This is a genomic window from Marinobacter alexandrii (assembly GCF_005871205.1).
In the GTDB taxonomy this organism is placed as follows: Bacteria; Pseudomonadota; Gammaproteobacteria; order Pseudomonadales; family Oleiphilaceae; genus Marinobacter; species Marinobacter alexandrii.
The window spans coordinates 688,507-803,849 of the sequence record NZ_SWKM01000012.1 but is presented as its reverse complement, the minus strand read 5'-3'; the positions used below and the strand labels follow the sequence as shown (position 1 = coordinate 803,849).

Below are 115,343 nucleotides of genomic sequence, written 5' to 3'. Positions count from 1 at the left end.
GCAAGCCACTGATCTGGGCCAGCGATACCTGAATAGCCTGTTGGAGCGTTTTCTGTAATGGACTGGATGAAAGAACTCGCAGCGCTACCCAAGACCCTGAGGGCGACGCTGATCGCCGCGCTGGTGCTGCTTGTGGCCCTGATCCTGGTCAACCAACCGTTGCAGACTGGCTCGGCACCTCAAGGCATTGTCAGCTTTCAGATGGCCGGAACCGCGGATCAGGCCCATGCCATTCTCCGTAGCTGGCGCTCGGGCGGCGAAGTCTGGGCTCAGGTCTCGTTGTGGCTCGATTTCCTGTTTATTCCCGCCTATCTGCTGGCGCTGATCCAGCTCACCCGACACTTTACACGGGATCGTCCCGGTGTCCGTGAGCGTATGGTTGCCCGCTGGATCCGCGCGCTGTTCGTCGCGGCCGGCCTCAGTGACGTCACCGAGAACATCCTGCTGCTGAACAACTTCAATCCGCCGACCGACGTGGTCAGCCTGTCCGCCACCATCTGTGCCCTGATCAAGTACACCGGACTGACCCTGGGCATTGCCGGCCTGGTCATTGTTCGGGCGTCACGCCGTCACCCGCTAGCTCACGGCTGACGACTGTCGACTGTCGACTTCCGGCATTAGACTTAACGAGTTAGTTAGTACGGTGAAACAGTAGATCCCAGACGCCATGACCGAGTCGCTCACCGCGCTTTTCAAACTTGGTGATGGGCCGGTCTTCGGGCCGCGGTGAGAAAACACCGTTGTCCTGAGTATTAGCAAACCCTTCCGATTCGCTCATAACTTCCATCATGTGCTCGGAGTAGTTCTCCCAATCCGTTGCCAGGTGAAGGATGCCACCAACCCGCAGCTTATGACGGATGCGCTGCACGAACTCGTGCTGGATCAGGCGACGCTTGTGGTGCTTTTTCTTGTGCCAGGGATCCGGGAAGAACACCATCACCCGATCCAGACAGGCGTCCGGCAGGCACAGATCGATGACGTCGTTGGCGTCAATGCTATAGACCCGGACATTCTCCAGACCACGATCTTCCACTTCCTTCAGCAGGGCGCCGACGCCCGGCAGGTGCACTTCCACACCGATGAAATCCTGCTCCGGCGCGGCCTCGGCCATTTCCGCCAGCGAATGGCCCATGCCAAAACCGATTTCCAGGTTCAGCATGGCTTCGCGACCGAACACCTCCCGTGGGTCAATCATGCCGTCTTCGCGAGTGAGACCGTACTTCGGCCAGCTGCGCTCATAGGCTTTCTTCTGGCCCTCGGTCATCCGGCCCTGGCGAAGCACGAAGCTGCGAATGCCTCGGCGAGTGGTTACCGGCGACTCTGGCGCTGCTTCCTTCGGCTCGTGCGGGTCTTTCTGGTCGGTCATCTGAAGTCCTCAACCGCAGGCTGCGGGTCTGTTTAAACATGATTTTGGCGACAGTTTACCAGAGTGTACGGGCTCAGGAGGACACCAGGGCATTCTGCCCATGCTGGCGATCAAGCTGACGATAGCCCAGCGCCTCGACCAGATGACTGTGCGCCAGGTGTTCGACCCCGTCCAGATCCGCCAGGGTGCGCGCCACCCTTAGAATACGGTGCAGGGCCCGGGCCGACAGCCCCAACTTCTCCATGGCACCGGTGAGCAAACTCTCGCCCTCGGTATCCAGGCGACAGACTTCTTGCAAGGCGCGGCCGCTCAGCTCCGAATTCAACTGTTTACGCCTGTTTTGCCGGGCGCGTGCCTGCACAACCCGACTTCGGACCAAGGCACTGGATTCGGCGCCGCCGGCCTGCCCCATCAGAATGTCACCACCTTGAACCGGCACTTCCACGTGCAGGTCGAACCGGTCCAGCAATGGCCCGGAGATCTTCGACCGGTAGCGCAACACCTGCTGCGGCGTGCACTGACATTCAATGGTCGGGTGGCCACTGAAGCCACAGGGACATGGGTTCATGGCGCCCACCACCTGAAACCGGGCCGGGAACCGAACCTGGCGAGCGGCCCGGCTGATGGCGATTTCCCCGGTTTCCATGGGTTCACGCAGCACTTCCAGAACCCGCCGTTCAAACTCAGGTAGCTCGTCGAGAAACAGTACGCCCCGATGCGCCAGGGAGATTTCACCGGGCCGCGGGCTACTGCCACCACCGACCATGGCAACGGCAGAGGCGGTGTGATGGGGCGCCCTAAATGGCGGGCTGTGCCAGTCATCCGTGGCCAGGGCCAGACCGGCAACGGAATGAACACTGGCCACTTCCATCGCGGCGTCATCCTCCAGATCCGGCAGAATGCCGGGCAATCGGCTGGCCAACATACTCTTACCGGTGCCCGGTGGACCAAAGAACAGCAAGTTGTGATTGCCGGCGGCGGCCACCTCCAGGGCTCTTCGGGGCACCGCCTGGCCACGGACATCGGCCAGATCCGGGAGCTCACCAGCTGATTCCGATGCCGGCGTACGCGGAGCCCTGGCCACCGGCACCAGCCGGGCACGGGCGGCCAGATGCTCAACCACCGCCAGCAAATGCCCGGCCGCCAGGACCTCGCCCTGACTGGCCAGGGCCGCCTCAGCGGCATTGGCCTGGGGCACCAACAGCGCCCGGCCTGCCGCCCGGGCCGCCAGCACCGACGGCAAGACACCATTCAGCGGGCGAAGCGCTCCGTCCAGGGATAACTCCCCGACGAATTCGTGGGCAGACAGGCTATCAGCGGGAATCTGGCCCGAGGCGGCAAGAATACCCAGGGCGATGGGCAGATCGAAACGACCACCCTCTTTTGGCAGATCGGCTGGCGCCAGGTTGATGGTGATGCGGCGGGCGGGGAATTCAAAACCGGCATTTAGCAAAGCGCTGCGAACGCGCTCACGACTCTCCCGGACACCGGTTTCCGGCAGCCCGACAATTGAGAGCGCGGGCAGACCGCCCGAGAGATGGACTTCAACGGTCACCGCAGGCGCGGAGACCCCCACGCTGGCGCGCGAGTGGACAATGGCAAGCATGACAACCTTCCCTGGTTAACATAGATACAATCGGCCCGATTTCCATTCAGGCCATCGCCGGGTTATCTCTCTTGTAGCTTTTGCTCGAGAGCGGCTACCCGGTGTTCCAGTGCGTCGACCTTTTCCCGGGTTTTCATCAGCACCGCCTGCTGGGCATCAAATTCCTCCCGGGTGACCAGTTCTAGCCGGGACAGAACCGACATCACCGTGGCCCGGGCCTGGGTCTCGAAATCCTCACGGGCAGCCCGCGCCATATCCGGAACGAATTGACCAAACTGGCCCTGCAATTGGGCGAAAATATCCTGCGGACCTTTCACGCATCACCTCTACTGGTTGGAATAATGGCCGGTTTTACGACCAGACACGGGGCCTGCACCGGTACGCGGGAGTGTATCACACCGCGCCCCCTGCCATACTGTAGCCGGTCGACTGTATAATGACCCACGCCGTCCCGCTGAGCCGCTCTAATTTGGCCCATTACGGGGCGCGATGCCCGATTTTGGTGCGCAGTTTTGCGCCAATCTGGGACAGCCATTCGCTAGCTGGCTGTTATTTAAGAATTTTTTTGCGTTGGCACACCCGATGCTAAAGCTCTCGTACGCAATCCGCACAGTTGGTGTGCGAGGTGGCAGCATTCCGAACCCAGCCGCTGGCCCAGAGGCCCTTGAAGTTGGGACGGCTTTACCAAGGAGAAAGCAATGAAACTTGTGACAGCGATCATCAAGCCTTTCAAGTTGGATGATGTCCGTGAGGCACTATCCGAGATTGGCGTGCAAGGCGTAACCGTCACTGAAGTCAAAGGCTTCGGTCGACAGAAGGGCCACACCGAACTGTACCGTGGCGCAGAGTACGTAGTTGATTTCCTGCCCAAAGTTAAGGTTGAAGTTGCCATTGGCGACAACCTGCTTGACCAGGTTATTGAGTCCATTACCAAGGCAGCCAACACTGGCAAGATCGGTGACGGCAAGATCTTCGTGACTGAACTGGAGCAAGCCATCCGGATCCGGACTGGCGAAACCGGCGAAGAAGCGGTCTGATCCAGATCTAAGAAAAAAGACTTAGCCAGCGCAAAAAAACTTATAACCTGAAAAGCCTCGTGCGGAGGGCTTCAAATGGAAAGCAATCTTTTTCACCTGCAATACGCAATAGATACCTTTTATTTCCTGGTGTGCGGCGCATTAGTAATGTGGATGGCCGCGGGCTTCGCCATGCTGGAAGCCGGCCTGGTGCGCTCCAAGAACACCACCGAAATTCTGACCAAAAACGTGGCACTGTTTGCCATCTCCTGCATCATGTACCTGGTGTGCGGTTACGCCATCATGTACGGCGGCAATATCTTCCTGTCCGGCATCGCCGACGTTGATACCGCTGCCGTTCTGGGTGATTTCGCCGGCCGTGAAGACGGCTTCGAGGGTGGTTCCATCTACTCCGGCGCTTCTGACTTCTTCTTCCAGGTGGTTTTTGTCGCTACCGCCATGTCCATCGTCTCCGGTGCCGTGGCCGAGCGTATGAAACTCTGGGCCTTCCTGATCTTCGCGGTTGTCATGACTGGCTTCATCTACCCGATGGAAGGTGCATGGACCTGGGGCGGCGCGTCTGTCTTCGGCATGTACTCTCTGGGCGACCTCGGCTTCAGTGACTTTGCCGGCTCCGGCATCGTTCACATGGCTGGTGCAGCAGCGGCTCTGGCGGGTGTCATCCTGCTGGGTGCCCGTAAAGGCAAGTACGGTGCGAACGGCGAAATCCGCGCTTTCCCGGGTGCCAACCTGCCGCTGGCTACTCTGGGCACTTTCATCCTGTGGATGGGCTGGTTCGGCTTCAACGGTGGCTCGGTGCTGAAGCTGGGCGACATCGCCAGCGCCAACTCGGTAGCCATGGTGTTCCTGAACACCAACACCGCCGCTGCCGGTGGTGCGATTGCAGCTCTGATCACAGCTCGCCTGATGTTTGGCAAGGCCGACCTGACCATGCTGCTGAACGGCGCCCTGGCTGGCCTGGTGGTTATCACCGCTGAACCGTCCACTCCGAGCGCCCTGACCGCGACCCTGTTCGGCGCCTTTGGCGGTGTCTTGGTGGTACTGAGCATCGTCACCATGGACAAGCTGCGTATCGACGATCCAGTTGGTGCTATCTCAGTTCACGGTGTCTGCGGACTGCTAGGTCTGCTGCTGGTTCCGGTCACCAACAGTGGCGCCAGCTTCGGCGGCCAGATTGTCGGCGCAATCACCATCTTCGCCTGGGTCTTCGTAGCCAGCCTGGTTGTCTGGGGCATCCTGAAAGCCGTAATTGGCCTGCGGGTCAGCGAAGAAGACGAGTACGAAGGTGTGGATCTGTCCGAGTGTGGCATGGAAGCCTACCCGGAATTCGTGAGCGCCAAGCCGTAAAGCGTCTCTCGATCCCAACCAAAAAGGCGCCCTTCGAGGCGCCTTTTTTCATGGTCAGACTTTAGTGTGCTGGCTGGGTCAAATACGACTGGTACTCAGCCTTTTGCAGATACAATCGCAATTCCAGTAAAGCTTCTAGCTCAGACTCAAAAGGCCCTTCTATTGAACCCTCCCGGGTTTCAAAGAAATACTCACCGTTTACCGAACTCAGCCGCTCTGACCGGAACCAGTTTTTCTCAGACTCCCCTTGTCGCACCATCATGGCTCCCTCTCCTGGCGTGGCCGCTATCTCCGATCAATTCCCACTGCCCCATCAGTCTAGTCAATCCATCCAGGCCCGTAGAGATCATCTTGATCAAAGCAACGGGCCGCTCATAGCGGGAAAGAATGACAGCCCTGAAACAAGCCTGATCAGGATACAGGTTCGAGTGCGGGCGCCGGCTCAGCCCTCACCAGGAATGACATGATCCTCCAGTTCATCAACCATGAACTGAGGCATCGCCAGGGCACCGTGATGGGTTCCAGGGTTGTAGTAGCGGGTAACAAACGGACGGTTCTCGGCATCCTCCTCCCGGAAATAGCGTACCGGCTTTTCCTTGCCGGCCATGGTGCAACTCCACCAGCCCGTGGGGTAAACCGGTTGCGGAAATGGCAGGGTCTGGACGTGATCAAAGCCGGCCTTGCGCATATCCTCATGGATCGACTTGATGATCGTGCGGGTGTGCAACAGCGGGGATTCACTCTGCTGCACGATCAGGCCGCCGTCACGCAGGGCCAGCATGGCATCACGATAGAAATCGAGGGCAAACAGGCCTTCGGCCGGACCGACCGGATCGGTGCTGTCGATGATGATCAGATCGAGGCTGTTGGGCTCAATGTCTCGAATCCACTGGATGCCATCACCAAAGAAGAAATTGGCCCGGGGATCGCCGTTGGATTCACACAGCTCCGGGAAGTACTTCTCCGAAACCCGGGTGACCCGCTCATCAATTTCCACCTGCCAGGCTTCTTCCACGCCCGGGTGCTTGAGCACTTCTTTCAGGGTGCCACAATCGCCGCCGCCGATGATGACTACTTTGCGCGGGTCTTTGTGGGTGAACAGGGCCGGGTGAGTCATCATCTCGTGGTACAGGAAGTTGTCCCGGCTGGTCAGCATCACACAACCATCCAGCACCATCAGGTTGCCGAAAGTTTCGGTTTCATAGATTTCCAGCTTCTGGAACGGCGTCTGCTCCTCGTGCACCTTGTTCTTCACCTGCAGGGAAAACGCCGTCCCTTGATCCTGAAATACTTCGGTAAACCAACCTTCGTTCAATGCCGTCATCGTACTTCTCCTGCTGTGGTCCATGAGCCGGGTTAAAGGGCGTATTGTAGGCATGCCACTCCGGCAGCTAAAGCTTTAATCGCCGGACTTGCCCTGTAGTTTCCACACCCGGTTCTTTTAGCCGGCGGGCGGAATCCATACAATGGCGACCATACAGCCGGCCGCACCTGCCTCCATCTCGCCGGCCCCGGTTTTCTGAAAGGATAGCAAGCATGAGCGAATCCAGCGGCACTGCTGCCCACAAGGTCTACAACATTGCCCATTGGAGCGATGGCTACATCGGTGTCAATGAGCAGGGCGAGGTGCTGATCCGCCCGGATCGGGGCCTCAGTCCGGCCCGCATCAATCTGCCGGACCTGACCGAGTCACTGCTGCAATCCGGCATCCAGCTACCCGTGCTTATCCGCTTTACCGACATCCTGCATGATCGAGTCAATAAACTGTGCGGCGCCTTCAACAAGGTCGCCGGCGATCAGGGCTATCAGGGCCAGTACACTGCGGTGTACCCGATCAAGGTCAACCAGCAGCGCCGGGTCGTGGAAGAGCTGTTGTCGGCCGAACCGGCCGCTAGCCAGGGCCAGATCGGCCTGGAGGCCGGCAGCAAACCCGAGCTGATGGCGGTTCTGGCCATGTCCCGACAGCCCGGCTCGGTTATTGTCTGCAACGGCTATAAGGATCGGGAATACATTCGTCTGGCACTGATCGGCCAGAAGCTGGGTCACCGGGTCTTCATCGTGGTGGAAAAACAGTCGGAACTGCCGCTGATCCTGGACGAAGCCCGGGATCTTGGCGTGTCGCCACTGATTGGTGTCCGCGCCCGCCTGGCCACCATTGGCAAGGGCAACTGGCAGAACACCGGCGGCGAGAAATCCAAGTTCGGGCTGTCCGCCAGCCAGGTACTGGATGTGGTCAACACTCTGCGCCAGGCCGGTGCCCTCGACACCTTGCAGTTACTGCACTTTCACCTGGGATCGCAAATTGCCAACATCCGCGACATCCAGACCGGCCTGCGGGAATGCGCACGCTTCTACAGCGAGTTGCGCCAGTTGGGCGCGCCCATCGATACTGTGGATATCGGTGGCGGCCTGGGCGTGGACTACGAGGGCACCCGCTCCCGTAGCAGTTGCTCAATGAACTACAGCGTGCACGAATACGCCTACAACGTGATTCATGTCCTGCAGACCGAATGCGACCGTTACGGCATTCCGCATCCGCACCTGATCAGTGAATCGGGCCGAGCCCTGACCGCGCATCATTCGGTGTTGGTCACCAACGTGATTGACCAGGAAGTACCCCAGGATCGCACCCCCGAGCAGCCATCGCCGGAAGCACCAGGGCCGCTGCATGACTTATGGCGGGATCTGCTCAGCCTGGAGGATTCAGACACCCCTCGCTCGCTGGCCGAGATCTACCACGACGTGCTCCATGCCATGGCCGACGTCCATGGCCAGTTCGCCCATGGTGTGCTGTCGCTACCGGAACGGGCCGACGCCGAAACCCTTTACACCCGCTGCTGCCGTCTGCTTCGAAACCAGTTGAATTCGGCCAATCGGGCGCACCGGGAGATCATTGACGAACTGAATGAGAAGCTGGCTGAGAAACTATTCGTGAACTTCTCACTGTTTCAGTCACTTCCGGACGTCTGGGGCATTGACCAGATCTTCCCGGTGATGCCCATCAGCGGCCTGAACCGGCCGATGAATCGCCGCGCCGTCATCCAGGACATCACCTGCGATTCCGATGGCCGCATTGACCGGTACGTCGACGGCCAGGGCACCGAAACCACCCTGCCACTGCCGGAGGAAACCCCGGGCGAGCCACTGCTAATGGGCTTCTTCATGACCGGGGCCTACCAGGAAATTCTCGGCGACATGCACAACCTGTTTGGGGACACCCATTCGGTGGACGTCCAGCTGAACCTGGAGGGCGGCTTCAGCATTGGTCAGCCGATCACCGGGGATACCGTTTCCAAGGTGCTGCGCTACGTCAACTTCGAGCCCGAGGCCCTGCTGCAGACCTACCGGCGGAAATTCGACGCCAGTGACCTGTCCGAGAGCCAGCGGACACAGTTGCTGGCAGAATTGACTGCAGGCCTGGAGGGCTACACCTACCTGGAAGAATGAACCCGGCGCCTCCCGGAAAGCGCCCGGTGCCGACCTCATTCATCATTCTTTTTCGTGCTTGCACTGATCCACAGTCAGATCCGGCCCGTAATTACCCAAACTGACAAACCCGGGACGAGTGCATAGAATGATGGCTAGAACAAGTTCAAATCATGTAACTGTCAAGGAGCGTCCAGTGAGCACACTGGAGCAAAAGCCGGCTAGCTCTGAAGGAAGAAAAGACCCTTGGAGCCAGTTGCTGCAGAAAGTGGGCAAAAATCAGGATCGCGCGGCCTACCACGCTCTCTTCGAGCACTTTGGTCCGCAGATCAAGTACTACGCCATGGCAAACGGAATGGCCAGCCACGCTGAAGAGCTGGTCCAGGAAGTTTTTGTCTCCATCTGGCGTCGATCCTGCCTCTATGATTGGCGCAAGGCTGCCGCCTCAACCTGGATTTTCACCATCGCCCGGAACCAGCGCATCGACATGCTCCGAAAGATGCAGCGCACCAGCGCAGAGATGCCGGTTGAAACCGAGGATCTCTGGCAGATCCCGGGGGACAATGAAAATGAACCGGTTACGTCCCTGCATCGTCTCATGTCAGAACGTCGTATTCGGGAATCGCTGAGCCATTTGCCCGAAGAACAGATTACCGTGATCGCCAAGGTCTACATGGAGAACAAGTCGCACCAGATGGTGGCGAATGAGTTGAACATTCCCCTTGGTACGGTGAAAAGCCGGGTGCGCCTGGCATTGAACAAGCTGAAAGTGATATTGCAGGATCAAAACGTATGACACGTCATCATCCCGACAGTCTGAGCTTGATGGAATACAGCGCAGGCAATTTGAGCGAGCCGCATGCTCTGTGCATTCGGCTGCATCTGGACGAATGTCCGCATTGCCGCAGCCGTGTCGATACGCTCGACAGTCTGGGTGCGGTGATGATGGAACAACAGCCTAAGGTGTCTGTTTCCGAGGGCATGTTTGATAGCATTCTCTCCATGATCGACAGTGAGCCGGCGGGAGCAGCCAAGGTTGCCACGGCGCCACGCATGAGTGCCTTGCAGAAGCTGCTCGGCGACGACATCAACAAGCTGCCGTGGAAGCGGCAGTTGGGCGACGTCAGCGTGCTGGACATTACCGATCGGTTCCCGGGTCAGTCCGAACAGGTTGTGTTGCAGAAACTGGCGGCAGGCGGCAAGGCGCCGGCACACACCCATCGCGGGGAAGAAACGACCATCGTTCTGCAAGGTGCGTTTGCAGATCAGAAAGGCGTGTTCAACCAGTGGGATTTTGTCGTGCTTAACGATCAGGATGAGCACAAGCCAGTTGCGGTCGGTTGTGAAGATTGCATTACATTATCGGTGCTCAGCGCTCCGGTTAAGCTCACTGGCACCTTTACCCGGATGCTGAACCCGTTCATTCGCTGATTGGCTTCAGGCTGTAAACGAGACAGGGTGATCATTGATCGCCCTTTTTTGTGCCCATCGAACCTACCAGGGCAATTCCGAACCCTCCCAGCTGAGAAAGCGGCCGTTGTCGTCATCAGTCACGTCTCCGATGACCTTGAGCAGATTCTCTGCGGTCTGGCACGGCGTGTGCACCTTCAGTTGCGCCAACGACTGCCGGAACGGCTCACTGAGCGCCGACTCGGTGGTGCCCGGGTGCAACGCCACACAGGCCACTGGCTTACACCGGCGCGGCAATTCCACCGACAAACCCCGCACCAGCATATTCAGCGCCGCCTTGGAGCTGCGATAGGCGTACCAGCCGCCCAGTCGGTTATCGGTAATGGAACCCACCTTCGCCGAAATCGCCGCTATCCGTTTCAGCTCCTTGTGCCTGAGCCAGGGAATAAGCGCCTGCACCAGCAGGCCGAACCCGGTGACATTGACCGCAAAGGCCTGGGTCATGGCATTGGCAGACAGGTCTTCGAGGCGCTTCTCCGGGAACACAGTGTCGGAATGCAGCAAGCCAGCCGCGTAAACAACGGTGTCGATACCCTCTCGCGCCGGGAACACGGACTCCAGCGCATCAGTAACCGAAGCCAAAGAACCGCTGTCACTGGCGTCCCAGGGCACTAAGGTGACCCGATCGGAGTGGTGCAACGTCTCGGGCGCCCGACCCGGGTCCCGGCACAAGCCAACTACCCGGCTGTCCGGGTACTCGGCCAGAATGGCCTCTGCCAACGCAGCGCCAATGGCTCCCGATACGCCGGCTATCAGCACTCGTTTCATGGTGACTCTCCCACTGGTGTAAACACTTCAACGCCCCGGCTGTTCCTCAAGCCGCGCGCTCAAATCCTGTAGGAAATACGAACAGTTTAACGGCTGGACTGCTGGCGCCTGTGAACCGGGATATTAAAACGGGCGTATGAATCACCTGTTCCGATCAAACACAACTCGACACCACAAGATCACGGGCCACTGGCTCGGGGTCTCAAGATAAAGAAGCACACTGAGGAGAGTACTCCATGCAATACCAGGCTCCCGCGAACGATCTTCGCTTTCTGTTGTTTGATGTATTGGGTGCAGACCGGCTCCACGAGCTGGAAAAATACGCCGACGCCACTCCCGACCTGATTTCTGCGGTCATTGACGAAGCCGGCAAGCTGGCAGCGGAAGTAATTCAGCCCACCAACCAGGTTGGCGATCGCGAAGGCTGCAGCTACGATCCCGAGACCCATGCGGTGATCACGCCCGCAGGTTTCAAGGAAGCCTATAAGAAGTTTGTCGAAGGTGGCTGGACTGCCCTGGACGCACCGCTGGAATTCGGCGGCCAGGGACTTCCCCACACCCTTAAATTTGTCGTCGATGAGATGGTCTGCTCCACCAACCTCTCGCTGGGCATGTACCCAGGCCTCACCCACGGCGCCATCAGCGCCCTGCACGCCCACGGCTCCGACGAACTGAAAAAGGTTTACCTGGAGAAACTCATCTCCGGCGAGTGGACCGGCACCATGTGCCTGACCGAACCCCAGTGTGGTACTGATCTGGGCCTGATCCGCTCCCGCGCCACCCCGAACGACGACGGCAGCTATGCCATCGAAGGCACCAAGATCTGGATCACCGGTGGTGAGCACGACCTGGTCGACAACATTGTCCATCTGGTATTGGCCAAGCTGCCCGGTGCGCCCGACACCACCAAGGGCATCTCCCTGTTCGTGGTACCCAAGGTCCTGCCGGACACCGGCGAGCGCAACCCGGCGTTCTGCGGCGGTCTGGAACACAAGATGGGCATCAAGGGTTCTGCCACCTGCGTGATGAATTTTGAAGGCGCCAAAGGCTGGCTGGTGGGCGAACCCAACGACGGCATGCGTGCCATGTTCACTATGATGAACGAAGCCCGCCTGATGGTGGGCATGCAGGGTCTGGGCCTGGCCGAAATGGCTTACCAGGAGAGTTTGGGCTTTGCCCGCGAGCGTCTGCAGAGCCGTTCCCTGAGTGGCCCCAAGAATCCGGACGGCCCAGCCGACCCGATCATCGTGCATCCCGACGTGCGTCGTATGCTGATGCGCCAGAAAGTGTTGAACGAAGGCATGCGTGCCCTGGCACTGTTTACCGGCCACCACCTGGACCTGTCAGTGGCCCACACCGATGAGGCAGTGCGTGAATCGTCGGATGATCTGGTGCAGCTGCTGACGCCGGTGGTCAAGGCTTTCCTGACCGATGAGGGCTTCAACAACGCCAACACCGGTCTGCAGGTACTGGGCGGTTCCGGTTTCACCACCGACTGGCCGCTGGAGCAGCTGGTTCGTGATGGCCGCATCGCCCGGATCTACGAGGGTACCAACGGCATTCAGGCCATGGACCTGGTCGGCCGCAAGCTCAGCCTGAAGGGCGGACAGCTGGTGCGCAGCCTGTTCGGTGTGCTCACCGGTTACCTCAAAGACAACCCGGAAGCACCTCATCGCGAAGAGCTGAAAGACGCCATCAAGTGTCTTGAGGAAGCCACCATGTGGCTGGCGAGCAACGCGCCGAGCGATCCCGAACAGGCCGGCTCCGCCGCCACCCCGTACCTGCGCCTGATGGCCCTGACTGTGATCGGCTACCTCTGGTCGCGCATGGCCGGTGTTGCCGGACAGCAGCTGGAAGCGGATGGCATAAACAAGCCGCTGCTGGAGAGCAAGCAGGTGTCCGCCCGTTTCTACTTTGAGAAACTGCTGCCGGAAATTCACTGGCTGCTGGGCGACATCAAGACTGGCAAAGACAGCCTGATGGCGTTCGACGACGACCACTGGGCCGCATAAGGTCAGAATCGGTCAGGGCCAATCGGCCCTGACCGCACCCATTGTTACGATGACATCCTGCACCACCTATGTGCCGCAACACCTGCGGTGTGACCCCGCTCTGGGTTACAATTGCGCTCTTTGATTCCGTCCGGTCCCACACCGGACCTGACCGGAGGCCGCATGAACGCCGACGATTACGCCTTTCGCTTTGGTGGCATTGAACGACTCTATGGGCATCGCGCCCTGGAGGCTTTTCGGTCCGCCCACATTGCCATTGTCGGACTGGGGGGCGTGGGCTCCTGGGCCGCCGAATCGCTCGCCCGTAGTGGAATCGGCACCATCACCCTGATCGACATGGACGACATTTGCGTGTCCAACACCAACCGCCAGCTTCATGCCCTGGAGCAGCAGTACGGTCGTACCAAGACCGATGCCATGGCGGACCGCCTGCGGGCAATCAATCCCCAGGCTGATATCCGGGTGCATTTCGGTTTCCTGACCACCAAGAACGTCGCTGAGCTGATCACTCCGGCGATGACCGGCGTGGTCGACGCCATCGACAGCGTCAAGGCCAAGGCCGCCCTGATCGCTCACTGCCAGCGCCGCAAGCTCCCACTGGTCTGCGCCGGTGGTGCCGGTGGCCAGATGGACCCAACTCAGATTCAGGTCGCGGATTTGAGCAAGACCACCCAGGACCCGCTGCTGGCCAAGGTGCGGAACCTGTTGCGCCGGGAGTATGGCTTTTCGCGCAACCCAAAGCGCCGTTTTGGTATTGAGGCCGTATACTCGCTGGAGCAACTGACATATCCTGCCGGGGACGGCGAAGTATGCTTGCAGAAACCGGCAACCGATGGCCCAGTGCGATTGGATTGCGCTTCCGGTTTTGGCGCGTCAAGCCCGGTCACCGCCAGTTTTGGCTTCTTTGCGGCTTCCCGGTTGCTGAACCGGATCGCCAGACGCGCCAACCAATAACCCAAAGGATTTGCCCCCATTATGCCCATTAGCACGGTCCTGCTGCTTGCCAGCATCGGCGTTCTCTCCCTGTTCTGCCAATGGCTGGCCTGGCGGGTCAGGATGCCGGCAATCCTGTTTCTGCTCGCCGGTGGTATTGCCGCCGGCCCGTTCTTCGGTTTCCTGGTGCCGGAGGCGGTGTTTGGTGAGCTGCTGTTCCCGGTGATCTCTCTCGCCGTCGCCATCATCCTGTTCGAAGGCAGCCTGACCCTGCGCCTGGCCGAAATCCGTGGCCACGGCAAAATGGTGCGCAACCTGATTCCGGTTGGCTCCATCGTTACCTGCATCATCGGCACTCTGTCAGTGCGCTGGCTGCTGGATGTATCCTGGCCGGTAGCACTGCTGTTTGGCGCCATTTCCATCGTTACCGGCCCCACGGTGATTGCACCGCTGCTGCGCTCGGTCCGACCAAAATCCAACCTGGCCAACATCCTGCGCTGGGAAGGCATCATCATCGATCCGGTCGGTGCGCTGCTCGCGGTACTAGTGTTCGAGGGCATTATCTCCTGGGGCCAGGGCAACGTGTTTGGCCACTCGCTCTACATCTTCGGCAAGACCCTGATGGTCGGCTTCCTGATTGGTGCGATTGCCGGCTACCTGAATGGCCTGGTATTGCGTAAGCACCTGGTCCCGCAGTACCTGCACAATGCCGGCACCCTCACCTTCATGCTTGGCGTTTACGCCCTGTCCAATGAAATCGCCCACGAGTCCGGCCTGCTGACGGTTACCGTAATGGGGATCTGGATGGCCAACATGAAGCAGGTGCCGATCGAGAGCATTCTCGAATTCAAGGAGTCGCTCAGCGTTCTGCTGATTTCCGCCCTGTTCATCATTCTGGCCGCCCGCGTGGAGTTCAGTGCCATTGCCGAGCTCGGTTGGGGGCTGGCCCTGGTGCTGGCGATCCTGATGCTGGTGGCCCGGCCGCTGAGCATCTTCCTGTCGGCGATTGGCACCAAGCTGAACTGGCGGGAAAAACTGTTCCTGAGCTGGATTGCCCCTAGGGGCATTGTCGCGGCTGCGGTCTCGGCCCTGTTTGCCTTCCAACTGCAGAAACTGGGCTACGAGAGTGCCGGCACCCTGGTGCCGCTGGTGTTCATGCTGATCATTGCCACCGTGACACTGCAGAGCCTGACCGCTCGCCCGGTGGCGAAAATGCTGAAAGTGGACGAGCCGGCGGAATACGGATTCCTGGTGCTCGGGGCTAACCCGGTCGCACGCATGATCGGCCTGGCCCTGAAGAAATCCGACGTGCCGGTCACCCTGGCAGACACCAACTGGGAGAACGTGCGTCAGGCGCGCATGGAAAACCTGCAAACCTATTTCGGCAACCCGGTGTCGGAACACGCCTCAACCCATCTGGACTTGACAGGTATCGGCAACCTGCTGGTGATTTCGCCCTACAAGCACATGAACTCATTGGCCACCTACCACTTCCTGGACTGGTTCGGGAACCACAGCGTATTCAGCCTCGCGGAAGGCGATCAGGACCAGAAGGCGCGTCACCAGACCGCCGAAAAAATCCAGATGACCCGGGGCCTGTTCGGTGGCGTGAGCTACGCCAAACTGGCCAGCCTGGCGAGCCAGGACTACACAGTGCGCACTACCCAGCTCAGCGACGAGTTCAGCTATGACGACTTCCTGAACCAGTTCCAGCGCCAGGCATTGGTACTGTTCGTGTTCGACAGCAAGGGCCACGTTATGCCGGTGATGGACATGGAGACGTTGAAACCGGAAAAAGACTGGATGCTGATCAGCCTGGTCCCTCCCCAGGCCCGAAAGGAGCGCAAGGAGCGGGACGGACAGGCAAGCAATGGCACTGCCACTAAAGAAAGCCCGAGCAACAGTGCAACCGAGAGCTCAGAGACGGAAAAAGAGGGTAACCAAGGGGCCTGAGCCCTCAGCGGCAGTCCAGGACCAGTTTGCCGCGCACGTGACCGCCTTCGAGCAGTTCATGGGCGTGGGCAACCTGATCAAGGGGAAAGACCTGATCCAGGTGCACCCGGACATCTCCATCCTCGATCAGCTCGGCAATTTCATCCAGGTGGAAGACATCGGGACGCACGGTCATGCCGTGGGCCCGCAAGCCCATGTTTTCGGCGGCACTAATGATCTCATCGGCGGTCACCGTCGGGATGGTCACCAGCACGCCATGCTCTCCCAGGGTATGCAGCGACCGCTTACCTTCCTCACCGCCCACCAGATCAAGCACTACATCAAGGCCGTAGCACTCTTCAGCAACGTCGGTGGTTCGGTAATCAATGACTTCGTGCACACCCAGCTCGGCCAGGAAATCCCGGTTCGCCGCGGACGCCGTGGCCACCACGTGGGCACCCCGCTCCAGCGCAAACTGAACAGCAAAATGCCCAACCCCACCGGCACCGGCGTGAATCAGGATTTTCTGTCCTGAATCCAGCTTGGCCACCTCGAACAGCGCCTGCCAGGCAGTCAGTGCCGCCAGGGGTAAGGCCCCCGCGGCCAGCAGGTCCAATTCCTCCGGCACTATGGCAAACTCATCGGCTCCGGCGACGGCATAACTGGCGTAACCACCGCCGCCCTCTGGAAACCCGATCATGCCCATTACCCGATCCCCAGGCGCCAGTGTCGTCACGTCTTCGGCGACTTCGACCACTTCGCCCGCCACGTCGTAACCCGGAGTCCAGGGCAGACTGTTTTCAATCTGTCGGGCGGCGAAGCCAAGCCCCTTACGGGTCTTCCAGTCGATGGGGTTGAGACCAGCACCATGAACGCGAACCAGCACCTGGCCTGGACCGGGCTGCGGAATGTCCGACGTCTTCACCTGCAGGACATCGCGCTCGCCAAACCGGTCATAGCTGACATGGCGCATGGTGGTTTCGGTGTTCGACTCTTCGGGATTTACCATGACGGTCTCCGGACAACGGCAGTAACGGGAAGCAGGTGTTTTTTTCAGACTAGCAGAAGATGCTACCGAAGGTGATTCATTTGACGGCCACGCCAGTTGCACCATTGACCACGGCTGCCGCCAGGATCTCGGCGAATTCCCGGGGGGCTCGGCTCGGGCGCTGGGATTTCATATCCACACAGGCGTGGGTGGAAACCGCCCGGACCAAGGTCTTGCGGTCAGTCGGGCGAACCAGCTGGAACTGGCGGGAAGAACGGAAACGACCATCATACCCGGTCAGCCAGGTGCCAAGGATCAGCCGGTCACCGGCGTTGGCGGATGCCAGGTAGTCGATTTCAGTGCGGGTGATGGCCATCGCCTTGCCCGTCGCCTCATGCAGTTCCCAGGTCATACCCAGGCTTTCGATGTGGGCCCAGCTTACGTCTTCCAGCCAGCGCACATAGACCACGTTGTTGGCATGCCCCAGGCGATCAGTGTCGTCGTCGCGCACGCTAATTTCGAAGGTAAACGGATCAGGCAGATCCCACTGAAGGGCACTGGCATCGGTCATACTTCATCGTCTCCAAGACCGGGAATGGCCTGCAACGGTAGCCGTCCGATGCGATCATTGTGAAGTGAACCAAAGTATAGGTAACCGCCGTGGGGATTGACCGAGGTGATCTCCTGCAAATGCGTGCCCCGGGTGTCATGGAGACTGGTGATCACCTCGCCGTCCCGATCGAAGGCCACCACCAGACCATACTCCCGTGGCGTCGGCTTCAGGCGGTCCGGCAGCTTGGCCACCAGATCCTTGAGCCAGGGGCTTCGGTGCAGGGCGTCCACCTGGGCGTTGCGCAGCGACGGAAACGCCACCCAGAAGCGCCCTTCCCGGTCGACCGCCAGGTTATCCGGGAAGCCCGGCAGGTTGTCGGCGAACACCTCAGCCTGGCCTGCCTTGGGGCCGTGAATCCAGTAGCGCAGCGTTCGGTATTTCCAAGTTTCGTTGACCAGTACAAAACTGCCGTCGGGCGAGACAGAAACGCCGTTGGCAAAATGCAGGTTACCGAGCAACACCTCAACCTTGCCGGTATAGGGCGAGTACCGCAGAAGGCGCCCGTGGGGGCGCATTTCCAGGAGGTCGAGCCGGTAATCCGGCTGCTGGAAGCGGGAACTGGCGTCAGTGAAGTAGATGCGGCCATCGGGGCCGATATCAACGTCGTCGGTGAACCGGAACGGCGTTCCCTCCGCTTCCCGTGCCAACACGGTGATGGTCTTGTCCGGGGCGATCGACAACAGGCCTTTCCAGGCGTCCGCAACAATCAGGTTGCCAGCGTCATCAAACACCAGCCCCAGGGGACGGCCTTCGGTCTTGAGCCAGGTTTCCACCCGACCATCGGGGAACAGCCGAACAATACGGCCATCCTGGGTACCGGCATAGACAGTGCCATCGTCGCTGACCGTGGTGTCTTCCGGGCCATACACTTGCCCGCGTGCCAGCAGCTCCGCCAGCCGAAGCCGTTCATTGGGGGCCAGCGGCCCGGTCAGCGGCGGCGGCGAGGGCGGCTGCCAGGCCTTGCTGTCAATGGGCGATGGTGTCAGCAGAAAAGTGCCCAGCAACACAAACAGGACCAGCGCTCCCACCATCAACCATTTCATAGACCATGCCCGCCTGTTCGTGTGTTCAAACCCTTTCTCGCGATGGCTTAACCTTAGCAGACCGCCACCATCCGAGAAAAATGCGAACCCTGGGGAAGGAGATAGCCTACGGGCCCTCGGCCAGGAACCGTCGACTCAGGGCGGCAAAGGTATCGGCCTTCTCGGCGTGCAGCCAGTGCCCGGCATCCTGAATGACACGCAGCTCTGCAGCCGGGAACAGGCGCTCGATCTGCTCCCGGTGCTTCTCCTGGATGTAGGCGGATTCGGCACCTTTCAGGAACAACACCGGCCCTTCGTAGGGTCCCTCGCCTTCCGGAGCCATGGCGAGATTGCCATAACAGGCTTCGATGATCGGCAGGTTCAGGCGCCAGCGGAAGACGGCGCCGCCCTCCTCCTGTTGCTCACGCGGTACCCGCTCCAGATTCTTCAGCAGGAACTGGCGGGTGGACGGCATCTCGACAAATTCGGTCAGGAACTTGTCGGCATCCTGGCGAGTACGCGCGTTCTGCAGGTCCAGACTTTTGAGGCCTTCCAGAATGGCATCGTGGCGGGGCTTGTAACTGACCGGCGCAATATCGGCGACCACAATTTTCTCGACCCGATCCGGCGCCTGCAAGGCAACCTGCATGGCCACCTTGCCGCCCATGGAATGGCCAAGGATGCGGGCCTTGTCGATGCCCTGCCGGTCCAGATAGGCAATCACATCCGCGGCCATGGCGGGATAATCCATGGTGTCGGTGTGGGGTGAGCTGCCGTGATTGCGCTGGTCCAGGGCGTGGATTTGCCACTCGTCCTGCAACCGGCGGGCAATGCCGCCGAGATTCTCCAGCGACCCAAACAGGCCATGCAACAGGATCAGCGGCGCACCTTCGCCGGTAATACGGTGGTTCAGCTCGACACTCATGGGTAGACGATCTCCGGTTTAGCGGGTGGTTTCTGACCGGTTACATTACCACCGCCAGTGCGGCGAGCAAATGCCGCCCGGCCGCGGGTGGCAAACAGGCACAAAAAAGCCGGGCCAAGGCCCGGCTTTTCAGTCGTCGGCGTTACGCCGGAGGACTCAGCAATAGAAGATGCTGTTCAAGTATTCGGCGAGCGCAATGACGTTCGTCCGTTCAATCTCGTTGTGCGGTACAAAAATTTCCTGTTCCATATAACTCCTCCTGAAAACACCGTTCCATTGCATCAACCTGATGACTTAATGCTATCGTTGTTGCCATGACAAACCGTTGACAGGCGGTTTCATTCGCTTGACATTTTGTATCAATCCCAGATGAAAGATTGTTAACCATCAGGAATACGCCTTGATCCCTGCTGCGTCAGATTACAATCACACGCCCCTGGTGGCCGCCTCCAGCACGCTGGCCCTGGTGCACTACCTCCAGAGCCAGGGCCTGCTGGATCCGGCCCGGGTGCAACAGATCATCGGCATGGACTTGCAGGCGCTGGCCAATCCGGATTTGCGTATACCGGCGCCGGCCCACTACCGCCTGTGGGACTACGCCGAGCAGGTAACCGGTGACCCGGCGATAGGACTGCACGCAGGCCTGGTGGTTGATCCTGAGCGCATGGGGCTGGTGGGCCACGTGTTCTTCAACTGCGACACCCTGGGTGAAGCGGTTACCCAGTACGTCCGCCTGCACCGGTTGATCAACGAATCGGTGACCCTGAGTTTTCAGCAGACCGGCGACGAAGCCATCCTGACCTGGCAACCGGATGCCCCAAATCATTACTCCCGACAGGACATGGACCGGACCCTGGCGGCAGCGCTAAGCCGAACCCGGCACTTCATCCACCCGGAGATTCACGCCGAGTGGGTCGAGGTCGCCCATCCGAGCCCCAGTTACGCCGACGAGTATGAAACCCTGTTGGGTGGCCCGGTGACGTTTGACTGCACCTCGACCCGACTGGCCTTCGACAGCCGCCATCTCAGTCATGGCATTCCCCGTCGCAATCCTTACGTATACTCCGCGGTATTGAAGCAGGTGAACTCTGTGCTGGCACGGCTGCAGCCCAGGCGCTCTTTCGGCCGCAAGATCCGACGCCTGATTTCCAAACAGATGGCGACGGAGAAAATCGATGCCGACAGCCTGGCGCGGCAATGTCATATGAGCCGCCAAACCCTGTATCGAAGACTGAAGCGGGAGGGGCTCAGCTTCCACGATCTGGTAGAGCAAGTACGCAAGGACAAAGCCTTACGCTACGTCGCCGCCGATCACTACGCCCTGGGCGAGATCGCCTTCCTGCTTGGTTTTTCGGAACTCAGCGCCTTTAGCCGCGCTTTCAAACGTTGGACCGGCACTGCGCCGGCCCAGTATCGCGCCAATCAGCTGGCTCGCACCCACCCGACATCCGGGGCCCCGGCCTCTTCGGACGTACGTAAGTGATTATGGAAAACTTTTCTTGGGTAGCAGTGGCGGTTGGCCTGCTTTATCTGGCCGCACTGGCCTGCATCTACCGGATTCTGCTGACCTATCGCACCGCCCAGGGCGCCATCGCCTGGATCATCGGCCTGCTCGGTTTGCCCTACGTGGCGGTGCCGCTATTTGCGCTGTTCGGGCGTTATCGCTTCGGTGGCTACGTCCGGGCCCGACGCATGGGCAACCAGGGCCTGACCAACCTGCTGAACCGGTTTGAACGCCAGACCACTTCCATCGCAGCACCGGCTGACCAGTACTTTACCGACGAACTCCAGGTGCTGTGCAAGCTGGGCCGCCAGCCCTTTACCGAAGGCAATCGCTGCACCCTGCTGAGAGACGGCGAGGCCACCTTCGAGGCTTTGTTCGAGGCCATGGAGAACGCCACCCGCTATATCCTGATGGAATTCTACATAGTCCGCTCGGACCGGGTTGGCCGCCGCATCAAGTCCATCCTGGAGCGCAAACTGGCGCAGGGCGTTGAGGTCTGTTTCCTGTATGACAATATCGGCAGCGTCGGATTATCGAAGACCTACTTGAAACAGCTTACGGCCGCTGGCGCCCGGGTAGCCTCCTTTGGCGATGGCAACGTCCGCCGGCGCCGGTTCCAGATCAATTTCCGCAACCACCGCAAGCTGCTGGTCTGCGATGGCACCATCGGCTTTGTTGGCGGCATCAATCTGGGCGACGAGTATCTGGGTACCGCCATGGACCATGAACCCTGGCGGGATACCCATTGCCGCATCGAGGGCCCGGCGGTGACCGGGCTGCAGCTGACCTGGCTGGAGGACTGGAACTGGGCCAGCGACGAGTGTCCGGACCTGGACTGGGCGCCGCAAAACAACACCGCCGGTGAGGATCGGGTACTGATGCTGCCAACCGGACCGGCGGACGACTGGGAAACCTGCACCCTGTTCTTCCTGAACTGTATCAACAATGCCCGCAGTCGCCTGTGGATCTGCTCGCCCTACTTTGTGCCGGACTTTCAGATCATGAACGCGCTGCAGCTGGCCGCCCTTCGGGGTGTGGATGTGCGCATCCTGATTCCGGAGAAATCCGACAGCAAGCTGATTGGTCTGGCGGCGTACTCGTACCTGGTACAGGCCAGTAAAAGCGGCGTTGGCATCTACCGCTACCAGCCGGGCTTCATGCATCAGAAGGTGGTTCTGGTGGATGACCGTTACGCCGCGGTGGGTACGGCCAACCTGGACAACCGGTCAATGCGGCTGAACTTCGAAATCACCGCCGTGACCACCGCACCGCATTTCATCAGCAGCGTTGAATCCATGCTTGAAGACGATCTGGACAACTGCCGGCTGATGACCGAGCGGGACTACCGGGACCGGTCCATCCTGTTCCGGTTAACCTGCCGTGCCATCCGGCTGCTCGCACCGCTGCTATGATCTTGGCTGTGAGCGCCATAGTGAGATGCGAGCCGCCCAGCACTGGTTTCTTTCAGCCCGATTATGCGACTATGCCCTGACCCATCAGCCCGCATGCAGTAGCGACATCACACCATGAACGCGTTCCAACCCAGAGAAACCCTGACCGAACAGGTCGCCCGCCACATTGAGAACCTGATTGCCTTCGGCCAGCTACGTTCTGGCGAACGCATTTACGAAGGGGCAATGGCCAAGGATATGGACGTCAGCCACGGCTCCATTCGCGAAGGCCTGCTGCTGTTGGAGAAACGCCACCTGGTACGTAACGTGCCGCGCAAGGGCGCCTTCGTGACCACCCTGGACGAGTATTTCGTCCGCAGCCTGTACGAGACTCTCGAACTCTATCTGACCCACACCGGCCGCAAACTGATCCGGCAATGGCAACCGGCCGATATGGAACGGCTGGAGTTGCTCTATGCCCGGATGAAAACCTGCTTTGAGACCAGTGACCTGATGGCCTTTCTCGAGCTAGGTATCGAGTACACCAAGGCTTCGCTGGTGTACGCGGACAACTACTTTATCGTGGCCGCCATCGACGATCTCTGGCCGTCGGCCAAGCGCTGCGCTTTTGTAGCCTTCCAGCGCGGTGGCAGCCATGTTTTCGAGGACAACCTGGCGCACATGCAGGAATCCATCCAGGCGATCAAGGATCGGGACGAGGACCGCCTGACGGCGATCCTGCACCGCTACGCCATGCAGCAATGTCAGCAGGTCCTGGACGCCATCGCCGTGATCGAGAAGCAGGACGCCTAGCGGGCGGATCAGTAGAACAGCTGGGTGAACGAGAAACCAATATTCAGGTAGGCGGCCCAGTCGTCCCGGTTGTTGTAGGCGGTGGCAAATTGCACGGGCCCCAGAAAGGTATCTACCCCGGCAAACACACTGTAGGAACGCACTGTATTGCTCCAACTGGCCTGATCAAACGATTCCCAAGCGTTACCCGCCTCAAAACCGGCACCCGCAAACCAGGGCACCCACGGCCCGCCAAATGCCTGGCTGGCGTATAACGCGCCCAGCAGCGCGTTATCGCCAGTAATCTCGCCCGGAGCGTACGCCGACAACCGACGGAAGCCGCCCAAGCGCACCGCGTTCTCGATGCCGGGTTCACCGGCGGTCACGGCCTCGCCAAACAACAGGCCCGTCAGGTTAAAGCCTTTCCAGCTGTCGGTGCCCAACAACATGCCGGTGACCGAATCAAAGTGGCGGTCTGAACCCAGGCCCTCGCGCTCCAACCGCCCCCGGATACCGGCAAAGGCACCGTGGCGGGGAAAGAAGGTGTCATCCAGGGAATCGTGCACCAGTTGCAGGCTGACCCCGCCCCGGTGCACGGTGTCGTCGCGCACGATCGGCAGGCCGATCTGTTCGTCCACCGTGGCGTAACCGCGGACGTAAGTCAGACGGATTTCTGCGTTACCACCCAACTCCATACCCAGGGCCAGATCCAGGTCACGATAGGTGACATCCACTTCGCTGACCGGACGGGTACCACCATCATAGATACCCAGAGTGTCACGACTGTATTCACCCCCAAGCACCAGGAAGCGCTGGTAGCCGTAATCGAGTGGCTGATACCACTGGGTTCGCACCCAGGGATCGGTGCCGAGCTGAACTCCGGTCTGCCACTCCGCGCCCAAGTCGTTGAGCTCAGTCATCCTCAAGCCGGTGGCGATGTTGAAACGGGTCTCACCATCAAAGTTGTCCTCGTAACCCAAGCCAAAAGACAGGTAATTCGGGCCCCAGCTTTTCTCCTTTACCCGCACCGTCAGCAAGGTGCCTTCCGGACTGGGTTCCAACGCGTAGGATACGGTTTCGTAATAGCCCAGACCGTAGATGCGCTTCAGATCCGCCTCCAGCGCCTCCACGTCCAGGGGTTCGCCGGCCTCTTGCTGAATCCGTTCCCGCAGGAATTCGGGCGCCAAGCCCCCGCCCTGTTCAATCCGGATGTGGGAAATTGGCCCGGCCTCGTAAGGTGTAAATGCCGTCTGTGACTTGTAGCCGGCCCACTCTTTTCGCGGCACGATCAATGGCCTCAACGCTACAGCCTTCTCCCGGGCAGCCGTGGCACCCAGCTCAAACAACACCAGCGCGTTGTAAAAATCCACCGAGCCGACGCCCTCGAGGTCAGGCCGGATGAGAATGTCATTTTCGCCCAACAGATCCAGCTGTTGCTCGGTATTGCGACGAGTCATGATGGTGGTCAGTTGCCCCACCACCGAGAAAGCTTCCTTCAACTGGTCGGCGTCCAGCAGCGGGTCGGTGATATCGACGGCAATGATCACGTCTGCGCCCATGTCACGGGCGACGCTGACCGGCAGGTTATTGGCGACGCCGCCGTCCACCAACAGGCGACCATTGCGATTAACGGGGGCGTAAACACCGGGAATGCTCATGCTGGCGCGAATGGCTTCGGCCAGGTTGCCAGCGCCCATCACCACCTGTTCGCCGGTTTCCAGATCCGTGGCCACTGCCCGGAACGGGATGGCAAGGCGGTCGAAGTCCTCCACCAGCGCCGCATTGCGGGTCAATTCGTTCAGAATGAAACCAAGATTCTGGCCCGCGATAATGCCGCCCCCAACATAAAGGCCATCCGCCCTGACCCCGATGCCTGGGGTCACCGGCAGTCGCACTTCATCCTGTTTGCGTCGTATTGGTTTGTAGACCCGGCCCGGGTCGTCCTGGAAGCTGGACAGCCAGTCCATTTCAATGAATCGACGTTCGATATCCTCCACCGGCATCCCCGACGCGTACAGGGCGCCCACGGCTGAGCCGGCGCTGGTGCCCACCACCAGGTCCACCGGAATGTTCATTTCCTCCAACACCCGCAGCACACCGACGTGGGCCATGCCTTTGGCGCCGCCGCCACTCAGTACCAATCCCACCGTTGGCCGTTCTGCCGCAGACAGCGGCACGGCAATCAGGGCCACGGCCAGGATCAAAACTGGCAGTCCAAGCTTCACCGCCACCAGCACCCTCGAATCAGGCACCGTGTATGGGCTTATCGGAAGCGTCTTCGTCGACCAATGACAGGTGTGACACATCCGGCACCACCGGCGGTGGCAGCTCACGTTCCACGCCCAGTTCCGTTCCTGCGGGCGCCAGAGTCCAGTCCTCAAGGTGCTGGAACATCGGCGGCTCAACCTCGGTATGCTCCATTAACGTGACCCCGACCGGGTCCAGGCTCAGCCCGGACCCCGAGAGGATATCGTCCACCTTGTCACCGGCCACCGGTAAGCGTTCACCGGGCTCGGTGTCCGGGACCTTGCGTGTTGCTGGCGATGACGACGGCATTTCAGTGCCGGCTGGTTCGGCGGAACGTTGGCGCGCCGACTCCGGAGCGGCAGCAGGGACCGGACGCGCTGGCTCTGGTGCCCCGGCCATGGGCTGAACATAGGCAATCATGCCGTGCTTCTTCAGCACCGCGCGGTATTTCTCGGCCTGAACCTCTTCCAGCTTGTTGCGGATAACCACCGGCTGGCCACTGAACATTCGCTCCACCTGCTCGACACTGGCCTTAAACAGGTTGCGCGCATTGGCTCGAGCGGTCTCCGGATCGGTGCCGGGAGCGCATTCCCCTTTAAAGACGAGCTGAAACATGCCAATTCCTCTTATTTGACTGTCTTATTCACAGAATAGTTGATAGCTTAGCCGCCGGCTGCCGCCAGCCCGTCGTTCGAACCGCAACAAACGCAAAAAGTTGAAAAATTCATGCCCTTCATTACGCAAAGTGCCAGCCACTCTGCAATAATCACCTGTAACGAAAGTTTACACTCGGTAACACGAATGCCCGATTGTCACGGGGAGTACCCGTCATGAAAATCACGCTTTGCGCCACTGCAATGGCCACCGCCCTACTCATAGTCACCGGCTCCGCCCATGGCGAGAACCTTGATGTTCTGATGAGCCAGGTTTTTCCCCAGGAGCAGGCGACGTATATTGGCTACGAAAGCGTTGAGCGTGAAGACATCCCCGCCTCTGCGGCCGTCGAACGCAAATACCTGATTGTCGATTTCCGGTTCGAGGCCGCTCAGCCGCCAGTAGAGCAGCTTCAGGTCAGCGTGCACAAGGTATGCATGACCCTGCTGAAAGACCGCGATCTGATTCGCCAGCTCTCCGATTCCGGTTACGACATGGTCGCGGTTGCCTTCGACCGCCGCTCCCAGTTCGACTGCCTGTAAGCTAAGCCCCCAGCGACTAGCGCCGGCGACCAAGCAGTTTCGGGAAGGCCTCAAGCGCACTGTTCACCGCGTCGAGATTAAACGCTTCCACATCCGTCAGCAGTTTTTCACCGTAATGGGTCACCGATTTCGAGCGGAACCGCTGGCCCCAGGCTATCAATCGCCGGGCAAAGTCCTTCATCTTCTCCGGATCCCCACTTTCGCGGATAGTTTGCCACTCGTCGCCAAAATCCGACGCTAGCTGTTCCCGCAACCAGCCCCGCTCCTGGATACTCAGGGTCTGGGCCAGCAAGCGCTCGGCTTCCTTGGGTTCACCTTCGTCCTCCGCCTCCTTTCCGGATGCTTCCACCCTGGGCAGGACCACGGTAAACACCGACCCCTTCCCGGACTCACTCTCGAGCTCCAATTCGCCGCCCATCATGCGTGCCAGTTTCCGGCTGATCGCCAGGCCCAGTCCGGTACCGCCATAACGACGGGTATTCTGCCCTTCCTGTTGTTCAAAGGCATCGAAGATACGGTCCCGCTGATCCGCGGGAATACCAATACCGGTATCCTGGACCGTGACCACCAGCCGGTAGAACTTCCGGACCTCGCCGTTGCCAGCGTCCGGCTCACTGGACGCCTCGGACTTCAGCCGCGTTGCCGTGGCCCGGACCGTGACTCCGCCCTCATGAGTAAACTTGATGGCGTTACCCACCAGGTTAAACAGCACCTGCCGCAATCGGGTTTCATCGAGCATCATCGACACCGGCATGTTCGAATCGACACTGACCTCCAGCGAAATCCCCTGTTCCATGGCACGCAGATCGAAGATGTGGCGCACGTCTCCAAGCAGACGTCGCATCGACACCGCGGAGTAATCCAGCCGCAACTTTCCAGCCTCGATACGGGACAGATCGAGAATGTCGTTAATCAGCATCAACAGGCTTCGGCTGCCAGCCCGAATTGCCTCCAGATAGGTACGCTGCTGAGGGTCGGTAACGGTATTGTTGAGCAGATCACTGTACCCGATCACGGCATTCATCGGGGTCCGAATCTCGTGCGACATATTGGCCAGGAACTCACTCTTGGCCAAACTCGCGGTTTCAGCCTCCCTGGCCAGGCGCTCGGCTTCCAGCTTAGCCGCCCGCAGTTCGTCTTCGCTGCGACGCAGGGCGTTCTCGGAGCGGATCCGCTCATCCACTTCCCGGGACAGCTTGCGGTTCCAGTACAGGAAGATCAGCACCACCAGAACGGCGATCAGCACCACCCGGCGCACCACCGTGTAGTCGGTTTCCTGCTCGATATCGAGGTGGATCCAGCGGTTATAGATCGCCTCCGTTTCCGCCGCGTCGAGGCTGTTCAGGGCCTGATTCAGAATCCGATGCAACTCGGGTTTATCCTTGCTGACCGCCAGCCGCAAGTCGTACTCGTAAGGCGTGATGCTGGTGATTCGGAGATTCGACAGCCCGAGCCGGGCCACGGTGTAGCTGACCGCCGGAATATGGGTGACCATCACCTCCAGATCGCCGTTAGACAACGCCAGCAACCCCTCTTCAACCGTCTCCATTGGATAGATGTCCAGATCCGGGTGATTAATCAACAGGTAATCATGGGCGGCGTGGCGATTGACCACACCGACCCGCTCATCCCGCAGCTCGCGTAATTCACCGATGAAACGGCCATCGTCCCGAATGGCCAGGGCAATGGGCACTGTCAGATAGGCGCGGGTAAACAGGTAATCACTTTCGGTACGCGGGGTTCGCGACAGCCCCGGCAGAATATCAACCTCATCGGCCTCCAGCTGCCGCTCGGCGGCGCCACGATCCGACACCACCGAGCGATTGAATCTGGTGTTCAGCTCAGTCTCCAGACGGGTTACCAGATCCGGCACCAGGCCAGTAGGTCGGTCATCCTGGGCATACTCGAACGGCGGCCAATCCGACCGGAAGGCCACCCGCAGATTGGGGTGACGCTTAAGCCATTCCTGGTCTGATGCCGACAATTCAAGGCCACTGCGTTCCAGTGCCGGCACATCCGCCTGCAGCCAGGCCTGGCGGATGACCCGATGTTCGCTGTGACTGATCGCCGCCACCGCCTGGTTTAGAACTCGGAACAAGCGGTCGTCGTCCACGTCCACCTGCAACACCACGTCAACCCGGGCCTCTTCCAGCAGCGCCGCAAGCCCAATGCCGCTGATCATCGCCGACTGCAGGTAATCCGACACCACTGGCACCGGCCCCAGAAAGGCATCAGCCTGTCCCGACAGCACCCGACTGACCGCATCACCTATGCTGTCTACTGGGACCGGGGTAAAGCTTTCGACCGGGTCCAGCATAGGATACTGGTTAACGTCACCATCGATGATCGCAATGCGGCCGCCTTCAAGGTCCGAGAGGCTGCGAATGGCGACGTCGCCGGCACTGACAAACAGCCCGTAGGTCAAGCTCATCAGGGGTTCGCTGTAGCGCTTGCCCGGGGTCACCTGGGCGTCAGGCAGACGTGTTGTCAGCACTGCATCGGTGGCCAGCTCTGCTGGTTCGTTACCCTGACCCAGGGTTACCGGCTCAATGGGCACGCCCAGTTTGCCCGAGAGTCGGGCGAGGTAATCGATAAAGGTACCGGCAAGCGTGCCGTCGCCGGTATCGAAGATCAGCGGAACCTGGCCGATGTTTACACCAACCCGAAAACTGCCCTGCTCGCCCAGCCAGGTCAGCTCCTCATGGCTCAGGATTGGCGCTGGCGACGGCTGGGGCGGGTCCGCACGCAATGGGGATTGAAACAGCACTAGAAGGCAGCATAGTAAGAAGGGTGGGATTGCCTTCACTGGATATCCTTAGGGGTTCCGCTACATTTCAGGGAACAATACCTGCAAACGACTGTGATTTCATTCTGGCAAGCACCGATCAGGAGAAACCGACCCATGGACACCAGCAAGCACACGCTCAGTACCCTTTTCGAACAACTCGGCCTGGCGGCCGATGAGGAGAGCATTGAGGACTTCCTGACCAAATACTCTCCGTTGCCGCGGGAGATTGCGCTTCAGGATGCGCCCTTCTGGTCGGAGAGTCAGTCACACTTCCTGGAAGAAGGGCTCGAAGAGGACAGCGACTGGGCCGAGGTCATCGACGAACTGGATGCCCGCATGCGTCACTGACCGGCGTCTTCGCCTTCGATATTGATGCAATTTCGACCGGCGTCCTTGGCCAGATAGAGGGCCCGGTCGGCGCGTTCAAACACTGTTTCTTCCGAGTCCCCCTGGCCAAACACGGCCAAACCAGCCGAGAAGGTTACAGTCACCGGCTCGCCGCTGAAATGAAACGGCAATTTGCTGACCCGCTGCCGCAACTTTTCCATCGCCACCAGGGCCGCATCCGGTCCAGTCTCCGGAAATAACAACACGAACTCCTCGCCGCCATAGCGGGCAACATAGTCTGTGGTCCGCAGGCCGGCTTTGAGTTCCCGGGAAATTAGCTGGAGAACCCGGTCTCCGGCCTTGTGGCCATAGCCATCGTTGATGCGTTTGAACAGATCGATGTCCAGCAGGCCAATGGTCAGCTCGTTCCGATAGCGCTGCCAACGATTGAACTCGAACGACAGCCGCTCCTGCCAGGCTTCCCGATTCGGCAACTGAGTGAGCAGATCGGTCATGGCCCGCTCGCGTTCGCGCCGGACCTCGTATTGCAGCTGCTCAGAGTGGGCCTCCATGACGGCGATCTTTTCCTGCATCGCGCTCAGTTGATCCGACAAGACTTTCTCACGGTCGCTTTCCTTATCCCGGAACCGGCCGACGGCATCGCCAATGGAGGACAGATGTTGGCTCACGGAGGCCTTCAACTGGTTCAGGTCTTCGCTCTCGCGAATATCCGCGCCGATACGGGCCATGCCCTCACGAATATCCTGGTCCAGGGTCTCGGATGCCGACAGGCGATCCATCTGCGCAGTCGACTGCTCGGCGAAATGCTCGTGCAACAGGGCCAGCCGGCCATCCAGCCGCTTGAGAAAGGCTTCAAATTCGCCACGGCTTCGGTTCACCGCCGTAATCACCAGCTCGGCAACGTGATTCAGCCCTTCCCGAACCTCATTCCAGTCACTACTGTACAGCAGGGCCCGCTGCAACTCCCGGCCACGGGCCTCGGCATCGGAATCCAGGGTCAACTGATCCAGCAACTGACCCAGCAATTGTCCAACCCGTTGGGCAATTCTCAGGCGCTCGGTATTATCGGCCAAGTCTCGTTCATCGCCTGGAACAGGCCCTGCCGGTGGCGGTGTCTCGGCATTGCTTTTAAAGGAATCCGGTGACGGCTCCGGTGATGGTTGCATCTGTTCCGCTTCCGAGCACTCATCCAGCAACGCAACCTGCCGATCGATCTGCTCCTGCAGCTCCCGCCAGGCCTCGACATCAACAGACTTTTTACGAAGATCCTTGCGAACCCTAGCCAGCAATTTGTCCAGCTCCGGGGCCTGACCTTCCGAGGCCAGACTGGTACGCACCAGCATCCGTTCAAGGGTATTACGCTCAGTTTGCCACTGCTCTTCGCGGCTGCCTGACGAGTCCAGCGCCTGCAGGTATTTCTCCTTCCAGGACTGCTCCGATACCATGAGACGCTTCCGTAATGCTTTCCCTAATCGCATGATCTTGCAATTTTTCCCAGTAGTCAGCTAGTCATCAGCCTGACCATCCCCGCGCGGTTCGCCCACCGATCCTCGACGATGCGCTCGGGGATGACTCCGGTCATAAACCCGGGCCAGATGTTGAAAATCAAGGTGAGTATAGACCTGTGTGGTGGCGATGTCGGCATGTCCGAGTAACTCCTGCACCGCACGCAGATCGCCGCTGGATTCCAGCATGTGGCTGGCGAAGGAGTGTCGAAGCAGGTGCGGGTGTAGTTTCTGGTCCGCGCCTTTCGCCAGGCCCCAGCGATTCAGCCGCGCCTGAACACTGCGATGACTGAGCCGATGGCCGCGCTGACTGACAAACAGAGCCGGCTCGGATTCGGCGGCCAGGCCCGCCCGCAGCGGCAACCAGGTCTCGATGGCAGCGCGGGCCTTGCGGCCAACCGGCACCACCCGTTCCTTGTCGCCCTTACCCAGCACCCGGACCTCACCGCCGGACAGGTTCACGGACGTCAGGTTCAGCCCCACCAGCTCCGCCAACCGCAAACCCGAGGAGTACATCAGCTCGAACATGCACAGGTCCCGTGTTTCCAGCGGGTCGTCGGCATTGGCATCCAGCAGGTGATTGAGCTGATCCACGTCCGCCACCTTGGGCAAACGCCGCGGGCTCTTGGGCGCACGAATATCGAGAGCGGGGTTGTCAGTCGCGAGGCGCTCCCGCAACAGGTACTGAAACAGGCGGCGAATAGCGGAAAGGTGACGGGCAATGCTGCGACCGCCCAGCCCGTCTCGGCTGAGCCTGGCGACATAACGGCGGACGTCGTGGGTGGAAACATCACGCCATTGCTGTTGCTGGCCGGCGTTTAGCCAGTGTGCCAGCCGCAGCAGGTCACGCTGGTAGTTGTCGCAGGTTCGGGGGGAATGACGTTTTTCCGAGGCGAGATGACCAATGAAATTGGTCAGGGGCGCTGACAGGCTGTCCGGCAGCTCGGTAGCACCCAGCGCCTCGGCCACTTCAGCGGGATTCCGTTGCGATCTCGGAGACCGGAGCCGCGGCGGTGTGGCGCTGCACCATTGGGGGCAGAAGACGGCTCAGGGTATCGCTGATATAGCTCAGAAACAGCGAGCCCATGCTCTGGTCAAAATAGCCGGGCTGGCAGCTACCCACGGCAAACACCCCAACCAGCTCGTCGCTGCGCAGAGGCACCAGCGCCACCGAAGCAATGGGTTCTTCCCGGTCCGGGAACAGGAAGGCCCGCTCACTCTCCCGGAACTGACCACAGACCGCGCGATCACCCTCAAGCAGGGAACCCAGGCGCTCCCGGGCTTCGACCGGACGCACTACATGCAGAGCACCCTGGGACGCGCCAGCAACGTCGGCGTCGGTGAACAGCAGGACCGACGCGGCGTCGAGGCCAAAATCTCCGCGGATGCTGTCATCAATGGCAGAGGCCATATCATTCAAGGTGCGGGCCTCAATCACCTGCATCAGCAGGCGTTTGCTCTTCTCAAACAGGCGGTCATTCTGGCGGGCAATGGACACCAGTTCGACCAGCTCCCGGCGCAGCGTATCCCGCTGCTCCCGGAACAGGTGCACCTGGCGCTCCACCAGTGAGATGGCTCGACCGCTGTCATGGGGAAGGGTCAGACTGCGCAGCAGCTCGTCCTGATCCACGAAAAACTCCGGATTCTCACGCAGGTAATCCGCTACCTGCTCCCGGGTGAGCTCTTCGGCCTTCTCGTGGGCCGTTTGTTCTGTCATCACGCTCTCCTGACTGTCCGGACCATTATCGGGAGGATCTGCCGTTTCTCCGGCGACGCCCCTGATGGTCGCCTGGCAGCCGAAGTTGGCCTTCGAATACGCTCGTTGCGGGGCCTTCCATCATAACAGGGGCCCCCTCACCCTGCCATTCGATCATCAAGCGGCCACCACGCAGCTCAACTTCGACCCGGTGATCCAGCAGCCCTCGCAGGCAGCCTGCCACGACGGCTGCACAGGCACCACTGCCACAGGCCAGGGTTTCTCCTGAGCCACGTTCAAACACCCGCAAGCGGGCGTGACTGCGATCGATAATCTGGAGAAAACCGATGTTGGCCCGGGCTGGGAAACGGGGATGGGTTTCCAGCCGCGGCCCCAGGGTTTCCACCGGTGCGGTATCGACATCATCGACCACCAGAACGCCATGGGGGTTACCCATGGAGATCGCGCTCAGTTCCACGCTGGCGCCATCCACATCCACGGTGTACACATCCTTGCGTCGATCAGCGGCAAACGGAATGGCCGGCGGGTTGAGCTCCGGCACTCCCATGTTCACCATCACCAGGCCGTCTTTGCCCACCCGCAACTCGATCACGCCCTTGGCGGTCTGCACCCGGATCACCCGCTTGTTGGTCAGGCGTTGGTCACGGACGAAGCGGGCAAAACAACGGGCACCATTGCCACACTGTTCCACTTCGGAGCCGTCGGCGTTGAATATCCGGTAGCGAAAGTCCACGTCCGGAAGTCCTGGCGGCTCCACCACCAGCAACTGATCGAAGCCGATACCGAAGTTGCGATCGGCCAGTTCCCGAATCACCTCCGGACGCAGCCTAAACGGCTGACTGATGGCATCAACCACCATGAAGTCGTTGCCGAGGCCATGCATCTTGGTGAATCGCAAAGCCGCGCCCTGGCCCCGTCGCTGTTGACTCATATCTGGCACTCCGCTCATTCCGGCAGACAGCTTTCAGGCGCAAGCTGGTCTTCCAGCGTTTCACGGCGGCGAACCACGTGCACCTGATCACCATCAACCATCAGCTCAGGTGGCCGGTTGCGGCTGTTGTAGTTCGAGCTCATCACGAAGCCGTACGCGCCGGCGGAACGAACCGCCAGCAGGTCACCGGCCTGAAGCCGAAGCGACCGGTCCTTACCCAGGAAGTCGCCGGTCTCGCACACCGGACCGACCAGGTCCCAGAGCTTCTCCTCGCCTTCGGGATGAGGCTTTACCGGCACGATCGCCTGCCAGGCATCGTACAGGGCCGGCCGGATCAGATCGTTCATGGCGGCGTCAATGATGCCGAAGTTGCGGTGCTCGGTGCACTTCAGGAATTCCACCCGGGTCAGCAGGATACCGGCATTGGCGGCGATCGAACGTCCCGGTTCCATCACCAGCTCCAGCTTGCGGTCGCCGAGCCGGGCCGCCAGCGCCGTCACATAGTCCGACGGCTGTGGTGGCTGTTCCTGGTTATAGGTCACACCCAGGCCTCCGCCGATGTCCAGGTGGCGCACAGTAATTCCCTGTTCGGCCAGGGTGTCGATCAGCGCCAGCACCCGGTCGAGGGCATCCAGAAACGGCGATACCGAGGTCAGCTGGGAGCCGATGTGGCAATCCACACCTTTGATATCGAGGTTGGGCAAGCCCGAGGCACGGGCATAGATTGCAGGCGCTTCGGCAATGTCGATGCCGAACTTGTTCTCTTTCAGCCCGGTGGAGATGTAGGGGTGAGTACCGGCGTCGACATCGGGATTCACCCGCAGCGATACCGGCGCCTTGACGCCCATCTCACCGGCAACGGCGTTCAGGCGATCAAGCTCGGTATCCGACTCAACATTGAAACAGCGCACGCCAACCTCGAGCGCACGCTTCATTTCCCACTCCTGCTTGCCCACGCCGGAGAACACCACCTTACTGGCATCACCGCCGGCCCGCAGCACCCGCTCCAGCTCACCGGCAGACACAATGTCGAAGCCCGCACCCAGGCGCACCAGCACATTCAGTACCGCCAGGTTGCTGTTGGCTTTCACCGCGTAGCACACCAGATGCGGGCGGCCTTCGAGGGCATCGTCATAGGCCCGGTAATGGCGTTCAAGGGTCGCCCGGGAATACACGTAGGCCGGGGTTCCAAAGCGCTCGGCAATGGTTGCGACCGGCACGTCCTCGGCGAAAAGCTCGCCGTTGCGGTAATTGAAGTGATCCATGATTGTCCTGATTCGTTAAACGGGGCACCCGAGCAGTGGGTTAGTCGCCGACATCCTCATCGTCGCGGACATCCCGGCTGCCGGTTTCAGCAGGAGCCGCGCTCGCTTCCGCTGTCGACTCACCCGGAGCCTCCCGGTAAAGCGGGCCCTTCTGACCGCAGCCGGCCATTGCCGTCAGCAGAATCAGACCGGTGACCAGAATGTGTACCGCGCGCATGCTTGCTACCCCTATGTTTATATTGGCGCAAGTATACCTGAGACCCGGCCCGCGCGGCGAGAACACTAACGCCCGCTGCTCAGCACCCGATTCAGGGATTGCTCCAGAATCAAGCGATAGTAGAGGTACTGACAGGTCTGTATATCCCGTTGGTAGACCTGGGGATCGAGATCGTTGGGCAGGTGCAGGTCGGTCAGATACACCGGGTAGCCGTCCTGATTCTGGCGCAGTGACCGGATATAGTGGGCCACTGCCGGAATCAGCTGGTCACCGTACTCCTGCACGGTGAATTCATGCTCACCACAGAACATATCAAAGCGAACCCGACTGCCACCCTCCTGCACCCCGACCGCCTGGACTTCCAGGCCCGGCAGGGTCGAGGCTACATCGTGCTCCGGCCGTAGTTCGGTCTGCCATTTCCCAGCCCGCTGCACCACTTCCAGACACTGGATACCGGCACCCGCCATGGGCATGTCGCCTTGGCGCAGGAGCCTGCGCTCCAGCAGATTTTCCAGAAAACGCAGCAATGGCGTAAGCAGATAGCGACGATTGCTGACAGGCTGTTCCCAGCTGGTTACTGACCCCATCTCGTCCACCACCCACAGACGCGCCTGATCGCCCCGCAAATGGTAGAACACCTGAATGCTGTCCGGCTCGCTGGCCTGGCAGACCGCCCTGAGCGCGGGTTCGTCGATGGCCGCGTAGCGATCAAACACCACCGGCAAGTACTGTTCCTGAGGCAACGCCAGGTGCGCCATCAGACCGGCGAAACTGTCGAGGGCGACAAAACCCGGTTCCTGGCCGCTGAACTGGAGCAGAAAATAGCGTCGGTCCATCTCGATGACGTAGCGCAACGGATGCGGCCCAACACCGCCGGCAAAGAACTGTCGCAAAACATCGCCGAACAGCTCCTGAACCCGCCGGGCAACAGCGGCACCGTGGCCGCGATTGTGGCTGTGAACCTGAATACCGGGCAGCTCGGCCGGATTTCCGGCCACCGACGCCAGCACGTTTTTCAGGCACTGGATCAGGGTGTCGCCCGCCGCATAGTGCTGCAGGCTCACTTCATGCCAGCTATTGAAGGTAGTCTGGTCGATGGTCACCACCAGGTTTTCCCGGCCCCCACTGAAGCCCAGGGAGTCATGCCGGGCACTGAGTTTGTGCAGGCCTTTCTCGGTCAGATGGGCCTGGGGGTCAACGGCGACATTCACCAGCAGCAGGTGTCGCAACGGGTGCACCCTACGGGACAATGCGTCCCGGTCAGCCGGTTCAATCGGAAACGGTAGAAAACTGGCCAGGGCATCCAGCATTTCCCGAAGTTCGCTGACCGACGCCACACTGTGACCGGCTCGCACGTTCAATCGAGTCGCCCGGGACAGCAGTCCATTGCAGTAACACCACAGCATCAGCTCGGTGAGATTGCCGGACCGGCGAATAACCGGCTGCCAGAAGGCATCTGACGGGTCTTCCAGATCCCGGTACAGGAGCCAGCCATTGCCATCACCACCCTGTTCCGATTGGTGATGAAACGCCAGATTCTCCTCCACCAGTGTCGGCGCCAGGCCCGGATTGATCTGCTCAACCTTGCCCGCCTTGCGCTGGAACGCCGCGTACAGTTTACGCCCCAGCAGATTGATGTCGTTGGCGCTAATGGCGGCGCGGGTCCCGTGGTCCCGGGCCATTTTCGATAACAGTCGATAGCTGTGAGTGAGCTCGGCGACAATCACCCGGCGCAACCGGGTGACGTCTTCCGCCCGCCAGCGCTGGCGGTTATCCAACTCAGTCAACACCGGCTCGGGCCATTGCCAGCGTTCAACCATTTGCGCCATCAGGTGCGCCCGCCATTGTCCCGGTGCCTGGTCAGCGCGGGTCAGCGGTAACCCGGCCTTCAGGTACAGGCTCCGCCGCACCAGATCAAGCCGGGCGCGTGCCTCCGGCGCGGACAGCCAGGCCTCCAGCCGGTTGTACAGCAAGACGTAGGGATCCAGCCCATCGGCATCGGTGTTGCCCAGGTACACCGCGCGCTTGAACACGCTGGACAACAGCGGCTGATCCGCGGTCTGGGCATAGCATTCAATCAGCAACAACTTGAGAATCGATTTCCAGGGCGCATCAATGCCCTTGTACAGCTGCCAGACCCCGGCCCCCAGAAACTCCTCCTCGGGAATCGCCGACACCGGGCCAAAATCGATGAACTCATCGCCCCGGATAAACCGGCAATCCACCAGTTGGCGCATGCACTCGTCATAGCGGGTTTCCTGATCGGCCGGCACCAGCCACCACATCGGGTAACGACCACCCAGATGGATACTGGTGCGGTAGAACTCATCCAGCAGCAGATAATGCTGGGCGCTACCGCAATTCTCGCCAGTCACCTCGGCCCGTTGACGCCCGGCCCGCCAATCGTCGGCGCAGAATACGAACACGTGCAGCTCAACCCCCAACGAGGCGGCCCAGTCGGACAGCCGGTCGGCCTTGCGCTCGAGACAGCGGATCCCCCGCTCCGGCAGATCACTGCGATGGCACAACCACAGATCCAGGTCGCTGGCTACGGAATGGCCAAGGGTACCGGGACTGCCCATCAGGAACAGGGCATCCAGGTCCGCTCTGCGTTTGCCCTCGTCGCGCACGCTAAAAGTACGGGCCAGACGACGGGCGGCGCCCAGTGTTGCGGGTGAAGGTTGATAGTGGCTCAGGCCGTAAGGGCAATCGGCGTCCTGATAGCCGGGCAAGGCCGGGTGATTGGCATGAAACACCAACGGCAGGATGTCCAGCACCACCTGCTGGCGATAGGTCAACGCCGAATGTGCCCGTTGCCAGCGCTGCTGATTGACCACAAGAAACCGATCTCGCAAACGACGCAGGATTTTGCGATCAATACCCTCGTCAAAATTCAGGGCGATCGGGGCAACATGGGCGGTCAAGGTAGCTCCCGGGAGAGGTTCTTTTCGAAGTCAGTATCAGTATGATGGAGCATCGTGGCAAAACCGACAAAAAAATTAAAGCGATGCCGGCAGGATGCGGGCACCGTGCGCTGAATCGAAGAAAAAGAAGACCGAGGCTCACCTGTCGTGAAAGAATTCGTTATTCGTCGCTACCGTTCCGATCAGCCCAGCGGTTCCGAGCGCAGCACCTTGATGCGCATCGATGACGAGGGCAAGGTCCTGTTCGCCGACCGTCACGCTGAATCCGTCCTTGGCTACAATGCCTACGAACTCGAAGGCTTCCCGGCAAACCGGATGTTGGCCTCACGCCAGGACGACCCCTTCGCGCCCGCCAACCGCGACCAGCTCGAACGGGGGCAAACGGTTATGGTGACCTGCCGGCACAAGGACGGCTTCTTCTACACCGCCTGCCTTAGCCTGCGCCTGGACATGCGGGATTCCGACACCGCCGCAAACGCCAGCATCAACCAGCAGGACAGCCTGAACATGGATCCGCGCCTGTTAAAGCAGGCCGAGGACAGCGCCGCGTTCGGACTCTGGCAACTGGACGCCCGAACTAACGAAATGGCCTGGACCGAGGGCGTGTTCCGGCTACTGGAACTTCGGCCCTACTCGGACATCACCCCGGAGCAGGCATTGTTTTACTGCCAGGCTGGTCAGAGCCGGATCCGGGCGCTGTTTCGCCGTTGCCTACGGACCGGCCAGCCGTTCACTCTGGAACTGGCCCTGCTCACCACCCGCCAGCGCTCCCGCCGTGTGCGCCTGTATGGCCGGGCCCTGAAAGACGGCCAGCAGATCCAACGGGTGGGCGGCAGCCTAGTGGATCTGACCCCGGTGATGCACCAGAACCACGCCCGGCAGCACGCCGAACAGATCCTAGAGGCCACCACACTGGCCACTCCAGACCTAGTGGCGGCAGTGGACCGGGAGCTCACCCTACTGCATTGCAATGCCCCGTTCCGACAGCAATTTGCCAGCGCCTTTGGCGTGACCCCAGGCACCGGCGACAACCTCAAGCAACTGCTGGCCAACCACCCCAATGAACGCCGGCTGATCGAACGGTTGTGGCAGCGGGCCTTCGACCGGGACAGCTTTGTCGTGGAGATGCCCCTGGCCCAGCAAAACAGGGACCTGCCGATCTACGAATTCCACTACCAACGATTGACCAACAGCCAGGGCGAAGTGACCGGCGCCGTTCAGGTCGCCAAGGACATCAGCCAGCACATCCAGCACAGCGCCAGCAGCGACTACCGTATCCGCCACGACCCGGTCACCGGCCTGATGAACCGGCGTGCCTTCATTGCCCGCGTGCTGCGCACACTGGAACAGAAAACCCACCGTGACTCCTGCGACAGCCTGCTCTATCTCGACCTCGATGGCTTTGAAGACTTCAATGACCGAGCCGGCAGTGGCACCTGCGACCGCTACCTGCGAGAGCTGGCGGGCACCCTCGGCATCCGGGTGCGGCAACGGGATGCCCTGGCCCGGCTGTCTGGAGACACCTTCGCCCTTCTGATCGAGAACTGCCCGGAACCCCGGGCCCGGAAAATTGCCGAGGACATCCTGACGCTGATTGGTAAGTTTGTCTTCGAGTGGCAGGGGCAGGCCCTGCAGACCACGGCCTCCGGCGGGTTGCTGGTGCTGGAAACCGACGTTCCCAGCGATCCCGAGCAATTGCTGAACCAGGCAGCCAACCTGTGCCACACCGCAAAAACGTCCGGACGCAACCGGGTACACACGGCCCGGGCTTTGTCCTGCCAGGCCGACGACAGCACCGCGAATCAGCAATTGCAGTTGATCCGTCAGGCGCTGGAGGACAACACCCTGATCCTGGATTACCAGGCGCTCCGTCCTGTGGCCAGTGTTACCTGGGGCGATCACATCGAGATTCTGTGCCGGATACCCGGCGATGGCGACAACGCAGAGCCACTGCAGCCGAACCAGTTTCTGCCGATTGCCGAGCGTTTCGACCTGGCCAAACGACTGGACCGCCGGGTCATCAGTGAAACCCTGGCCTGGCTCGGCAGCCAGCCGTTACTGGAACCACGCATAAAATACTGTGGCTTCAACCTGTCACTGGCTAACGTGCTGGACGATACCTTTGCCGACTTCATGGAAACACAGCTACGGCAATCACAGTTCCCGGCGCACTGTTTCTGCCTGGAAATCCGCGAAGCCCATGCCACCCAATACCCGGAAGAGGTGGCCGTACTGTGCGACGCCCTACACCGGATCGGCTGTCGCGTGGCATTGGACGGAGCCGGCGCATCGGTGGAAAGCTACAGCCTGGCGGCCAACCTGCCGGTCGACATCATCAAACTGGATCGTCGGGTCATGGAAAATCTGGACGAGGATCCGGTGCAGCAGGTCATGGCAGAAGCCCTGCACCGGATTGCCGAGGTGGCGGGCAAACAGACCGTGGCGACGTTTATCGAAAACGACGACACGCTCAGAAAGGTACGAACCTTGGGGATTCATTACGGCCAGGGCTTCCGATTAGCCCGGCCGCAACCACTGGCGGACCTCACGCCCGCCACGGTTGATCTGACCACCGGGCGCATCGGCGGTTAACCGCGCGCCCTGGTCAATTCGCTGGACTCAGCCCAGCAGCTTGCGTGCCCGACCAACGGCGGCCCGCACCTGATCCGGCGCGGTGCCACCCAGGTGATCCCGGGCCTGAACTGAGCCGTCCAGGGTCAGCACGTCGAATACGTCCTCACCGATCACGTCCGAGAACTTCTTGAGCTCGTCCAGGGTCATGTCCGACAGGTCACGGCCCTCGGCCACCCCAAAGGCGACCGATTTGCCGACGATTTCGTGAGCATCGCGGAAGGCCACGCCTTTCTTGACCAAGTAGTCCGCCAGGTCGGTAGCGGTGGAGAAACCACGCTTGGCCGCCACACGCATGTTGTCGGCCTTGGCACGAATCGCGGGAATCATGTCGGCGTAGGCTTTCAGGCAGCCCTTGATGGTGTCGACGGTGTCGAACAGCGGCTCCTTGTCCTCCTGGTTATCCTTGTTGTAGGCCAGCGGCTGGCTCTTCATCAGGGTCAACAGGCTGATCAGGTGACCATTGACCCGGCCGGTCTTGCCGCGCACCAGTTCCGGCACATCCGGATTTTTCTTCTGGGGCATGATTGATGAGCCGGTGCAGAACCGGTCCGGCAGATCGACAAAATCAAACTGGGCCGAGGTCCACAGCACCAGTTCCTCGCTGAAGCGCGACAGGTGGGTCATCAGCAGCGCGGAGAAGCTGCAGAATTCGATGGCAAAATCCCGGTCACTGACCGAATCCAGCGAGTTTTCGCTCGGGCGGTCAAAGCCCAGCAGCTGCGCTGTCATGTTGCGGTCAATGGGATAGGTAGTACCGGCCAGGGCGGCTGCGCCCAGGGGCATGACATTGACCCGCTTGCGGCAATCCTGCAGACGTTCAGCATCGCGCACCAGCATCTCGTACCAGGCCAGCAGGTGGTGACCAAAGGTGACCGGCTGGGCGGTTTGCAAATGGGTGAAACCGGGCATGATGGTGTCGGCCTCGCGCTCGGCCAGATCCAACAGCCCCAACTGCAGGCGATGCAGCTCTTCGGCGATGACATCGATCTCGTCGCGCAGGTACAGGCGGATATCGGTAGCGACCTGGTCGTTACGGCTGCGACCGGTGTGCAGCTTCTTGCCGGTGATGCCGATGCGGTCGGTCAGCCGCGCCTCGATGTTCATGTGAACGTCTTCCAGGCTTACGGACCACTCAAACGTGCCGGCTTCGATGTCTTCCTTGACCGCCTTCAGGCCTTCAATGATGGTGTCGCGCTCTTCCTCGGTCAGCACGCCCACCGCGGCCAGCATGGTGGCGTGGGCGATGGAACCGGTGATGTCATGGTGATACAGGCGCTGATCAAAGCCCACGGATGCGGTGAAGCGCTCGACGAAGGCGTCGGTCGGCTCGCTGAAGCGTCCGCCCCAGGGTTTTTCAGACGTTGTGGCCTGGTCAGGTTTGTTCTGATCCGTCATGGTCTATCTTTCCTGCTGACAGCCCGGCATCATCGGCCGGGAATTGGGTAAATTAGTGTGGCGGGAGTATAGCATTCTGGCCGATGTAAAGGAGCCACCCCTGAACGGTGACAAAGCGGTAGACGTCAGCGAATTCTTTGTGCCAGACCTGTGCCGGGTGCGGGCAGTGTTCATGCTGCTGATCACCAGCGAACTGCTGGTGCTGGTGCTGGCGATCGTCCAGGCCGAGGCCAGCTGGATCGACTGGAACTACTTTGGCCTGCTGTCGCTCTTCGTGCAGTGGACCACTCTGACCAGTGCCGCGCTGATCTGTCTGCTGCGGCAATGGCTGGCCCGCCTGACGGTGGCCCGGGCCACTCTCAGTATTGTCACCATAGTGCTGCTGGACGTGTTCGCGTTCAGCCTGTTCGCCGACAGCGTCCTCCACCCCCAGGCCGGGGTAGCGGTGTGGCAGGGTATCGCCAAGAAACTGCTGCTTGCCCTGCTGATCGTGCTGATGGTGCTGCGCTATTTTTACCTGCAGCATCAGTGGCAACAGCAGCGGGAAGCGGAGATGCAGTCGCACCTGACTGCACTGCAGGCCCGAATTCAGCCCCACTTCCTGTTCAACAGCATGAACACCATCGCCAGCCTGATCGCAGTCAATCCGGACCAGGCCGAAGAAGCCGTCCTGGATCTGTCGGAGCTATTCCGGGCCAGCCTGCGCACCGTGGACCAACTGATTCCCCTGAATCAGGAGCTCGACCTGTGCCAGCGTTACCTGGCCATTGAAGCCTTGCGCCTGGGCGACCGCCTGACCCTGGAGTGGGCCATTGAACCGGGGCTTAAGGCCCAGGCCATTCCGCCCCTGTCGCTGCAGCCGTTGGTGGAAAACGCCATCTACCACGGCATCCAGCCCCGGCCCGGCGGCGGCACCGTGCGCATCGAGGCGCAGTCCCGCGGCGATTTTGTATACTTGATGGTTCAGAACCCGATACCGGATCAGAACGATCGCCAGCACGAGGGCAACCGGATGGCCCTGGCCAATATCCGGCTGCGCCTGCAGGCGCTTTTTGGCGCTCCGGCGGTGCTCAAACAGAGTCACCACAACGACATTTACACGGTCACCCTGAGACTGCCGCGCCAAAGCGCGAACAGCCAGCCAGCCACGGACCAGAGGAGCTGATTACCCGCCATGCCCAACAGCCCTTCCAGCCCCCGCAGAATTCTGATCGCTGACGACGAACCGCTGGCACGGGAGCGGTTGCGTCGGCTGGTCAGTACACTCCCCGAGTACACGGTGTGCGGCGAGGCCGCCGATGGCGATGCGGCCCTACAGCAGGTGGCCAGCCTGGAGCCGGACATCCTGCTGCTGGACATCCGGATGCCCGGCATGGACGGCATGGAGGCGGCGGCCCGGTTGGAACAGCTCACCAACCCGCCCGCGCTGATCTTCTGCACCGCTTACGACCACTATGCGATCCAGGCGTTCGGCGTTCAGGCCACCGCCTACCTGCTCAAGCCGGTGCGCAAAGAAGCCCTGGCCGATGCCCTGGGGCGGGTTGGCCGGGTCAACCGGGTGCAGCGACAAGCACTAACGGAGCAGAGCACTGCCAACGATGAACAGCTCGCAGTACGGACCTATCGAGGTACCGAACTGATTGACCTGGCCGATATCCTGTACTGCGAGGCGGACCAGAAGTACGTCACCCTGCACCACGCCACGGGCGAAACCGTGTGCGATTTCACGCTAAAGGAACTTGAGGGCAGCTACCCCCACCATCTGCTGCGCATTCATCGCCACACTTTGGTTGGCGTACGTTTCATCCAGGCCCTGCGACGCACCCCCGATGGCCAAAGTGTGGTCGCGCTGCGCGATGGCCAGGGCGAACTGCCGGTCAGCCGTCGACACGCCAGCAGCGTGCGCCAGTGGCTGCAGGAACACCAGCCGGGATAGGGCCTTCCCTCGGGAACCCACAACACCGATAGCGGGACATTTTTGCCGTCACAAGGTAACCTTGGCGTACATTTCCCGAACTGACAGTGAGTGGCATGTCCAAACGCACCCTTCGCATCGCAACCCGCAGCAGTGCCCTGGCACTGTGGCAGGCAGAATTCATCAAGGCGGAACTGGAACGGCTGAACGACGACATCACCGTTGAGCTGGTCAAGATCAAGACCCAGGGCGACAAGATTCTGGATGTGCCCCTGGCCAAGATCGGCGGTAAAGGTCTGTTCGTGAAGGAATTGGAAGAGGCGATGCTGGATGGCCGCGCGGATCTGGCGGTGCACTCCATGAAAGACGTCCCCATGCACTTCCCGGAAGGCCTCGGCCTGGTCGCCATCTGTGAGCGCGAGGACCCGACCGACGCGTTCGTAAGCAACAACTACGACGACGTTGATGCCCTGCCCGATGGCGCCGTGGTTGGCACCGCCAGCCTGCGCCGCGAGGCGCAACTGCGCGCCTACCGCCCGGACCTGCAGATCCGCGTACTTCGGGGCAACGTCAACACCCGCCTGGCCAAGCTCGACGCCGGCGACTACGACGCGATCGTACTGGCCAGCTCCGGCCTCAAACGCCTGGGCTTCCACGATCGAATCCGCTACTGCCTGCCGGACACCATTTCGCTGCCGGCCGTGGGCCAGGGCGCCCTCGGTATTGAATGCCGACTCGACGACAATGAGCTGCGCGCCATGCTGGAGCCGCTGAACCACGTTGACACCTGGGACCGGGTCAGCGCCGAGCGCGCTCTAAACCGCCGGCTCGAAGGCGGCTGCCAGGTGCCCATCGCGGCCTACGCCCTGCTGGAAGACAACGACACACTCTGGCTGCGTGGCCTGGTCGGTGCCGTCGACGGCACCCAGATCTTCCGGGTGGAAGGCCGGGCACCTCGCAGCGAAGGCGAACGCCTGGGCCGCGAGCTGGCCGAAGACCTGCTCGCGCTCGGTGCCGACAAGGTACTGGCTGAGATCTATGGCCACACCCCCCGCTAAGTTGCCCGATCTCCAGGGCCGGCACATCCTGATCTGCCGGCCCGAACCCGAAGCCTCCCGCCTTGCCCAGTGTTTTCGTGAAGCTGGCGCCGTGCCTCGGGTGCTGTCCCTGATCGAGCGCGAGCCGTTGCCGGAGACCCCGGAGCGCCGCACCCTGATCCTCAGCCTTGATCACTACACCCACATCATCACCGTCAGCCCCTACGCGGCCCGCCTGCTCCTGGACGAGGTGGACACCTGGTGGCCACAGGTCCCGACCGGCATTCGCTGGTACGCCGTCGGTGCCGGCAGCGCTGCGGTACTGGCCGAACAAGGACTGAGCCCGCGCCGACCGGCTCAGGGCTGGACCAGCGAAGCGCTGCTGGCCCTGCCCTCCCTGGCCCGGATCGACGGCGAACGGGTACTGCTGGCACGGGGTGAAGACGGGCGCGAACTGATTCGGGAAACCCTGGAAGCGCGGGGCGCGCAGGTGACGGTGTTGCCACTGTATCGGCGCTACCTGCCGGACCACCCGAGCGATCAGATTAAACGCCTGCTGGGCGACTTTGCTCCCGAGGCCATCGTCACGCTCTCGGGCGAAACCTTGAACAATCTCATCGCACTATGTGCGAAGAGCGGCCATAATCTATACGATAGGTTATTGATTGTTCCCGCAGATCGGGTCGCCGACCAGGCTCGTACTGCAGGGTTCAAATTTCCGTGCATACCAGGAAGCCTTGCCGACAACGACATCGTGGCCACCGTTGCAGAGCAACTGAACGGCCGGGACGGTAGCTCCGGAACAGTTAAGTAAGGACGCCCGTGACTGAGACAACAAATCAACTGCCCGCCACTCTCGCCAAGGATTCAGCACCGCGCCAGAGGCTCTGGCCGGTCTGGCTCATTGCCATCGTCGCCGTGATACTGGCCATTGCCCTGGCCTTGTGGAGCTGGCAGCAGTGGAATAACCACCAGGCCGTTCTGGCCGCACTCGACAATCTTCAGCAGGACACGGCTCAGCTTGAAGATCGCTACGGCGACCGCGGCAGCCAACAGAACCAGCGCCTGCAATCGTTGGAGCAGACCCTGACCGCGCAACGGGAACTGATCGCCCGACAGCAACGCCAGATCGATCACAATGCCCGGGAATTGCTGGAAGCCGGCAACCGCACCCGTACCGACTGGCTGCTGGCCGAAGCGGAATACCTGCTGCGAATCGCCAACCAGCGCCTGATGATTGAAAAGGACATCCGCGGCGCCCGCTCGGCATTGGAAGCCGCCGACGAAGTGCTGACCGAATCCGACGACATTGGCGTATATCCGGTGCGCCAACAACTGGCCCGGGAAATCCTCGCGCTCAAGAGCATCAGTGGCGTCGACCGCACCGGACTTTACCTGAAACTGGAAGCGGCCATCGACAGCATTCACCAACTCACCGACCAGGCCCTGATCAGTGAACAGGCGCCAGGTTTTGTCCGCAAGGATGGTGAAGTCTCCGCCGATGCAGCGCTCGAACCCGGCGCCCTGAGCCAGGCCTGGAACACCGCCAAGACTACGCTTAAGCAAGTAGTAGTAGTCCGGCGCATGGACGAACCGGTAAAGCCGCTGCTGTCACCGGACCAGAGTGCCTACGCCCGCCTGAACCTGCAACTGATGCTGGAAGAGGCGGAAATGGCGGTACTCCGGGGCAACCAGCCGCTGTACGAACGGGCACTGACCAAGGCCCGCAGCACCATCGACAGCTGGTACGACGCCAGCAACCCGAGGGTGACCGCACTGTCAGACACCCTGAGCGAACTGGCAGAGCGCAATGTCGATCCGGAGCTGCCGGACATCAGCCAGTCCCTGGACCTGCTCAAGCAGCGTCTGGCCGGCCGGCTGAATGGCAGCGAACAGAAAGAGAGCGGGACCCAAAGTGAAACCCAAGGCAACACCGAGGGCAACGGAGGCGATAATTCATGATTCGCCTGCTGCTGATTGTCCTGCTGGCCCTGCTGATCGGGACCGGACTGTCGATGGGTCTGCAATACGACCTCGGCTACATCCGCATCAGCCTCGGGCACTACCTGATCGAAACCAACTTCTGGGTCGGCGTTGCCCTGCTGGTGGCCCTGGTTGCACTGATCCTGGTCAGCGTAAGCCTGTTCCGCCGCTTCCGTCAGAGCACCGGCGTGGTGGCCGGATGGCTGGCCCGGGGCAACGAACGCCGCGCTCGCCATCGCACCACCCAGGGTTTGCTGGCCCTGGCCGAGGGCAACTGGCCCCGGGCGCGCAAGCTGCTGACCTCTTCCGCCAGTAATGCGGACACCCCACTGATCAACTACTTGGCAGCGGCCCAAGCCTCGTTCGAATCCGGAGATCATGAGGCGGTCGACGAGCTTCTGCGCCGGGCCTTCGAAAGCACGCCCGGATCCGACATGGCCGTGGGCATTACCCAGGCCCAGTTGCAACTGGCCGGCAATCGCCTGGAACAGGCCCTGGCCACCTTGATTCGCTTGCGAAAACAGTCGCCGCACCACCCGTTCGTACTCAAGCTACTGAAGAACACCTATCTGCGACTGGAGGACTGGCGCGAGCTGTCCAAATTGCTGCCCGAGCTACGTAAGCGCAATGTGCTCCCCGACGATGAGTTGCACGAACTCCAGCGCCTGGTCTGGCACAACCTGCTGGAAGATGCCGCCGAAGACTGTCGTCGGCAGCGCAAAGAAGACCCGAACGCCTCACTGGAACCGCTGACTCGCCTGTGGGACGAACTGCCCGGTTTCCTACGCCGGGATGATCACACCATCCGGGATTACGCCCGACTGCTGGCTGACCTGGGCGACGAGGCCCAGACCGAAACCCTGCTGCGCAAAGTGCTACGCAATCACTGGAGCGATGAACTGGTGAACCTGTACGGGCGCATTGCGGGGCAGAAACCGGATGAGCAGCTCCTACTAGCAGAGCAATGGTTGAAAGACCGGCCCAACAACGCCGAACTGCTGCTGGCACTGGGCCGCCTCAGCTTGCGCAATGAGCTCTGGGGCAAGGCAAGAGAGTATTTCGAAACCAGCCTGCGCCTTCGCCGAAGCCGGGAGACCCTGGCAGAGCTGAGCCGACTGAACGCCCACATGGGCGAGGAAGAAGTCAGCATCAAGCTGATGATGCAGGGCCTCGCCAACGACAACGGCCTGCCTGAACTGCCGATGCCACGGGCCTGATGACGTAATAAAAACGGGCCTGATGGCCCGTTTTTTGATCACTTTTTATTCGACTTATTCGACCAACCTTTCTGGTTAACCCCGGGGCGCGTATTCCAGAACATCGGAGAAAAAGGCGTCTTTCGGCAGGCCAGCCTCGGTAAGTGCATCCATCAGCGTGTACACCATGGTCGGTGAGCCACTGGCGTGCACTTCCACGTTATCCCAATCCATGCCGGTGGCTAACACGGTCCGCACCAGCTGATCGTGATGTCCGCCCCAATCATTGTCCTCGTCATCACCCACCACCGGGCGGAAGGTAAACGCAGGCCACTCCTGGTCCCAGCGGTGAGCCAGTGAGCGCAGATACATGTCCTCATGACGGCGCACGCCCCAGAACAGGGTCACCGGCTGGTTGTAGGAGGTACTCCGGAGGTAATCCACCAGGCTCTTCATCTGGGCAAAACCGGTACCGGCGGCAACCAGCAACAATGGCTTCGTCGGCGCTTGCGCCAGACAGGCCTTGCCATGAGGCAATTCGAGAGTCACCTCGCCGCCGGCAGTCAGCGCGTCGATCACTTTCTGGGCCGACACCCACTCCGGTGAAGCCTGGATATGCAGTTCAATGCTCTGCTCCGAGGGGCTGCTGGCAATGGAAAAGTAGCAGGGCTCGGCATCGGGCAGAATCACCGACAGATACTGGCCAGCATGGAACGACAACTCCCGCCGGCGCGGGAGCTGAAGCTCGACGCGGTAGACGTCATGACTGATGGACTGAACGTCCGCGACCTTTGCCTGAAATTTGCGAGGCTGATTAGCTCCAGCTGCCATAACGGCGTCTATCTCCAGTTCGAGATCAGTCAACGCCCGGCTTCTACACAGCATCAGGGGCTCACTGATCGGAATCTTCTGTTGGTTTCGGGTATTCACCGCGGTGCCAGCCAAAAGCCGGCCACTGCAGAGTTCACACACCCCGTTGCGACAGGCCGCGGGAACCGCGATCCCTGCCCTGGTGGCAGCGCCCAGCAAATCGTCTTCGGGCTCGGCGTCAAAGCCAAGCCCTGAGGGTTGCAAGACCACCCGTTTCAAACTTCTGGCCCTATTGGTCGGGGCGATCAGGGCCGGTTTCAATGCCCAGACTGTCCCAGAGTGAATCAACTCGCTGCTTGACCTCATCGGTCATCACAATCGGCGTGCCCCACTCCCGGTCGGTTTCCCCTGGCCACTTGTTGGTGGCATCCAAACCCATTTTTGAGCCCAGGCCGGAAACCGGCGAGGCGAAATCCAGGTAATCGATGGGCGTACTATCCACCAGCGTGGTGTCCCGGGTCGGGTCCATACGGGTGGTCATCGCCCAGATCACATCTTTCCAGTCCCGCGCGTTGACATCGTCGTCGGTGACAATCACGAACTTGGTGTACATGAACTGACGCAAAAACGACCATACGCCCATCATCACCCGTTTGGCATGGCCGGGATACTGTTTCTTCATGGTCACCACTGCAAGGCGGTAGGAACAGCCCTCCGGTGGCAGGTAGAAATCGACGATCTCCGGAAACTGCTTTTGCAGAATCGGGATAAAGACCTCGTTCAGCGCCACCCCAAGAATCGCAGGCTCATCGGGCGGCCGCCCGGTGTAGGTGCTGTGGTAGATCGGGTCCTTGCGATGAGTAATGCGCTCAACGGTGAAGACCGGGAACTGGTCCACCTCGTTGTAATACCCGGTGTGATCCCCGAACGGCCCTTCCGGTGCCATGTCGTCCGGATAAATAAAGCCTTCCAGCACGATCTCGGCGCTGGCCGGCACCTGCAGATCACTTAAACCCGCTTTCACCAGCTCAGTTCGGCTGCCGCGAAGCAGGCCCGCGAACGCGTATTCCGACAGCGAATCCGGCACCGGAGTCACCGCCCCGAGAATGGTGGCCGGGTCCGCGCCCAGAGCCACCGCGACCGGATACGGCTGGCCCGGATTGGCCTTCTGGAATTCCTGAAAATCCAACGCACCACCGCGGTGGCTGAGCCAGCGCATGATCAGCCGGTTACGACCGATCACCTGCTGGCGATAGATGCCGAGATTCTGGCGCTCCTTGTGCGGCCCGCGGGTAATCACCAGCGGCCAGGTCACCAGCGGCCCGGCATCGCCGGGCCAGCAATGCTGCACCGGAATCTGGTACAGATCTACCTGATCCTTCTCGATCACCACATCCTGGCACGGCGCCGAACGCAGCACCTTCGGACTCATGCGCATGACCTGACGGAACAGCGGCAACTTCTCAATGGCGTCCCGGAAACCCTTGGGGGGATCCGGCTCTTTCAGGAACGCCAGCAACTTGCCGATATCCCGCAGCGCGGTGACATCGTCCTGCCCCATCCCCATGGCCACCCGCTTGGGCGTGCCAAACAGGTTCGCCAGCACCGGCATGTCGTGCCCCTTGGGGTTCTCGAACAGCAACGCCGGACCGCCCGCCCGCAAGGTGCGGTCGCAGATTTCCGTCATTTCCAGGTGGGGATCAACTTCAACAGAGATGCGCTTCAGTTCGCCCAGCTTTTCCAGCTGGTCCATGAAGTCTCGCAGGTCGTTGTATTTCATCGCGTGCTCCGAAGGTTTCGGGCTTTTACGGGCTGCGGCGCGTATCGGATGTTTAGGCCTGTACGCCAAGTCAGGATGGAGGAGCGGGTGCGCGCAGGAATCAGGAAAGCAGTGCCGGGATACCTTGCTCCGGACTGTGTCTTGCCAGGGATGGCAAGACCAAGCCTAAAGGGACGTATCCACGGCGTGTCCGGGGCAAGGTCTCCCGGCGCGGCTAAACCAACAGGCTCAACGCGCCGGGGCTAAATCCCGGGCTCTGCCTTAACGACGCTTCATCGACTGGAAGAACTCGTCGTTGGTCTTGGTGTCCCGGAGCTTGTCCAGCAGGAACTCGATGGCCGCCGTATCGTCGTCCATCGAATGCAGCAGCTTACGCAGGATCCACACTCGCTGGATGTCCGCCTCAGTCATCAGCAGGTCTTCACGGCGCGTGCCGGAGCTACGGATATTGATGGCCGGGTAAGTCCGCTTCTCGGCAATCTTGCGGTCCAGATGGATTTCCATGTTGCCGGTGCCCTTGAACTCCTCGTAGATCACCTCGTCCATCTTGGAACCGGTATTGACCAACGCCGTCGCCAGGATGGTCAGGCTGCCGCCCTCTTCCACATTCCGGGCTGCACCGAAGAACCGCTTCGGCTTCTCCAGGGCGTGGGCATCAACACCACCGGTCAGAACTTTACCGGAGGACGGGATCACGGTGTTGTAGGCACGCGCCAGACGGGTAATGGAATCCAGCAGGATCACCACATCTTTCTTGTGCTCAACCAGACGTTTGGCCTTCTCGATCACCATCTCGGCAACCTGAACGTGACGCGCAGGTGGCTCGTCGAACGTGGAAGCAATAACCTCGCCGCGCACGGTGCGCTGCATTTCGGTCACTTCTTCCGGGCGCTCGTCGATCAGCAGCACCATCACATGGCACTCCGGGTTATTACGGGTAATCGACTGGGCGATGCTCTGCATCAGCAGCGTCTTACCGGCCTTGGGCGGGGACACAATCAGGCCACGCTGACCCTTACCGATAGGAGCAACCAAGTCCAGCACACGCGAGGACAGATCCTCGGTACTGCCATTACCTGCTTCCAGAGTAAGCCGCTCCTCAGGGAACAGCGGCGTCAGGTTCTCGAACAGGATCTTGTTACGGGCGTTGTCCGGTTTGTCGAAGTTAATTTCATTAACCTTCAACAGGGCAAAATAACGCTCGCCGTCTTTCGGCGGGCGAATCTTGCCGGCAATGGTGTCACCGGTACGCAGGTTGAAACGACGGATCTGGCTCGGAGAGACGTAAATATCGTCCGGTCCCGCCAGGTAGGAAGCGTCAGCGGAACGGAGGAAACCAAAACCGTCCTGCAGAATTTCCAGTACGCCGTCGCCGTAGATGTCTTCGCCGCCCTTGGCGTGTCTCTTCAGGATGGTGAAGATGACATCCTGCTTGCGCGAACGAGCCAGGTTATCGAGGCCCATCTCTTGCGCAATTTCGAGCAATTCGGGCATGGACTTCTGCTTGAGTTCAGTAAGATTCATAGTTTGTTGGATTATCAGGAATGGAAGTAATCGAATGTGGGATGACAGGGTGTACCTGCACGGATTGATCAAAAATTAACGTCGTTGAACTTGTTGCTGGCCAGATGGAGCAACCGGGTGTAGATGGAATCCGGGTTAAAAAGGGTCTGAAGCCAGAGAGTGGGAACAACCGTCCCCTAGGCAACGAAGATCATCGACCACCTCACTGGCGAATGTCAAGTAAACTGTCCAAATTAACGCCAACTTAACCCGGATCCTGATCCCTGTAACCAACGCCGCCTGGTAGGCCTGGCCGGGGACCTCTTCCAATCCCTGGTCGTGATCCGGATACTTGGGTTATCAGTATTTATCCCAAAATTACGGAGCTAACGCCATGGGCATCGACCTCGCCGGCGAATTCAAACCCCTCAACATCGCCCTGTTAACCGTTTCTGACAGCCGCGGACCTGAACAGGACACCTCCGGCCAGTTCCTGGCTGACAACCTGCTCGAAGCCGGACACCAACTGGCGGCACGCCGCATCCTGCCGGACGACGTGTATCTGATACGCGCCCTGATTGCACACTGGATCGCGGACCCGTCAGTGCATGTAATCCTGATTACCGGAGGCACCGGTTTTTCTGAACGCGACAGCACACCGGAAGCGATTGGACCTCTTCTGGACAAAACCATTGAAGGCTTTGGCGAAGAATTCCGACGCCTGTCAGCCGCCGAAATCGCAAGTTCCACCATCCAATCCCGGGCCTTTGGCGGTTTATCGAACCACACGGTTGTCTTTTGTCTGCCGGGGTCCACAGGCGCCTGTCGGACTGGCTGGAATGGCATTCTTTGCAGCCAGCTGGATAGCCGGCACACACCGTGCAACTTTGCCGCGCTGGTGCTGCGTAAGCCGGACAAACCCCTGCATCGGGTAAACGAGCAGATCACTACTCGCGCGACCACCTGAGCGCATTCAGCGAACCACAAGGAGAACCGCTCATGGCCGGCCCTGACCTGATACCCTTGGAAGATGCCCTGGCCCATTTGCTATCCCGGGCTCCCGCCATCACCCGCACCGAAACTGTAGGGCTGACCGACGCCCTGGATCGCATCCTGGCAGAAGACCAGTGGGTCCCGGCAGATGTGCCGCCGGCCGATAACAGCTCCGTGGACGGCTATGCCCTGCGCCAGAATGACCTTCATTCGGGTAACCCCCTGCCGATCTCGATCCGCATTCCCGCCGGCACCGCACCCACGCCATTGGCAACAGGCACCGCCGCCCGGATCTTTACCGGTTCGGAGATACCAGCCGGAGCCGATTCAGTGGTCATGCAGGAACAGGTAGAGGTTTCGGACACCGGCATCCTGGTACAAACCAACGTCAAGCCGGGCCAGAACATCCGGCGTCAGGGTCAGGACCTGGGCAAGGGTGATCTGGCTCTGCCAAAGGGCACCCGACTGCGCCCCCAGGAGTTGGGGCTACTGGCCTCCATGGGCGTGGCTCAAGTGCCCGTCAAGGATAAACTCAAGGTCGCCATTCTCACCACCGGTGACGAACTGGTAGAACCCGGCTTACCACTGGGCCCTGGACAGATATACAACACCAACCGATTCACCCTGCTGGGCCTGCTCACGCACGCGGCCTGCGACGTGGTCCTGTGTGAGGGCCTGGCGGATAATCGAGCCGCAACCGAGACCACACTGAAAAAAGCCGCTGCCGAGGCAGACCTGATCATTACCACCGGCGGGGTTTCCGTAGGCGAGGAAGATCACGTGCGCGCCGCACTCACGGCCACCGGTCAGTTGTCACTCTGGCGCCTGGCCATCAAACCGGGCAAACCACTGGCGTTTGGACAGATCGAAGGCACCCCCCTGCTCGGCCTGCCCGGCAATCCGGCAGCCGTTCTGGTCACCTTCGCGATGATTGTGATGCCCTTTATTCGGCAATGCCAAGGCCAACCGAGAATCCATCCGATAGGCGAGCACCTGCCAGCAGGTTTCGAAGTTCCCTCTCCCTCAATTCGCCGGGGTTTTTTCCGGGCGCGCAAGGAACAGGAGGCCGGAGAGCTTCGTTTGGCTGCGTATCCGAATCAGAGTTCCGGCATGCTCAGTTCTGCTTGCTGGGCCGACGGCCTGGCGGTAATTCCGGAGAACAGTGAGGTCCGGATTGGCGACGTGTTAACCTATTATTCTTTCACGGAGCTTTTGGCCTGATCATGACTGCAGACACCATCACCATCCGGTTTTTTGCCCGCCTGCGGGAGGAACTGAACACCGAGCAGCTTACGCTGCCGGCCCAACCCGGCCTGACCACCGGGGCCATCCTCGCCAGCCTGGCCGAACGTGGTGGCGCCTGGACCCAGTTGCAGGGGGAGCAGCCGGTAATGATCGCAGTGAACCAGACCATGGCCAAGCTGTCTACCGAAGTACGTGCCGGCGATGAGGTAGCCTTTTTCCCGCCGGTGACCGGAGGCTGAGATGATTTCAATTCAGACCGAAGATTTCGATCCGGCGGCGGAATACCAACGACTCAGAGACAGCGGCGCTGGCACTGGAGCCATTGCGACCTTTGCTGGTTTGGTACGTGACAGTGGCGACCTGAGCGATGTCGAGGGCCTATACCTCGAGCATTACCCGGGCATGACCGAACAGGTCATCGAGGGCTTGATTGCCGAGGCCTCTTCGCGCTGGGATGTTCGCCGAGCGCGGATTATCCATCGGGTGGGACGTCTGGCGCTGCAGGAGCAGATCGTCTTTGTGGGAGTCTGCAGCGCGCACCGAAGCGACGCTTTTGCGGCCTGCCAGTTTCTGATGGACGCCCTCAAGACTTCGGCACCCTTCTGGAAGAAGGAAATCACCGCATCCGGAGAGCATTGGGTAGAGCAGAAGAACTCTGATGTGGCTCGCAGCGACGCCTGGAAATAAAAAACCGCCCGTGAGCTAGCGCTCAGGGGCGGTTTTTAGCAACCTGTCGACAATCAGAGATTGCTGTCCAGGAAGGCTACCAACTGCGACTTGGACAGGGCGCCTACCTTGGTGGCGTCGACATTACCGTTCTTGAACAGCATCAGAGTCGGGATACCGCGAATGTTGAATTTAGGCGGAGTCTGCTCGTTTTCGTCGATGTTCAGCTTGCAGATCTTCAGCTTGCCTTCGTATTCATCTGCAATGTCTTCCAGCACCGGCGCAATCATCTTGCAGGGACCGCACCATTCTGCCCAATAATCTACCAGTACCGGAACGTCGGATTGCAGCACGTCCTGCTCAAAGGAAGCGTCGGTTACGTTTACGATATTTCCGCTCATTACCATTTCCTGATTCGTGCGCCCTACATCATGTCAGCCTGCTTTAGAACCGCAGCAGGGCGCTGTTCACTTCGTTGAAGGATTGCCTCGTTGCCCAGACAACCTTTCACCCTTATCGAGATGAGCCATACTTTACGCGATTGGTCCGCAATATGTGAAGCGGTAGATCGGCCTGTCCGTTACTGACACGCCTGAGGGATTTCGCTTATAGTAGCCCGGAAGCTCACCTTTAAAAGGATTTCGACCACCGTGACGGCCGCATCCACCGCCGAAAATGCTGTTCCTCCTTCGGAGGTTCTCGCAGCCATCGACATGGGCTCCAACAGTTTCCACATGGTGGTTGCCCGGCTGGTACACGGAGAAATCCGCACCCTCGAAAAAATGGGCGAAAAGGTCCAACTGGGCGCGGGTCTCGACGAAGCCAACAACCTGACCCCCGAGGCGCAGGAACGAGGCCTGTCGTGTTTGCGTCGGTTCGCCCAGCGGCTAAACGGCATGCCGCCAAGTGCGGTTCAGATCGTCGGCACCAACGCCCTCAGGGTGGCCCGTAACGCCCATATCTTCATGGACCAGGCTGAGGAAGTGCTGGGCTACCCGGTGGAAATCATCGCCGGCCGTGAAGAGGCCCGCCTGATCTATCTGGGAGTCTCCCATACCCTGTCCGACGATTGTGGCCGGCGGCTGGTAATCGACATCGGGGGTGGCAGCACCGAGTTCATCATCGGACAGCGCTTCGAGCCCGAAGTGCTCGAAAGCCTGCACATGGGCTGTGTATCCTTCCGCAATCGCTATTTCCCGGACGGCAAAATTACTCGGCGGCAAATGGACAAAGCCGTCACCCACGCCGAGCAGGAACTGCTCAACATTCGCCGGCATTTCCGGTCCGTGGGCTGGCAGAGCGCGGTGGGGTCGTCCGGCTCCATCAAGGCCATCTCCAGTGTCCTCGCTAATCTGAAGATTTCCGACGGCACGATCACAAAAGCCGGAATGCAGGAGCTGCGCAGGCGCCTGGTGGATATGGGCAAGACTGAAAAACTGGATGATCTGGGCGTGCGTGCAGACCGTCAGAGCATCTTTCCGGCCGGCTTCGCGATTCTGATGGCCGCGTTCCAGTCACTCGGCATTGAGGAAATGGAATTTGCCGATGGTGCCTTGCGGGAGGGGTTGTTGTACGACATCGCCGGACGGATTCAGCATGAAGACGTGCGCGAGCGCACCATCTCGGCACTGCAGGAGCGCTATCACGTTGACCAGGCCCACGGCACGGCCGTCGAGGAGACCGCCATTGCTGCCTGGGCGCAGGTAGCGAGCACCTGGGGTGTGCACACCCCGAGCGACGAGGAAGTCTTGCGCTGGGCCTGCCGCCTGCATGAAATTGGGCTGACCATCTCTCACAGCCAGTACCACAAGCACGGTGCCTATCTACTGCGCTATTCCGACCTGCCCGGTTTCAGCCAGCAGTTCCAGCGTGATCTGGCCACCCTGGTGCGGGGTCACCGGCGCAAATTCTCGCCGGCCATTTTCGAAGACGTGGAAGATCCGGACGACAAAACCCGACTGCGCTACCTGTCCGTGCTGGTTCGTCTGGCCGTGCTGATTCAGCACCCGCGCAACCTGGAGCCACCACCCCGCCTGACACTTAGTGCAGAAGCCAACAAACTGACCGTTGAATTTGACGAGGGCTGGCTCGACGATCGGCCGCTCACCCTGGCCGATCTCGAAAATGAACGGGACTATCTAGCCAAGCAGAATTTCGAGCTAAGGATTCCGGTTGCTGAACGGGCCTAGCCCACCAGCTCAGCTTCCAGCGACTCGACGGTTTCACTGACCTCAAGCCACTCCGCCTCGATGTCTTCCATCCGGCTCTTGGCTTCCGCCTGCTTGCCCAGCAGCTCCTTCAACCGGGCCTGACCATCAGCGTCGTACAGGGCCGGGTTGGCCAGGTCGGCCTCCAGCGTCTGCAGGGTTTGCTGCAGGCCATCCATCTCCTTCTCCAGGCCGGTCTGGCGCTTGCGGTACGGACTGAGTTTCTGGCGCAGTGCCGCTTCCGCCCGCTTGCGAGCTTTGCGATCGTCAGCGCTCTCACCTACACCTTCCCCTGCACTCGCTTCCGCCGGAACGCCATTGGATGTGGCTTGGTTATTCCGCGGAGCTTCAGTGTCGTCTTTGCGACGATCTGCCAGCCAGCGTTCATAATCCTCCAGGTCGCCCTCGTACTCTTGTACGCGTCCGTCATTCACCAGCCAGAACTCATCCACCGTGTTGCGCAGGAGGTGCCGGTCGTGGGACACCACTACGATGGCACCTTCAAAGTTCTGCAGGGCCATGGTCAGGGCCTGGCGCATTTCCAGGTCCAGATGGTTGGTTGGCTCGTCCAGCAGCAACAGGTTCGGACGCTGCCAGGCAATGATCGCCAGGGCGACCCGGGCCTTCTCGCCACCGGAGAACGACCGAATCGCGCTCAGTGCCTCGTCCCCGTGGAAATCGAACCCGCCCAGGAAATTGCGAATGCTCTGTTCTGAGGCCTTGGGTGACAGGCGCTGGAGGTGCAGGAAGGGACTGGCGTCCAGATCGAGGGATTCCAACTGATGCTGGGCAAAATAACCAATGGCCAGGTGCTCGCCGCAGGTCCGGTCACCGGCCAACAGAGTCTTTTCACCGCGCAAGCCATCCATCAGTGTCGACTTACCCGCACCATTGGGGCCCAGAAGGCCAATGCGGCTGCCGGGCAAAAGCGTAAGATTGATACCGGTGAGTATCGGGGCGGTGCCATGGCCGGCCTGGCCGTTACGGATGGACAGCAGCGGATTGGACACTTTCTCGGACAGTGGGAATTCAAAGCTGAACGGCGAGTCTATGTGCGCCGGGGCAATTCGTTCCATGCGCTCCAGTGCCTTGACCCGGCTCTGGGCCTGCCGGGCCTTGGTGGCCTTGGCTTTGAATCGATCGATGAAGCGCTGTATTTCGGCAATCCGGGCCTGCTGACGCTCGAAGCCCGCTTGCTGCTGGGCCAGCCGTTCGCTGCGCTGGCCTTCGAAGGCGGTGTAGTTGCCGGTATAGAGCTCGAGCTTCTGCTGATCAAAATGCACCAGGTGGGTGGCCACCCGGTCCATGAAATCCCGGTCGTGGGAAATGAACAGCAGGGTGCCGGGATAGCGGCGAAGCCAGTTTTCAAGCCACAGACAGGCGTCGAGATCCAGGTGGTTGGTGGGCTCATCCAGCAGCAACAGGTCCGAGGGCCGCATCAAGGCCTGGGCCAGGTTGAGCCGTATGCGCCAGCCACCGGAAAACGCCGAGACCGGCCGACCGATGTCGTAATCGGAAAAGCCGAGTCCGCGCAGCAGGGTCTCGGCACGGCGCGACGCCGACCAGGCTTCATGGATATCGAGCTCGCCGTGAATGCGGGCCTGGGCGTGATCATCGCCGCGCGCTTCGGCATCAGCCAGCTCGGCCTCCATGCGCCGGAGATCGAGATCACCGTCCAGGACAAAATCCCGGGCGCTGCGATCGGAGGCTTTTACCTCCTGGGCCATGTGGGCAATCCGACAGCCGCCTGGCAGCGCCACGCTGCCCTGCTCCGGTGTCAACTGGCCCAGCAACAGCTGGAAAAGACTGGATTTACCGGCGCCGTTGGCGCCGACAATGGCGACACGCTGACCCGGCTGCACGGTGAGACTGACCGCCTGTAGCAACCAGACGCCGCCCCGTTGTAAACTGAGATCGGTTATCGTTAACATGTGTCCATTTTATCAACGTATCGTTGGCAAAGAAGGTCCAGTTACCATGACGGTTTGTTCACAGAGTCCATCGGAACGAACAACGGACGGCCTGGACCTGCCGGTGCAACTGCAATCCGATAACCCTCTGTGGCAGTTCGCGCTTGCCTTCTGGCAGAAGGCGGGCGTTCAGGACAATTGTCTGGCGCTGCAGCAGCAAGGCTGGAGTGTAACCAGAGTCCTGTGTGCCGCCTGGCTGGCGCTGGACGGTCAATCGTACACCGGAAGTGAAGACGCTACGGTAACAGAGTGGCGCAACCGTGTAACGGGCGCCTTGCGCTCCGTTCGACAACTGCTTCCGAAAGCAAGTGCGCAGTGTAGCACTCTGCGTGAAGGCGTCGCTGGTCTTGAACTCGAAGCCGAGCGTATTGAACTCGCACTAGCCTGGCATACACTGACAACCAACAGACTGGACACTGGCGATATGCACGGACGCGATGTACTTATCCAGAACAATCTCGAGGCTGCCGCTCCGTCGCCGGACGCGGTCCCGAACGCGAAGAGCCAACTGAATGCACTCGCCGGTACGCTGGCCCACATCTCCACGGGAGACCACAAGCCATGATTATGAAATGGCTCATCCGGATCTCATTCCCGGCACTGGGGTTTTTGTTGCTGCTAATTTTCTTTGGCCTCAATGACCCTGAACAGGTGACAGAGTCCGTCGCCGAGGAAACACCTGAAGAGATCCCGGACTTCGAAGGGCTGGTACCTTCCCCGGTGCCCACCGACGGACCCGATATTGTGTTCAAGTGGCAGGATACTGAGGGCAACTGGCATTACGCTGACCAACCCCCGACCCAGGGTCGCTGGAACACCCTGGCCATCGAGCGCGCCGACACCGACGTGCCCCGCAACCGGGTCTCGGATCCGGAAAACGACTGGCAGTCTCCTTACCGGGCACCTTTCTCCATGGGCCCGACCGCTGGCAGCAATGGCAGCTAGAACATCCGTCCGCTTTCTTAACACATGTTCAGTGGCAACTGCCGCCAGAACCCGTTACCGTCTGCATTTCGATATACACTCTTCGGGGCCCTGCCCCGGCACATACGTTAAAGGATGAGGCAATGAAGAAGACACTGCTCGCACTGGCAATGGCTGGCGTTGTGGCCGGCTGCTCAACTCCGCCAGAGACCCCGGAAGACCCAAAACTGGAATCCACTGACCAGAAAGTCAGCTACGGCATGGGCCTGGTACTCGGTGAGCGCATGAGCAACGATCTGCCGGACCTGCAGATGGATCAGTTCCTGCAGGGTATCCAGCATGGCCACGCGGGCGACGAAGAAGCCCAGCGCATGAGCCGGGAAGAAATCCAGCAGGCCTTGATGGCCTACCAGCAAGAAATGCAGCAGAAGCAGTCGCAGCAAGCGGAAGAGCTGGCCAAGAAAAACCTGGAAGCGGGCGAAGCCTTCCTGGCAGAAAACGCTGATCGTGATGAAGTGAAGAGCACGGATTCCGGGCTTCAGTTTGAGGTCCTGGAAGCAGGTTCCGGCGAGAAGCCAGCTGCGACCGACACCGTGAAAGTTCATTACACCGGTGAATTGCTGTCAGGTGAAGTCTTCGACAGCTCCCGTGAACGGGGTGATCCAGTAACATTCGGCCTGAACCAGGTGATCCCGGGCTGGACCGAAGGCCTGCAACTGATGAGCGAAGGTGCTCGTTACAAACTCTATATCCCGGCCGATCTGGCGTACGGACCCGGCGGCAATCGCGCCATCGGCCCGAACGAAACCCTGATCTTCGACGTCGAACTGCTGAAAATCAATCCGCAGGCCGATCAGGACACCGACTCAGAATAACGAGCGGCCATCAAAAAAGCCTCAGCCCGGTAACCCGGTGCTGAGGCTTTTTTTTACCAATTCCGTCGGTCAGACCGATGCTAACTTGCCCGCATGCGCGGTGTGCAGATGCTCGATCAAAAAATCTTCCATTTCAAAACGGCTTTCCAGACTCTCTCCCAGTTTCGACAATTCGCCGTATAGGGCTTTGAGCTCTTCTTCGGACAATTTCTTGCCATCAAGGCGATCGTTGAAGTTCAGGGCCACCTCAGTGGTTTCCTGGATACGAGGATACAACTTGGCCGCCAGTTCCTGGCCACCATCGTTAAATTCCTTGGCCTCACGAACCAACTGCTCGTAAATTTCAAAGTGCCCGGTTGAAACATAATCCACCAGCACTTCACACAGGCGTACAAATTTTTCTCTCAGGGCTTCGGTCTGGGAGAAGTCGTTCTCCCCTGACAGCTCACAGTAATGAACCAGCAGTTCCTGACGTTCTTTCAGCCAACGATCAATGAGTTCATTGACTCCGCCCCAACGCTCCCTGGCATTTCGGCAATTTTCCAGCATGACGCCTGTTCTCCGTTTGATATTCCGGATCTTTTGTCTCGGTCTTGATGTCTTGTCAGGTAATTTCAACTTACCCCATGGCTACGGTCTGTCGCAACCGTTTCAGCCGGCAATACCGTTTTGTGGCTTTGAACGGCGTAACAGCAACGCAAGGCCAGTCACCACCAGCAGGCTGAAGAATACTGCCGTCCAGCCGGGAATACTCAACCCCAGGAAACGCCAAACCACTTCGGCGCAATCGCCGGTGCCTTTCAATGCCGTTGCCAACACTTCAAAGAAGGGCAGCACTTCCAGCATGTAATCGACGGAGGGGCCACAGGCAGGGACCTGGTCCGCCGGAAGGCTCTGCAGCCAAAGCTGACGACCGGCAACCGCCAGTCCCGCGCCCGCTGTTACGGCAAGCAGCAGCCCGTAGATACGCACGCCTAGACCAGAAGGACCATGCAACAATGCCACCAAACCAACCAGGCCAGCGCCCATGAAGCCAAAGCGCTGGAGCCAGCACAGCGGGCAGGGCTCTAGCCCCATCACGTATTGCATGTAAAAGGCGACACCCAGTAACCCGGCGCACACCAGAAAAATCAGTCCGAACACCTGCCTGCTTGTCAAAACAACACCTCGGATAATCGAATTGAACCTGCATCCACCCACTGGGCCTGCTATTCTCGGTCCCATCGGTGGCATTGTTGTTGATCGGCCACTTAACCCTAAACTAAGACCAACTTCAAGCTTATGACACTTCACCCAAAATCTGCCCTGACCCTGTTGCTGCTCCTGTGCTCACTGGTTGCCACACCACTGGCCGCCGAGGAGCCCGAAGAAGACGAAGCCGTCGAGGAAAAGGGCATCACTGCCTATATCGCCATGGACCCACCGTTCGTGACCCACATCGGCAAACCGGGCACCAAGGTGACCTATCTTAAGGCGTCGGTCAGCCTCCGGGTTGCCAGCGCTGGTGCCCAGTCGGCGCTGGACACGCACATGCCGAGACTGCGCCACGAGCTGGTCATGCTGTTTGGTGAACAGACGGACAGCGAGCGGCTGACCGCTCTGGAAGGCCAGCAGGCTTTGCGAGAGGAAGCGACAACCCGGATCAACCAGGTTCTTGAGGAACAGCAAACCGGCGAAAGCATCACCGGCGTGCTGTTTACCGAATTCGTGGTGCAGAGGTAAAGCGGCGTTTGACCTGGCTCAGGCGATACGGGAAAACAGGTCGTCCTCCTGCACTGCCCGCTTTTTCCGGGCCGCCTGATTGGCGTCATCCCAACCTGCTTCCCAGGCTGCAATGACCACCTCACCGCGGTACGGGCAGCGGGCCATATCCATTCCCATCGAGGCCGCCATGTAACCCTGGCGATAGGCTTTATTGAGCGCCTCCACTTCCCAGCCGAGCTTGATATCCCTTGCCATGACGCCATCCACTGTTATCCCTGTGATTACAGAAACTAACAGTCGATCTGAGTCCTGACAAACAGTTTGTCTGGATTCTGTGCGTCAGGTCCGCCCCGGCTGCAACACCCTGCCCTCAAGCCTTAAGATACTCGTCCAAAAACGCGCCGAACGACGGCTGATCCACAGCTTCCATGCGCGCCTGGTCCGCCAGGGATTGCTCGGTCATGTCCTGGAACGATGCCTGCACTTCCGCTGACAGACCTTCCTCGCGCAGAGTCTGCTGGTGTTGGCGGGATTGCTCCATCACCCACTCCCGATGGCCCAGCCCCGATTCCCGCATGGCCTCCACCACCTGGGCCGAAGGCACCGACCAGACACCCAGTTCCGGCAGTTTTCCACGCTGCTCTGCCAGTGCGCTGCGATAGGTGTCGGTTCCGGTCCAGCTGTCCAGCAATTCCGCCAGCGGCTCCAGTTGGTCAAACAAGACTGTTGCCGCGTCACCCACCGGCTTGCGTGCGCCACCCTCGCACAGATTAAGCTCACGGTTACGGCCCTGGGCAACCACATCTTTGTAGTTGTCATCCAGCCGCTCGCATTCATCGTCGCCGATACGCGGGCTATCGGTCAGCAGGCAATCCAACAGGAACAGGTCCAGGAAGTCGATCTGGGCGGCATTGACGCCTTCCGGGGAGAACGGATCGAGATCCAGGCAGCGAACTTCGATATATTCCACACCGCGGGATTCCAGGGCCTGGATCGGCTTCTCTCCGCTCTCAGCCGTCCGCTTGGGCCGCACCGCACTGTAGTACTCATTCTCGATCTGCAAGATGCTGGTGTTGATTTGAATGAACTGGTCCTCACGCCGCACACCGATGCGTTCGTACGGTGGCCACGGCGTATGGATGGCCCGGTCCAGAGTCTGGGTGTAAGTGCTCAGCTCGTTGAAGCAGATGTTCAGGGAAGACTGGGCGTTGTTGTGGTAGCCCAGATCGCCCATCCGCAGGGAGGTCGCATTCTGGCCGAACCAGGTATGGTCATCGAACCGGCTGAGCGTGTGACTGGTATTGGCGACGAAACTGGCGTCCAGGGCCGGGGATGAGCCAAACAACAACATCAGCAGCCAGCTTCGACGACGGAAATTACGGATCAGCCAAAAATATTGATCGGATTTGAAGTCCTTGAGACTTTGCTGGTTGCCAAGCGCTTGCTGCCAGAGCTGCCAGAAACTGTCGGGCAGCGACAGGTTGTAATGGGCGCCGGCGATACTCTGCATCATCCGGCCATAGCGCACCGCCAAGCCTTGACGATAGACATGCTTCAGACGACCAATGTTGGAACTGCCGTATTCCGCAATGGGAATGCTGGCATCACCATCCAGTTCACAGGGCATACTGGCGGCCCAGAACACTTCGTCACCCAGATTCTGTTGCACGAACCGATGGATGTTGCGCAGCGACTCGAGCATTTCGCCGGTACTTGAGCATACCGGGGTGATCAGCTCCAGCAGTGCTTCTGAATAGTCCGTGGTAATGCTCGGATGGGTCAGGGCGGACCCCAGTGCTTTCGGGTGCGGTGTCTGGGCAATAAAGCCGTTGCGATCGACGCGCAGACCTTCCTTTTCGACGCCTTTGCGAAAGCCCTGCCATTCATTGGCGGCAAATTGGCGAAAAACAGAATGGCGGGACTCAGCCATGGTGAACTCCTGCTGCGACCGGCGCAGTCTCGTGAACCGCGCCAATCGATGAAAAGACAAAAAACCGGTTAACGGCTATCCTTTGCGAGCCGAGGCCAGGGCCTGGGCCAGTGCGCCCGCCATGGCGCCCTGCTGTTGTTTCTGACCGCTGCCGCTCTGGCGTGAATTCCGGCCGCCGCCCTTCTGTTCGGCACGGGCACGCCCGCCGCCGGCTGGCTTACCGTCATTCTTCTCACCTGGCTGATCGTCCATGCGCATAGACAGGGCAATTCGCTTGCGGGGGATATCCACGTCCATCACCTTGACCTTGACGATATCCCCGGCCTTCACCACTTCCCGCGGGTCCTTCACGAAAGTATGGGACAGCGCAGAAATGTGTACCAGCCCGTCCTGATGAACGCCAATGTCCACGAACGCACCGAAGTTGGTAACGTTGGTCACCGAGCCTTCCAGCACCATGCCCGGCTTCAGGTCACTCAGGGTTTCCACGCCTTCCTCGAAACTGGCGAAGCGGAATTCCGGGCGCGGATCCCGACCCGGCTTTTCAAGCTCGGAGATGATGTCTTTGATAGTCGGTAACCCGAACTGTTCTGTTACGTAATCCTTCGGATTCAGACCCCGCAGGAACGACGAATCACCCACAATGTCTTCGACCTTGCGTTGATTCTTGGCGGCAATCGCCTCAACCACGCCATAGGCTTCCGGGTGCACCGACGAGCGGTCCAGGGGATTGTCGCCACTGGCAATACGCAGGAAACCAGCCGCCTGCTCAAACGTACGGTCGCCCAGACGGGATACCTTCAGGAGCTGCTTACGGTTGTTGAACAGACCATTCTGGCTGCGGAAATCAACAATGTTCTGGGCAATGCTCTGGTTCAGGCCTGACACCCGCGCCAGCAGGGGCACCGAGGCGGTGTTCAGGTCGACACCCACGCCGTTTACGCAGTCTTCCACCACGGCATCCAGGCTGCGGGACAGCTGCACCTGGGACACGTCGTGCTGGTACTGGCCTACGCCGATGGACTTGGGCTCGATCTTCACCAGCTCGGCCAGCGGATCCTGCAGGCGACGGGCGATGGACACGGCACCGCGAATGGTAACGTCCAGATCCGGCAGCTCGCGGGAAGCGAATTCCGAAGCGGAATAGATAGAGGCCCCGGACTCGCTGACCACGATGCGCGCCAGCTTCAGTTCCGGGTAGCGCTTGCACAGGTCCGCCACCAGCTTCTCGGTTTCCCGGGATGCTGTGCCGTTGCCGATAGCCACCAGCTCAATCTTGTAGTCACGACACCAGCGAGCCAGCTGCTCAATGGACGGGTCCCACTGGTTCTTGGGGGCATGGGGGTAAATCGCGCCATGGCCCACCACCTGGCTAGTGCCATCGATCACCGCCACTTTCACCCCGGTCCGAAGCCCGGGGTCCAGCCCCAGGGTTGGACGCGAACCGGCCGGCGCCAACAACAGCAGGTCTTTCAGGTTGGCAGCAAAGACGTTGATCGCCTCGGATTCCGCTGCCTCACGCACCTGGGCCATCAGGTCGGTTTCGATCTGGGTGGACAACTTTACCCGCCAGGTCCAGCGCACCACCTCCGACAACCATTTGTCGGCCGCCCGCCCGCAATCCCGGAGGTTCCAGTGGGCGGCAATGCGCTGCTCGGCCGGATGCGGCTGCTTGCGGTCATCCTCGGCATCTCCAACCGCAATGGTGAACGCCAGGATACCTTCATTACGGCCGCGCAGAATGGCGAGAGCCCGGTGCGACGGCACCTTCTTGAGCGGCTCGACGTGGTCAAAGTAGTCCCGGAACTTGGCGCCCTCGGTTTCCTTGCCCTCGATCACCGACACCTTCAGCTGGCCTTCCTGCCAAATGAAGTCACGCAGACTGCCCAGCAGCTCGGCATCCTCGGCAAAGCGTTCCATGAGGATGTAGCGGGCGCCGTCCAGCGCGCCCTTGGCGTCTTCAATACCGGCTTCTTTATTGAGATAGCCCTGGGCAGCGGCCTCCGGCTCCAGCGTGGGGTCGTCCAGCAAGGCGTCGGCCAGTGGCTCCAAACCTGCCTCACGGGCAATCTGGGCCTTGGTGCGACGTTTGGGCTTGTACGGCAGGTACAAATCTTCCAGGCGATTCTTGGTGTCGGCGCCGTCGATACTGGCGCGCAGCTCGTCGGTCAGTTTGCCCTGCTCGTCAATACTATTGAGGATGGTGCTCCGCCGATCTTCAAGCTCGCGCAGATAGCGCAGCCGCTCTTCCAGGTTACGCAGCTGGCTGTCGTCCAGCGAGCCGGTAACCTCTTTACGGTATCGGGCAATAAACGGAACGGTTGCACCCTCGTCGAGCAATTCGACGGTGGCATTGACCTGTTGCTCACGAACGCCGAGTTCGTCGGCGATGCGCCTGGAAATACTGTTCATGCAACCTCTGCTCGATGGGATCTGTGTCGGATTAAAAGAGGAAAGGTACAGCGGCTTATCGTTGCAGGCAAGCGGCCTGTCCGCGGTTGCGCAGGAATTGCACCAGGTCTTTCCATGGCATGGGCCGGGCGTAATAATAACCCTGAATCTCATCGCAGTGCTGGTCGCGCAGGAACTCTAGCTGACCCTCGGTCTCGACACCCTCGGCAACCACACTGATCTGTAGGCTGTGAGCCAGGCTGATAATGGCGCGAATAATGTGTTCAGCGTCCGCCGAATGGCCCAGCTCCTGTATGAATGACTTGTCGATTTTCACCAGGGAAATGGGCAGGTGCTGGAGGTTGCTGAGCGAGGAGAACCCGGTACCGAAATCGTCCAATGCGAAGCTGATGCCCAGTTGATTGAGTTCGCGCAGGCAGCGCTTTGCGTAGTCCAGATCGTGCATCATGGCACTTTCCGTGAGTTCCAGCTCCAGCAGGCTGGTATCGACATTGGCATTGAAGATGATCCGGAAAATGGTCTCGGTCATCTTGCGGTCGTGGAACTGACGGAACGACAGGTTCACTGCAAACACCAGCCCCGGGAAACCAAGATCCGCAGACTCCCTGAGCCGTTGGCAGGCCTGCTCGATCACCCAGTAGCCGATCGGCACAATCAGGCCACTGCGCTCCGCCACCGGTATGAACTCGTCGGGCCCGACCAGGCCTCGCTCCGGATGGTTCCAACGCAGCAGGCACTCAACACCACGCACTTCCTCGGTGGCCAGATCGATTCGGGGTTGGTAATACAGCTCCAGCTCCCGGCCGCGCAGCGCATTGCGCAGATCACCCTCCAGCCGAAGCTGGTGGCCAGCGGAGATGTGCAGGTGATGGTCATAGAACCGGTAGCTGGTGCCCGGCTCCCGCTTGGCTTCGAACGTGGCGCGATTGGCCCGCCGCAGCAGGTTCTCAGCGCTGTCACCGGACTCGGGGAACGTTGCCACGCCAACGCTGGCGCTCAAACCAATGACCTGGCCACCCACGGTGATGGGTTCATCCAGGGCGCCGACCACTTTCCGGATAATGTGCGCAACATCGAGAGAATTCTCGACCTTTTCGACAATAATGGCCAATTCATCTCCACCGACGCGCATCAGCGAATCCACCCGTCGGAGGGTATGGCGCAGCCGTTCGGCTAGCTTCAGCATCAACTGGTCGCCATTCTGATAGCCGAAGGATTCGTTGATGCTGCGGAAATCGTCGATATTCAGGTGCAGTAACGCCAAGCGATACTCGCCCCGCTCGGCCCGTAACAACGATTGTTGCAACCGGTCAAAGAACAGATCCCGGTTGATAAAGCCGGTAGCAACCGCACTTCCAAGCTGGGTGTGTACCGATTCAGAAAGCTGACCACGATACCAGAGGCTCTTGACCGTTCGGCACAGGTTCCAGTGATCCAGGGTCTGCCGGCAGAGGTAATCGTCCGCCCCGGCCGCCAGCAGTTCCGGCGCACGTTCGTCAGCTGGCTCGGCACTCAGCGCCAGTACCGGCTTTTCGTTGCTGGCGACGGCCAGATACTGGAGGAAGGCTGATTCGGAGCCGCCGTGAAATACGCAGTCCCAGATAATGACGTCAAAGCTGGCGTTGTGAATCAGGTCGTCACAATCAATCAGGTCCGGGCACCAGATGACGTCAGGTTCAAATTCCCGATCCCGGGACAGGTAGTCGTGCAGCCACAGATAGTCGGAATAGTCAGGAATGAGGAGCAACAGCCGCAGCTGACTTCGCCGTATCATTTCCAGGGGAAGCGTCATTAAGCAAAATCCATGGTTGCGTGAGCGTCCGAATCCGTCCCATGTAGAATAGACGATACACGGCCAAGGTACAGAAAGTCCTGCTGGTGTAGAATACACCAAACGTCCGACCGTCCCCTTTCGTCCAATTCTGGCTCCTTATTTGTGAACAAGCTCAACCCGAGACAAAGTGAAGCGGTACGCTACGCCGACGGCCCTCTGCTGGTTCTGGCTGGCGCCGGCAGTGGCAAAACCAGTGTTATCACCCGGAAGATCGCCTATCTGATTGAACAACTGGGCATTCCCGGCAGGCACATTGCCGCCGTGACTTTCACCAACAAGGCCGCCCGGGAAATGAAAGAGCGGGTCGGCCGCATCGTCGACCGCAAGCTCACCCGGGGCCTGATCGTCTCCACCTTTCACAATCTGGGTCTGAACATGATCCGGGAAGAGCACACGCACCTGGGTTACTACCCCGGTTTCTCGATCTTCGACGCCGAAGACGCCAAGGCCCTGCTCCAGGACCTGATGCTGCACGAAGGCAGCACCGATGCCGGTGACGAGCTGAACGACGTTCAGATGACCATCTCATCCTGGAAGAACGCCCTGCGCAGCCCCAGCGAGGCCCTGAGCAAGGCAGCGGACGAACGGGAACAGCGTATTGCGCTGATTTATAAGAAGTATAACGAATATTTAAAAGCCTACAACGCCGTTGATTTTGACGATTTAATCCTGTTGCCGGTACAACTGTTCCGCAGCAACCCGGAAGTGCTGGCGAAATGGCGCCGCAAGATCCGCTACATGCTGGTGGATGAGTACCAGGACACCAACGTCTGCCAGTACGAGCTGGTCAAATTGTTGGTAGCAGAACGGGCCGCATTTACCGTGGTGGGTGACGACGACCAGTCAATCTATGCCTGGCGCGGAGCACGACCGGAAAACCTGGAACAGCTAAAGGAAGACTTCCCCAGCCTGAAAATCGTCAAGCTGGAGCAGAATTATCGCTCTACCGGCCGCATCCTGCGCAGTGCCAACACGGTCATCGCCAACAACCCGCACGTGTTCGAGAAAGCGCTGTGGAGTGATCACACCATCGGTGATGAAATTCGGATCGTCCGCTGCCGCAGCGAAGATGCAGAGACCGAGCGGGTCGCCACTGAGATACTCGATCAGAAGCTGAAGAAGGGGCTGGAATTCCGGGATTTTGCCGTTCTCTATCGCGGCAACCATCAGGCCCGCCTGCTGGAGATGAAACTGCAGGCCTACCAGATTCCTTACCGGATCTCCGGCGGGCAGTCGTTTTTCTCCAAGAACGAGATCAAGGACGCGATGTCCTACCTTCGCCTGCTGATCAACCCGGACGATGACGCCGCCTTTCTCCGGGTGGTCAACGTGCCGCGCCGGGAAATCGGCCCGCGCACCCTTGAACAATTGAGCCACTATGCCAGAGCTCGCAACGTCAGCCTGTTCAAGTCCCTGGGCGACATGGGCGCAGAAACCCACGTCACCGAAAAAGGCCTGGACCGGCTGCGCCGTTTTGCCCACTGGGTCGACGCCACCTGCGAGCGCCTGCACGGTGAAGACCCGATTCCGGTGATCAAGCAGCTGTTCACCGACATCGAGTACGAGGAGTGGCTGCACCAACACTCTGGCACGCCGAAACAGGCTGAGCGCCGGATGGAAAACATCTGGTACCTGGTGGAGTCGATCCAGCGCATGCTTGATGACGGCAAAGGCACCGCCGATGAACTGGGCATCGAAGACGCCATCACCAAGCTGATCCTGCGCGACATGATGGAACAGCGGGAGGAGGACGACGACAGCGACAAGGTCCAGTTGCTGACCCTGCACGCTTCCAAGGGCCTGGAATTCCCCCATGTTTTTATCATGGGGCTGGAAGAGGAAATTCTGCCGCACCGGAGCAGCATCGAGGAAGGCAACATCGAAGAAGAGCGTCGGCTGATGTACGTTGGCATTACCCGGGCCCGGGAAACCCTGACCCTGACTTACGCTGCCGCACGCAGGCAGTACGGGGAAAAAATCGAAACCATTCCCAGCCGGTTCCTTGATGAGCTTCCGGAAGAAGACCTGAAATGGGAAGGCCAAGGCGATCTCGACGTCGAGGCAAACCAGAAAAAAGGCAAAGCCACCCTCAGTGCCCTGCTTGGAGATCTCGGGGCCTGAACTGACAACACACCGGTGCAACTATCTCGCCTCCCGGCACGTTGAGTCTATGGGGAACTTTTTCCCCACGTGACGAAAACAACAAACCAGGAGGGCGTAATGTCCCGTTTCCACAGGCGTTTTTCCGCAATCACCGGCTCGCTGCTGTTAGTAGCCGCCGGTAGTATTCATGCAGATCTGGATGGTTCTGACTCAGACAATGCCTTGGATGGCGCTTTACAAACAACCCCGGTTTTCAAACCCGAGTACACTGAGCAGGGCCGATTTGGATCGCCATTTGCCGAGCCCACCATCGTCGTCGACGGAGAGACCGTCACGACTGACGAGAAGTGCGTCGAAAATGCCGACGGCGAGCTGGAGTGCAAACCCGCTGCCGGCACCATGGCCCTGCTGAAAGACGGCCGGATTCTGTATCTGAACGCTCTTGAAGGCACGGAAAACGTCGAAACCTCCATTGTCGGGGAGTTTGGCGAAGTCTCCATCAATGACCAGACCCGCGTACTGGCTCTGGACGAGAACGACACGCCGAACTGGATCAAGCCCGCCCCGCTCCGCGCCGGTGCCAACCCGGACGGTAATGACAGCGAAACTTTACTGAACGACACCCCTCTGGATGGCGTCATCGATACGGCCGATAACACCGATAAAAACGATGGCGCGCTGTTCTGCTCCGACGTTATTGGCCTGGCCAACGGCAACGTACTCGCAGTTGGCGGCACGGATTACTATTCCGAGCCTGGAATTGACGGCCTACCCCTCGGTGTAGTGGAACTGGAAGGCATCAAAAACTCACGAATCTACGACGAAGAATCCAACACTTGGACTCAAAGCGGTGACATGACCTACGGCCGTTGGTATCCCTCACTTGTGACCATGGGTAACGGCAACGTTTTTGTAGCCAGCGGTGTCACCAAACTGATCAAGCCGGTGTACCCTGAAGACCCAATGAACAGCGGTCGCAATGTGGTACAGACCGAAACCTATAACCCCTGTGCCGGTGAGTGGCGGGTAAACCCATCCACCGCGGACCGGTCGCTGCCGTTGTACCCCCGTATGCATCTGCTGCCGAACGGCCATGTGCTGTATAACGCCGGCGGCCAAGCCTTTAACCCGTTCGGACAGGGTTACGATCAGGCTCTGTGGAACATCGTGGCCAGCTACAACCCGGAAACCCAGCGTTGGAACGACATCGGCTACGCCGGTCTGCCCCTGCGTCTGGATGAGAATGGTTTAGGCCAGTTGAATAGCACCCTGAACATCACCAACGGTTCCCTGGAACAGGCCGCTGAGTTGTTGGGCGGTGTGGTACGGAGTCCGTCCGATCTGCGCGAAACCAGCGTCACGGTAACTGCCTCTGAGGAGAATCTTCAGATGGCCATTGCCGGCGGCATGCGAGGTTCCACCTCGTCCACCATGCTACCTCTGAAACCGAACGCGAACGGTGAATACACCGACGTGGAACTGCTGACCGCCGGTGGCGTGCCCAGCTATGGCCTGCTCACCAACCCGGGCGGCTACTTCCCCATCGCCCAAAGCCGGGTCGATACCATCAGCACCAACGGCGACCAGATTGACTACGAGTCGCGCCTGACCGGGCCACTGAACCAACCACGCTGGTACGGCACCAACGTACTGATGCCGGATGGCAGCGTCATGGTATTTAGCGGTGGTGACCGCGACGGTGTTGCCGCGCCTGGCCTGGAAGGCCCGATCCGGACCGCCGAGCGGTTCGATCCGGCAACCGGCACCTGGACTGAGATGGCCATGGCCAACCAGTCGCGCACCTACCACAACACCGCGGTCCTGATGGACGATGGCCGGGTGATGATTGCAGGTCACTCGCCGATCAACACCGCTTACCTGTCGTTCATCAATCTGGAAGATTTCGGACTGGCACCCTATGACGGCCGTGATCCCAGCTTTGAGATCTACACGCCGCCGTACGCAATGCGCAACGACCGCCCGGAAATCAAGCGCGCACCGCGCAGCCTGACCGTGGGTGATCGTTTCCGGATCAAGCTCGAGGATGATGCTGATAACATCGACAAGGCCATGCTGATTCGCCGCACGGTGATGACGCACCTGATCGATGGCGACCAGCGCGCTGTTGAACTGGTTATCGAGAAGACCAAGGGCAACAAGATGACTCTGCGGATGCCGGACAACCACAATGTGGTGCCAGCGGGTGAGTACATGCTGTTCGTGAGCAAGGACACACCGGAAGGTCGGGTTCCCTCAGTTTCTGCCCCGATCACCGTGGTCAACCATGGTCTCGAGTGCATGGCACCGACACAGGTTGCCGATAACACCGTGACTATTGACGGCGTTATCGAGTCCACGGTCGACATCCTGTAACGAGAGGGCTTGGCTTTATGAACTTCGAACCATCCAGAACCGGCACTTCAGCCACTCTGGTGCTGTTCGGCCTGGTGTCCCTGTCAGTCTCCGGACTGGCAGGGGCGCATGGCGCGCCTGACGCAGACAACATTCCGTCTGGTGTGGTTAAGGCCAGCATCACCGAGCAGCCGGGTATTCCCGGACTCAGCACCCTCATCCTGGACGCCCCCAGGCCTGGTGTTATGCTCAGCTACCGGGGCGAGGAGCCGATTACCATTCTCGGCACCGATGGCGAGGCGTTCCTGAGATTCAGTCAGAACCGGGTCGAGGCATACACTGGCAGCGCCAGCTGGCAGGCACTGCCAAGCGCACCTCAGGGTGTGGCTGATGCCGCATCGGAAACCGGCACCTGGGTGATCGTGTCCAATTCCGGCAGTTTTGGCTGGCTCGACCCACGGCTGAATGCCCTGCAGGACGCCCACGGCGACGCCGGGGAATTTGCCCAGTGGCGTATTCCGGTCAAACTGGGGTCAGGATCAGAGTCGACCTCGGTTCACCACATAGTGGGCGAACTGACCTTCAAGACCTTCCCGTAAAACTACCAATTTTTCGATACTGCACAAAAAAGCCCCCGCAATGCGGGGGGCTTTTCATTTCTACCTAACGGTAGCTTACTTGCTCTCTGACACCATATACTCGACCGCGTTGGCGATTTCTTCATCCGGGCAACTCGCGCAGCCACCTTTCGCCGGCATGGCATTAAAGCCATTCACCGCGTGGCTGATCAGGGTTTCCATGCCCTTGTCGATGCGAGGAGCCCAGGCTGCGGCATCACCCTTCTTGGGTGCACCGGCGGCACCGGTGTTGTGACAGGCCATGCACACGGCGTCATACACTTCCGGGCCAGGGCGAGGGCCAGAGCTGGCAGTCTGGGTAGGCGCAGCAGCGGCACCGCACTCGTCACCCTGCATGCACACTTCGCCAACCGGCGCGATGCGTGAGCGAATTTCATCTTCAACATTTGCCATCACGGCACCGGCGGTAAGGCCGAAACCAAGCAGCACGACGGCCAGGACTCTCTTCATCTTCACAATGCACCTCGCATTAGAGCGTTATAATCTTTGGTGTCCGCATTATAGCGACTGAGCCCGGGCAAAAAAACCAAACTGCAGAATCCTTGCCTGAATTCAACCGCTTTCATTGCCATTTCGTAAATCAAACAGCGTTTTGCCGGCATTCCGGCTACCATAGTGACGCTTTTAACTCAGGATTTCAGGAATCGTTCCATGTCCCAGCCCGACACTCCTTCACGCCACCCGTTGCGCAAGCCCTTACTGATCGCCGAATTCGCCGCCCTGGCCATTCTGCTCGCCTCCATGGGCTGGTTCTCAAGCCACACCGGTGACGGCGGCACATTGAACGCTGCTTGGCTGCTGATACCCGCCCTGGCAAGCCTGGGTGTGTTTCTCAGTTTCATCGGGCTGATGTACTTGCGCTGGGTAGCGGCTGCCGATACTGCCAACCGTTTTCGCCACAAGGTCATTTTCTCTTTGCTGGCGGTAACCCTGATTGGTGTCTGGGTATACGGCATTGCCAATACCTGGTTCAGTCTGAACGCCAGTTAAGGACTCCATCATGCGTGCACACCTTTCTGCTTTTACGGCTTTTGGTCTGGTCCTGGTTGCCGGCACCGCCAGTGCCGAGGGCGCTGATTCCGGGGACAACAACGCCCAACCTAAGCCGCTCACCGCGGAAGAATGCGCGCTGATCGAGAACGGGGTGCGCCGACTGGCCTGTTACGACCGGGTTCTGGACCCGGGTAAGGCCCGGCAGGATGCCGAGCCGGAAAAGGTCAAACAGGTTGAGCAGGAGGCCGACAAGACCCTACCCTCCCGGGAAACCGCAGTGAAGGACATGGCTGGGGATGGCGACAGCAATGAAGGCGTGATGACCACCATTGTCGACCGCTACATTGCTGCGGAGAAGGCGGTGTTCTCGTTCTCCGGAAGTTTTGTCGGTTACCGGCCTACCTATATTCTGCCGCTAACCTGGGTGAAAGATCCCAATTCCAATCCGACGAGTCCGCGCCTGGGCGCCTCGGATTACGATTACGACCTGGAGCGGGAAGAGGCCAAATACCAGATCAGCTTTAAGGTGCCTCTGCTCACCGGCATGCTGGATGACCGCACCACTATGTGGTTTGGCTACACCCAGAAATCGTTCTGGCAGGTGTACAATCGGGACGATTCTGCGCCGTTCCGGGAGACCAATTATGAGCCCGAGATTTTCCTGCGCTATCAGACTGACTTCAAGATCGGCAAGGGCACTCTGAACGCGGTTACGCTCGGCCTTAATCATCAGTCCAATGGTCAGTCAGAACCCCGCTCCCGGAGCTGGAACCGGATTACCGCATCTGCTGCCTACAGCTACGACCGCTGGCTGTTCATCGTGCAGCCCTGGTATCGGATTCCGGACGGTGACGAGGACGACAATGAAGATATCCAGCGCTATCTGGGCCACGCCAATTACACGGCAGTGTACAAGCTGACGGAAGATCGCACGTTTTCACTGAATCTGATGAATAACCTGAGGTCGAATAACAAGACGTCGGTGGAGTTCGGGTACAGTTTCCCGATGGGCGATACGGTGAAGGGCTTTTTCCAGTACTACAACGGGTACGGGGAGAGTCTGATCGACTACAACGAGCGGACGGAGCGGTTTGGTATTGGGATTATGCTGAACGACTGGCTCTGAAGCACTCCCCGCAAACGGGAGAAGGTCGATCAGTCAGGATGATGTGGCTGAAACCCGCTCAAGCACATCCATGTGGCGCTTGAGCTCCGCCATCCTTGGCTCCGCACAGTTTCAGCCACATCATCCTGCCTGCTCTCCCCGCGGCTACGAGGAAAGTCTTACTGATTCAGCCTTTCCATTTCCGCCAGTAACTCTTCGGTCTTTGCTTCCATCAGCGGGATATCCGCCCGCGATTCCACGTTCAGTCTCACCACCGGTTCGGTGTTCGACATCCGCAGGTTGAAGCGCCAGTCGTCGAATTCAATGCTGACACCGTCCACGTGGCTGACGCTTTTCGCGCCAACACTGTACTTGGCTTCGATAGCGGCGATCACCTTCGGGGGATCGGCGATGGTGCGGTTGATTTCGCCGCTGGCCGGGTAGGCTTCGATGCGGGCATCGATCAACGAGGACAGGGTCTGGCCGGACTGGCACAGACGCTCGGCGATTAACAGCCAGGGAATCATGCCGCTGTCGCAGTAGGCGAAGTCGCGGAAGTAGTGGTGCGCGCTCATTTCGCCGCCGTAGACCGCGTCCTCATCGCGCATGCGCTGCTTGATGAAGGCATGACCAGTCTTGCTTTCGATGGCTTCGCCGCCGGCCGCCGCCACCAGGTCCAGGGTGTTCCAGGTCAGGCGTGGGTCGTGGATGACTTTGCCACCGCCGGTCTTGCGCAGAAACTGGTCGGCCAGCAAGCCGACGATGTAGTAGCCCTCGATGAACCGGCCGTTCTCGTCGAAGAAGAAACAGCGGTCGTAATCGCCATCCCAGGCAATGCCCATGGCGGCGCCTTCGGCGATGACGGCGCCGGCCGTTGCCGTGCGGTTTTCTGGCAGGATCGGGTTGGGTACGCCGTTGGGGAAGTGGCCATCCGGCTGGTGGTGCACTTTAACGAATTCGAACGGCAGGTGCTGCTCCAGCTCGTCGATCACCAGCCCTGCCCCGCCGTTGCCGGCGTTGACCACGATGGTCATGGGTTTGAGGGAGGTGGCGTCCACGTAACCCAGCAGGTGGTCGATGTAGGCACTCATTACTTCCAATGGCTCGTAACGGCCCTGGGTGGGGGCATCGGTGAACGGCGCAAGTACGCGATCACGGATGTCGTTCAAGCCGTTGTCGGAGCTGATCGGGCGCGACTGCGGCCCGACCATTTTCATGCCGTTGTGGTCTTTCGGGTTGTGGCTGGCGGTGACCATGATGCCACCGTCCATGTTGTAATGGCTGGTGGCGAAATACACCAACTCGGTACCACACAGGCCAATGTCGAAGACGTCGGCGCCGGCCGCCATCAGACCGGAACTCAGGGCTTCAGCGATGTCGGGACTGGACAGGCGGATGTCGTACCCGACGATCACTTTCTTTGCGCCGGTGATTTCCACATAGGCACGTCCGATGCGCTCTGCCAGGGCCGGGTTCAGTTGATCCGGCACCCGGCCACGCAGGTCATAGGCTTTAAAACAGGACAGGTCCATTGTCAGGTTTTACTCCGCTGCAGAGGATTGCAACTGAATGTAGTTCTGAATGCCCATCTGGGAGATCAGCTCTTGCTGGGTTTCCAGCCAGTCGATGTGCTCTTCTTCGCTGTCGAGGATGCTACGGAATAACTGTCGGCTGCCATAATCCTGAATCTGTTCGCAGTAAGCGATCGCTTCTTTCAGATCCACGTGGGCGGTGTGTTCGATTTTTAGATCGCAAGCAATCATTTCCTCAACGTTCTCACCGATCAACAGCTTGTTGAGGTCCTGCAGGTTCGGCAGCCCCTGGAGGAAAAGAATGCGTTCGATCAGCTGATCGGCATGCTTCATCTCATCAATGGATTCTTCGTATTCCTTATCCGCGAGCTTGGTGATGCCCCAGTCCTTGTACATGCGCGAGTGCAGAAAGTACTGGTTGATGGCGGTGAGTTCGTTGCACAGCACTTTGTTCAGGTATTGGATAACTTTCTTGTCGCCTTTCATGACCGGACTCCTTGATGACGGATGTGTATGTTTTCTTAGGATAGCCGGTTATGCGGTAATAAAAAATTGCAGGCGGGAATCTATTGCAACAAAGCCGGCCAGGGCGGTCGGCTCCAGTGAGAGCGGGTAGTCTTCAGTAATGCCTAGGCCGGTTGAGCCAACAGGTTGGCCAGCGACAGGTAGTCCGGGGTTGCCGCTTCTCTCAGGATCTCACGCGCGGTTGAGGCGCAGCGGCCACACTGGGTGCCGACACCCATTTCCTTGCCCAGCTGGCGCATGGAAGTGACGCCATTCTCGGCAGCTTCGCGGATTTCTCGGTCGGTGACACCGTGACAAAGGCACACGTACATAGGGCTCTCTCACTGACGACAATAAAGTGAGTGATAATTATTGTTATTTGCGTCTAGAATTACAACCCCATCGCATTAAATTTGTGCAACTGGATGTATCAGCCACCCATCTCGCGGGTCAGGTTACGGGCACCGTCTGCGGTCACCACCACGTTATCCTCAATGCGGATGCCACCACAGCCCCGTAAATCATCAATCACCTCATGATCGAAGTGCTTCCCAAGCGGCCCGTTCAACACCGGGTCGAGCAATGAAGAAATAATGTACAGACCAGGCTCAATGGTCACCACCATGCCTTCCTCAAGGGTGCGGGTCAGGCGCAGGAACGGCGCATCAGCAGGGGATGGCTCAAGCTTGCCAGCGACATCGTGCACCTGTATCCCCAGGAAATGGCCAATGCCGTGGGGAAAGAAGGCGCGAGTGACACCCTGCTCTACCAAGGCCTCGTCGTCCAGTCCGGACACCAGGCCAGCCGCGCTCAACAGCGCGGCGATACCCTGGTGAGTCTTGCGGTGGATCGCCGCGTACTCCACACCCGGCGCGACCATCTCGCACAAGCGATTCTGCAGCTGCTCCAATCCCTGTACCAGGGCCGCAAATCGGCGTTCACCGGGTGCCGGCGTGGTTCGCGTGATGTCAGAGCAGTAGCCCCGGAAGCGCACGCCGGCGTCGATCAACAGGCTGCGGGGACGCTCTGGCGCCTGGGTGTCGTAATACTGGTAATGCAGAGTGCCGGCGTGTTCGTTAACCCCGATGATACTGTGGTAAGGCGCTTCGGCTTCGCGCTGCCCGGTAGCCTGCTGGTAAGCCAGGCTGATCTCGAACTCGCTGCCACCGGCCAGGAACGCATCCCGGGCGGCCCGGTGTCCGCGTACGGCTATCTCGTTGGCGCGGGCGAGACAGGCAATTTCGTAGGCGGTCTTGTGCACCCGGGTTTCGTCCAGGGCCGCCAGCAACGGTGCCGGGTTGTGCTCTCCGAGAACGTCCGCCAGTCCGGCAGGATCGCCGATCACCGCCAATTTGCCCGACTTTTCCATGGACGGCGCGCCCCGGCTGTCACTGAACCGTACCTCCATGGCCTGCTGCCAGGGTTCATCCGGCAATTCCAGGTTGGCGTGCCAGAAGTCGACCGGCTGGTACAGCCATAACAAGGGAGTCCGGCCCGGACGAATCAGTAACCAACTGTGCTCCTGGCCCGCCAGGCCAGTCCAGTGCAGGAACGGGCCATAGCCCTGGAACTGCCAGGACTGATCGTCGCCGTAGCGCATGGGTGCGGCACCGGAGCTGATCAGCAGGCTGTCGTATCCGTGTGCCTTCAGGGCCTGCTCGTAGCGTTGCTGCAGGATCTGGATGTGATCAGTCTGAAGGGACAGAAACTCGGTCTCAGGCATGTTGGCTTTCCAGGGTTGTCCAAAGGATTAGGAGGTCGTCGGAACGGGGTTCGCGCAACCGGATCAAACGGATTTCCAGGGGCACATCCCACTGGTCGCCACCGGCTCGCGCCAGACTGCCGAACTGCTCGCTCTTTTCAGTCATACGTTGGGGCAGCCAGCCCATACCGAAACCTTGCTTGACCAAGGCCTTGATACTGGCGGATTGCGTATTCTCATTCAGCGGCAGCAGGTTAGCCGAGACTTTGCTGCGGCTCAGGTGCGCCTCAATCGCTGATTGCAGAAACCCGCGCGGATGGTAGGCAATCAACGGCACCGGCTGTTCGGTGCTGCCGGGCAGCAGATACCTGGGCTGGCCGGTTTCATCCGCCACACTCACCGGCACCAGGGATTCCCGGGCCAGGGTGATGAATTCATAACGTTTCGAGTCGAGCCGTTCACCCCAGGGCAGGTCCCGATGCCAATAGCACAGCACCAGATCACATTCACCGTTATCCAGGGCATCCAGGAACTGTTCGCCAACCCAGTTGGTGGCCTTCAAATTCAGTTGCAGGCGTTCGGCAAGCCCCACTTTCTGGGCCCACTGCTGATAGAAGTGGGAGAACAGGCCCTGGGTAGAGCCAACACTGACGCGGGCTGAGGCCTCCGCCTCCAGATCGTGGATCCGGTCACGGGTGTCGCGAACGTCCCGGGTCACCCGCTCACACAACTCGACAAACGCCTCCCCTGCCGGCGTCAGCGATAGCGGCAACGTCTGGCGATTGATCAGCGTTGCGCCCATGGCTTCTTCGAGGAGTTTGATGCGTCGGCTGAACGTAGGCTGGCTCACGTGCTGCAACTCGGCAGCACGTGAGAAATGGCGCGTTCGGGCCAACGCCATAAAGTCTTCTAACCAGCGTACTTCCATGAGGTCACCGGGCGGGGCGATAGAGTATGACGGGCATCATAGCTTATCCCGGCACCCCTGTTACAAGCGCCCTTCCTCCACCGCGTGGCAAGCCACCTGAGCACCTTCGTCGGTGGCGATCAGCTGCGGAATTTCCTGCCGGCAACGCTCGTTGGCGTAAGGGCAGCGACCATGGAAAACACAGCCCGACGGCAGGTTCACCGGTGTCGGCACTTCACCCTGCAGGCGGATGTGGTTGGGCCGGTCATCCTCCAGTTTGGGAATGGCCGACAACAGTGCCTGGGTGTATGGGTGCCGCGGGGTGCTGAACAACGTCTTGGTATCCGCCAGTTCGCACACCCGGCCCAGGTACATCACCGCCACACGGGTACCGAAATGCTCCACCACGGCCAGGTCGTGAGTGATGAACAGGTAGGTCAGGTTGCGCTTTTGCTGGGCGTCCATCAGCAGGTTCAGCACCTGGGCCTGAATGGACACGTCCAGTGCCGAAATCGGCTCGTCCGCCACGATGAACTCCGGGTCTACAGCCAGCGCCCGGGCGATGGCGATACGCTGGCGCTGACCGCCGGAGAACTCGTGGCCGAAGCGGCTGCCCCAGTCCGGGTCGATACCCACCGACTGCATCACTTCAGTGACCTTTTCCTTCACCCGGTCGGCATCCCAGTCCGGATGATGAAAACGGATCGGCTCTTCCAGGGTTTGCTGGATGGTCATCCGCGGATTCAAAGAGGCATAAGGATTCTGAAAAATCATCTGCATCTTCCGGCGGTAAGGAAGCACCTCCTTGCCGTCCAGATTGTCGATGCGCTCGCCGTCGTAGTAAATCTCGCCGCCACTGGGCGATAACAGGCCCATCACCGTGCGCGCGACCGTGGATTTGCCGCAGCCGGACTCGCCGACCACGCACAGGGCTTCGCCTTTCTGTACCTGCAGATCCACACCGTTGATGGCGTGTACCGCCTCTTGTTTGCGATGGAAACGGCCATTCTTGAACGAGATCTGTTCCAGCAGGCTGCCGGACAGGTCAAACCTCTTTTCCAGCCCGCGAATGTCGACCAGTGGGGTTGGTGAGGTCATTGTTCCGACTCCTGCATGTGTTTCTCCTGCTCAATAAGGTTACTGACTTCGTAACAGGCCACATCCACATTCCCCGACCGTACATACTCGGGCATGGTGCGCTTGCACTGCTCGGTGGCGAACTTGCAGCGTGGATGGAACGGGCAGCCAGTGGGGACATTTTTCAGGGACGGCATAGAACCCGGAATCTGGAACAGCCGTTCACCCGGCTCGCCCATCTGCGGCAGTGCGTTGATCAGGCCCTGGGTATACGGGTGCTGGGCATCGTTGATGATTTCCCGGGTTGAGCCCTGCTCGATAATCCGGCCCGAATACATCACCAGCATGCGCTGGGTGACCTGGGACACCACACCGAGATCGTGGGTGATCAGCATCAGGGCGACGTTGTCCTGCTCACACAGCTCCAGCAGCAGCGCCATGATTTCCGCCTGAATGGTTACGTCCAGTGCGGTGGTGGGCTCGTCGGCAATGATGATTTCCGGGTCCAGCAACAGCGCGATGGCAATGATCACCCGCTGGCGCATGCCACCGGACAGCTCGTGGGGGTACTGGTCCAGGCGTTTCTCTGGCGACGGAATCTGCACCTTGTTGAGCTTGCTCAGGGCAATGGCCCGGGCGTCTTTGGTACTGATCCGGCGATGCGCTTTGATAGCCTCCACCATCTGGGTGCCGATCGACAGCACCGGGTTCAGGGTCATCATCGGATCCTGAAAAATCATTGCGATGCGATTGCCGCGAATCTTGCGCAGCTCGCGCTCGCTCATGGCCGCCAGGTCTTTGCCCTCGAACAAAATCTGGCCGCCGGCAATATAGCCGGGGCGGGCAATCAGGTTGAGGATGGAGAACGCCGCCACAGATTTACCGGCACCGGATTCGCCCACCAACCCCAGGCGCTCGCCCTTATCCAGGCTGAAACTGATACCACGCAGGGCAGTAAGGTCGCCGCCGCGCACGGCAAAGCGAACATCAAGATCTTTTACTTCCAGAAGTGCCATGACTTACCCCTTGTACAGCCGTGGATTCATGACATCCCGCAACCAGTCACCCAACAGGTTGATGACCAACACGAGTACCACCAGCACCAGGCCGGGAATCAGGGTGATCCACCAGGAACCACTCTGGATGTAATCAAAGCCGGATTTGATCAGCGAGCCCAACGACGGCTGGGTTTCAGGCATGCCCAGGCCCAGGAACGACAGCGCCGCCTCGGAGATGATGGCGTTGGCAATCTGCACCGTGGCAATGACAAAAATCGGCGACAGGGTATTGGGCAGAATGTGCCGGAACATGATGCGCCGGGTTCCGAAGCCCATGACCTTGGCGGCGTCGACATACTCTTTCTTCTTCTCCGCCAGCACCGAGGCACGCACGGTCCGGGCGATCTGCGGCCACTCGGCCACGCCGATGATGAAGATCAGCATGTAGATGGCGATCTCACCAAACATCAGGTTGCCGAAGCTGGCCTTGAACACCGCGCCGACAATGATCGCGACCATCAGGGTGGAGAACGACAGCTGCACATCGGCGATGCGCATCAGGATGGAATCCACCCGGCCACCCAGGTAACCGGCCAGCAGGCCGAACAAAATGCCGAGCACGGCCTGTAGCACCACCGCACCAAAGCCGATCAGCAGGGATACCCGGGTGCCGTAGAGAATGGTGGACAGCATGTCGCGGCCTTGGGCATCGGTGCCCAGCGGAAAGGCCGCATCGGCCCCGCTCATGCCCACCGGCGGCAGCTCCGAGTTCATGATGTTGATCTGTGCCAGATCGTAGGGATCGGTGGGTGCCAGCAAGGGCGCGAAGACCGCCGCGGCCACCATCAGCACCAGCACCAGAAAGCTCACAATGGCAATCTTGTCGCGCTTGAAGCTGTACCAGAGGAAGGAGTCGCGAAAGCGATCCCAGCGTGAAATCGTCGCCGTCGTCATGCTTTCTTACCTGTCAGTTTTACCGTTGGGTTCACCAGGCCGTAGATCAGATCCACGATGGTGTTGGTAATTACGAAAATCAGTCCCACCACCATCAGGTAGGCCACGATCAGTGGGATATCACTGCGGGTGATGGCTTCGAGGAACATCAACCCGACACCCGGCCATTGGAAGACCGTTTCGGTGAGGATGGTGTACGCCACCATGGTGCCAATCTGGACACCGCCAACGGTGATGACCGGCAGCATGGTGTTCTTCAGGGCGTGCAGGAAGTTGATGCGCCCCGGCTGCAGGCCCTTGGCCCGGGCATAGCGTACGTAATCGCTCTGCAGCACTTCCATCATTTCCGCCCGGATCAGCCGGATAAACAGCGGCAGCATGATGGAGGCCAGGGAAATGGCCGGCAGGATCAGGTGCAACAGGCCGCCCTGGGAAAAGAACCCGGAGTGCCAGGTGCCGAACAGATGCGTCAACTCGTCACCGCGGCCGTAGGACGGCAAACCGCCTTCGGTCGACAGCGCGCTGTTCAGGTTCTGGCCCCAGCCGGTATCGGCGGGGAACATGTCCACGGTGACACCGATGGAGAACAGCTGAATCAGGACAATGGCAGTCAGGAAGACCGGGATGGAAATCCCTACGGTGCTGACCCCCATAAAGAATTTGGACAGTAATGCCTGGGGCCTGATGGCAGCGTAGACGCCTATGGGCACCGAGAAAAACAGGATGATCAGACTGGCGCCAATGGCCAGTTCCAGGGTTGCTGGCAGGTGCTCGAGAATGACGTCCAGTGTCGGCTTGCCGTAAAAGTAGGAAATGCCCAGATCACCCTGAACGGCATTACCGGCAAAACGCAGGTACTGGACCACCAAAGGATCGTTCAGACCCATTTCGTCCCGGATGGCGTCGCGCTCCTCTTCGGAGACCGACATACCAACCATCTGCTGAAGGGGATCGCCCAGACCATCCTGGATGGCAAACGCAATCACACTGATCACAAACATGACCAATATTGCTTGGGATATCCGCTGAACCAAAAACGCTAACATGGATAGATTCCGGAGTTTGCTTTAAAAAGCGCGTGCTTCAAATAAAGCGTGCTACAAATAAAAGGCCGGCGCCGGAACCTCCGACGCCGGCCAGCCTTCAGAGGCGATTACTCAACGACCAGGTCTCCCATATACGGGAAATTCATCACGTTCAGGATCGGCTCAATCTGGACGTTCTTCTTGCTGGCCCAGGCCAGGTCCTGCCAGTGCAGCGGGATAAAGGCAGCTTCGTCGTAAAGACGCTGCTCAACTTCCTGCAACATGGCCGCACGCTTATCCAGATCGGTTTCAACGTTGGCCTTGTCAACCAGGGCATCGAGCTCGGCGTTGCAGTAGTTGCCAGCGTTGTATTGGCCGGAACCACTGTCAGCATCCGGGCAGAAGGTCAGGAACTCGAAAAAGTTCGCAGAATCCTCGGTATCCGCGTGCCAGCCGATCATCATCATGTCGGCAGCGCGGTTATCGTACTCCGGCCAGTACTGGGCCTTGGGCAGAGTCTTCAGGTCCACGGTGATGTTGATGCGTGCCAGCATGGCGGCGACCGCCTGGGCAATCTTGGCATCGTTCACGTAGCGGTTGTTCGGGGCCATCATGGTGATGGTGAAACCGTCTTCATAGCCGGCTTCCTTCATCAGCTCCTGGGCCTTGGCAACGTCGAAGCGCGGCTCCAGGGACGCGTTGTGGCCCTGGTAGCCTTCCGGTGACATCTGGGCGGCCGGCGTCGCGAAGCCCTTCATGATCTTGGCCGCAATGCCTTCCTGGTTGATGGCGTGGGCGATGGCCTGACGCACCTTCGGATTCTTGAACGCTTCAACCCGCTCCTGGTTCATGTGGAACAGGATGATGCGGGTACCGCTCATGGTGACCAGCTCGGAGTTCTTGTCGTTGCGGATACGCTCGAGATCGGTCGGCGGAACCGGCGCCACGAAATCAACACCGCCGGACAGCAGCGCAGATACACGGGTGTTGTTCTCTTTGATCGGTGTCAGCACGATCTTGCCAACATTACCCGGCGACTCGGTATCCCAATAGTCATCAAAGCGCTCGAACTCCACGCGTACGCCCTGCTGACGACTGGCCACGGTGAACGGGCCGGTACCGGACATGTTGTTGGAGGCGAACGAGTTGCCGTGCTTGACGATGGCGTCCTTTTCCTGACCACCGTCGGTCTTGCCGCTGTAAAACTCACTGTCCATTGGGAAGATGTAAGTCGCGGTGTTCAGCAGCAGTGGATACGGCTCGCTGGTGATCAGCTCGAAGGTGTAGTCATCAATCACCTTCAGCTCACTGAACGGCTTGAAGATGGCTTTGAAATCCTGGCTCTTCTTCAGGCGATCGAAGGTGAACTGAACGTCTTTGGTGGTCAGCTCATTGCCTGAGTGGAACTTGACACCTTCGCGCAGCTTGAAGCGCATAGTGTTCTCATCAACACGTTCCCAGCTTTCAGCCAGACGGCCTTCAAAGCCCAGATCCTTGGTCCACCGAAGCAGGGGATCGAAGGTCATGTGAGAAAGCTGAAGCATGCCACCGGAAAGCTGCTCGTGGATGTCGAGCGTGACCGGGTCGGCGTCGTACGCCATTTTCAGTTCCTTGTTCGCCTCAGCAGACATCGCCATCGGGGCGGAAGCCAGGGCCATGGAACCAACAAAAGCTGTCAGTAGTTTTTTCATCGCGTTTTCCGTCGCTGTTTTAAGAATTTTGCGGCGCATCGGCGCAACTTCGCACCAGATGTCTGCGCTAAAAACTAGTCGGGGATTCCCCTAACAGCAATCGAAATTGCGAGTGGAGGTTATTCGCGAGGTGAATGAGCCGTTAACGCCGCCTTGCGGGTGGCTCCGGTGCAAAAAAAACAGGGGCATGTTTTCCTAATGCTTATCGTGGGTTGAACCACCCCGAGACCCGCCTTTTGGCACCAAGGTTACGCTGAACCAATAAGCCTCAATGACTCGCATGATCTCAACCAAACCCTGAAATCCTACAGGGACACGGATAACAGATGTGGCTCCAAGTGCGTAAAGACTCCTGACATCCGGCCTTGCCCTATCTGTGTGAAACACGATCACCGGCACGTGCCGTAAATCCGCGGAAACTTTCACTCGCCTAAGCCAGTCCCTGGTAGCAGCCGGGTTGTCGCCAATCAGATACATCAACAAATGGGGAAATCCACTGGAATTTACCCGAAGATTTTCCGCTCGTTGATTAAACTCAGTTTCGTTAGCCAGAACCGTTAGGTTATGGCCAAGTGAGTTCATTCGCAGCACCTCCTCCAAGTCTTCACCATGCTCACCTGAGGCGATCAACCAAACGTTCAATATCATTTGCCTCGAAAAAAGCACTGTCCCTCCCTGGCAATCAATGCCGCACCTTTATTACCCAGAGCTTGGTCGGCCCGCCAATGCCCACTGGCTCGCTTCCTCAAAGGCCAGTGGCCGCGATACAAGAAAGCCTTGGCCCAACAGGCATCCGATCTGCTGCAATTCGAGGAGTTGAGTCGGCGTCTCAATGCCCTCAGCGACCACCTCCATGCTCAATGACTCCGCCATGGTCACAATGGCCTTGCATATTGCCGGCTCGGACAACTCCTCCTTATCTGACGACACAAAGCTCTTGTCGATCTTGACGACGTCCGCTGGAAATTGCCTCAAATACCGCAAGGAGGAATACCCCGTTCCAAAATCATCGATGGCTATCTTGATGCCCAGCCCGCGTAACCGGCTCAATTCCGTGGACACACGACCGTGCTCCTCAATTCCATCCAGCAAACTTTCCTCGGTTATCTCAACCTCGAAAAGATCGGCACCGACGCCTTCGGCCAAAGCTATAGACTGAAGGGCGTCAACGAATCTGCCCGCCTTCAATTGCAGTGGCGATACATTGATTGCTATTCGACAGTTGGTGATCCCCAACAACTGCCACTCTTTAAGGTACTGGCATGCTTTGGAAATCACCCATTCACCGATGGGCACTATCAAACCTGTTTTCTCGGCAACAGGAATAAAATCAGCAGGAGATACCGCACCCGTAGCCCCGTAACGCCAGCGCAACAAGGCCTCGAAACCTATTACTTTCTGGCCCTCCAGCGTCCACTGAGGCTGGAGATGCAAGTCAAACTGATCGTTTTCCAGTGCGTATCGCAAACCTTTTTCGATGTAGAGGTGCTTCTCCAACTGAGTCTGAAGATTAGCGGTGAAACACTGAACTTTATTCAATCCACTTCGTTTTGCTTCATATAAAGCAAGATCAGCTTTCTGCATCAATTTAATGGGTGTATCGCCGTTTTCGGGATACATGGCCAAGCCGATGCTGGCCGATACATTTAGCTCGTGCCCACCAACTGGCGAGGGGTGGGACACCGCCGATACAATCTTCTGGGCCACTGCCAGCGCATCATTCGCACTGTGAAGTTCTTCAATCAGGATGGTGAATTCATCACCGCCAATCCGGGCAACGAAATCAGCTTCCCGAATCACGGATTTCAAACGATCCGATATCAGGAGCAAAAGCAGGTCGCCCGTCGGATGACCGAGTGAATCATTGATTTCCTTAAAGCGGTCAAGATCCATGAACAGGACCGCAAGACTTTTGCCAGAACGTTTACAGCGCGCCAGTGAGCTTTCGAGAATTTCTTCAAACAAGAGTCGATTTCCCAAGCCGGTTAACGGATCTCGTTTGACCATTCGTTCCAGCTCAAGCTCCGCGCGTTTGTGGCGGATCGCGTGACCGATAGTTCGCTCCAGCAAGGGCAAACTCAGTTCGTCCTTGGGCAAAAAATCTGCAGCTCCCAGTTCCAGCACTTCGTCATCGAGTTGCGGGGAGTTTGCCCCCGTCAAAACTACAATAGGGATAGTGCAGTGCAGCTTCCTCGCTTCCAACAAGAGATCACGTGCCGTTTCGCGCCCCAGAAAATAGTCGACCAGGAAGACATCGCATTCCGGGGCCAGCAATTCCTGACGCGCTTCCTCGATCGTGCTGAGGTGACAGACTTCGAACCGGAATCGCTTTGAACCAAAAAGCAACTCGTCGAGGATAATGAAATCAGTGGGATCATCATCTACGATGTGCACCCGGATGACGTTTTTTGTGCTAACCACTCGGTAGCTCCACAATTGAACACCAGTAAGCGCTTAACGCCTTTACCTGAATCACCAGCTTCTCAAAATCCACCGGTTTGGTAATGTACGAATTGGCTCCCAGATCATAACTGCTGAACACTTCCTCCTCCCGACTGGATGTGGTCATGACAATTATCGGTAAGTGCCTTAGCTGAGGGTCGACCCGTATTTCTGCGAGACACTCTCGTCCATCCTTTTTTGGCATGTTCAGATCCAGAAGAATCAGGCCAGGCACTGGATATCGAGACTCATCGGTGTAGGGAGGCTCTCGCCGGAGATATTTCATCAATTCGGCCCCGTCATTGACAAAAAAGAGGGGGGTGGGTGCGCTGGCCTCTTCGAACGCTTCCTTAGTCAATACCTGATCAACTGGATCGTCATCGGCCATCAATACCGGAACAGTTTTCATGGTCCGCCTCCAAGTGCCCCGGCAAGCGGCAAATCAAACCGGAACTCCGCACCCTTTCCTTCCGTACCTTGCGCGGCAATAGTCCCACCATGCCGCTCTACAATCTTGCGGCAAATAGCAAGACCCATTCCGGTGCCTTCAAACTCTGCCCTGCCATGCAGACGCTTGAACACTTCGAAGATCTGTTCTCCGTACGCCATATCGAATCCGATGCCATTGTCAGCCACGAAAACGTCGCAACGCCCAGTGGCCTCGTTTCGGTGCGCCCCAACTCTAATTACCGGTGGAGTCCCGGGAGAAAAGTATTTCAGTGAGTTACTCAATAGATTCTGGATCAGTTGCCTTAGTTGAGCAGGGTCTCCGTGCACCCAGCACAGATCGTCCACCTGGATCGACGCGCCGGTTTCCTCTATGCGCAGCTGCAAGTCCCGACAGGCCTCATCCACGATTTGTGCAAGATTGACGTCCTCATGATCTTCGCGACTCGAACTGATCCGGCTGTAACTCAGCAAGCTGTTCAGCAGCGCGTCCATCCTCTCCGCAGCTTCTCGAATGTAACGCACAAACTGCTCGCCTTTTTCGTTAAACTCTCCGTACTTACCGGACATAAGCATCTGAGTGAACGCCATCAACTTGCGCAGAGGCTCCCGCAGGTCATGGGAAGCGATAAAGGCAAATTGTTCGAGCTCTTCGTTTGACCGCTTCAACGCTTGCGTCTGTTCCTGCTGCCGCCTTTCCAGACGGGATCGTTGCTCAATTTCCTGCTCCAGCCGAACTTTGGTGCGCGTCAGCTCTGCAATTCGACCTTCCAGTTCTACGTGGGCCCTTTCGAGGCCTTGCTCGGAGAGACTCCGGCGGGAAATTTCGGCTTCCAGCTCATGGTTTGCTGCCTGCAGTTCGGCAGGACGCGGCAGCGCAATGGCTTTAGGAATGAGGGGCCAAATGAGAGCTGCGGTGAGCAGAGAGACCAAAGCAGTTAACGCCTTGAGTCCTCCAGAGACGTAATAAGCCCCATTCCAGACATTGTAGACCGACATCAGATGGGTCAGGCCACAGCAAAAGATAAAGAGCGCAAACAGCACAAACATCCAGTCGTATTCAAGGTCTTTACGCTTGTGCACCAGCACGTACAAAGCGACCGGGATGGTGAAATAAGACGCAGCAATGAGTGAATCGGAGACTGTGTGCAGAACTACGAGATCAGAGCGCCACAGATAGCAATGCCCGTGTCCCATGAAGGTTGTGTCGAACCAATCAGAGAGTAAGGGTGACATATTACTCATAACAGTTACCCCTGAGTCAGCTCTGATGGTGCACTTCGACTGAAGCGTTTTTTGTTTTACTTCTCATACAATAGTCAACAGGTGAACCGGTTTCCAGAAGTAAAGGGAATCAGGGGAGGCCAAAATGATTGCTTAAACAGATTCAGTGCCGCTTTCTGGACACCATGAGCTATCGCACAACACCTGCACTCCAGCTCTAGACCAGACGCCAAATCAGGGGAAGAATTAACGCGGTAAAGACACCTGTCAGCCCCATACCCAGAGACGCAAAGGCGCCGGCGGTATGGCTGATTTCGAAGGCCCGGGCGGTGCCAATGGCATGACCGTTCAGACCGAGGGCAAAGCCGAGGATACGTTCGTCTTCTATTCCCAACGGCCCTGCCAGCAGGTCAACAAACAGTGTAGCGAGCACACCAGTGACCAGCAGCCCACCCATCATCAGGGGTACGGCACCACCGAGTTGTTCGGTTATGCCAATAGCAATCGGGGCGGTGACCGACTTGGGCGCCAGCGAGGCCAGCACCTCCGGGGTCGCACCCAGAGCCCAGGCAATTACCAGCGCGTACACCGACGCCAGGGTGGCCGCCAGCGGTAAGGTGCAGACAATGGGCCGCCACAAGGCCCGGATATGATGCATCTGTTGATACAGGGGAATGCCGAGGGCGACCGTCGCCGGCCCCAGCAACAGCATCAGCCACTGGGCGCCGTCACGATAGCGGTCATACTCCAGTGGTAACAGGGCAATGATGAGAGCCAGCGCCACCGCCGACAACACCACCGGTGGCAGCCACAGCGGCTGGCCGAGGCGGCGAAACAGCCAATTGCCGATGAAAAACGCACTCAGGGTCAGGCCGATCGCTAGTATCGGCGTGGCCGACAGGGTCTCTGGAAGGGCAAGCACACGGGTAAGCAGGTCAGTCATCCGCCCCGCCCTCACCCAACCTACTCCGCTGGCCGGTCCGCACCAGTGCTCGCATCAGCAAGAGCGTGCTCAGCACACTCAGGACGGTGCCAAGCAGGAGCGCGGCAATCACTGCCAGCCACTGTTCCTGGTACTGGCTGACGGTGAAAAAGGCCCCGACCACACCGGGCATGATCAGCAGAACCAAGACCGAGATCAGGCCCTGACTGGCGGTTGCCAGCTCATTGCTGACCCTACCCTGCAGCATCAGGGTAAGCGTAATGAGGATCATGCCCAGCACGCCACCACTGATTGGCAACACGAACACCAGCCGCAGCGCCTCGCCGAGCAGGAAAAACAGAACCAGAATCAGGAAACCACGCAACATTGAGAGGTCGTCATGCTTATCAGGACAGATTTGCACTACACTAGCGCATACTGATAGCAAGACACCAATCCGGACTTTTCATGGCGCTCAAAGCAACCATCTACAAAGCCACACTGAACATCGCCGACATGGACCGGCACTACTACGCCGATCATCACCTGACTATTGCCCAACACCCGTCCGAAACCGACGAGCGGATGATGATCCGGCTACTGGCGTTCGCCCTGAACGCAGGCGAACATCTTGAGTTCACCAAGGGCCTGAGCACCGATGATGAACCCGAGTTATGGCAGAAAAGCCTGAGCGACGAGATCGAGCTGTGGATTGAATTGGGCTTGCCCGAGGAGGGCAGGCTGCGCAAGGCCTGTAACCGTGCCAGACAGGTCATTCTGTACACCTACGGCGGCCGCGCGGTGCCCCTGTGGTGGGAAAAGCATCACAATAAGCTCAGCCGGTTCGACAACCTGACCATCGTCAACCTGCCGCAGGAAGCCACCGATGCGCTGACGACATTGGCCCACCGCAGCATGTCTCTACAAATCACCATTCAGGATGGTGTCGTCGGCATCTCCGACGACACTCAGCACGTGCAACTGGAGCCGGGCCCGATCGTCTGAGCCTGGCAACCTCCTGGCACACCAGCGGCACAGCTACAGGGTGACCGCTTCCCGCGGCCCGCGGATGGGCTTCGACAGCTGCTGGATCTGTTCCAGCAGGGTCTCGGTCCGCTCTTCCATCAACGCCTGATCAGCACGGCTTTCCACGTTCAGACGAATGACTGGCTCGGTGTTCGACATGCGCAGGTTAAAGCGCCAGTTGTCGAACTCCATGCTCAGCCCGTCAATGTGGTTCAGCGACAGTGCGTCCCGCAAATAAATCTCTTCGATGGCCTCGATCACGACGGCCGGGTCATCCACCGTGCGGTTGATTTCGCCACTGGCGGGAAATGCCTCAATCCGGGCATCGATAAGCGCCGACAGTGTCTGACCGGACTGGCTCAGCCGCTCGGCCACCAACAACCAGGGAATCATGCCGCTGTCGCAGTACGAGAAATCCCGAAAATAGTGGTGGGCACTCATTTCACCGCCGTAGAGGGCATCTTCCTCGCGCATGCGCTGCTTAATGAAGGCATGCCCGGTTTTGCTCTCCACCGCTGTGCCCTTGGCTGCTGACACCAGCTCCCTGGTATTCCAGACCAGCCGCGGGTCGTGGATCACCTTGCCGCCGCCCTGCTTACGCAGGAACTGGTCAGCGAGCAGGCCGACAATGTAGTAGCCCTCGATAAACCGGCCCCTCTCGTCGAAGAAGAAGCAGCGGTCGTAGTCCCCGTCCCACGCAATACCCATGGTTGCATCACTGGCCAGCACCGCCATAGCCGTGGCCGAGCGGTTTTCCTCCAGCAGTGGATTGGGAACGCCATTGGGGAAGGTACCATCGGCTTTGTGGTGTACTTTGTAGAACTCGAATGGCAAATACGGCTCCAGCGCATCGATCACCTCACCGGCGCCGCCGTTGCCGGCGTTAACCACGATTTTCAGGGGCTTGAGACTGTCCCGGTCGACGTAACCCAACAAGTGTTCAATGTAGGGTCCGGTCACTTCCAGGCTGCGTAGCGTCCCGGGTTCATCGGCATCCGGCAGGGACTGCTGGGCACCGTCACGGATATCGGTCAGGCCATTATCAGAACTGATCGGCCGTGCACCCGGCCCCACCAACTTCATACCGTTGTAGTCCTTCGGATTGTGACTGGCCGTCACCATGATGCCGCCGTCCAGCCCAAAATGGCTGGTCGCAAAATAAATCTGTTCCGTGCCGCACAGGCCAATGCTGTAGACGTCCGCCCCGGCCGCCATCAATCCCTGATTCAGGGCATCGGCAATCTGCGGACTGGACAGACGAATGTCGTAACCGACGGCGACCTTGCGGGCACCAGTCACAGCGACGTAGGCTCGGCCGATTCGCTCGGCCATTTCCGGGTTCAGTTGATCGGGCACCCGGCCACGGATGTCGTAGGCTTTAAAGCAGTTATAATCCACCAGAGTTCTCCTTAATTCATGAAACCTGGGACAGACCCGCGGACCGGCGTCCGGTCCCCGGGTCTGCCGGTCATCACGCCCGGTTCATCATCACCGGGATGTCGTCTTCCTTTTTCTCGTCGCTTTGCTTGTCCCTTTCCTTGTCCTGGACCGCTTCGGTGCGGCCGTAACGGTCATCCAGGCGTTCAATGTCGTCCTCACCCAGGTAGGCGCCAGATTGCACTTCGATCAGTTCGAGCGGGATTTTCCCGGGGTTGAACAGACGGTGCACCGCGCCGATTGGGATGTAGGTGGATTCGTTCTCCGACAGCAGGAAGGTTTCGTCGTCACGGGTTACCTCCGCCGTGCCACGCACGATGATCCAGTGCTCGGCTCGGTGGTGGTGCTTTTGCAACGACAGCTTCTCGCCCGGCTTCACGGTGATGTGCTTCACCTGGAACCGGTTGCCCATGTCGATGCTGTCATAGCTACCCCAGGGCCTGAACACCTCGCGGTGTACCCGGGTTTCCGGACGTGATTCCGCCTTCAGCTTGTTGACCACGCCTTTGATCTCCTGGACCCGATCGCGATGAGCCACCATCAGGGCATCTTTGGTGTCGACCACCACCAGATTGTCGACACCAATCATGGCCACCAGTTTATCCGGGGCATGAATCAGGCAACCGGAACTGTCTTCGAGGCAAGCATCACCAAACACCGCGTTGTCCTGCTCATCTTTGTCGCTGATGTCCCACAATGAGCTCCAGGCCCCCACGTCGCTCCAGCCGGCATCCAGCGGCACCAGCATGGCCCGGGTGGTTTTTTCCATCACCGCATAATCGATGGAATCATCCGGGCAATGCTCGAAAATCTCCGGTGGGATGCGACAGAAGTCCATGTCGGCTTCCAGATTTTTAGCGGCCAGCAGCGCGGTGTCGTAGATATCACGGCTGTGGGTCTTCAGCTCCCGAAGGTAGGCATCGGCCCGGAACATGAACATGCCGCTGTTCCAGTAATAGCCGCCTTCGTCCAGCAGACGCTGGGCTGTGGCTTCGTCCGGCTTCTCGATGAACTTCTGCACTGGCCGGGGACCATTTGGATCCTCCTCAGCGCCGGCCGCCGAGACATAGCCATAGCCGGTTTCCGGGCGATCCGGCGTAGTGCCGAATAGCACCAAAGCACCTTCCTGGGCAACCTCTATGCCCTTGGCAATGGCATCGTGAAATGGCTTGGTTTCGCTGATGTCGTGGTCTGCCGGCAGCACCAGCATGATGCTGGTCGGATCCCGGCGGGCAATCTGGATAGCCGCCATGGCAACGGCCGGGGCGGTGTTACGCCCGAATGGCTCCAGCAACATGGTCTGAGGCTTCAGGCCGATGGCATCCAGCTGTTCCTTTACAATAAACCGGTGTTCCTCATTGGCGACCACCACCGGTGCCTCGACCTTGTCCTTAGGCAACCGCGCCAGGGTCTGCTGGAACATGCTGTCCCGGGTCAACAATGGTAGAAACTGTTTGGGATAAGCTTCACGGGATAGCGGCCAAAGCCGTGAACCGGAACCACCCGACAATATGACTGGAATCATAATCCTGCTCCTTCTCTCGTTTGATAGGGCCCCGGCATTGATGCCGGGGTCGGGTTTCTCTAACCTTTTCTGGGTTCTTTAATACTGAATGCGCACGTTGCCCGGCGGATGAGGCTCACCCTGAGCCGGCCACCGGGGTTCAATGCGGTACAGGAATTCAATGTCACCACCCAGCCGGGTGTTTTTGACCGGAGCATGCTCAGCGAGGAAGCCTTCCATGCCCGGAAGCGGGCCCCAGGTTTCCGCCCATGGCCTCATCCATGCCAGCCCCCAGGCGGTGCTCAAGCCCTCAACCTTCTGGCTATGGCCGGTGATGCGTTCAATCGCGGACGGATCTTCGAGGCCATCCACCACGTTCTGGGCCAACAGCTCGAAGGTTTCCTGGTACTGCCCATACACCGGGGCCTGGTTGACCTCGGCAAACACCGCCATCAGGGTCAGCGGCTGCATGGCGTAGTTGTGGTACTCGAGAGCCCGATCCTCCCGGCTCAACTCTTTCGGCAAGTAGCCGTCGGAGGCGATCTGGCCCATGGCCTGGTCGAACTTGCCCAACGACCATTGCCAGTCGCCGTAATCGTCCGTGGCCACCGCCGACGCCATCACGGCCCAGGCCGCCCAATAATCGTGGTTATTGACCTTGCGCGGCTCACGATCGGTGTAATAATCCCGGACCCCGTCCGCAACCCGCGCAAACCAGTCCTCAATTCGGGCGACCTTGGCGGAATCCAGGGCATTTTCCGGGGCCGAGGATTTAACCCGCAGATAGGCATTAGCTGCCGCAGCCAGCGCCCATTTCCGGACCGCCTGGCCAACGTGATTGATGTCGCCTGGCATCAACGCGCCGGCCTCGGCCCAGGTATTCAGGTTGTCTATCAGGCAGGCCCGGGCTTCGGGGCCATCACCATCCACCTGATAATCGTTGGCAGTCGCGATCACTTGTTTCTCGAACCGGCGAATGGTGGCCGACGCCTCCTGATAGGCCTGATATGCCTCCTTATTGAGTTCATTGCGGGCGTTGTCACTGCCCTGGTATTTGCTGGTGAAGTTCATGCTGCCCCGGTGTGGCTCCACGATTTCGCAATCGTAGGAGCCACTCGAGGACGCTTCCGGAATCTGGTAGTAGCCGACCGGTGCCCTCAGCCCCTCATCGCGAAACTGGCCGGCCTCTACCGAGGTCACGCCAATAACGGAAACCAGGGCGGTGGACAGCAGTGTCCTGCCCGGCTTCTTCAGTTTGTCGGTGTATCCGAACCTCATACCTACTCCCATTTACGGGTGGATTTGCTTCAAATGTCCTGGCGCCGACATACCTTGGCCGTCACGGTCAGGCCTTCGCTGACCTGTTCCGGCTCAAGCTCCAGATCCAGGGACATAAACAACTCGTCATTCCAGCTCTGCCCCGAGGGCAGCTCGAACATAAACCTGCCGGTGGTTTCGACCCGATTGCCGTACTCCAGATCGACCCGATCCTTGCGGCCAAAGACGTACCAGATGAAAGCGTCCACTTCTTTCACGGACGGATCGCTGAACTGCAGATCCACCAGGTACTCGTTACTGGGCAACTCCAGGAATTTCCCGCCGCCGTTGTACAACACCTCGTTGGTGCCGGCCGTCACCGGCGACGTGTGCTCCAGCACCGGCTCGCGGCCCTGGCAGCCGTGGCTGACCATCGGCACTACCTGTCGGTAGAACTCGGCACTGTCCAGGGTGTGGTAGGCGGGAATTTCCCAGACAATGACCTCCGGCGGCGACTGCTGGAAACTGTCCGACATCAGGTACTCGAACATGGAGCCGTCGTAACTGCCGCCGGCTACCGCCACGTTCAGAACTTCCACGCCCAGAAATTCCTGCAGTGCGCCGACGAAGTTGTAATCCTGAGCACCTTTACTGTTACTGGTGCCCACCAAAGTGATGGGAGGCAGTCCCTCGTCGCCGAACAGGGCGCTTTGTTCGTCACCGTCGATGCCGCCACCGGGGTTGGTGCGGAACTCATCGACATACTGGGACGGCCAGGCCTGGCCACAGATTCGGCGGGCAGCATCCTGCAAGGAACCATCCTTGCGAATCAGCCCAGTGCGACGGGTCTCGAACTCCTGCGTCGGCAGTGACTGGAACACCGGCATCTGGCGAATACGGTCGGCGACGATGCGAGCAGTGCGACGCGCTCCATAGGGTGTCCAGTGGTGGTCCCGCTTGAAATAATAGGCGTCCTCCCTATCCGACTCACGCAGCAGCGGTCCCATGTCCGGCACGACCAGGCCGGCCTGACGAAACTTCGCGAGCGCGTCGAGATAGCTGCTACGGGCATAGGACCAGGAAAAATCCACCGCGGCGTTGTCTGCCAGTTTGTCCGGGTGCACCAGGCCCTTGGTGGGCTGGAACACCAGCACCAGCTCCGAGCCTGCGCTTTCCTTGAGATAGCGGGCGAAGCGTTCCAGATGACGAAGACCTTCGGCGCTGGGGCCAAACTGCTCTGGCAGTTCGGCCTCAGAACGGAACAGCCAGCCGTCGCGCCCCTGCACCAGTACATTGAAGTTCTTCAGATAGCTGGTGTCGTAGGCGAACGAATGCGATGCCAACTGGCACAGTCGGTTACGAGGTTGTACTTCGTACTCCGGAAGCTCGGCCGCCATCGCGGCATTGACGCCTAGACCACCCAACACCAGGGTCAGCGAACCACCGGCCCGCCGCATCACGCTACCTGCCCTCGTACTCAACCATGTCATTGCACTATTCCCCATGAGATTCATAAATCCGGAACGCTTTGCCGCTGTATGTCGGTGATCAAATCGAGGTATCGACCTGGTTTTCAGCCACCACCAGTCGGGGGCTTCCGCCCACATCCATGATGAAAAAGCTGAATACCGTGCCGCGCTGCAGATTCACCGGAGAGGTGCTGGCAAGCGCTTCGCCACCAGCAAAGGCTCCAAGCGATACCTTGACCGCGTTGATTTCCCGGTTGGCGACACTCAGGGAGTCAACTGGCTCGATCACCGACACCTTGCCGTTGGCCGTTTTCAGGCTGATGCCGCTGTCGTCGGTCAGGTTATAGAAGGAAATCAGGGCCTTGCGCGGGTTCTTGAAGGACTTGTCCGGCAGGATTTCCAGCTCACCGGAATCCAGCACCACCGCGGTGTAGAAGCGATCCTTTTCCATGGTGATCGGTGCCGCCTGGTCGCCCACTTCCAGCTGGTAGGTGCCGGCCGGAAGATGGATGTAGGGGCTGGCCGCCAGTGGCTCAATGTCCTTGATGGCCTTGCCGCCGATTTCGGCCTGGGGAATGTTGCCGTTCACATCGGCGTTCACCACGCGGATAAAGGTGGCGCCGTCGGGCGCATCGGCGGCGTAGAGGGCGTCCTCACCGGCCTGACCGAACACTGGAAACAGCAGGCTGAGCAGAAGGGTCACTGCAGTTTTCGTCAATAGGTTCATGGCTTTACTCCTCATTGCATGGATGGCCGGCCCGGGCCACTGCCCTGGGCCAACAGGTTTTCCCGACGCTCGAACCAGGCCAGCGTGGCCTCTGATTGCACCGGCTGGGCCAGGTAGCGCTCGGGAAATTCCCAAATCACAAGTTCAGGTGGGTGATTCCGGAATTCATCGGACCGCAGGTACTCGGTCATTGGTTGAAAAGGCCCCTGGCCCTCGTCGGACACATTGATGAGATCGCGACCGAGATGGCGTTTCAGGGCACCTGGAAAATCCCACAACGGGTTGGCGCTGTAGCTGGTACCTACCAGAACCACGTCCGCCGTTGTTTCCGCAAACAGACTCTCGACCGAAGTGCTTCCGTCATCCGCTGGCGCGGTTGAGCGCTCAGTCACGGTCTCAGGATCTGGCCCAAGATCAGGGAAAAGAGGCTCCAGGGGCAGATAGGTCAGCAGGTCGCCTTCGTGCTTCCGGGTTTCCCCCAGCGACGTCTTGAACTCGGTGTCGCCCCAGGCCTGCCCTGAAAAAGCCTGCTGGATTGCCGTCGCCGCTGAGCGGGCAAACACATCCGCACCGGCCGGTGTCCAGTGGGTATCGGTGCGCAGGAACACCTGGGTGCCCTTGAACCGGGCATCCGCCAGATTCGGCAACAGATCGGGCGCCACCACCGGTGCCGGTTGCATCTGTGTGAGAAACCGCTGATACAGAGCCCGCATCTCCGGAACCGGCTGCAGGTCTCCCAGCTTTTCCGAATACAGCCGGGCCTTGGACGGCACCACCAGCAACGCCAGCGGCACGCCTTCAGACCGAAGGTGCTCGGCCACCGCCTGAACCCGTTCCAGATTCCGGTCGATCACGGCCGGGGTTTCGGCGCCAAGGAACAGCTCTTCATCGGTAAACAGCCAGCCTTGTTCGCCCACGGTGACACCAGGCCGGCCCTCCCGGAACAGGGTGTAGTTGATTGCGGCCCATAAATTGGTGCCCAGCTCCCGGACCGGAAAACCGTCGTCGTAGTGACTTTCAACGTCGCGGGCCAACTCGCCGTTAACCGGGTCCAGCCCCTGGTCCTGGCTGCCCTTCGGGCTGTAGTCGCCAAGCGACCGCAGCGACATCACACCCAGGCCCAAGACAATGGCGATGAACACACAGGCGGTGATTTTTCGTGATGTGGTGATCATGGAGCCCCTCAAAACTGGAAGTAGAGAAACGGTGAAAAGCTTTCCGCCGACAGTTTCAGAACCGTCAGCAGGAACACCGGCACCAGCACCACCGGCAGGGCTGCACGCAGGCGGCCCACGATGGCGGTATCGAACGACCACTGCAGGCGGTCCCGCAGCCCCATCACCAGAACCACGGCATAGGCCAGCACCAGAATGGCCAGATTCAGTCCCCGGATGTCCTGCATATAGGCGGCACTGAGGCCCAGACCATCAAAACTGAACAGCGCCTGGTAAAACCCGAAGGCCTCGTCAATGCTGGCAGCCCGGAAGGTCACCCAACCCAGCATGATGAACACGAAGGTCATCACCCAGCGGCTGACCCGGAACTGTCGGGCACTGCCACTGACACCCAGGGCCCGTTCCACCGCCAGCAAACCACCGTGCCACGCACCCCACAGCAGGAAGGTCCAGTTCGCGCCATGCCAAAGGCCGCCCAGCAGCATGGTCAGCAACAAATTGCGGTAGGTGCTGACCGTGCCGTTGCGATTCCCGCCCAGCGGGATGTACAGGTAATCCCGCAGCCAGCTCGACAGACTGATGTGCCAGCGCCGCCAGAACTCGGTAATGCTCTGGCTGATGTAGGGCTGATTGAAGTTTTCGGGGAACCGGAAGCCCATCATCAGACCCAGGCCGATGGCCATGTCCGAGTATCCGGAGAAGTCGAAGTAGAGCTGGGCGGTGTACGCCAGAATGCCAAGCCAGGCGTCGGCCGTTGACGGATCAGCCAGTCCGAAGGCGCCATCCGCCAGGGGCGCAATGGAATCGGCAATGAACACCTTCTTGACGAAACCCTGCATGAACCGGACCGCACCTTCGCCGAACTTATCGAGGGTGTGGGTGCGATAGGTGAACTGATCCGCCAGGTCTTTGTAGCGCAGCACCGGCCCGGCAATCAGTTGCGGGAACAGCGCGATGAAGGCGGCAAAATCCACGAAACGCCGGGTCGGCTCAGTGTCGCCCCGATATACATCCACCACATAGGAAATAGCCTGGAAGATGTAGAACGAAATGCCGATGGGCAGGATGATATGGGCCAGATCCAGAGGCTGATAACCCAGCGACAGGAAGATCTCGTTCAGGCTGTCGACACCAAAATTGGCGTACTTGAAGTAGCCCAGGGTGGCAAGGTTTCCGGCTACGCCAATACCCACCCACTTGCGCGCCCGGGCAGTACCCAGCCCCGCCCGGTGGATGCCCAGGCCGATCAGGTAGTTCCACAGGGTAACGGCCACGAACAGCAGCAGGAAATCGACCCGCCACCAGGCATAGAACGAGTAACTGCCCAGCAGGATGACCCAGGACCGGTGCCGAAACGGCGTCAGGTAGTACAACCCGAGGAAGGCCGGTAAAAACAGGAACAGAAAGATGTTGGATGAAAAAACCATGGTCAGTCTCCGGCAAACGTCCTGATCAATCGGTGGTAGCCGTGGGCTGCAAGCGAACCGCACGTTGCTGGTTCAGCAGGGCATCGAAGATCTCGGTCTGGTAGTGCCCCAGCACACCATCGAAATGGATACCCACGTCGGAACGGGGAAAGCGCATGTCGACGTCGTACAGTCCGATGTATAAAGGGTTATCGATCGATAGCGGGCCACTGGCGTTGGCCGCCAGCTTGCCTCCCACCACTGTCATCGAGACCGCCTGGTGGTAGAAATCCTCTTCAAAGTCCCGATCAGTTTCGGACAGGTCCTTGATCTGACCAAGCACACCGAAGGTTCCGTTTAAAGCCGCTATGTTGTGGTACACGCCCACATCGGTGCTGTTGCGCACCCGGATGCCGTTGCGCAGGTTGTTGATCAGTCGGTTGCCCCAGAGCAGGTTGTCCGGCGATTCGTACAGCCCGATGCCATCGCCCTGGTTGTCGTGCACCACATTGTTGGCGACCACGTTGTTGCGGCTTTGCCGGTCCAGCACAATGCCCGAGAGGCCGTTGTCATGACTGTGGTTGTCCAGGATCCAGCTGTCGTTCACCTGACGGGAAATGATGATGCCGTGTTTTTCCTTGGTCCCGTAGACATCGTTGCCGGCAATCAGCAGATTGCTGGAATAATCGTGGGGGTCGATGCCGTAAACAATGTTGTCTTCATAGACGTTGTTGACGATGGCGACGTCTTCCGCCTCATAGCAGTAGAAGCCGTAGTAGATATCCCGGAACGTGGAATCCACCAGCCAGGCGTGGGGCGCGGAGCGCTTGAGCTTGGCGTTGTCGTATTTGGAGTACTGGGCAATCGAGAAACCGTAAGACTTACTCTGGTTGTACCCGAGGTGGGCAAATTCCGAGCCCAGCACGAACGTCTCGCTGCCGCCCCAGCCGACAAAGAAGGGCCGGAAGCTCGACTTCTCCTGGTACGTCGCTGGGCCTTTTGCCTGCTCACGCCAGCCGACAATGGTGCTGTCGATCACGAACAGCCAGCTGTCATTGGCAATGAAGGCGCCCCGTTCCTCGGACAGGCGCAAGGTCTGGTCCCGAATTTCCAGGGTTGCGCCCGGACGCACCACCAGCGGTAGCCGAATGATGTAGGAGCCATCGTCATTGCGCTCCATGTAGCGGGCATCGTTAACCTGCTCATAGACATCGTCCAGTGTCGCCTTGCCACTATTAACCAGAATCGCCTGGGGGTGGGAGAACTGACGGATTACCCATTCGCGGGCCCGCCCCTCATCCACGAAGTCCCCCAGTGCGCTAACCCCGGCAATCCGCTCAACGCTGACATTCGGCGCCTCCGATGGGCGCTGCGCCAGACGTTGCTCCACCGCCTCGCCGTTGTACTTCGAAACGTCCGGCAGTTCCGGGTCCGGGCGGGTCAGGGCTTCAGCCGAAACCTGCTCAATGCCATAGTCGTTGGTCTCGAACTGGGGTGCCGTTTCAGACGGCGCAAACTGCGACGGTGCAAGGTCGAGATCTGCGCGGGCGTCAGCGACTGCCGGCAGCAGGGCCACCACAGCAGCCAGCGCCAGCAGTCCCATCCTTGATATCTCAAACCAGGGGTGTCTCATGGTTGCTCCCTAGAAACGCTTGGTCAGATCGAGGACAACCCGGTGCCGGGAATCGTCCGCGTCTTCGCCGTAGGCCTGGCCCGGAAAAAACACGCCGGCTCGCAGTCGGGCATCAAATGATGTCCAGGTGCCCTCGGTGCCGGCGCCGTAGTAACCCAGGACCATGTCCACCGACTCCCCCAGATCGTCACTGGCGCCGGTGAATCCAGGCTCAACCAAATCGGAATTCACGGTGCCGGCTGCATCAGCCAGCCAGTACTTGTGATACAGCAGGTTGGCCGCCCACCAGTTGCGATCAGTAATGGCGGTGTAAACCGTAGCGACTTTCAGGTTGCTCCATTCAGGCTGGAACGCCTCGCCAAACCGCGATACCTGGGACCGTGTGCCGGTGAACCGCGAGCGGTTGCTTTCCAACTGGGTCTGGCGAAAGGCGTCAGACTCGCCGTCCGAGCTACCACCGGAGGCAATCGCCCCGTGGGCACCCACTACCCAGCGTGGGCTTTCAGTCAACTGGCCACGCAGACCCAGATCAGCGGCCCAGCCGGACACATCCCGCTCTTCCCGGGTATAGCCATTGGTGGCACCCGAACTTTCGGTAAGCCGCGCGTCTTCGCCTGCCACGGCGCCAAACGAAGCCAGGTACTGGACCGGGCTGCGGGAATGCCAGTCGAAGTAGCCCTGATCGGCACGGACACCGACCCAGGTCAGAGATTCGGTAACGCGTTCCGGGGTTCCACTGTCAGAGTCCGGACCAAGGTCGCTCTCGTCGCCATAGCGTTCGGCGTGGGTCGTCAGCAGGGTCAGGTAGTGATCTTTCTTCCACTGCCACTGGGTAGAAGCGAACAAACGTGCAATATCCCGCTCCTGCTTGCGTACTTCGTTCACGTCGGTGCGGGCTTCGGTCAGCTTGTCCGCAATCCCGACCGTGGTTTTCAGCAGCGTGGTGTCGAAAATCCAGCGTGCCAGGGTGATGTCGTCATCCCACCAGGTACCGGTGTTTTCTTTCAGACGCTCACGACCAAAACGGATGGAGGCGCCCGGATAGCTGGTCAGGCCGTTGTAGTCCAACCAAGCTTCACGAAGGCCGACAAAACCGTCGGTCTCGGTACCGCCGATTTCATCGCTTACATCCACCTTGCCGGTCGCGGCAAAGCCCTGGAGACGAACCTTGGAACGCCAGTGCTCGGACAACTGCCAGACCCACTCCGGCTTTACATCCACACTTAACTCATTGGATTTCCGGTCGCCCGAATCCAGCCCCAGGCGACGGTCGCCCTCACTGATGGCACTGGCCTTGGCACTGGTGGAGGAATCCAACAGTCGCGGGTAATCGGTATTCTCTGAGCCGTCCTGGGCGGCGGCCGGCATGGCAGCAACACAGCCCAAAACCAGGAGCATTGGCCGCAGCCCTGTCGTTTCGTTCATGTTCATCTTGTTCTAACTCCCTTGGCTTTCGTTCGTTTGAGCTTTGTCTTTCTGCCCTGCGACCAGTTGGCGCCGGGCAGCCAGTTCGCGATTGGCAATCGCTTCGGCGTTTTTCTCCAGGACGCGCGGCATTTCCGGCACCATTTCCAGAAGCAGATCCTTGCCACGCTCAACACCGCCTTCCAGGGCCAGCAACGCAAAAGCCCATGCGTACTGCTTATTCACCGCGATACCCCGACCTTCCCAGAACATTTCCGCGAGCAGGTAGTCCGCTTTCGGGAAACCACGCCGGGCCGCCTGAAGCAAATAGTCCCGGGCCTTTTCGGGCTCGGCTTCACCGAGATACCCGCGCTTATAGATTCGGCCCAACAGATAGTCGGCCGATGGGTATTGGTCGCGGGCTTCCATGGCGTACTGCACGGCCTTTTCCGGATCCAGCGGCACCAGGCTGCCCCGCTCGTAAACCCGGGCCAGTACCAGCGACGCTTTCAGGTCACCCGCAGCACGTGAAGCCTCCAGCAACTTCACGACTTCCTCGGAATCTGCCAGGTAGGTGTTGTCCATAATCAGCCGCGCACGCGCGGTCATGGCCGGGACATAGCCCGGTGTCAGCATCTGGTAGAGATCGTCCGCAATGGCCACCTGCTTGTTCGGCAGATCGTCTTCGGACATCCAGCGGGCAAAGAGATAAAGATCCCGATCGGCAATATTGCCGTCGCGCCAATCTTGCTTGGCTTCCTCGACGAGCACCTGAAACGCTTCACTGCGGTTCTGGTCGAGATAGACCTGGCCCAGGATCATCAAACATTCGGGATGGCTCTGGGCGATGGGCGCACACAGGGACACGATCTCACCACCCCGGGCGCTCAACTGGCCTTTCATCAGGTAGTAGCGCGCCAGGGCCAGATCTCCCGCCGGATCGCCAGCAGACCGGGCCCGCTCAATCCAGGTGCGGGGATTTGCCTGAGGGAATTCCTTCGGATGCGCCAGGTACAGTTCAACCAGTGGCATCAGGGCACTATCATCGCCTTCCGCCAGAGCCTTCTTGAGGTAATGCTCACCTTGCGCACGCTGCTTCGGGGTTTCGCCTTCCCGGGCAAGCATCTTGCCCAGCCGAATCCAGGCCCGGTCGCTACCCTGCTCCGAGGCCTCGCGATACCAGTGCAGCGACTTTTTCAGACCAGCCTGGGTATCCTCTTCGGCATACAGGTCACCCAGTTCCACCTGGGCATCAACGATCCCGAAATGGGCCAACTCCTCAAGCTGCGCCCGCGCCGCCTGTACGTTGCCGGCGGCAGCGGCCTTTTCAGCTCGTTCGATATCCGGCACGCCGCTGCAACCAGCCAGGCCAATCAGCAGCAGGCTGAGCGCTCCAAGCTTCCGAGCCATCACCATGCCCTCTCTCACTGTCCGGCAACGCGGTCGACCAGACCGTCAACAGCTGCCATCTGGAACACGTCCACGGTGACACCAATGGGCCGGCCGACAGATTGCATCGGCAAGGCTTCATCAGCCTGGATCAACGCATTGATGGCGTTACCCGGCTGATTTGGCGTTTCCGAATCGACAAACAGCGACTCGATCCGGCCGGTCTGGGTCTCGCCACCCGACATGCGAAGAGTGACCGCTTGCCCTTCTTCAAGGTCTCCGCCATCTTCGAAGTTGAAGCGGGCAATCACGTGCGCCGAGGCATCGGTGGGCGCCAATACGGCCAACTTTTCACCTTTGCTCATGTACTGGTCTTTGGCCGGCAGCATGTTCAGCACCTTGCAGTCACAGGGGCTGGTCAGGGTGCCGCGCACGCTCTGGCCCAACAGCTCCTCAATCTGCTCCACGGTGTAATTGCCATTGCCCACCAGGTCGTTAACGTAGGACAGCATGGGCGCATCAAAGGAGGCGATGGCCTGGCCAGCCTCAACCTGATCCCCGGCTTCCACCAGGGTGGTCACCTTGGCGTCTTTCGGGAGCCGGACCGGCACGTTTTCAGACGCCACCATGGCCGATTCCGCCGTCGTCACGAAGTAGATCTGCCAGAGCTGGTAGCCAATAAAGGCCACCGCAATAAGTCCGACAGCCATCATCACCAGGCTGACCACCATCGCCCTAGCACTGGCAAAGAAGCCCAGCGCCTGGCTGCCTTTACCCTTACGGGCCTTGGTGAAGTTTTCACGGGACAGGGTGTTAAGCACGTCGCCGGCGGAAACCAGCTCACCACTCAGGAACGAGGTGATCAGGTAGCGCAGAACCGAGACTTCGTTGGCGCCCAGATTCTGGAACTCACAGCCACAGCGGCCATCGTTCCCGGTAAAGTTCCTGGGCACGAATTCCACATCCACGGCGAGGTCGAAGCCGTCAATGCGGAACACCAGGCGCCCGTTATAAACCTGCCCGCGGCGCAGGCCTTCGTTGCCGAGCTTGATGCCAAAACCACCGGCGGACATATCCTCAATGGGAAACCTCACCGTGGTGCCATCAAGCTTGACGAACAGCTTGGCCGGGATGCGAACCCGGGCAAACTGTCTCTGGGCCTCGGATTCGTGGACAAACTGCGGTGCTATCGCTGCCGTATTCATTGTTTAATCCCTTGCTTGTTTGAAATCGCTAAAAACATGTCGTCCCGGTGCTGGCGAGTCAGACGATGAACATGACGGTCGCCAGAAACACACTGACCGCGGAGAAGGTCATGACCCGCGATGACCAGCGGTTCAGCTTTTGCTGAAACGAGGCGGAGTCGCCGCTGTTGCTGGTTTTCTGACGGGTCCAGGACTGCCGATCGAGCCGGAAGAACACGTAGATCTTCATCAGTGACCCAAAAATCTGGTTGAAGTAGAGGATGACCGGATAAGCCGGCCCCACTGGATGACCGGTCGCCATCAACAAGGTGCTCAATACCAAGCGAGTCAAACCGATCCAGAGCAGGTAGGCCACCAGGATCACGCCGGAGTATTTGATCGACGCGACGATCGCGGCCGTCAGGCCAAGGATGCTGGTCCACATGGAAATGCGCTGATCCCAGAGCACGTACCAGGTGAACCAGCCCAGCCGACGGGGGCCCAGCTTGGTGGCCCGGGTGTTCTGCCGCAGGGAGTTGCCATACCAACGGAACATGAGCTGTCGGGCGGAACGGATGAAGCTCGGATCCGGCGGGTGCTCCACCGTGTGAATGGACGCATCAGGCACGTAGAAGGTGTCGTAGCCCAGGCGCATCATGCTGAACCAGCTGGATTTATCGTCACCGGTCAGGAACCGGAATTGGCCCAGGCGCCAGTGCTTGAGCGAGTCGTACTCCACGTCACCGATGAATTCGGGGCGAGTGATCACACTGGCGCGGAACACCGACATCCGTCCGGTCAGGGTCAGTACCCGGCGGGCCAGACCCATCGAGCACATGTTGATGTGGCGCTGGGCAAACCGGAGTTTGTGCCACTCCGACATCAGGTAACTGCCGTGCACCTCGCAGAACTCGTTGGTGGTCAGCGCGCCCACGTTTGGCATCAGCCTGAAATACGGCGCCGTGCCCCGGACCACACCGGGGTTCAACACGGTGTCACCATCAACCACCGCCACCACAGCGTCGTCATCGGGCACGTCCCGGGAGATCGCCCGAAAGCCATACGCCAGGCCATCGCGCTTGCCGGTACCCGGAATCCGCACCAGACGCAGCTGGACCCGCTCGGGCGGATCCAGCCGACGCCAGATTGCCCGCATCAGCATCTCGTCCGACAGCTCCACGATCGACGCCACTACGGTGGTAGGCCAGCCGCACTCGACCGCCTCTCGAATAATCGAGGCGTAGACCTTGGCGGTGGTTTCCGCATCAATGCGGAAGCTGGTCACCATCAGATAGACATGGGATGGCGCAGCCTCGTCGCCCAGGCTCCTGGCCTTGGCCCGCAGCCGAGGGTAGGCAACGTGCAGGAAGTACATGCCCCGAACGAAGTGAATAATGCCCACGGAATAGCGCCAGAGCCCGATCCCGCCAATCAGCAGGATGAAATGGGCTCCGCCCGGCACAATAAACTCCCGCGGTAGACTTACCGCCAGAGCACCAAGAATGGCCACGTACAGCAGCCAGCCTCCTGTGCGGGAGAAAACGTTATCCGTCATCCATGTCATTATCAGAGTCTCCAGATACCTAAAAGCTGCACAATCAGGCCCGCCCCGTTGGACCGGGCCTGGTTTTGAGCACGGCGGATTACCAGCAGATGCCCTCGAGCACGTCGTTGGTGGTGGTCTTCATAAAACCGACCAGATCGACAACGCGTTTGCCCTTGGGCACATCGGCAATGACGGTTTCAAACAACTCATCGTTGTTACCCACCACGATCACTTCACCGTGCTCAACCACGCCGCGCAGATCGCTGTCCATCAGGTTGGAGAGATGGGGAATCTTCTGGTTGATGTATTCCCGGTTGGCGCCGTGAGTACGGGCGTAGTCGACGTTGCGGTCGAAGATCTTGAGGTCGTAGCCCTTACCGATCAGCTGTTCGGCCAGTTCCACCAGTGGGCTCTCCCGCAGGTCATCGGTATCGGATTTGAAGCTGAGCCCCAGCATGCTGATCTTGCGGGCGCCATACCCGGTCACGATGTTGAAGGCGTTGGCCACCTGCTCGCTGTTGCTGTTCATGATGGAGCTGAGCAACGGGTTGCGAACGTCCATCTGGTTGGCCCGATAATTCAGCGCACGCACGTCTTTCGGCAAACAGGAGCCACCAAAAGCAAAGCCCGGGCGCATGTAGTAACGGGAGATATTCAGCTTGTTATCGACGCACATCACGTCCATGACATCGCGGCCATCAACACCCATGGATTTGGCGATGTTGCCAATCTCGTTGGCGAAGCTCACCTTGGTGGCGTGCCAGACGTTGCAGGTGTACTTGATCATCTCCGCCACTTCGATTGGCTTGCGAATCAGCGGCGCATCCAGATCGCCGTACAGCTCTGCCAGCAGATCACCGGAGCGCTCGTCCAACTCGCCGATGACAGTCATCGGTGGGTGGTCGTAGTCCTTTATCGCGGTGCTCTCGCGCAGGAATTCCGGGTTTACACAAACACCGAAATCTTCGCCGGCCCGCTTGCCCGATGCCTTTTCCAACACGGGAATGACCAGATCACGCACTGTGCCCGGCAGTACCGTGCTGCGTACGACAACCAGGTGCCAGGACGACTTCGTTCGAAGAGCTTCACCAATATCCTGCGCAACCTTCTCAACAAACATCAGATCCAGGTCGCCATTGGGCTTGCTGGGCGTGCCTACGCAGATCATCGAGAGATCCGACTCCAGCACGGCTTCGGCACCATCGGTAACGCCATGAATCCGCTCGGAGCGAACACCTTCCGCCAGCAGCTCTTCCAGCCCCGGCTCCACAATGGGCGAACGACCGCTGTTGATCAGATCGATCTTCACCGGCGATACATCCACCCCAATAACGTCATGACCGCGGCGCGCCAGGCTAGCGGCACAAACGGCACCCACGTACCCCAAACCAAATATGCTTACTCGCATCCCTATGTCCCCTTCCGGTGAATCAATCATTCATCTGTTTCGCGACTTTCAGTGGCCACTGCCTGATTTCTGCCGTTATCCGCTCGAGCGATGCGCAACCTCGCACCTACCACGATATGTCTCCGGAAATGCCACCCTGAGTTCGATAATTTCAGCCGTATTGCTGCACTAATCGAAACCTCTGGCGCGGCACTCGACACATCGGCATCCGACGGCTCTGGCCAGGCAGATTGCCCCCTGAAACAACCAAAAACGTACAGAAACAGTGCGTTAACTTCCCGTTACAGAACGACAATTCTTTCGCAATGAACGCTTTTACATGTCTTCGGAAATGGCCTGGAGCGGAACTCTACACAACTGAGGCAAGTAGCTGTTTTCGTGGCAGTGATCGGTAAAGATGCGGCAAAAACAACAGAGGAATAACAGTCAAAAATTTGACAGATTCACGAAAAGGTATAACCACTAACGATTATATTTATCATTACTTATTCCAAATCGATCTCTTGGTATGGGGATAGCAGATACACTCTTTGAACCTGAAATCGATTGATAAAAAACAAAAACATCTTTTCAACCGAGATCGAGAACCTTTCACAGGTGGACTCAAGAGTGATCGAATCGAGACATCTGGGGATGGGGCTAGACAGAGTTCGTCTGCGCACGTAAGATTGCGCACTCGAAATTAACGCACTGCCGTTAACTTTCGTTCCGCCCGTAGCTCAGCTGGATAGAGCGCTGCCCTCCGGAGGCAAGGGTCAGAGAGAAAATCCGGAACCGAAGGCAACGGTCAAACATGCCAACTTTGTTGAAGACCGCCCGTAGCTCAGCTGGATAGAGCGCCGCCCTCCGGAGGCGGAGGTCAGAGGTTCGAATCCTCTCGGGCGGGCCATCTTAATGGTAAATCAGCACGTTACGGCCCCGATCTTTCTTTCATCTCCGATTCCCAAATCCGAAATCACCCAGGCTTCAAATCAGGTAATTACCTTTGCCCGGTTTTTCAAATTGTTCCGTTTGGCACACGAAATAGAGCCTGTGTCCAAACTGTGTCCACGGTGTGTCCATACCTTAGCCGGGATTGTTCTGAGCGCAAAAATGCTGACCTTTGCCCTCAAACCGACCTACCGCCTCAAAAGACCTAACCAGATTCTCTATCGTTTAGGCAGAAAACCTTAATGCGTCGACGTTTTATAAGTGAAGTCGATCGGCTACACTCTTTCAGAATTTGTAACAGCCGACAAAACTCACCATGAAAAGAGCCGAGACCCAAAGGATTTGGAACTAGCATTTGCCAATAAAGAGATTAGAACGCTCTGCCTCAGCGGACATCTCGCAGAAGAGGACCTTGGCCGACAGCTGGCATCTTTGCTTAGGCGCCGTCTGGCAGATTTAAGCGCGATGGCCAATGTATCAGAGCTCTCGGCAATGCCCTGGGGCTTCCAGGAGCTTGATAAGTACGACTCCAGGTGCCTCATAAAGCTAAGTCACGGATACGCGCTATTCTTTGAGTCAGGCCATCGCAAAGCACCACATTTAGAGAACGGGATAATAAATTGGTCTAAGGTTCGACGCATCAAGATCCTTGGCGTGGAGAAACGCAATGATTGAAAGCGCTAGCTTTTTACCTGACTGGGTCAGCCCGCCCGGCGAAACAATCCTAGATTTTCTGAATGAACAAGGACTTTCGCCTTACGATCTCGCCCAAGAAATCGACACCACTGTCGAGAATACCCATCAATTGCTCCGTGGAGAGCGGGCAATTAACTCTGATTTGGCGATGAAGCTTACAGAGATTGTTGGAGGCTCACCTAACTTCTGGTTAACTCGTGAGGAACAGTTCCGAGCGGGGCTGGATAGACTCAAAAACAACGAGGAATGGGCAAACCAATTCCCAGTGAAAGAAATGGCAGACTTAGGCTGGGTTCCTCCTGTCAAAAAGTCCTCCCAAAAAATCGCTGCCTGTCTACGGTACTTTGATTTGCCGTCTGTCTCTGATTGGTTTCAACATTACGACGGGAGCCATCGACTTCCCGCATTCCGGACGTCTCCGACATTTGGCTCAGACGAAGGCGCAACTTTGGCTTGGCTGCGGAAAGGTGAGATTGAGGCCTCAAAAATCAAATGCGAAGCGTGGGATCAAGATCAATTCTTCGGAGCACTATCCAAAATAAGAGACCTAACTCGCCAGAAGAGGCCGGAGATTTTCATTCCTGAGCTGAAACGAATATGCGCAAACGCAGGGGTGGCATTAGTTATCGAACCATCTCCCAAAGGTTGCAAAGCCAGTGGCGCGACTAGGCTTCTAAGCCCGCAAAAAGCCAACATAATGATGAGCGGACGCTACTTATCTGACGATCATTTTTGGTTTACTTTCTTCCATGAAGCGGGGCACTTGGTTCTCCACAAAGAATTTATCGAGAATTGCGAGCAAAACCAAGGTAAGCAAGAAACAGAAGCGAACCAGTTCTCTTTTGACATTCTTATTCCTGAGGCGCACCAGCCTGAATTTTTACGGCTTCCGGTGAACACCAGAACAGTGATGAGATTCGCAAGAAAGATCGGCATTTCGCCAGGAATTGTCGTAGGCCAGATGCAAAATCACGGGCACTGCCCCTTCAACATGCTTAACAGACTTAAAACCCGTTACACGGAAAAGCAACTAACCTCTGCATAACGGAGCCCTAATTGTCTGTACTAACCTCTAAAATGCTTATATCGGCTCGGGCTTTTTTGCCAGTTGCAAATAGCATCTTCAATCTCTTGCATTCCAACCCCCAATGAGTCTGCCAACTTAACTACCTCGGCATCAACTTCATGAGGTGTCATATCGGAATGAGTGTGCCCAGAAACAAGCAGCTTTGCGCCTCTCAAGGGACCTGTTGAGTTAACAATGTATGGAGAATCTGCCTCGATATGAATAACTCCAAGCTTAGCTAACATAGTGAGGTAGTCGAACTTAGCCATGCGTCCGAATCTTAGAACATTCATGTCTTTATAGAGCCAATTGAATGCAACCCTCTTATCACCACCCGCTGCTCTATAGGCGGCGTCAAACATAGCTTGATGACTCCCATATTGAGCAACCCAAGCCACGTAACTCTCCACAACGAGACCAGTTGCTATGGACTTACTTGGATCAATGGACTCGTACTTTCTATGGTTTCCAAATTTGCGAGCTATACCGTCTGTCCGCATTGAATGAAAGTTGGACTTCAACCACCGACTAATCCCCTCAGGGTCAGAATACACTCTGTCCCATGTCCATAAATCCTGACCCAAAGCTCCATACACATCCTGAGCAAGCCTCCAATTCGATTCCAGATTCTTACCGAAATGGGTAGCTAAAAAAACTAACCAGCTAGCCTCTTCAATATTTCCGTTAACTCTATGCCATACTGCCGCCCTGAGCGGGTCAAATAGGTCGCTTTTCGGATCAGTTCGGGATTTGCTTATTGGACGAGATCCCAGCTTTCTCGCGAACTCGACTCGCCGGATACTATCAACAACTTGATCGATGAATACCACGCGATTCTCTGTTGCATCTAGCCCTTGAAGCTCCCGCTCGTTAGCGATGTAATCTGTGAGTGCTGCATCGAGCTGCTCAAATAACTTTTGTCTCGCAACCCTCAACAGAACACCTCCATAGCACTATTGGAAATCCATTTCTGAATCCCTTGACGAACTTGCGAGGTAACACCAAAACTGCTCTGGAGGTTATGATTATATCCTAAGAGTGACACTTCCCTGCCTAGGTCTATTCCAGATATACGCCTCAATTTTCCGGTATATGCGAAGCCCTCGACTCCTCTGCTGTTCTTTCGCGGCAACATCCAATCCTGGACAGGCACTTTTCTAAAAGAACATTCAGCAATTACTTTCAAGTTCTCAATCACTGATTGGCCATTGAGAACTATCACTTCAACCTCCGACTGTCTAAGCAAAAGACCTAGAACATCACCAGATTCGCTGAGCAGTGAAGAACGCTGACTGGTACTGAGCGCCCCCCATTTAGTCGTTGTGGCATATGGGACAAGGTCTAAATGGCACGCATCTGCGAACATACCGTAATACGATGCACCAGCATCAACGAAGAGTCGCTCCAACGCTTGAAACCAAGAATCATATGGATTGCCGTGAAAATAGCCCCTACACGACTCCAGGATTAAGTCCAGGTGGCAGTCCTCTACTTGCGACCAACTATCCAGCCCTAAAGACGTCAGGGTGTGAAAGCGCCGATCGCTACCTATCAGCTCCTGGCCCTCAGCATTAACAAACTCTCGATTACTTGGGTTTAACCCGAGGGTCGCAACTCTTGAAGAAAACACGTCACCGAACGAAATCACTGGTGCAGCCCATTGAATCACACTGGCTTCTTCCAAGGATGGGCGGCCGAGGCGACGCAACAGGTCCGATAAAATATTCTTCGCGTCCATATCACCACCTTTATTCTGAAATTTTGAGGTACTCAAAAATCATAGCAGCAGGCCCAGTTGCCTGTATTCCGCCCCCAAGATTAAGGTTTGCTCAGCCTTTAGCTTTTTAGCACAGCGAATAATCTGCCTCCGTTCACCAACAACCGCTCCTTGACTCAGTGCTAGCTGTCTTCTCGCCACCGTAACATCATAATGCGGATAAGAAGCACTGGCTTGAAACCACTCTGGTCGCATTCCAATACTCTCTGCAAATTGGTGCAACTCGGTCAAAGTATCTGCAACCATGTGGCACCACTCCTTACCCTGCCACTGCACTCGTGAGTTATCCACATAAACTGCCATCTAACTCAGTCCTTTTCAATTTGCATTTTTTGCAATATATTATGCCGAATGAACAGAAAACTCAATAAAAACGAATCAGCTATTCTTGCGAAAGCAATTTACCAAAA

Annotated in this window: 103 protein-coding genes and 1 tRNA gene (2 of these 104 only partly in view); 40 read left to right on the top strand and 64 right to left on the bottom strand. The window is 59.1% G+C overall.

The window, feature by feature from the left end:
• Nucleotides 1-58: the 3' portion of a radical SAM family heme chaperone HemW gene (gene hemW, locus FCS96_RS10640; protein ID WP_138440312.1), read on the top strand. 1,091 nt of this gene lie to the left of the window's left edge; only the last 58 of its 1,149 coding nucleotides appear in the window; the start codon falls outside the window, past its left edge; it ends in the stop codon at nt 56-58.
• Nucleotides 58-591: a hypothetical protein gene (locus FCS96_RS10635; RefSeq protein ID WP_138440311.1), complete on the top strand. Its 534-nt coding sequence runs from the start codon at nt 58-60 to the stop codon at nt 589-591. Before hemW ends, FCS96_RS10635 begins: the two co-directional genes overlap by 1 nt.
• Before the next feature lie 40 nt (nt 592-631).
• Here the strand turns inward: FCS96_RS10635 and trmB are convergent, their stop codons facing one another.
• The 3 genes from trmB to FCS96_RS10620 form a co-directional block, all read right to left on the bottom strand.
• The gene (gene trmB, locus FCS96_RS10630; RefSeq protein WP_138440310.1) at nt 632-1,366 is read right to left on the bottom strand and encodes a tRNA (guanosine(46)-N7)-methyltransferase TrmB; all 735 of its coding nucleotides are present in this window, start codon (nt 1,364-1,366) and stop codon (nt 632-634) included.
• Nucleotides 1,367-1,439: 73 nt separating this feature from the next.
• A complete protein-coding gene (locus tag FCS96_RS10625; protein ID WP_138440309.1) occupies nt 1,440-2,972 on the bottom strand; it encodes a YifB family Mg chelatase-like AAA ATPase in 1,533 nt (510 codons plus the stop codon).
• Nucleotides 2,973-3,034: 62 nt separating this feature from the next.
• The gene (locus FCS96_RS10620) at nt 3,035-3,289 is read right to left on the bottom strand and encodes an accessory factor UbiK family protein (protein WP_138440308.1); all 255 of its coding nucleotides are present in this window, start codon (nt 3,287-3,289) and stop codon (nt 3,035-3,037) included.
• A gap of 381 nt (nt 3,290-3,670) precedes the next feature.
• Between FCS96_RS10620 and glnK the strand changes: the two genes are divergently transcribed.
• Nucleotides 3,671-4,009, top strand: coding sequence for a P-II family nitrogen regulator (glnK, locus tag FCS96_RS10615; protein ID WP_004578958.1), 339 nt, complete (start codon nt 3,671-3,673; stop codon nt 4,007-4,009).
• A gap of 75 nt (nt 4,010-4,084) precedes the next feature.
• On the top strand, nt 4,085-5,356 hold the full coding sequence (locus tag FCS96_RS10610) for an ammonium transporter (RefSeq protein ID WP_138440307.1): 1,272 nt from the start codon (nt 4,085-4,087) through the stop codon (nt 5,354-5,356).
• Nucleotides 5,357-5,417: 61 nt separating this feature from the next.
• Here the strand turns inward: FCS96_RS10610 and FCS96_RS20230 are convergent, their stop codons facing one another.
• On the bottom strand, nt 5,418-5,615 hold the full coding sequence (locus FCS96_RS20230) for a DUF6316 family protein (protein WP_407658099.1): 198 nt from the start codon (nt 5,613-5,615) through the stop codon (nt 5,418-5,420).
• Between the two features lie 183 nt (nt 5,616-5,798).
• A complete protein-coding gene (gene speE / locus FCS96_RS10600) occupies nt 5,799-6,680 on the bottom strand; it encodes a polyamine aminopropyltransferase (RefSeq protein ID WP_138440305.1) in 882 nt (293 codons plus the stop codon).
• A 212-nt stretch (nt 6,681-6,892) separates the two neighbouring features.
• Between speE and speA the strand changes: the two genes are divergently transcribed.
• From speA to FCS96_RS10585, 3 genes are all read left to right on the top strand, one after another.
• Nucleotides 6,893-8,803: a biosynthetic arginine decarboxylase gene (gene speA / locus FCS96_RS10595; RefSeq protein WP_138440304.1), complete on the top strand. Its 1,911-nt coding sequence runs from the start codon at nt 6,893-6,895 to the stop codon at nt 8,801-8,803.
• Between the two features lie 175 nt (nt 8,804-8,978).
• Nucleotides 8,979-9,578, top strand: a complete 600-nt coding sequence (locus tag FCS96_RS10590; protein WP_138440303.1) for a sigma-70 family RNA polymerase sigma factor — start codon at nt 8,979-8,981, stop codon at nt 9,576-9,578.
• Complete coding sequence (locus FCS96_RS10585) at nt 9,575-10,213, top strand: ChrR family anti-sigma-E factor (protein WP_138440302.1); 639 nt, start codon at nt 9,575-9,577, stop codon at nt 10,211-10,213. Before FCS96_RS10590 ends, FCS96_RS10585 begins: the two co-directional genes overlap by 4 nt.
• A 63-nt stretch (nt 10,214-10,276) precedes the next feature.
• On the opposite strand, the gene FCS96_RS10580 is transcribed toward FCS96_RS10585, so the two are convergent.
• A complete protein-coding gene (locus FCS96_RS10580; RefSeq protein ID WP_138440301.1) occupies nt 10,277-11,020 on the bottom strand; it encodes an SDR family NAD(P)-dependent oxidoreductase in 744 nt (247 codons plus the stop codon).
• A 236-nt stretch (nt 11,021-11,256) separates the two neighbouring features.
• Here FCS96_RS10580 and FCS96_RS10575 point away from each other — a divergent pair, with 236 nt between their 5' ends.
• From FCS96_RS10575 to FCS96_RS10565, 3 genes are all read left to right on the top strand, one after another.
• Entirely contained in the window at nt 11,257-13,032 is a 1,776-nt protein-coding gene (locus FCS96_RS10575; protein WP_138440300.1) for an acyl-CoA dehydrogenase C-terminal domain-containing protein, read from the top strand.
• A 162-nt stretch (nt 13,033-13,194) separates the two neighbouring features.
• A complete protein-coding gene (tcdA, locus tag FCS96_RS10570) occupies nt 13,195-13,986 on the top strand; it encodes a tRNA cyclic N6-threonylcarbamoyladenosine(37) synthase TcdA (RefSeq protein ID WP_171040736.1) in 792 nt (263 codons plus the stop codon).
• Nucleotides 13,987-14,007: 21 nt separating this feature from the next.
• Complete coding sequence (locus tag FCS96_RS10565) at nt 14,008-15,918, top strand: cation:proton antiporter (RefSeq protein ID WP_138440299.1); 1,911 nt, start codon at nt 14,008-14,010, stop codon at nt 15,916-15,918.
• Between the two features lie 4 nt (nt 15,919-15,922).
• Here FCS96_RS10565 and FCS96_RS10560 read toward each other — a convergent pair whose 3' ends face one another.
• The 4 genes from FCS96_RS10560 to FCS96_RS10545 form a co-directional block, all read right to left on the bottom strand.
• Nucleotides 15,923-16,906 carry an NADP-dependent oxidoreductase gene (locus FCS96_RS10560; RefSeq protein WP_138440298.1) on the bottom strand — a complete coding sequence of 328 codons (984 nt, stop codon included), beginning with the start codon at nt 16,904-16,906 and terminating at the stop codon, nt 15,923-15,925.
• 76 nt (nt 16,907-16,982) lie between these two features.
• A complete protein-coding gene (locus FCS96_RS10555; protein ID WP_138440297.1) occupies nt 16,983-17,456 on the bottom strand; it encodes an acyl-CoA thioesterase in 474 nt (157 codons plus the stop codon).
• Nucleotides 17,453-18,541 (bottom strand): SMP-30/gluconolactonase/LRE family protein, encoded by a 1,089-nt coding sequence (locus FCS96_RS10550; protein ID WP_138440296.1) that lies wholly within the window; start codon nt 18,539-18,541, stop codon nt 17,453-17,455. The genes FCS96_RS10555 and FCS96_RS10550 overlap by 4 nt, the downstream gene beginning before the upstream one ends.
• A 106-nt stretch (nt 18,542-18,647) precedes the next feature.
• Nucleotides 18,648-19,445: an alpha/beta fold hydrolase gene (locus FCS96_RS10545; RefSeq protein WP_138440295.1), complete on the bottom strand. Its 798-nt coding sequence runs from the start codon at nt 19,443-19,445 to the stop codon at nt 18,648-18,650.
• 400 nt (nt 19,446-19,845) lie between these two features.
• Between FCS96_RS10545 and FCS96_RS10540 the strand changes: the two genes are divergently transcribed.
• The 3 genes from FCS96_RS10540 to FCS96_RS10530 all read left to right on the top strand — a co-directional run bounded on the left by FCS96_RS10540 (nt 19,846) and on the right by FCS96_RS10530 (nt 23,153).
• Nucleotides 19,846-20,928 carry an AraC family transcriptional regulator gene (locus tag FCS96_RS10540; protein ID WP_228264073.1) on the top strand — a complete coding sequence of 361 codons (1,083 nt, stop codon included), beginning with the start codon at nt 19,846-19,848 and terminating at the stop codon, nt 20,926-20,928.
• Nucleotides 20,929-20,930: 2 nt separating this feature from the next.
• Nucleotides 20,931-22,361: a cardiolipin synthase gene (gene cls / locus FCS96_RS10535; RefSeq protein WP_138440294.1), complete on the top strand. Its 1,431-nt coding sequence runs from the start codon at nt 20,931-20,933 to the stop codon at nt 22,359-22,361.
• A gap of 114 nt (nt 22,362-22,475) precedes the next feature.
• Nucleotides 22,476-23,153, top strand: coding sequence for a GntR family transcriptional regulator (locus FCS96_RS10530; RefSeq protein ID WP_138440293.1), 678 nt, complete (start codon nt 22,476-22,478; stop codon nt 23,151-23,153).
• 8 nt (nt 23,154-23,161) lie between these two features.
• Here FCS96_RS10530 and FCS96_RS10525 read toward each other — a convergent pair whose 3' ends face one another.
• Both FCS96_RS10525 and FCS96_RS10520 read right to left on the bottom strand, forming a co-directional pair.
• Nucleotides 23,162-25,243: a patatin-like phospholipase family protein gene (locus FCS96_RS10525; RefSeq protein ID WP_407658097.1), complete on the bottom strand. Its 2,082-nt coding sequence runs from the start codon at nt 25,241-25,243 to the stop codon at nt 23,162-23,164.
• A gap of 133 nt (nt 25,244-25,376) precedes the next feature.
• Nucleotides 25,377-25,994: a hypothetical protein gene (locus FCS96_RS10520; RefSeq protein ID WP_138440291.1), complete on the bottom strand. Its 618-nt coding sequence runs from the start codon at nt 25,992-25,994 to the stop codon at nt 25,377-25,379.
• Nucleotides 25,995-26,236: 242 nt separating this feature from the next.
• On the opposite strand from FCS96_RS10520, the gene FCS96_RS10515 reads away from it, so the two are divergent.
• Complete coding sequence (locus tag FCS96_RS10515) at nt 26,237-26,575, top strand: hypothetical protein (protein WP_138440430.1); 339 nt, start codon at nt 26,237-26,239, stop codon at nt 26,573-26,575.
• 16 nt (nt 26,576-26,591) lie between these two features.
• Here the strand turns inward: FCS96_RS10515 and FCS96_RS10510 are convergent, their stop codons facing one another.
• Nucleotides 26,592-29,381 (bottom strand): ATP-binding protein, encoded by a 2,790-nt coding sequence (locus tag FCS96_RS10510; RefSeq protein ID WP_138440290.1) that lies wholly within the window; start codon nt 29,379-29,381, stop codon nt 26,592-26,594.
• Between the two features lie 96 nt (nt 29,382-29,477).
• Between FCS96_RS10510 and FCS96_RS10505 the strand changes: the two genes are divergently transcribed.
• Nucleotides 29,478-29,711: a DUF2789 domain-containing protein gene (locus tag FCS96_RS10505; RefSeq protein WP_138440289.1), complete on the top strand. Its 234-nt coding sequence runs from the start codon at nt 29,478-29,480 to the stop codon at nt 29,709-29,711.
• On the opposite strand, the gene FCS96_RS10500 is transcribed toward FCS96_RS10505, so the two are convergent.
• The 7 genes from FCS96_RS10500 to FCS96_RS10475 form a co-directional block, all read right to left on the bottom strand.
• Nucleotides 29,705-31,156, bottom strand: a complete 1,452-nt coding sequence (locus tag FCS96_RS10500) for a GGDEF domain-containing protein (RefSeq protein WP_138440288.1) — start codon at nt 31,154-31,156, stop codon at nt 29,705-29,707. The genes FCS96_RS10505 and FCS96_RS10500 overlap by 7 nt on opposite strands.
• Before the next feature lie 60 nt (nt 31,157-31,216).
• Nucleotides 31,217-32,158, bottom strand: a complete 942-nt coding sequence (gene xerC / locus FCS96_RS10495) for a tyrosine recombinase XerC (RefSeq protein WP_138440429.1) — start codon at nt 32,156-32,158, stop codon at nt 31,217-31,219.
• Between the two features lie 28 nt (nt 32,159-32,186).
• The gene (locus tag FCS96_RS10490) at nt 32,187-32,933 is read right to left on the bottom strand and encodes a DUF484 family protein (protein ID WP_138440287.1); all 747 of its coding nucleotides are present in this window, start codon (nt 32,931-32,933) and stop codon (nt 32,187-32,189) included.
• 25 nt (nt 32,934-32,958) lie between these two features.
• Complete coding sequence (gene dapF / locus FCS96_RS10485; protein ID WP_138440286.1) at nt 32,959-33,864, bottom strand: diaminopimelate epimerase; 906 nt, start codon at nt 33,862-33,864, stop codon at nt 32,959-32,961.
• Nucleotides 33,865-33,878: 14 nt separating this feature from the next.
• Complete coding sequence (gene lysA, locus FCS96_RS10480) at nt 33,879-35,129, bottom strand: diaminopimelate decarboxylase (RefSeq protein WP_138440285.1); 1,251 nt, start codon at nt 35,127-35,129, stop codon at nt 33,879-33,881.
• Nucleotides 35,130-35,169: 40 nt separating this feature from the next.
• Nucleotides 35,170-35,346 (bottom strand): LPS translocon maturation chaperone LptM, encoded by a 177-nt coding sequence (gene lptM, locus FCS96_RS20140; RefSeq protein ID WP_212747071.1) that lies wholly within the window; start codon nt 35,344-35,346, stop codon nt 35,170-35,172.
• A 65-nt stretch (nt 35,347-35,411) separates the two neighbouring features.
• A complete protein-coding gene (locus FCS96_RS10475; RefSeq protein WP_138440284.1) occupies nt 35,412-38,270 on the bottom strand; it encodes a class I adenylate cyclase in 2,859 nt (952 codons plus the stop codon).
• Nucleotides 38,271-38,417: 147 nt separating this feature from the next.
• On the opposite strand from FCS96_RS10475, the gene FCS96_RS10470 reads away from it, so the two are divergent.
• Nucleotides 38,418-40,862: an EAL domain-containing protein gene (locus tag FCS96_RS10470; RefSeq protein ID WP_138440283.1), complete on the top strand. Its 2,445-nt coding sequence runs from the start codon at nt 38,418-38,420 to the stop codon at nt 40,860-40,862.
• A gap of 27 nt (nt 40,863-40,889) precedes the next feature.
• Here FCS96_RS10470 and argH read toward each other — a convergent pair whose 3' ends face one another.
• On the bottom strand, nt 40,890-42,299 hold the full coding sequence (gene argH, locus FCS96_RS10465) for an argininosuccinate lyase (protein WP_138440282.1): 1,410 nt from the start codon (nt 42,297-42,299) through the stop codon (nt 40,890-40,892).
• Between the two features lie 172 nt (nt 42,300-42,471).
• Here argH and FCS96_RS10460 point away from each other — a divergent pair, with 172 nt between their 5' ends.
• From FCS96_RS10460 to FCS96_RS10435, 6 genes are all read left to right on the top strand, one after another.
• Nucleotides 42,472-43,464, top strand: a complete 993-nt coding sequence (locus tag FCS96_RS10460) for a sensor histidine kinase (protein WP_138440428.1) — start codon at nt 42,472-42,474, stop codon at nt 43,462-43,464.
• A 9-nt stretch (nt 43,465-43,473) separates the two neighbouring features.
• On the top strand, nt 43,474-44,235 hold the full coding sequence (locus tag FCS96_RS10455; RefSeq protein WP_138440281.1) for a LytR/AlgR family response regulator transcription factor: 762 nt from the start codon (nt 43,474-43,476) through the stop codon (nt 44,233-44,235).
• Nucleotides 44,236-44,330: 95 nt separating this feature from the next.
• Nucleotides 44,331-45,272, top strand: coding sequence for a hydroxymethylbilane synthase (hemC, locus tag FCS96_RS10450; protein ID WP_138440280.1), 942 nt, complete (start codon nt 44,331-44,333; stop codon nt 45,270-45,272).
• Nucleotides 45,253-46,065, top strand: coding sequence for a uroporphyrinogen-III synthase (locus tag FCS96_RS10445; RefSeq protein WP_138440279.1), 813 nt, complete (start codon nt 45,253-45,255; stop codon nt 46,063-46,065). The genes hemC and FCS96_RS10445 overlap by 20 nt, the downstream gene beginning before the upstream one ends.
• Before the next feature lie 8 nt (nt 46,066-46,073).
• Nucleotides 46,074-47,213 (top strand): uroporphyrinogen-III C-methyltransferase, encoded by a 1,140-nt coding sequence (locus FCS96_RS10440; RefSeq protein ID WP_138440278.1) that lies wholly within the window; start codon nt 46,074-46,076, stop codon nt 47,211-47,213.
• The gene (locus FCS96_RS10435) at nt 47,210-48,451 is read left to right on the top strand and encodes a heme biosynthesis HemY N-terminal domain-containing protein (RefSeq protein WP_138440277.1); all 1,242 of its coding nucleotides are present in this window, start codon (nt 47,210-47,212) and stop codon (nt 48,449-48,451) included. Before FCS96_RS10440 ends, FCS96_RS10435 begins: the two co-directional genes overlap by 4 nt.
• Before the next feature lie 75 nt (nt 48,452-48,526).
• Here the strand turns inward: FCS96_RS10435 and FCS96_RS10430 are convergent, their stop codons facing one another.
• The 3 genes from FCS96_RS10430 to rho all read right to left on the bottom strand — a co-directional run bounded on the left by FCS96_RS10430 (nt 48,527) and on the right by rho (nt 52,544).
• Entirely contained in the window at nt 48,527-49,519 is a 993-nt protein-coding gene (locus FCS96_RS10430) for a 2Fe-2S iron-sulfur cluster-binding protein (RefSeq protein WP_138440276.1), read from the bottom strand.
• A 10-nt stretch (nt 49,520-49,529) separates the two neighbouring features.
• Nucleotides 49,530-51,020, bottom strand: a complete 1,491-nt coding sequence (ubiD, locus tag FCS96_RS10425) for a 4-hydroxy-3-polyprenylbenzoate decarboxylase (protein WP_138440275.1) — start codon at nt 51,018-51,020, stop codon at nt 49,530-49,532.
• Nucleotides 51,021-51,281: 261 nt separating this feature from the next.
• Nucleotides 51,282-52,544: a transcription termination factor Rho gene (gene rho, locus FCS96_RS10420; protein WP_138440274.1), complete on the bottom strand. Its 1,263-nt coding sequence runs from the start codon at nt 52,542-52,544 to the stop codon at nt 51,282-51,284.
• 373 nt (nt 52,545-52,917) lie between these two features.
• Between rho and moaB the strand changes: the two genes are divergently transcribed.
• The 4 genes from moaB to FCS96_RS10400 are packed head-to-tail and all read left to right on the top strand — an operon-like array spanning nt 52,918 to nt 55,448.
• Nucleotides 52,918-53,490, top strand: coding sequence for a molybdenum cofactor biosynthesis protein B (moaB, locus tag FCS96_RS10415; protein ID WP_138440273.1), 573 nt, complete (start codon nt 52,918-52,920; stop codon nt 53,488-53,490).
• A gap of 32 nt (nt 53,491-53,522) precedes the next feature.
• Nucleotides 53,523-54,737 (top strand): molybdopterin molybdotransferase MoeA, encoded by a 1,215-nt coding sequence (locus FCS96_RS10410; protein WP_138440272.1) that lies wholly within the window; start codon nt 53,523-53,525, stop codon nt 54,735-54,737.
• Between the two features lie 2 nt (nt 54,738-54,739).
• Nucleotides 54,740-55,000: a molybdopterin converting factor subunit 1 gene (gene moaD / locus FCS96_RS10405; protein ID WP_138440271.1), complete on the top strand. Its 261-nt coding sequence runs from the start codon at nt 54,740-54,742 to the stop codon at nt 54,998-55,000.
• Between the two features lies 1 nt (nt 55,001).
• Nucleotides 55,002-55,448 carry a molybdenum cofactor biosynthesis protein MoaE gene (locus FCS96_RS10400; protein WP_138440270.1) on the top strand — a complete coding sequence of 149 codons (447 nt, stop codon included), beginning with the start codon at nt 55,002-55,004 and terminating at the stop codon, nt 55,446-55,448.
• 53 nt (nt 55,449-55,501) lie between these two features.
• Here FCS96_RS10400 and trxA read toward each other — a convergent pair whose 3' ends face one another.
• Nucleotides 55,502-55,828, bottom strand: coding sequence for a thioredoxin TrxA (gene trxA / locus FCS96_RS10395; RefSeq protein WP_041340817.1), 327 nt, complete (start codon nt 55,826-55,828; stop codon nt 55,502-55,504).
• A gap of 249 nt (nt 55,829-56,077) precedes the next feature.
• Here trxA and ppx point away from each other — a divergent pair, with 249 nt between their 5' ends.
• The gene (gene ppx, locus FCS96_RS10390; protein WP_266094456.1) at nt 56,078-57,616 is read left to right on the top strand and encodes an exopolyphosphatase; all 1,539 of its coding nucleotides are present in this window, start codon (nt 56,078-56,080) and stop codon (nt 57,614-57,616) included.
• Here ppx and FCS96_RS10385 read toward each other — a convergent pair.
• Complete coding sequence (locus FCS96_RS10385; RefSeq protein WP_138440269.1) at nt 57,613-59,565, bottom strand: ATP-binding cassette domain-containing protein; 1,953 nt, start codon at nt 59,563-59,565, stop codon at nt 57,613-57,615. The genes ppx and FCS96_RS10385 overlap by 4 nt on opposite strands.
• Before the next feature lie 46 nt (nt 59,566-59,611).
• Here FCS96_RS10385 and FCS96_RS10380 point away from each other — a divergent pair, with 46 nt between their 5' ends.
• The 3 genes from FCS96_RS10380 (at nt 59,612) to FCS96_RS10370 (ending at nt 61,403) form a co-directional block, all read left to right on the top strand.
• Entirely contained in the window at nt 59,612-60,169 is a 558-nt protein-coding gene (locus FCS96_RS10380) for a TIGR02444 family protein (protein WP_138440268.1), read from the top strand.
• Entirely contained in the window at nt 60,166-60,549 is a 384-nt protein-coding gene (locus tag FCS96_RS10375) for a DUF4124 domain-containing protein (protein ID WP_138440267.1), read from the top strand. The genes FCS96_RS10380 and FCS96_RS10375 overlap by 4 nt, the downstream gene beginning before the upstream one ends.
• 122 nt (nt 60,550-60,671) lie before the next feature.
• Nucleotides 60,672-61,403 carry an FKBP-type peptidyl-prolyl cis-trans isomerase gene (locus FCS96_RS10370; RefSeq protein ID WP_138440266.1) on the top strand — a complete coding sequence of 244 codons (732 nt, stop codon included), beginning with the start codon at nt 60,672-60,674 and terminating at the stop codon, nt 61,401-61,403.
• 69 nt (nt 61,404-61,472) lie between these two features.
• On the opposite strand, the gene rsd is transcribed toward FCS96_RS10370, so the two are convergent.
• Both rsd and FCS96_RS10360 read right to left on the bottom strand, forming a co-directional pair.
• On the bottom strand, nt 61,473-61,952 hold the full coding sequence (gene rsd, locus FCS96_RS10365) for a sigma D regulator (protein ID WP_138440265.1): 480 nt from the start codon (nt 61,950-61,952) through the stop codon (nt 61,473-61,475).
• A 102-nt stretch (nt 61,953-62,054) separates the two neighbouring features.
• Complete coding sequence (locus FCS96_RS10360) at nt 62,055-62,561, bottom strand: disulfide bond formation protein B (RefSeq protein WP_228264070.1); 507 nt, start codon at nt 62,559-62,561, stop codon at nt 62,055-62,057.
• 123 nt (nt 62,562-62,684) lie between these two features.
• Here FCS96_RS10360 and FCS96_RS10355 point away from each other — a divergent pair, with 123 nt between their 5' ends.
• Nucleotides 62,685-63,125 carry a flagellar basal body-associated FliL family protein gene (locus FCS96_RS10355; protein WP_138440263.1) on the top strand — a complete coding sequence of 147 codons (441 nt, stop codon included), beginning with the start codon at nt 62,685-62,687 and terminating at the stop codon, nt 63,123-63,125.
• Between the two features lie 18 nt (nt 63,126-63,143).
• Here the strand turns inward: FCS96_RS10355 and rmf are convergent, their stop codons facing one another.
• The 4 genes from rmf to FCS96_RS10335 form a co-directional block, all read right to left on the bottom strand.
• Complete coding sequence (rmf, locus tag FCS96_RS10350; protein WP_138440262.1) at nt 63,144-63,362, bottom strand: ribosome modulation factor; 219 nt, start codon at nt 63,360-63,362, stop codon at nt 63,144-63,146.
• 115 nt (nt 63,363-63,477) lie between these two features.
• Entirely contained in the window at nt 63,478-65,037 is a 1,560-nt protein-coding gene (gene gshA / locus FCS96_RS10345; RefSeq protein WP_138440261.1) for a glutamate--cysteine ligase, read from the bottom strand.
• A gap of 75 nt (nt 65,038-65,112) precedes the next feature.
• The gene (locus FCS96_RS10340; RefSeq protein WP_138440260.1) at nt 65,113-67,449 is read right to left on the bottom strand and encodes a Tex family protein; all 2,337 of its coding nucleotides are present in this window, start codon (nt 67,447-67,449) and stop codon (nt 65,113-65,115) included.
• A gap of 55 nt (nt 67,450-67,504) precedes the next feature.
• Nucleotides 67,505-69,241 (bottom strand): putative bifunctional diguanylate cyclase/phosphodiesterase, encoded by a 1,737-nt coding sequence (locus FCS96_RS10335; protein ID WP_138440259.1) that lies wholly within the window; start codon nt 69,239-69,241, stop codon nt 67,505-67,507.
• A 144-nt stretch (nt 69,242-69,385) separates the two neighbouring features.
• Here FCS96_RS10335 and rep point away from each other — a divergent pair, with 144 nt between their 5' ends.
• The 3 genes from rep (at nt 69,386) to FCS96_RS10320 (ending at nt 74,337) form a co-directional block, all read left to right on the top strand.
• On the top strand, nt 69,386-71,404 hold the full coding sequence (gene rep, locus FCS96_RS10330) for a DNA helicase Rep (RefSeq protein WP_138440258.1): 2,019 nt from the start codon (nt 69,386-69,388) through the stop codon (nt 71,402-71,404).
• Between the two features lie 99 nt (nt 71,405-71,503).
• Complete coding sequence (locus tag FCS96_RS10325; protein ID WP_138440257.1) at nt 71,504-73,759, top strand: galactose oxidase-like domain-containing protein; 2,256 nt, start codon at nt 71,504-71,506, stop codon at nt 73,757-73,759.
• A 17-nt stretch (nt 73,760-73,776) separates the two neighbouring features.
• On the top strand, nt 73,777-74,337 hold the full coding sequence (locus FCS96_RS10320; protein ID WP_138440256.1) for a hypothetical protein: 561 nt from the start codon (nt 73,777-73,779) through the stop codon (nt 74,335-74,337).
• Nucleotides 74,338-74,412: 75 nt separating this feature from the next.
• Here the strand turns inward: FCS96_RS10320 and FCS96_RS10315 are convergent, their stop codons facing one another.
• Nucleotides 74,413-74,826: a c-type cytochrome gene (locus FCS96_RS10315; protein ID WP_138440255.1), complete on the bottom strand. Its 414-nt coding sequence runs from the start codon at nt 74,824-74,826 to the stop codon at nt 74,413-74,415.
• Between the two features lie 201 nt (nt 74,827-75,027).
• Between FCS96_RS10315 and FCS96_RS10310 the strand changes: the two genes are divergently transcribed.
• Nucleotides 75,028-75,366, top strand: a complete 339-nt coding sequence (locus FCS96_RS10310; RefSeq protein ID WP_138440254.1) for a hypothetical protein — start codon at nt 75,028-75,030, stop codon at nt 75,364-75,366.
• Between the two features lie 10 nt (nt 75,367-75,376).
• Nucleotides 75,377-76,495, top strand: coding sequence for a phospholipase A (locus FCS96_RS10305; protein WP_138440253.1), 1,119 nt, complete (start codon nt 75,377-75,379; stop codon nt 76,493-76,495).
• A gap of 158 nt (nt 76,496-76,653) precedes the next feature.
• On the opposite strand, the gene FCS96_RS10300 is transcribed toward FCS96_RS10305, so the two are convergent.
• From FCS96_RS10300 to FCS96_RS10230, 15 genes are all read right to left on the bottom strand, one after another.
• Nucleotides 76,654-78,006: a phosphohexomutase domain-containing protein gene (locus FCS96_RS10300; RefSeq protein ID WP_138440252.1), complete on the bottom strand. Its 1,353-nt coding sequence runs from the start codon at nt 78,004-78,006 to the stop codon at nt 76,654-76,656.
• Between the two features lie 9 nt (nt 78,007-78,015).
• A complete protein-coding gene (gene bfr, locus FCS96_RS10295) occupies nt 78,016-78,492 on the bottom strand; it encodes a bacterioferritin (RefSeq protein WP_138440251.1) in 477 nt (158 codons plus the stop codon).
• Nucleotides 78,493-78,635: 143 nt separating this feature from the next.
• Nucleotides 78,636-78,842: a bacterioferritin-associated ferredoxin gene (locus FCS96_RS10290; protein ID WP_041340786.1), complete on the bottom strand. Its 207-nt coding sequence runs from the start codon at nt 78,840-78,842 to the stop codon at nt 78,636-78,638.
• Nucleotides 78,843-78,940: 98 nt separating this feature from the next.
• Complete coding sequence (pepQ, locus tag FCS96_RS10285; RefSeq protein ID WP_138440250.1) at nt 78,941-80,233, bottom strand: Xaa-Pro dipeptidase; 1,293 nt, start codon at nt 80,231-80,233, stop codon at nt 78,941-78,943.
• Nucleotides 80,226-81,140, bottom strand: coding sequence for a LysR family transcriptional regulator (locus tag FCS96_RS10280; protein ID WP_138440249.1), 915 nt, complete (start codon nt 81,138-81,140; stop codon nt 80,226-80,228). The genes pepQ and FCS96_RS10280 overlap by 8 nt, the downstream gene beginning before the upstream one ends.
• A gap of 60 nt (nt 81,141-81,200) precedes the next feature.
• Nucleotides 81,201-82,217, bottom strand: coding sequence for an ABC transporter ATP-binding protein (locus FCS96_RS10275; RefSeq protein WP_138440248.1), 1,017 nt, complete (start codon nt 82,215-82,217; stop codon nt 81,201-81,203).
• Complete coding sequence (locus FCS96_RS10270; protein WP_138440247.1) at nt 82,214-83,212, bottom strand: ABC transporter ATP-binding protein; 999 nt, start codon at nt 83,210-83,212, stop codon at nt 82,214-82,216. Before FCS96_RS10270 ends, FCS96_RS10275 begins: the two co-directional genes overlap by 4 nt.
• A 3-nt stretch (nt 83,213-83,215) precedes the next feature.
• Nucleotides 83,216-84,148, bottom strand: coding sequence for an ABC transporter permease (locus FCS96_RS10265; protein WP_138440246.1), 933 nt, complete (start codon nt 84,146-84,148; stop codon nt 83,216-83,218).
• Nucleotides 84,145-85,194 (bottom strand): ABC transporter permease, encoded by a 1,050-nt coding sequence (locus FCS96_RS10260; protein WP_138440245.1) that lies wholly within the window; start codon nt 85,192-85,194, stop codon nt 84,145-84,147. Before FCS96_RS10260 ends, FCS96_RS10265 begins: the two co-directional genes overlap by 4 nt.
• A gap of 107 nt (nt 85,195-85,301) precedes the next feature.
• A complete protein-coding gene (locus FCS96_RS10255; protein WP_138440244.1) occupies nt 85,302-86,864 on the bottom strand; it encodes an ABC transporter substrate-binding protein in 1,563 nt (520 codons plus the stop codon).
• A 699-nt stretch (nt 86,865-87,563) separates the two neighbouring features.
• The gene (locus tag FCS96_RS10250; protein ID WP_138440243.1) at nt 87,564-89,285 is read right to left on the bottom strand and encodes a putative bifunctional diguanylate cyclase/phosphodiesterase; all 1,722 of its coding nucleotides are present in this window, start codon (nt 89,283-89,285) and stop codon (nt 87,564-87,566) included.
• Nucleotides 89,278-89,715 carry a response regulator gene (locus tag FCS96_RS10245; RefSeq protein WP_138440242.1) on the bottom strand — a complete coding sequence of 146 codons (438 nt, stop codon included), beginning with the start codon at nt 89,713-89,715 and terminating at the stop codon, nt 89,278-89,280. Before FCS96_RS10245 ends, FCS96_RS10250 begins: the two co-directional genes overlap by 8 nt.
• Nucleotides 89,712-90,998, bottom strand: a complete 1,287-nt coding sequence (locus tag FCS96_RS10240; protein WP_138440241.1) for a sensor histidine kinase — start codon at nt 90,996-90,998, stop codon at nt 89,712-89,714. Before FCS96_RS10240 ends, FCS96_RS10245 begins: the two co-directional genes overlap by 4 nt.
• 196 nt (nt 90,999-91,194) lie before the next feature.
• Entirely contained in the window at nt 91,195-91,920 is a 726-nt protein-coding gene (locus FCS96_RS10235) for an LrgB family protein (RefSeq protein WP_138440240.1), read from the bottom strand.
• Complete coding sequence (locus FCS96_RS10230) at nt 91,913-92,287, bottom strand: CidA/LrgA family protein (RefSeq protein ID WP_138440239.1); 375 nt, start codon at nt 92,285-92,287, stop codon at nt 91,913-91,915. Before FCS96_RS10230 ends, FCS96_RS10235 begins: the two co-directional genes overlap by 8 nt.
• Nucleotides 92,288-92,367: 80 nt before the next feature.
• Here FCS96_RS10230 and FCS96_RS10225 point away from each other — a divergent pair, with 80 nt between their 5' ends.
• Nucleotides 92,368-92,904 (top strand): YaeQ family protein, encoded by a 537-nt coding sequence (locus FCS96_RS10225; protein WP_138440238.1) that lies wholly within the window; start codon nt 92,368-92,370, stop codon nt 92,902-92,904.
• A gap of 33 nt (nt 92,905-92,937) precedes the next feature.
• Here the strand turns inward: FCS96_RS10225 and FCS96_RS10220 are convergent, their stop codons facing one another.
• From FCS96_RS10220 to FCS96_RS10160, 13 genes are all read right to left on the bottom strand, one after another.
• Complete coding sequence (locus FCS96_RS10220) at nt 92,938-94,323, bottom strand: phosphohexomutase domain-containing protein (RefSeq protein ID WP_138440237.1); 1,386 nt, start codon at nt 94,321-94,323, stop codon at nt 92,938-92,940.
• A gap of 73 nt (nt 94,324-94,396) precedes the next feature.
• Nucleotides 94,397-95,887, bottom strand: a complete 1,491-nt coding sequence (locus tag FCS96_RS10215; protein WP_138440236.1) for a mannose-1-phosphate guanylyltransferase/mannose-6-phosphate isomerase — start codon at nt 95,885-95,887, stop codon at nt 94,397-94,399.
• A 78-nt stretch (nt 95,888-95,965) separates the two neighbouring features.
• The gene (locus FCS96_RS10210; RefSeq protein WP_171040732.1) at nt 95,966-97,144 is read right to left on the bottom strand and encodes an alginate lyase family protein; all 1,179 of its coding nucleotides are present in this window, start codon (nt 97,142-97,144) and stop codon (nt 95,966-95,968) included.
• Between the two features lie 29 nt (nt 97,145-97,173).
• The gene (locus FCS96_RS10205; RefSeq protein WP_228264069.1) at nt 97,174-98,613 is read right to left on the bottom strand and encodes an alginate O-acetyltransferase AlgX-related protein; all 1,440 of its coding nucleotides are present in this window, start codon (nt 98,611-98,613) and stop codon (nt 97,174-97,176) included.
• Between the two features lie 58 nt (nt 98,614-98,671).
• Nucleotides 98,672-99,319 carry an alginate O-acetyltransferase AlgF gene (locus FCS96_RS10200; RefSeq protein WP_171040730.1) on the bottom strand — a complete coding sequence of 216 codons (648 nt, stop codon included), beginning with the start codon at nt 99,317-99,319 and terminating at the stop codon, nt 98,672-98,674.
• Between the two features lie 11 nt (nt 99,320-99,330).
• The gene (locus FCS96_RS10195) at nt 99,331-100,494 is read right to left on the bottom strand and encodes an alginate O-acetyltransferase (protein WP_138440233.1); all 1,164 of its coding nucleotides are present in this window, start codon (nt 100,492-100,494) and stop codon (nt 99,331-99,333) included.
• A gap of 8 nt (nt 100,495-100,502) precedes the next feature.
• The gene (locus FCS96_RS10190) at nt 100,503-101,921 is read right to left on the bottom strand and encodes an MBOAT family O-acyltransferase (RefSeq protein WP_138440232.1); all 1,419 of its coding nucleotides are present in this window, start codon (nt 101,919-101,921) and stop codon (nt 100,503-100,505) included.
• Between the two features lie 25 nt (nt 101,922-101,946).
• A complete protein-coding gene (locus FCS96_RS10185; protein ID WP_228264068.1) occupies nt 101,947-103,533 on the bottom strand; it encodes a right-handed parallel beta-helix repeat-containing protein in 1,587 nt (528 codons plus the stop codon).
• A 9-nt stretch (nt 103,534-103,542) separates the two neighbouring features.
• Nucleotides 103,543-104,964, bottom strand: a complete 1,422-nt coding sequence (locus FCS96_RS10180) for an alginate export family protein (protein WP_138440231.1) — start codon at nt 104,962-104,964, stop codon at nt 103,543-103,545.
• A 6-nt stretch (nt 104,965-104,970) separates the two neighbouring features.
• Nucleotides 104,971-106,347, bottom strand: a complete 1,377-nt coding sequence (locus tag FCS96_RS10175; protein WP_171040728.1) for a tetratricopeptide repeat protein — start codon at nt 106,345-106,347, stop codon at nt 104,971-104,973.
• Between the two features lie 14 nt (nt 106,348-106,361).
• Entirely contained in the window at nt 106,362-107,531 is a 1,170-nt protein-coding gene (locus tag FCS96_RS10170; RefSeq protein ID WP_138440229.1) for a PilZ domain-containing protein, read from the bottom strand.
• A gap of 58 nt (nt 107,532-107,589) precedes the next feature.
• The gene (locus FCS96_RS10165; RefSeq protein ID WP_273429884.1) at nt 107,590-109,065 is read right to left on the bottom strand and encodes a glycosyltransferase family 2 protein; all 1,476 of its coding nucleotides are present in this window, start codon (nt 109,063-109,065) and stop codon (nt 107,590-107,592) included.
• Nucleotides 109,066-109,153: 88 nt separating this feature from the next.
• Nucleotides 109,154-110,464: a nucleotide sugar dehydrogenase gene (locus FCS96_RS10160; RefSeq protein WP_138440227.1), complete on the bottom strand. Its 1,311-nt coding sequence runs from the start codon at nt 110,462-110,464 to the stop codon at nt 109,154-109,156.
• A gap of 812 nt (nt 110,465-111,276) precedes the next feature.
• Here FCS96_RS10160 and FCS96_RS10155 point away from each other — a divergent pair.
• Nucleotides 111,277-111,353, top strand: a tRNA-Arg gene (locus FCS96_RS10155).
• A gap of 708 nt (nt 111,354-112,061) precedes the next feature.
• On the top strand, nt 112,062-113,135 hold the full coding sequence (locus FCS96_RS10150; RefSeq protein ID WP_138440226.1) for an ImmA/IrrE family metallo-endopeptidase: 1,074 nt from the start codon (nt 112,062-112,064) through the stop codon (nt 113,133-113,135).
• Nucleotides 113,136-113,155: 20 nt separating this feature from the next.
• Here the strand turns inward: FCS96_RS10150 and FCS96_RS10145 are convergent, their stop codons facing one another.
• The 3 genes from FCS96_RS10145 to FCS96_RS10135 are packed head-to-tail and all read right to left on the bottom strand — an operon-like array spanning nt 113,156 to nt 115,236.
• Nucleotides 113,156-114,091, bottom strand: a complete 936-nt coding sequence (locus FCS96_RS10145) for an alpha-glutamyl/putrescinyl thymine pyrophosphorylase clade 3 protein (protein WP_138440225.1) — start codon at nt 114,089-114,091, stop codon at nt 113,156-113,158.
• Nucleotides 114,088-114,894, bottom strand: coding sequence for a hypothetical protein (locus tag FCS96_RS10140; RefSeq protein ID WP_212747070.1), 807 nt, complete (start codon nt 114,892-114,894; stop codon nt 114,088-114,090). The genes FCS96_RS10145 and FCS96_RS10140 overlap by 4 nt, the downstream gene beginning before the upstream one ends.
• Before the next feature lie 39 nt (nt 114,895-114,933).
• A complete protein-coding gene (locus FCS96_RS10135) occupies nt 114,934-115,236 on the bottom strand; it encodes a DUF4031 domain-containing protein (RefSeq protein WP_138440224.1) in 303 nt (100 codons plus the stop codon).
• A 48-nt stretch (nt 115,237-115,284) separates the two neighbouring features.
• On the opposite strand from FCS96_RS10135, the gene FCS96_RS10130 reads away from it, so the two are divergent.
• Nucleotides 115,285-115,343 carry the beginning of a helix-turn-helix domain-containing protein gene (locus FCS96_RS10130; RefSeq protein WP_138440223.1) on the top strand. 280 nt of this gene lie beyond the right edge of the window, so 59 of the gene's 339 nt are visible here — the first part of the coding sequence; it begins with the start codon at nt 115,285-115,287; its stop codon lies beyond the right edge, outside the window.

Excerpts from the sequence above, each read along its gene's own strand:
- FCS96_RS10235 (WP_138440240.1), bottom strand. The coding sequence starts at position 91,920 with ATGACTGACCTGCTTACCCGTGTGCTTGCCCTTCCAGAGACCCTGTCG.
- FCS96_RS10410 (WP_138440272.1), top strand. The coding sequence starts at position 53,523 with ATGGCCGGCCCTGACCTGATACCCTTGGAAGATGCCCTGGCCCATTTG.
- FCS96_RS10545 (WP_138440295.1), bottom strand. The coding sequence starts at position 19,445 with ATGAGTGTCGAGCTGAACCACCGTATTACCGGCGAAGGTGCGCCGCTG.
- ubiD (WP_138440275.1), bottom strand. The coding sequence starts at position 51,020 with ATGAAATACAACGACCTGCGAGACTTCATGGACCAGCTGGAAAAGCTG.
- FCS96_RS10490 (WP_138440287.1), bottom strand. The coding sequence starts at position 32,933 with ATGACAGAACAAACGGCCCACGAGAAGGCCGAAGAGCTCACCCGGGAG.
- FCS96_RS10335 (WP_138440259.1), bottom strand. The coding sequence starts at position 69,241 with ATGACGCTTCCCCTGGAAATGATACGGCGAAGTCAGCTGCGGCTGTTG.
- FCS96_RS10300 (WP_138440252.1), bottom strand. The coding sequence starts at position 78,006 with ATGGACCTGTCCTGTTTTAAAGCCTATGACCTGCGTGGCCGGGTGCCG.
- FCS96_RS10205 (WP_228264069.1), bottom strand. The coding sequence starts at position 98,613 with ATGACATGGTTGAGTACGAGGGCAGGTAGCGTGATGCGGCGGGCCGGT.
- FCS96_RS10170 (WP_138440229.1), bottom strand. The coding sequence starts at position 107,531 with ATGAATACGGCAGCGATAGCACCGCAGTTTGTCCACGAATCCGAGGCC.
- FCS96_RS20230 (WP_407658099.1), bottom strand. The coding sequence starts at position 5,615 with ATGGTGCGACAAGGGGAGTCTGAGAAAAACTGGTTCCGGTCAGAGCGG.
- FCS96_RS10555 (WP_138440297.1), bottom strand. The coding sequence starts at position 17,456 with ATGACCGATGCCAGTGCCCTTCAGTGGGATCTGCCTGATCCGTTTACC.
- FCS96_RS10370 (WP_138440266.1), top strand. The coding sequence starts at position 60,672 with ATGAAGAAGACACTGCTCGCACTGGCAATGGCTGGCGTTGTGGCCGGC.
- FCS96_RS10355 (WP_138440263.1), top strand. The coding sequence starts at position 62,685 with ATGACACTTCACCCAAAATCTGCCCTGACCCTGTTGCTGCTCCTGTGC.
- rmf (WP_138440262.1), bottom strand. The coding sequence starts at position 63,362 with ATGGCAAGGGATATCAAGCTCGGCTGGGAAGTGGAGGCGCTCAATAAA.
- hemC (WP_138440280.1), top strand. The coding sequence starts at position 44,331 with ATGTCCAAACGCACCCTTCGCATCGCAACCCGCAGCAGTGCCCTGGCA.
- dapF (WP_138440286.1), bottom strand. The coding sequence starts at position 33,864 with ATGAGTCAACAGCGACGGGGCCAGGGCGCGGCTTTGCGATTCACCAAG.
- FCS96_RS10175 (WP_171040728.1), bottom strand. The coding sequence starts at position 106,347 with ATGGCTCGGAAGCTTGGAGCGCTCAGCCTGCTGCTGATTGGCCTGGCT.
- FCS96_RS10135 (WP_138440224.1), bottom strand. The coding sequence starts at position 115,236 with ATGGCAGTTTATGTGGATAACTCACGAGTGCAGTGGCAGGGTAAGGAG.
- FCS96_RS10385 (WP_138440269.1), bottom strand. The coding sequence starts at position 59,565 with ATGTTAACGATAACCGATCTCAGTTTACAACGGGGCGGCGTCTGGTTG.
- FCS96_RS10280 (WP_138440249.1), bottom strand. The coding sequence starts at position 81,140 with ATGGAAGTACGCTGGTTAGAAGACTTTATGGCGTTGGCCCGAACGCGC.
- FCS96_RS10165 (WP_273429884.1), bottom strand. The coding sequence starts at position 109,065 with ATGACGGATAACGTTTTCTCCCGCACAGGAGGCTGGCTGCTGTACGTG.
- FCS96_RS10160 (WP_138440227.1), bottom strand. The coding sequence starts at position 110,464 with ATGCGAGTAAGCATATTTGGTTTGGGGTACGTGGGTGCCGTTTGTGCC.
- FCS96_RS10445 (WP_138440279.1), top strand. The coding sequence starts at position 45,253 with ATGGCCACACCCCCCGCTAAGTTGCCCGATCTCCAGGGCCGGCACATC.
- FCS96_RS10320 (WP_138440256.1), top strand. The coding sequence starts at position 73,777 with ATGAACTTCGAACCATCCAGAACCGGCACTTCAGCCACTCTGGTGCTG.
- speE (WP_138440305.1), bottom strand. The coding sequence starts at position 6,680 with ATGACGGCATTGAACGAAGGTTGGTTTACCGAAGTATTTCAGGATCAA.
- FCS96_RS10265 (WP_138440246.1), bottom strand. The coding sequence starts at position 84,148 with ATGACGACGGCGACGATTTCACGCTGGGATCGCTTTCGCGACTCCTTC.
- tcdA (WP_171040736.1), top strand. The coding sequence starts at position 13,195 with ATGAACGCCGACGATTACGCCTTTCGCTTTGGTGGCATTGAACGACTC.
- FCS96_RS10190 (WP_138440232.1), bottom strand. The coding sequence starts at position 101,921 with ATGGTTTTTTCATCCAACATCTTTCTGTTCCTGTTTTTACCGGCCTTC.
- FCS96_RS10305 (WP_138440253.1), top strand. The coding sequence starts at position 75,377 with ATGCGTGCACACCTTTCTGCTTTTACGGCTTTTGGTCTGGTCCTGGTT.
- speA (WP_138440304.1), top strand. The coding sequence starts at position 6,893 with ATGAGCGAATCCAGCGGCACTGCTGCCCACAAGGTCTACAACATTGCC.
- FCS96_RS10505 (WP_138440289.1), top strand. The coding sequence starts at position 29,478 with ATGGACACCAGCAAGCACACGCTCAGTACCCTTTTCGAACAACTCGGC.
- FCS96_RS10290 (WP_041340786.1), bottom strand. The coding sequence starts at position 78,842 with ATGTACGTGTGCCTTTGTCACGGTGTCACCGACCGAGAAATCCGCGAA.
- trmB (WP_138440310.1), bottom strand. The coding sequence starts at position 1,366 with ATGACCGACCAGAAAGACCCGCACGAGCCGAAGGAAGCAGCGCCAGAG.
- lysA (WP_138440285.1), bottom strand. The coding sequence starts at position 35,129 with ATGGATCACTTCAATTACCGCAACGGCGAGCTTTTCGCCGAGGACGTG.
- FCS96_RS10525 (WP_407658097.1), bottom strand. The coding sequence starts at position 25,243 with ATGGCCCACGTCGGTGTGCTGCGGGTGTTGGAGGAAATGAACATTCCG.
- rho (WP_138440274.1), bottom strand. The coding sequence starts at position 52,544 with ATGAATCTTACTGAACTCAAGCAGAAGTCCATGCCCGAATTGCTCGAA.
- FCS96_RS10580 (WP_138440301.1), bottom strand. The coding sequence starts at position 11,020 with ATGAAACGAGTGCTGATAGCCGGCGTATCGGGAGCCATTGGCGCTGCG.
- argH (WP_138440282.1), bottom strand. The coding sequence starts at position 42,299 with ATGACGGATCAGAACAAACCTGACCAGGCCACAACGTCTGAAAAACCC.
- FCS96_RS10325 (WP_138440257.1), top strand. The coding sequence starts at position 71,504 with ATGTCCCGTTTCCACAGGCGTTTTTCCGCAATCACCGGCTCGCTGCTG.
- FCS96_RS10550 (WP_138440296.1), bottom strand. The coding sequence starts at position 18,541 with ATGAAATGGTTGATGGTGGGAGCGCTGGTCCTGTTTGTGTTGCTGGGC.
- bfr (WP_138440251.1), bottom strand. The coding sequence starts at position 78,492 with ATGAAAGGCGACAAGAAAGTTATCCAATACCTGAACAAAGTGCTGTGC.
- gshA (WP_138440261.1), bottom strand. The coding sequence starts at position 65,037 with ATGGCTGAGTCCCGCCATTCTGTTTTTCGCCAATTTGCCGCCAATGAA.
- FCS96_RS10315 (WP_138440255.1), bottom strand. The coding sequence starts at position 74,826 with ATGAAGAGAGTCCTGGCCGTCGTGCTGCTTGGTTTCGGCCTTACCGCC.
- moaB (WP_138440273.1), top strand. The coding sequence starts at position 52,918 with ATGGGCATCGACCTCGCCGGCGAATTCAAACCCCTCAACATCGCCCTG.
- FCS96_RS10515 (WP_138440430.1), top strand. The coding sequence starts at position 26,237 with ATGGCCACCGCCCTACTCATAGTCACCGGCTCCGCCCATGGCGAGAAC.
- FCS96_RS10185 (WP_228264068.1), bottom strand. The coding sequence starts at position 103,533 with ATGAGACACCCCTGGTTTGAGATATCAAGGATGGGACTGCTGGCGCTG.
- FCS96_RS10635 (WP_138440311.1), top strand. The coding sequence starts at position 58 with ATGGACTGGATGAAAGAACTCGCAGCGCTACCCAAGACCCTGAGGGCG.
- FCS96_RS10500 (WP_138440288.1), bottom strand. The coding sequence starts at position 31,156 with ATGGTATCGGAGCAGTCCTGGAAGGAGAAATACCTGCAGGCGCTGGAC.
- FCS96_RS10245 (WP_138440242.1), bottom strand. The coding sequence starts at position 89,715 with ATGAAAACTGTTCCGGTATTGATGGCCGATGACGATCCAGTTGATCAG.
- FCS96_RS10455 (WP_138440281.1), top strand. The coding sequence starts at position 43,474 with ATGCCCAACAGCCCTTCCAGCCCCCGCAGAATTCTGATCGCTGACGAC.
- FCS96_RS10565 (WP_138440299.1), top strand. The coding sequence starts at position 14,008 with ATGCCCATTAGCACGGTCCTGCTGCTTGCCAGCATCGGCGTTCTCTCC.
- lptM (WP_212747071.1), bottom strand. The coding sequence starts at position 35,346 with ATGCGCGCGGTACACATTCTGGTCACCGGTCTGATTCTGCTGACGGCA.
- trxA (WP_041340817.1), bottom strand. The coding sequence starts at position 55,828 with ATGAGCGGAAATATCGTAAACGTAACCGACGCTTCCTTTGAGCAGGAC.
- FCS96_RS10375 (WP_138440267.1), top strand. The coding sequence starts at position 60,166 with ATGATTATGAAATGGCTCATCCGGATCTCATTCCCGGCACTGGGGTTT.
- FCS96_RS10380 (WP_138440268.1), top strand. The coding sequence starts at position 59,612 with ATGACGGTTTGTTCACAGAGTCCATCGGAACGAACAACGGACGGCCTG.
- FCS96_RS10270 (WP_138440247.1), bottom strand. The coding sequence starts at position 83,212 with ATGGCACTTCTGGAAGTAAAAGATCTTGATGTTCGCTTTGCCGTGCGC.
- FCS96_RS10435 (WP_138440277.1), top strand. The coding sequence starts at position 47,210 with ATGATTCGCCTGCTGCTGATTGTCCTGCTGGCCCTGCTGATCGGGACC.
- FCS96_RS10530 (WP_138440293.1), top strand. The coding sequence starts at position 22,476 with ATGAACGCGTTCCAACCCAGAGAAACCCTGACCGAACAGGTCGCCCGC.
- moaD (WP_138440271.1), top strand. The coding sequence starts at position 54,740 with ATGACTGCAGACACCATCACCATCCGGTTTTTTGCCCGCCTGCGGGAG.
- FCS96_RS10150 (WP_138440226.1), top strand. The coding sequence starts at position 112,062 with ATGATTGAAAGCGCTAGCTTTTTACCTGACTGGGTCAGCCCGCCCGGC.
- FCS96_RS10275 (WP_138440248.1), bottom strand. The coding sequence starts at position 82,217 with ATGACCTCACCAACCCCACTGGTCGACATTCGCGGGCTGGAAAAGAGG.
- FCS96_RS10625 (WP_138440309.1), bottom strand. The coding sequence starts at position 2,972 with ATGCTTGCCATTGTCCACTCGCGCGCCAGCGTGGGGGTCTCCGCGCCT.
- FCS96_RS10520 (WP_138440291.1), bottom strand. The coding sequence starts at position 25,994 with ATGTTTCAGCTCGTCTTTAAAGGGGAATGCGCTCCCGGCACCGATCCG.
- FCS96_RS10195 (WP_138440233.1), bottom strand. The coding sequence starts at position 100,494 with ATGATCACCACATCACGAAAAATCACCGCCTGTGTGTTCATCGCCATT.
- FCS96_RS10260 (WP_138440245.1), bottom strand. The coding sequence starts at position 85,194 with ATGTTAGCGTTTTTGGTTCAGCGGATATCCCAAGCAATATTGGTCATG.
- FCS96_RS10340 (WP_138440260.1), bottom strand. The coding sequence starts at position 67,449 with ATGAACAGTATTTCCAGGCGCATCGCCGACGAACTCGGCGTTCGTGAG.
- FCS96_RS10255 (WP_138440244.1), bottom strand. The coding sequence starts at position 86,864 with ATGAAAAAACTACTGACAGCTTTTGTTGGTTCCATGGCCCTGGCTTCC.
- FCS96_RS10560 (WP_138440298.1), bottom strand. The coding sequence starts at position 16,906 with ATGGTAAATCCCGAAGAGTCGAACACCGAAACCACCATGCGCCATGTC.
- FCS96_RS10310 (WP_138440254.1), top strand. The coding sequence starts at position 75,028 with ATGTCCCAGCCCGACACTCCTTCACGCCACCCGTTGCGCAAGCCCTTA.
- FCS96_RS10610 (WP_138440307.1), top strand. The coding sequence starts at position 4,085 with ATGGAAAGCAATCTTTTTCACCTGCAATACGCAATAGATACCTTTTAT.
- pepQ (WP_138440250.1), bottom strand. The coding sequence starts at position 80,233 with ATGCCTGAGACCGAGTTTCTGTCCCTTCAGACTGATCACATCCAGATC.
- FCS96_RS10585 (WP_138440302.1), top strand. The coding sequence starts at position 9,575 with ATGACACGTCATCATCCCGACAGTCTGAGCTTGATGGAATACAGCGCA.
- FCS96_RS10180 (WP_138440231.1), bottom strand. The coding sequence starts at position 104,964 with ATGAACATGAACGAAACGACAGGGCTGCGGCCAATGCTCCTGGTTTTG.
- cls (WP_138440294.1), top strand. The coding sequence starts at position 20,931 with ATGGAAAACTTTTCTTGGGTAGCAGTGGCGGTTGGCCTGCTTTATCTG.
- FCS96_RS10575 (WP_138440300.1), top strand. The coding sequence starts at position 11,257 with ATGCAATACCAGGCTCCCGCGAACGATCTTCGCTTTCTGTTGTTTGAT.
- FCS96_RS10400 (WP_138440270.1), top strand. The coding sequence starts at position 55,002 with ATGATTTCAATTCAGACCGAAGATTTCGATCCGGCGGCGGAATACCAA.
- FCS96_RS10215 (WP_138440236.1), bottom strand. The coding sequence starts at position 95,887 with ATGATTCCAGTCATATTGTCGGGTGGTTCCGGTTCACGGCTTTGGCCG.
- FCS96_RS10225 (WP_138440238.1), top strand. The coding sequence starts at position 92,368 with ATGGCGCTCAAAGCAACCATCTACAAAGCCACACTGAACATCGCCGAC.
- rsd (WP_138440265.1), bottom strand. The coding sequence starts at position 61,952 with ATGCTGGAAAATTGCCGAAATGCCAGGGAGCGTTGGGGCGGAGTCAAT.
- FCS96_RS10460 (WP_138440428.1), top strand. The coding sequence starts at position 42,472 with ATGCTGCTGATCACCAGCGAACTGCTGGTGCTGGTGCTGGCGATCGTC.
- FCS96_RS10200 (WP_171040730.1), bottom strand. The coding sequence starts at position 99,319 with ATGAACCTATTGACGAAAACTGCAGTGACCCTTCTGCTCAGCCTGCTG.
- FCS96_RS10240 (WP_138440241.1), bottom strand. The coding sequence starts at position 90,998 with ATGAGTAATATGTCACCCTTACTCTCTGATTGGTTCGACACAACCTTC.
- glnK (WP_004578958.1), top strand. The coding sequence starts at position 3,671 with ATGAAACTTGTGACAGCGATCATCAAGCCTTTCAAGTTGGATGATGTC.
- FCS96_RS10230 (WP_138440239.1), bottom strand. The coding sequence starts at position 92,287 with ATGTTGCGTGGTTTCCTGATTCTGGTTCTGTTTTTCCTGCTCGGCGAG.
- FCS96_RS10140 (WP_212747070.1), bottom strand. The coding sequence starts at position 114,894 with ATGGACGCGAAGAATATTTTATCGGACCTGTTGCGTCGCCTCGGCCGC.
- FCS96_RS10210 (WP_171040732.1), bottom strand. The coding sequence starts at position 97,144 with ATGAGGTTCGGATACACCGACAAACTGAAGAAGCCGGGCAGGACACTG.